The sequence below is a fragment of the Blautia sp. HCP3S3_C4 genome, assembly GCF_052064095.1.
In the GTDB taxonomy this organism is placed as follows: domain Bacteria; phylum Bacillota; class Clostridia; order Lachnospirales; family Lachnospiraceae; genus Blautia_A.
The window spans coordinates 57672-173014 of record NZ_JBQHWF010000004.1 but is presented as its reverse complement, the minus strand read 5'-3'; the positions used below and the strand labels follow the sequence as shown (position 1 = coordinate 173014).

Sequence of the window (115343 nt, the reverse complement as noted above, 5' to 3'; positions counted from 1 at the left end):
TGGGAAGTGCTGACTGGATGCCAAGAAATCTGGACAGACGTGTGGAAATTGTTTTCCCTGTGGAGGATGAAAAAATCAAAAAAGAACTGGAGCATGTGCTGGATCTGGAATTCAGGGATAATGTAAAGGCTCATATCCTTCAGCCTGATGGAATTTATGTCAAACCGGATAAACGTGGAAAGGTACAGCTGAATTCCCAGATGGAATTTTGTATGGAGGCTACAGAGAGGGCTGTTCAGCAGAAACACGAGACAAAAAAATCCAGGGTATTTGTTCCTGCAGAACCAGCGGAGGATACTGAAGATTAAAATGTGGCAGTAATAAAAATGCTGGCATTGAGAAAGTCCATGGAATCTGAAGAAAAAGTCCATGGACTTTCCCTGATATTGGTGAAAGCAAAAATGCTGAAAAGCTTTTACCCGGAGAAAACCTTGTAAATACGGGGTTTTTACAAGGAAAATTCGCGAAAAATAAAAAAATTGAAATTTTTTAAAAAAAGTACTTGCATTTTAGAAAAATATGGTGTATATTAAATGAGTCGACAGCGAGAGACGCAAACGACACAAAGAAATGGCCAGTTGGTCAAGGGGTTAAGACGTCGCCCTCTCACGGCGAAAACACGGGTTCGATTCCCGTACTGGCTGCTAACAAATAGTGGGAAACAAATGATCAGAATTTCGATTCTGGTCATTTTTTTTGCCAGAAGCAATGCGTGGGTCAGAGCGTAAATGTATGCTTGAAATAAATTTAAAATTCGTTTATAATACAGAACAAACGTTCATGACTGAAGCTATTGTTTGCAGGCGTTATACCTGATCATACCTGAGTGAAGGCAGAATATATTTCAGAAAATATGCCAAGACAGAAAGAAAGGAAAGATAACAGATATGGCAAAGAAAGAAACCTATGATGCAGGGAGTATCTCTGTTCTGGAGGGTCTGGAGGCGGTCCGTAAGCGTCCGGGAATGTATATCGGAAGTGTTTCGAGAAAAGGACTTAACCATCTGATCTATGAGATCGTAGATAATGCGGTGGATGAACATCTGGCGGGATACTGCAGTCTGATCCATGTGGTCCTGGAGAAAGACGGATCCTGTACAGTTACAGACAACGGAAGAGGAATTCCTGTAGATATGCATGAAAAGGGAGTATCTGCAGAGAGACTTGTATTTACCACACTTCATGCAGGCGGTAAATTTGACAATTCAGCCTATAAGACCAGCGGAGGACTTCACGGAGTAGGTTCCTCGGTTGTCAATGCATTGTCTACATATCTGGATATTAAGATCAGTCGTGACGGATATATACATCACGATCATTATGAAAGGGGAATTCCTACTCTGGAACTGGAAGAGGGACTTCTGCCAAAGTTGGGAAGGACCAGACAGACAGGGACCAGTATTAATTTCCTGCCTGATCCGGAGATTTTTGAAAAGACAAGATTCTCCGCGACAGAAGTAAAGAGCAGACTCCATGAGACTGCTTATCTGAATCCGGAGCTGACGATACATTTTGAAGATAAAAGAGGTGCTGAGATTGAGGATATCACATATCATGAACCGGATGGGATTATCGGATTTATTAAGGACCTGAATCAGAATGCAGAGGTGCTCCACGAACCGGTTTATCTGAAAGGAGAGTCTGATGGAATTCAGGTAGAGGTGGCCCTCCAGTTTACCAATGAGTTTAGGGAGAATGTACTTGGATTCTGCAACAATATTTACAATGCAGAAGGCGGTACACACCTTACAGGATTTAAAACTACCTTTACTACAGTGATGAATACTTATGCCAGAGAGATTGGCATTCTGAAAGATAAAGATCCTAATTTTACAGGTGCAGATATCCGTAATGGAATGACAGCGGTTGTTTCTATTAAACATCCGGAACCTCGATTTGAGGGACAGACAAAGACAAAGCTGGATAATCAGGATGCGTCCCGTGCCACAGGTAAAGTGGTGGGAGAGCAGATGGTACTTTATTTTGACAGGAATCTGGAGACTCTGAAGACTATTCTTTCCTGTGCAGAGAAAGCAGCAAAGATTCGTAAAACAGAGGAGAGAGCGAAAACTAATCTTCTGACCAAACAGAAATATTCTTTTGACTCTAACGGAAAACTGGCAAACTGTGAGAAAAAGGATCCTTCCCAGTGTGAGATCTTTATTGTGGAGGGAGATTCTGCGGGAGGTTCTGCAAAGACTGCCCGTAACCGTAATTATCAGGCAATCCTTCCTATCAGAGGTAAGATACTGAATGTGGAGAAAGCTACTATTGATAAAGTACTTGCAAATGCGGAGATCAAGACTATGATCAATGCTTTTGGATGTGGATTTTCCGAAGGATATGGTAATGACTTTGATATTACAAAGCTTCGTTATGACAAGATCGTGATCATGGCTGATGCTGATGTGGATGGAGCTCATATTTCTACCTTGCTCCTTACTCTGTTCTATCGTTTTATGCCAGACCTGATCACAGAGGGACATGTGTATATTGCCATGCCACCGCTGTATAAGGTTATGCCAAAGAAAGGACAGGAAGAATACCTGTATGATGACAAGGCGCTGGAAAGATACAGACGCGCCCATAAGCCGGGAAGCTTCACTCTGCAGAGATATAAAGGTCTGGGAGAAATGGATGCAGAACAGCTTTGGGAAACTACGCTGAATCCGGAAACCAGAATGATGAAACGTGTGGAGATCGAGGATGCAAGACTTGCATCCAGCGTGACAGAGGTTCTTATGGGAAGTGATGTGCCGCCGAGAAAGAAATTTATTTATGAGCATGCGCAGGATGCTGAATTGGATATCTGATATAAATGGAGGAATGAAATAAATGGAAACAAAACAGGAGAATGTGATCCCTACCGACTATGCGGAGGTCATGCAGAAATCCTATATCGACTATGCCATGAGTGTTATTATCTCCAGAGCTCTGCCGGATGTGCGTGACGGATTAAAGCCTGTACAGAGAAGAACACTGTATGATATGTATGAACTGGGGATCCGATATGACAGACCTTACAGAAAATGTGCCCGTATTGTAGGTGATACTATGGGTAAATACCATCCCCATGGGGACAGCTCCATCTATGAAGCTCTTGTAGTGATGGCCCAGGATTTCAAAAAAGGTAAAACTCTGGTTGATGGACATGGAAATTTCGGTTCCATTGAAGGCGACGGTGCAGCTGCCATGCGATATACAGAAGCAAGACTTGAAAAACTGACACAGGATGTTTTTCTTGAGGATCTGGATAAGAATGTTGTGGATTTTATGCCAAACTTTGATGAGACAGAAAAAGAACCTGTGGTGCTGCCTGTCAGAATTCCCAATCTTCTTGTAAACGGAGCTGACGGCATCGCAGTTGGCATGGCAACCAGCATTCCTCCTCATAACCTGGGAGAGGTAGTTGATGCTGTAAAGGCATATATGAAGAATAATGACATCAGTGTCAAAGGTCTGATGCGTTATCTCAAAGGACCGGATTTCCCCACAGGCGGTCTGGTGGTAAATAAAGATGACCTGCTCAAAATCTATGAGACAGGAACAGGAAAACTCCGTGTCAGAGGCAAGGTAGAGACAGTGAAGCAGAAGGGCGGCAGGCAGCAGCTTGTGATCACGGAGATCCCATACACTATGATAGGTGCGAATATAGGAAAATTCCTGAATGATATTGCATCTCTGGTGGAAAGTAAGAAAACAACAGATATTGTGGATATCTCAAATCAGTCCTCCAAAGAAGGAATCCGTATAGTTCTTGATCTGAAGCGTGATGCTGATGTGGAGAACCTGACCAATATGCTGTATAAGAAAACAAAGCTGGAAGATACATTTGGTGTCAATATGCTTGCAGTTGCAGATGGCAGACCTGAAACTTTGAGCTTGAAGCAGGTGATAGAGCACCATGTGGACTTTGTGTTTGACGTTACAACCAGAAAATATACCACACTTCTGAATAAAGAGCAGGAGAAGAAGGAAATCCAGGAAGGTCTGATCAAGGCCTGTGATGTGATTGATCTGATCATTGAGATCCTTCGCGGCAGCAAAAGTCGTGAGCAGGTGAAAAAATGTCTGGTTGAGGGAAATACAGAAGGAATTAAATTTAAGTCCAGGTCCAGCGAGAAAGCTGCGAAGACACTGCAGTTTACAGAAAGACAGGCTACGGCTATCCTGGAAATGCGACTGTATAAACTGATTGGTTTGGAGATGGAGGCACTCCAGGCAGAATATGGAGAAACCATGAAGAATATTGCTCTCTATGAGGATGTTCTGAATAATTATGATTCTATGGCAGCTGTGATCATGAAAGATCTGGATCAGATTAAGAAAGAATATGGTTCCAGACGCCGTACAATAATTGAAAATGCAGAGGAAGCCGTATACGAAGAAAAGAAAATGGAAGAGATGGAAGTTACATTCCTGATGGATCGTTTTGGTTATATGAGAGTGATCGATAAATCTGCATATGAGAGAAATAAAGATGCTGCCACTGCAGAGAATAAATATGTATTCCATTGCATGAATACGGATAAGATCTGTATATTTACAGATAAAGGCAAGATGCACAGTGTTAAGGTGGCAGATATACCTCTGGTACGGTTCAGGGATAAAGGGACACCGGCAGATAATCTGAGCAATTATAACAGTACGGAAGAACAAATGCTCTATGTGGCGCCGCTGGCGGAGATCAGACAGTCAACCCTGTTGTTTGTTACAGCTTCTTCTATGTGCAAGTTAGTGTCCGGCGCAGAGTTTGAGGTGGCAAAAAGAACGATTGTGTCTACCAAGCTGGGAGATGAGGATAGCTTGATTTTTGTGGGATCTGCAGATGAGATGGAGCAGATCGTCCTTCAGAGCGAAGGGGGATATTTCCTGCGATTCCAGAAACAGGATGTTTCTTCTATGAAAAAAACATCTATCGGTGTCCGGGGGATGAAGCTGGCAGAAGGAGACAGGGTATCTCATGCATATATGTTGGAGACCAGGCAGGAGTATACCATTGAGTATCATGACAAACCATATACTCTGAATAAGGTGAAGCTTTCCAGGCGTGATACCAAAGGCACAAAGCCACGTATTTGAAACAATAAAAAGAAAATGCCGGAAAAGCCTTGCATTTCCCCATAATTGGTGCTACAATAGGAAAAGATTAGAACTTGTTGAAATAGGAGTGGGCGTGAGCCCACTCCTATTTGCTGAATGGAAAGGCAGGTGGGAAAATGAGCAGACGGGAAGAGTATGAGAAAAGAGCAGAAGAGCTTCTGGCGCCGATTGTGGAGCAGAATGAATTTGAACTGGTGGATGTGGAATATGTAAAGGAAGCCGGAAACTGGTATCTGAGAGGATATATCGACAAACCGGGTGGAATCACAGTGAATGACTGTGAAACAGTAAGCAGAGCTTTCAGTGATAAGCTGGATGAGAATGATTTTATTGAAGATAGCTATATCATGGAGATCAGTTCTCCGGGGCTGGACAGACCGTTGAAAAAAGAAAAAGATTTTCAGAGAAACATGGGAAAACTGGTGGAGGTCCGTACCTACCGGCCAATTGAGAAACAAAAAGAGTTCTGCGGTATATTGACCGCGTTTGACAGTAACAGTGTGACAATCGATGAAGATGGCACGGAGCGAACATTTGAGAAAAAGGATATGGCTCTGATACGTCAGGCAATTGAGTTTTAGTGATAAATTCGGGAGGATAAGAAAAAAATGAACAAAGAATTAATGGAGGCGCTGAATATCCTGGAAAAGGAAAAAAATATCAGCAAGGATACATTGCTGGAGGCAATTGAACAGTCTCTGATCCAGGCTTGCAAGAACCATTTTGGCAAAGCGGACAATGTACATGTGACCATTAATCCGGAAACCTGTGATTTTGCTGTATATGCAGAGCGAAATGTTGTGGAATATGTGGAAGACCCGGCATTGGAAATTTCTCTGACAGATGCTCAGAAAATCACATCCAGAGCAGAAATCGGCGGGATCGTCCAGGTCCCCATCCAGTCTAAGGAATTCGGACGAATTGCAACACAGAATGCCAAAAACGTAATTCTGCAGAAAATCCGTGAGGAAGAGCGCAGAGTACTGTATGATGAATATCATGGAATTGAAAAAGAAGTGGTAACAGGTATTGTGCAGCGTGTGATGGGCAAGAATGTAAGCATTAATCTGGGTAAGGTAGATGCTGTTTTAAGCGAAAACGAACAGGTTAAGAGTGAGCATTTCAAACCTACAGAGAGAATCAAGCTGTATATCCTGGAAGTTAAGGATACACCGAAGGGACCTCGTATTCTGGTATCCAGAACTCATCCGGAACTGGTAAAAAGACTTTTTGAGTCAGAGGTTGCAGAGGTGAGAGATGGTACTGTAGAGATTAAGAGTATTGCCCGTGAGGCTGGTTCCCGTACTAAAATCGCAGTATGGAGCAATGATCCGGATGTAGATCCTGTAGGAGCCTGTGTAGGTATGAACGGAGCCCGTGTTAATGCTGTGGTAGAAGAACTCCGCGGTGAAAAAATTGATATTATCAATTGGGATGAGAATCCGGCAATTCTTATTGAGAATGCCTTAAGTCCTGCAAAAGTAATTGCAGTTATGGCAGATCCGGATGATAAAACAGCACTGGTGGTTGTACCCGATTACCAGCTTTCTCTTGCAATCGGCAAGGAAGGACAGAATGCGCGTCTGGCAGCAAGACTGACAGGGTTCAAGATTGATATCAAGAGTGAAACCCAGGCAAGAGAGTCCGGCGATTTCTATGATTATGATGAGGATGAGGAGTCCGGTGACGAATATGCAGAAAATGCTTCCGAAGCAGAGTCCGGTACTGAAGAGACTTTTGCAGAGGAGCAGGAAGCAGCAGATCATGAAAACGAAGAGTAAGATTCCTATGCGCCAATGTACAGGCTGCAGGGAAATGAAAAGTAAAAAAGAAATGATAAGAGTCCTGAAGACTACAGAGGATGAAATTGTACTGGATACTACCGGAAAGAAAAACGGTAGAGGTGCTTACCTGTGTTTCTCCAGGGACTGTCTGGAAAAGGCAATGAAAAATCATGGCCTGGAGCGTTCTTTGAAGGCAGGGATTCCGGACGAAGTATATGAGCGACTGAAGAAGGAGCTGGAGGATATTGAAAAATAACAGAGTACTGTCACTGATAGGGCTGGCTACCAAAGCAGGCAAGACTGTAAGCGGTGAATTTTCCACTGAGAAATCAGTAAAAACAGGAAAGGGACTGCTGGTTATTGTAGCTGAGGATGCATCAGAGAATACCAAGAAGAAATTCCGAAACATGTGCAGCTTTTATGAAGTTCCGATTTCTTTTTATTCAGATAAAGAGAGCCTTGGCAGGGCAATGGGAAAGGAATTCCGTGCCTGCCTGGCTGTCCAGGATGAAAACTTTGCGAAAGCAATCATGAAGGAGGTATAGCAATTGTCAAAATTGCAGGCACATGAGCTGGCCAAAGGGCTTGGAAGACAGAACAAAGAAGTAACAGAAATAGATAAATATAATAGGGGAAAGGAGCATATTGCGAAATTGGATACTCCCAAAACAGAAGAAAAGGTTGTAACAGCAAATCTTGAAGGAGAAAAGGCTGAAACACCTAAAAAGAAAAAGAATATTATCCGTGTTTATCATGCACAGAATGCAAGTGACGGAGGAAAAACAAGAAAGAAAACAGTAAAGCCTGCAGCTGAAAAAAAAGCGGAGGCACCAAAGACAAATGAGACAGTAAAACCAGCTGTGACAAAGACAGCAGAAACTCAGTCTCCGCGTCAGACAACTTCGGACCGTGCAGGTGCCGGCAACAGAGGCTCCCGACAGGGAGATGGCCAGAACCGCCAGGGTGGTCGTCCGCAGGGAGATGGAAGAAGCCAGGGAGGCAGATTTAGCCAGGGCCGTTCACAGGGAGATGGTCAGAACCGTCAGGGTGGTCGTTTCCAGGGTGAAGGCCGTCCACAGGGAAATCGTTTTGGACAGGGAAGAGGCCAGGGAGATGGCCAGAACCGCCAGGGCGGTCGTCCGCAGGGAGATGGAAGAAGCCAGGGAGGCAGATTTAACCAGGGCAGACCACAGGGCGAAGGCCGTCCGCAGGGACAGCGCCAGAATACCAGAAAGAATGATGACATGGTATTTGCACCTGAACTGACCAAGACTTCCAAGGACAGCAAGAGAGAGCGCGACAGAGAGAATAAAAATAAGAAAAAAGAATTCGACAAGAGCCAGAACAATGGTGGACGCAGACCAAATCAGGGAGGCTTTAACAAGAATTCCAGATTACCGAAGGCACTGCAGAAGCCGACTCCTCAGCCAAAGCAGGAAGAGAAGAAACCAGAGGTTAAGGAGATTACCCTTCCGGAGAAGATGACGATCCGCGAACTGGCAGAGGCAATGAAAATGCAGCCTTCTGCCATCGTAAAGAAGCTTTTCATGCAGGGTATGATGGTTACTGTGAACCATGAGATTGATTTTGAAAAAGCTCAGGAAATTGCTCTGGAATATGATATTGTTGCAGAACCGGAAGAGAAGGTGGATGTGATCGGAGAGCTTCTGAAAGAGGAAGAAGAGGATGAATCCAAGATGGTTCCAAGACCACCGGTTGTCTGTGTTATGGGTCACGTTGACCATGGTAAGACATCTCTTTTGGATGCTATCCGCAAAACAAATGTAACCAGAGGTGAGGCTGGCGGTATCACACAGCATATCGGTGCTTCTGTGGTAGAGATCAACGGAGAGAAGATTACTTTCCTGGATACTCCGGGACATGAAGCATTTACTGCAATGCGTATGCGTGGTGCTAATTCTACAGATATTGCAGTTCTGGTTGTTGCAGCGGACGATGGTGTAATGCCTCAGACAGTAGAGGCTATCAGCCATGCAAAAGCAGCAGGCGTTGAGATCATTGTTGCTATTAACAAGATTGATAAACCAAGTGCCAATATTGAACGTGTAAAACAGGAACTTTCTGAATACGAGCTGATTCCGGAAGACTGGGGTGGAAGTACAATTTTTGTACCTGTTTCTGCCCATACAGGAGAGGGAATTGATACTCTTCTTGAAATGATCCTGCTTACAGCAGAGGTATGTGAACTGAAAGCAAATCCAAACCGTGCAGCTAGAGGTCTGGTTATTGAAGCACAGCTTGACAAAGGAAAGGGCCCTGTTGCTACAATTCTTGTACAGAAGGGAACTCTTCATGTAGGGGACTTTATTGCAGCAGGAGCATGCAGCGGTAAGGTACGTGCAATGATGGATGACAGGGGACGACGTATTAAACAGGCTGGTCCTTCCACGCCGGTAGAGATTCTGGGTCTTGGTGATGTTCCAAATGCCGGCGAGATTCTGCTGTCCTTTGACAGTGATAAAGAGGCGAAGAATTTTGCAGGGGCATTCGTATCAGAAAACAAGAATCGTCTGCTGGAGGAGACAAAGGGTAAACTGTCTCTGGATAATCTCTTTGACCAGATTCAGGCAAGTGACCTGAAAGAACTGCCGCTTATTGTAAAGGCTGATGTGCAGGGCTCTGTAGAAGCCGTAAAACAGAGTCTGACCAAACTTTCCAATGAGGAAGTGGTTGTTAAAGTTATCCATGGTGGAGTTGGAGCCATCAATGAATCTGATGTTAGTCTTGCGGCTACATCAAATGCGATTATTATCGGCTTTAATGTCCGTCCTGATACTACAGCGAAACAGCTGGCAGAGCAGGAGGGCGTAGATCTCCGCCTGTACAGAGTTATCTATCAGGCAATCGAAGATGTGGAAGCTGCTATGAAGGGTATGCTGGATCCTGTATTTGAGGAGAAGGTAATTGGCCATGCAGAGGTTCGTCAGCTGTTTAAGGCATCCGGAATTGGTACAATTGCAGGAAGCTATATTCTGGATGGTGTCTTCCAGAGAAACTGTAAGGTTCGTATTTCCAGAGAAGGAGAGCAGATCTTCGAGGGAGAACTTGCATCTCTGAAGAGATTTAAGGACGATGTAAAAGAAGTCAAGACGGGCTATGAATGTGGTCTTGTATTTGACGGCTTTAATGATGTAAAAGAAGAAGATAAGGTAGAGGCCTATATTATGGTAGAGGTACCAAGATAGGTATCAGGATACAGCCGGATAGAAATGTCCGGCTGATAAAATAGGAGTGAATATCTGAATGCGAAAAAACAGTATTAAGAATACAAGGATCAATGGTGAAGTTCAGAAAGAGCTGAGCACCATCATCCGTAATGAGATCAAGGACCCGCGTATTCATCCCATGACTTCTGTCATGGCTGTGGAAGTGGCTCCTGATCTGAAAACCTGTAAGGCATACATTAGTGTGCTTGGGGAAAAAGAAGCAAAAGAAGCAACGATCAAAGGACTAAAAAGCGCAGAAGGCTATATCCGACGTCAGCTTGCTCATAATATGAATCTGAGGAATACGCCGGAGATTCGTTTCATCCTGGATGAGTCCATCGAATATGGTGTGACCATGTCTAAATTGATCGATGATATTGCAAAGAAAGATCAGTCTCACAAACAGGAAACTGATATTGACAATTTCCAGGATGAGGAAGAAATTTGAGAGGTTAAATATATGAAAAATATTGCGGAGATACTGGATGGTGTGAAAACAATGGGAATCGGCGGACATGTTCGTCCGGACGGTGACTGCGTCGGTTCCTGTATGGCATTATATTTATATGTGAAAACCTACTGGCCGGAGATTCAGGTGGATGTGTATCTGGATCATCCAAAACCGGTTTTTGGTCATATTGACTGTATGGATGAGGTTAAAATGAAACTGGATGGTGAGAAGGAATATGACCTTTTTGTTACCTGCGATGTGAGCGCAAAGGACAGACTGGCCATTGCAGCTCCCTATTTTGACTCTGCAAAAAAGACAGCCTGTATTGATCATCATGTCAGCAATCCTGGATTTGCCCAGATCAATCATATTCGGGGCGAGGTAAGCTCTGCCTGTGAGGTGCTGTATAGTCTGTTGGATCCTGAAAAAATAAATTGCACGATCGCCAAACCAATCTATACAGGAATGGTTCATGATACAGGAGTGTTCCAGTATTCTTCAACTTCTCCGGATACCATGCGGATTGCCGGAGAACTGATGAAAACAGGATTCAATTTCAGTAAGATTATTGATGAATCTTTTTATCAGAAAACTTATATCCAGAATCAGGTTATGGGACGAGTTCTGGCAGAGAGCATTATGCTTCTGGATGGGAAATGTATTGTTGGCTATCTCAAAAAGAGAGATATGGACTTCTACGGTGCTGATGGTAAGGATCTGGATGGTATTGTCAGTCAGCTTCGTCTCACTCAGGGTGTGGAGGTTGCTATGTTTATCTATGAGTTTGAACAGCAGTCTTTCAAGGTTTCTCTTCGATCTAACGGAAAAATTGATGTAAGCAAGATAGCAGTATACTTTGGCGGCGGCGGACATATGCGTGCAGCAGGCTGTGATCTGCAAGGATCCGTGTACGATGTGATCAATAATGTGACAGGGCAGATATGCAAACAGTTTCAGGAGACAGAGGGCTGATGGATGGAATCATAGTGATCCGCAAGGAAAAAGGGTATACCTCTCATGATGTTGTGGCAAAATTGAGGGGAATTCTTCATATGAAAAAGATCGGGCATACCGGAACCCTTGACCCGGACGCAGAGGGGGTTCTCCCGGTAGCACTGGGCAAAGCTACAAAGCTGGTGGATCTGATCACTGATAAAGAGAAAACCTACGAGGCAGTTATGCGCCTTGGAGTAGTGACAGACACACAGGATATGACAGGGACTATTCTGTCACAGACGGAACAGATTTCTGTGACTGAGAAGGAGGTAAAAGAAGCAGCGGAATCCTTTCTTGGAGAACAGCTTCAGATTCCTCCCATGTATTCAGCACTGAAGGTAAATGGGAAAAAACTCTATGAGTTGGCACGAGAGGGAAAGACTGTGGAGAGAAAGCCACGGCCTGTACACTTTTATCAGATTGAAATTCTGGAGATAAATCTGCCGTTGGTGCGGTATCGTGTAGTCTGTAGCAAGGGAACCTATATCCGTACACTGTGCCATGATATGGGAGAGAAGCTTGGCTGCGGTGCTGCCATGGAATCTCTGGTGCGTACAAAAGTGGGAAAATTTGAATTAAAGGATGCCATTACACTTGCACAGGCAGAGGAAGCTGTAAAGTCCGGAGCTATACAGGATAAGGTTCTGGGTATAGAAGAAATCCTGGGAGAATATCCCCGGATTTGCTGTAAAGAAGAAGGTGACAGGCTTCTTGCTAATGGGAATCCTCTTCCTCAGGGAGTGGTTTCCGGATGTGAGAAGCAGGGCTGGATCAGAATGTGTAGCAGTGGAGGTGCATTTGCCGGAGTTTATCAGTGGGATGAAAGGCGGTTTCTATATTTCCCTGTGAAAATGTTTTGAGACATTATCCAGACATTACGATAATTAGGAGACACAATGGAATATATAAGAATCGAGAATGATTTTCCCAGGATTGCCCACAGCGCGGTAACTCTTGGAAAGTTTGATGGCATACATCGCGGACACAGAAAGCTTGTGGAGAAAATTATCGGACAGAAGCAGGAGGGAGCACAGGCAGTAGTGCTGGCTCTTGGAAATGCTTCCAGAACCATTCTTACCAAAGAAGAAAGATGTCGCCTGCTAGAGAAGCTGGGCGTAGATATTCTGTTGGAATGTCCGTTGAATGACCGGATCCGGCATATGAAAGCAGAAAATTTTATAAAAGAAATTCTGGTAGGAGACCTTCAGGCCTCCTACGTGGCTGTCGGGGAGGATTTCCGGTTTGGCTTTGAACGAAAAGGAACTCCGCAGATGCTGAAAGAATATGGCAGAAAATATGGGTTTGATGTGGAAATCCTGCCAAAAGAAATGGATGGACGCAGGAAGATCAGCAGCACTTTTATCAGGGAAGAACTGAGCAGAGGCAATATGGAAAAATTTCATGCTCTTATGGGAATGGATTTCTCTGTGGAGGGAGAAGTGGAGCATGGCCGGGGAATGGGACATAAATATCTCCTTCCCACAACAAATCTGATTCCTTCTGGAGAGAAACTGATGCCGCCTAACGGTGTCTACATCACAGTTTCGTATTTTAAGGAAAGAACATATCAGGGAATCACCAATATTGGCTATAAACCTACAGTAGGAGGAGAGAAATTTCTTGGAGTGGAAACCTATCTGTTTGATTGCCATGAAGACCTTTATGGCAAGTACTGTCGGGTGGATTTTAAAAAATTTCTCAGACCTGAACAGAAATTTACATCTCTGGAAGCTTTAAAAAAACAGTTGGAAAAGGATGCAGTCAAAGGTCAGGAATACTTTCGAAAAGAAAAATAAAAAAAGAGTTTACACACCATGGGCAATGTGCTATACTATTCAAGGTGAATTCAGCCCATGTTCAGGGACAGGAAACTCCGACCATCCCTTAATATGCGGCGGTCCAATCAATAATATTATATAAATAGGAGGAAATCAAAATGATTTCAAAAGAAAAGAAAGCAGCAATCATGAAAGAATATGCAAGAACTGAAGGCGATACAGGATCACCAGAGGTACAGGTAGCTATTCTTACAGCAAGAATTCAGGAGCTTACAGAGCATTTACAGAGCAACCACAAAGATCATCATTCCAGAAGAGGTCTTCTGAAAATGGTAGGTCAGAGACGTGGACTGTTAGCTTACCTGAAGAAAACAGACATCGAAAGATACCGTGCACTGATTGAAAAATTAGGTTTAAGAAAATAATTAGTATGCGGAAGGGGCGGATATACCATCCGCCCCATTTTTAGTCGGAAAAGCTGTCAGCAGCAGCTTTTCTGTGAATGCAGGAGTTATTTCCGAGACTACTGAAAAGATTATTTCTATGATGCAGAAGAATGCAGGGGAATTTATGGTAAAAGTAGTTTTTTCAGTTGTTTCGGACTCCTGTTTCCATACTCATCCTTTCATAGCGATACAGTCTGGATGAACAATAATAATGAATTTATATAAAGGAGAATGAATATGTACAAAAGTTATTCCATGGAATTAGCCGGAAGAACATTAACCGTAGATATTGGCCGTGTGGCAAAACAGGCAAATGGTGCAGCTTTGATGCATTACGGAGATACTACTGTATTATCCACAGCAACAGCATCCAAAGAGCCAAGAGAGGGAATTGATTTCTTCCCGCTGAGTGTTGAATACGAAGAGAAAATGTATGCAGTAGGAAAGATCCCGGGAGGTTTTAATAAGAGAGAAGGTAAAGCAAGCGAACATGCTATTCTTACATCCCGTGTTATTGACAGACCTATGCGTCCTCTGTTTCCAAAGGATTACAGAAATGATGTAACACTGGTAAACATGGTTATGTCTGTTGATCCGGAATGTAATCCGGAGATTCCGGCTATGCTGGGTTCTGCTATTGCAACCTGCATTTCCGATATCCCCTTTGACGGTCCATGTGCAACCACACAGGTTGGTCTGATCAATGGTGAATATATCATCAACCCTACCATGGCACAGAAAGATGAATCTGACCTTCAGCTTACAGTAGCTTCCACAAGAGAGAAAGTAATCATGATCGAAGCCGGCGCAAAAGAAGTTCCGGAAGACAAGATGATCGAAGCTATCTATAAAGCTCATGAAGTAAACCAGGAGATCATCAAATTTATCGATAAGATCGTAGAAGAATGCGGAAAACCGAAACACAGCTACGAATCATGTGCAGTTCCGGAAGAACTTTTCGCAGCGATCAAAGAAATCGTACCTCCGGCAGAAATGGAAGTTGCCGTATTCTCTGACGATAAACAGACAAGAGAAGAAAATATCCGTCAGGTAACAGAGAAACTGAAAGAAGCTTTTGCTGACAAGGAAGAGTGGCTTGCAGTTCTGGGCGAGGCTGTATATCAGTACCAGAAGAAGACTGTCCGCAAGATGATCTTAAAAGACCACAAACGTCCGGATGGTCGTGCCATTACTCAGATCCGTCCTCTGGCAGCAGAGACAGATATTATCCCCAGAGTACATGGTTCTGCTATGTTCACACGTGGACAGACACAGATCTGTACCATCACAACTCTGGCTCCTCTTGCAGAAGCACAGAAGCTTGACGGACTTGACGAATTTGAAACTTCAAAGAGATATATGCATCACTACAATTTCCCGTCCTACTCTGTAGGTGAGACAAAACCATCCAGAGGACCGGGACGTCGTGAGATCGGACATGGTGCACTTGCTGAGAGAGCATTAGTTCCTGTACTTCCAAGCGAAGAGGAATTCCCATATGCGATCCGTACTGTATCTGAGACATTTGAATCCAATGGTTCTACTTCTCAGGCAAGTATCTGTGCATCCACAATGTCTCTGATGGCAGCCGGTGTACCGATCAAAAAACCGGTAGCAGGTATTTCCTGTGGTCTGGTAACAGGCGATACAGATGATGATTACATTGTTCTCACAGATATCCAGGGACTTGAAGACTTCTTCGGAGATATGGACTTCAAGGTAGCCGGAACTCATGACGGTATCACAGCGATCCAGATGGATATCAAGATCCATGGACTGACAAGACCGATCGTAGAAGAAGCAATCAGACGTACAAAAGAAGCAAGAGAATATATATTGACAGAAGTTATGGAGAAATGTATTGCAGCTCCACGTACATCTGTAGGAGAATATGCTCCGAAGATCATCCAGATTCAGATCGATCCTCAGAAGATCGGTGATGTTGTAGGTCAGAGAGGAAAGACTATCAACACGATCATTGAGCGCACAGGCGTTAAGATTGATATTACTGATGAAGGTGCAGTATCTATCTGCGGAGTTGATCAGAAGAGCATGGATGAGGCTGCTGAGATGGTTAAGATCATTGCTACTGATTTTGAAGCAGGTCAGATCTTCACAGGTAAGGTTGTCAGCATCAAGGAATTTGGAGCATTTGTTGAATTTGCACCAGGAAAAGAGGGAATGGTTCACATTTCCAAAATCTGTAAAGAAAGAATCAATCGTGTGGAAGATGTGCTTACACTTGGAGACAAGGTTAAGGTTGTTTGTCTTGGTAAGGATAAGATGGGCAGAATCAGCTTCAGCATGAAAGATGTACCGGAAGAAGCGTAAAATATGAGATATCACAATATTACCAAGGACGATATGCTGAATGGTGACGGACTCCGTGTAGTTCTGTGGGTGGCAGGATGTGATCATTGTTGCCCGGAATGTCAGAATCCTGTGACCTGGGATCCCAATGGCGGTCTGCCCTTTACAGATGCAGAGCGTACAGAGATTTTTGCAGAGCTGGATAAGGATTATGTCAGTGGAATTACATTTTCAGGCGGAGATCCGCTGCATCCGGCAAATATTACTGAGGTAACAGCTCTTGCAAAGGAGATCAAAAAGAAATATCCGGATAAAACCATCTGGCTTTATACAGGCTTTCTCTGGGAGGAAATCTGCAGAGAGAAAATTACAGAGTATCTGGATGTCTGCGTAGACGGTGAATTTGAAGCAGACAAGAAAGAGCTTTCTCTGAGGTGGAAGGGTTCCAGCAATCAAAGAGTGATTGATGTTCCGGAGACTCTTCGTCAGGGAAAAATTGTATTGCACCAATAAGAAATAAATATACAGGCAGTTCAAGTATGCTCAGGTGTACCTGAACTGCCTGTTTTTGCTGAACAGGAAAAGCAAAAAGAATGTTTTGAACATGAGAAAGGAATGATGAAAAACATGAAACGAATTGCGAAATTTTATAAAGTAAGTAAAGAACGTTTCACAGCAGACTGGACAGATACATTTGGACAGTCTCAGAAAGAAGCGGAGAAAATATATGAAGCAATCCATCTGCCAAAGAGAGCAACAGCAGGCAGTGCAGGATATGATTTCTTTGCACCTGCAGAATTTATTCTGAAACCAGGTGAAACAGTGAAGATTCCTACAGGAATCCGCGTGGAAATGCAGCCGGAATGGGTACTGAAATGCTATCCCCGAAGTGGACTGGGATTTAAATACCGCCTCCAGCTCAATAATACAGTAGGTATCATTGACAGTGACTATTTCTATTCAGATAACGAAGGTCACATCTTTGCAAAGCTTACAAATGATTCTAATGAAAACAAAACTCTGATAATTCCCGCAGATACAGGGTTTATGCAGGGCATTTTTGTAGAGTATGGGATCACAGTAGATGATGATGCTACAGAAATACGTAATGGAGGCTTTGGAAGTACTACTGCAAAATAATAAAAAAAGAGAAATCTGAATGTTAAAAAGCAGAACATAGGCAAGAAAGAAATATTTTTGCTTTACGTTCTGCTTTTTTTTTGCTATAATATTTTGAGAATCAAAATATTTGGCAAAGTATAACCAATCAGACGGATTTATCTGATGGGAATGATAACAATTGGTTTGTAAAATTGAGGAGAGAAAAAATATGATCATTGAACCAAAAGTAAGAGAATATATCTGCACCACCGCACACCCACAGGGATGTGCGGAGAGTGTAAGAAATCAGGCAGAGTATGCCTGTAAGCAGGGAGAGGTAAAGGGAACAAAGAAGGCACTGATCATTGGATGTTCTACAGGTTATGGTCTTGCATCCCGTATCTGTGCATTGGAAAACTGTGGCGCTGACACATTGGGGATTATGTTTGAACGTCAGGCAAACGGCAGAAGGACAGCTACACCGGGATGGTATAATACAGCAGAATTTCATCATCTGGCAGCAGAAAAAGGTGCCTATGCGAAAACCATTAATGGGGACGCTTTTTCCAGGGAGATTAAAGAGAAAGCGATTGAACTGATCCGAAAAGATATGGGAAAAGTAGATCTGGTAGTCTATAGTCTGGCAGCACCCAGACGTACAGATGCTGAGGGAAAAACCTGGTCTTCCTGTCTCAAGACTACAGAGGAAGCATTTACAGAAAAGAGCCTTGATCTGAGAAATAACCAGATTACAGAAAAGACAGTGGAACCTGCAACTGAAGAGGAAGTTTTAAGCACAGTTAAAGTTATGGGAGGAGAAGACTGGGCAGACTGGATTGATGCATTAAAGGCAGCAGATGTACTGACTGAGAATGCAGTGACAGTAGCATATTCTTATATTGGTCCGGAACTGACTTATCCGATTTATTACCATGGAACCATTGGAACAGCCAAACAGCATTTGCAGAAAACCATGACTGAGATTAATCAGGCATATCCGGATGTCCGCGCAGTAATTTCTGTAAACAAAGGGCTGGTAACTCAGGCAAGCGCAGCAATTCCCGTTGTACCCTTGTATTTTGCTATTCTTTATAAGGTTATGAAGAAGGCTGGAAATCATGAAAACTGTATTCAGCAGATTGCAAGACTGTTTACACAGAAGCTTTATACACCGGAAGGATTTCAGACAGATGAAAACGGGTTTATCCGCATGGATGATTATGAATTAATGCCTGAAATACAGGAAGAAGTAAAAAAATGCTGGAAAGCGGTCACTACGGATACAGTAAAGGAATATTGTGACATTGATGGATACTGGGAAGATTTTTATCATATGTTTGGATTCCGATACGAAGATATTGATTATACCCAGGATATTGAGGCTGAGGTAGAGATTAACGGTGTAGAATAAGAAGAAAGAAGATGTGTCTGCCGCAGAAAAGGAGACACATCTTTTTTACGCTATTTTGCTATTTTTTTAAGGCAAATTTTTCAATGGCTTTAGCTACGCCTTCTTCATCATTGGAGGTGGTAATGTAATCAGCAGCAGCTTTTACAGCAGGCTCTGCATTTGCCATAGCAACGCCCAGACCGGCTTCTTTGATCAGGCACAGGTCATTATCACCGTCTCCGCAGGCCATGATAGATTCTCTGGGGATTCCAAGCATTTTTCCCAGTGTGATTAGAGCAGTCCCTTTGTTTACACCGGCAGCATTTACTTCGATATTGTAGCTTAAGGAGCCTACAGGTTCCAGTTCTTTGATCTGGGTCAGTTCGTTCCACGCAGACTCCCGTTCATTCATATCTGCAAAAAGAGCCTGGACTTTATCCATGGCCTGTCCTTCCTGACGGATCAATTCCCACAGGTCAGGTACAAATTTGCGGGTAGTGCGGAAATAATCCCACATATGTGGATTGTGGTGGTAACGGCTGATCTGGGATAATTTTTTTTCTTCTGCATATCCCTGACCATGGAAATAGATTTCACAGAGAGTATCGTATTTCTCAAAGATCCGGAGAGCCTTTATTGCGCTTTCCAGAGGAAGAAGCTGTTCTATTATGACTTTTTCCGTACGGATATCCAGGACTCGGGCTCCATTGGAGGTAAGCGCATAGTGAATACCGGGCAGCTTTTGCAATTCTTTCGGAATCCCGCTGAACGGACGACCGGTAGCTACCAGCACTTCAATTCCTGCATCAAGAGCTTGGGTTAGTACTTTTTTTGTATTTTCGGTAAGTTCCTTTGTGGTGGTAAGCAGTGTACCATCCAGATCAAGACCAATCAATTTAATATCTGGCATAGTAATAGATTCCCTTCTGTAGATAATTCTGTAACATAACTATACTAAAAAACAAAAAAAACCACAATGGTCATTGAAAATATATTGAGAATTTATTATACTAATCTAAGTGTGTTTGAAATTTGGAAACAAAACAGGAGTACAAGATTATGAAAAATAAACTGGAATATTTAAAGCAATATCTAAAAGAACTTGGCAGTGTGGCAGTTGCTTTTTCAAGTGGAGTGGATTCCACATTTCTGTTAAAGGTAGCACATGATGTATTGGGAGATAAAGCCATTGCTGTTACAGCCCAGTCCTGTTCTTTTCCAAAAAGAGAGCTGAATGAGGCAAAGGCATTCTGTGAGAAAGAGGAAATCAGGCAGGTGATCTGTCAGTCTGAGGAACTGGAGATCGAAGGCTTTTCTCAGAATCCGCCAAACAGATGCTACTTATGCAAGAAGGAACTGTTTGAGAAAATCCGAGATATTGCGAAAAATAATGGAATTGAATATATTGCAGAGGGGTCTAATATGGACGATAACGGAGACTACAGACCCGGTTTGATCGCTGTAAAGGAGCTTGGGATTAAAAGTCCTTTGCGGGAAGCAAAGCTGACAAAAGCAGAGATTAGAGAATACTCAAAGGAATTGGGACTTCCCACCTGGGATAAGCAGTCCTTTGCCTGTCTGTCCTCCAGATTTGTCTATGGAGAGACCATCAGTGAGGAAAAGCTTGGAATGGTTGAGAAAGCAGAGCAGCTTTTACTTGACTATGGATTCCATCAGGTACGTGTCCGTATTCACGGTTCACTTGCAAGAATTGAGATCATGCCGGAGGAATTTCCGAAACTTCTGGAAAAAAATGTCCGAGAGGATATTGCAAAGAAATTTAAGGAGTATGGATTCACTTATGTGACCATGGATATTCTGGGATATCGTATGGGAAGTATGAACGAAGCACTTGGCGAAAATGACAAAACGACTGCAGATAGCAGCCTTAAGGGTAAAAACGAATGACAGTAAAAGAGAGAATAACAGCACTTCGTGCACGCATGAAAGAGACAGGAATTGATGCATATCTGATCCCTACAGATGATTTCCATGGTTCGGAATATGTAGGTGAATATTTCAAATGCAGAAAATATATCACAGGATTTACCGGTTCTGCAGGCACTGCGGTGATCATGCAGGATATGGCAGGATTATGGACGGATGGACGTTATTTTATCCAGGCTGCAGATCAGCTGGAGGGAACAGGAATTACTTTATTTAAAATGGGTGAGCCGGAAGTTCCCACAGTTCATGAATTCTTGAAAAAAAATCTGACACAGGGAATGTGTCTGGGATTTGACGGACGTACTGTCAGTGCAAAAGAGGCATCAGAACTGGAGAAAATGCTGGATGAAAACGGTGTGTCTCTCAGTGTTGATCACGATCTGGCAGGGGATATATGGGAAAACCGCCCGGCACTTTCCTGTGAACCGGTTACAGAGCTGGATATAAAATGGGCAGGAGAATCCAGAGCTGATAAATGCGCAAAAATCCGCAAAGCAATGGAGAAGAAGGGTGCAGATTTATTTGTACTGACTTCTCTGGATGATATTGCCTGGCTGTTAAATATACGTGGGGGAGATATCCACTGTTGTCCGGTGGTTCTTTCTTATCTTGTAATGACAAAAACAGAGATCAGACTTTTTGCAAATGAGAAAGCCTTTCAGACAGATGTACTGGAAGCGCTGGAAAAAGATGGTGTGACCCTTTTTCCCTATGACAGTATCTATGAGTATGTGAAAACATTTAAAAAGGACAAAAAAGTTCTTCTCTGCAAAAAGAAAGTCAACAGTCGTCTGGTTAGCAATATTCCGGCAGATACCCGGATTCTGGATGAAGAAAATCTTACACTTCTTCCCAAGGCAACGAAGAATCCTGTTGAGGTGGAAAATGAACGCATTGCGCATATCAGAGACGGAGTTGCAGTTACAAAGTTCATATACTGGTTAAAGAAGAATGTTGGAAGGATTCCGATCACAGAATTAAGTGCAGCAGAAAAGCTGTATGAATTCCGTTCGGAACAGGAGGATTTCATAGATAACAGTTTTGATCCGATTATTGCCTATGGAAAGCATGCTGCTATTGTACATTATTTTGCAACACCCGAAACGGATATTCCTCTGGAACCATCCGGCTTTCTTCTGGCAGATACAGGAGGACATTATAAAGAGGGAACTACTGATATTACCCGTACTGTTGTCATGGGACCGACTACTGAGGAAGAGAAAAAGTACTTCACAGCAGTTTTGCGGGGAACTCTGAATCTGGGAGCTGCCAGATTTCTTCATGGCTGTACCGGTGTAAATCTGGATATTCTGGCGAGACAGCCGCTGTGGGAAATGGGAGAGGATTTTAAACATGGAACCGGTCATGGAGTAGGATATCTTCTGAATGTCCATGAAGGACCCAATAGCTTCCGATGGAAAATTGTTCCGGGTGGAAATGCAGTGCTGGAGGAGGGAATGATCACCTCTGATGAGCCGGGATATTACAGAGAGGATGGATTTGGAATCCGTCATGAAAATCTGATGGTCTGCAAAAAAGCTGAAAAAACAGAGTATGGTCAGTTTATGTGCTTTGAATTTCTAACTATGGTACCTTTTGATCTGGATGGAGTGGTGCCGGAACTGATGAGTGTCCGGGAACGTAACCTTCTCAATGATTACCATACACAGGTATATGAGAAGATTTCTCCGTATTTGAACGAAGAAGAAAAAGAATGGCTGAAAGATGCTACCCGGGCAATCTGATAAAAATAAAAAATATTTTACAAAACCAAAAAGAGGAACAGCCGTGATGGACAGCTGTTCCTTTTTGATTTATTATCTGGTTTGTTTTATTCAGAAACTTTTGCAAACTGGCTGTTATATAAAGTATGGTAAAATCCACCTTTTGCAATCAGCTCATCATGAGTACCCTGCTCAATGATACTTCCGTCATTCATAACAAGGATCAGATCTGCATTGCGGATCGTAGAGAGGCGGTGAGCTACGATAAAGCTTGTTCTTCCCTCCATCATTCGTTCAAACGCTTCCTGGATCTGTAATTCTGTTCTGGTATCAATACTGGAAGTGGCTTCATCCAGGATCAGCATCGGAGGCAGACAGAGCATAACTCGTGTGATACACAGCAGCTGTTTCTGTCCCTGGCTTAAGCTGTCTTCGTTGAGCATGGTGTCCAGTCCTTTAGGAAGCCTCCGGATAAATTCCCAGCTGTGGGTAAGCTTGGCTGCTTCGATGATTTCAGTATCTGTAGCTTCCGGTTTTCCAATGGAGATATTGTCGCGGACAGTTCCGTTTTTGATCCATGTTTCCTGAAGCACCATACCATAGCTGCTTCTCAGAGAATGGCGGGTAATGTCTCTGATCGGTTTGCCGTCAACGGAAATAGATCCGGAATTTACATCATAGAATCTCATCAGAAGGTTGATAAAGGTTGACTTACCGCATCCGGTAGGTCCTACAATGGCAACGCGCATACCTGGTTTTACATGGAGATTAAATTCCTCAATCAGTTTCTTTGACTCATCATAATGGAAGCACACATTCTTAATATCTACTTCACCCTTTACATCTTTCAGTGTCTCAGAAGCCTCTGCAACTTCCGGTTCCTCCTCCAGCAGATCGAAGATTCTGCCTGCACAGGCAAGAGCATTCTGAAGTTCTGTAACAACGGAACTGATATCATTGAATGGTTTCATATACTGGTTGGCATAGGAGAGAAGTACGGAAAGTCCTCCGACTGTCAGTCTGCCTCCAGGGATAATGAATGCACCCACCAGTGCAACACAGGCATAAATAATATTATTGACAAAACGGGTGGAAGGGTTTGTCAGACTGCTGTAAAAAACAGCCTTCAGACTGCATTCCTGTAATTCTTCATTAACCTTTGCAAAGCGTTCAGAAGATTTTTCCTCATATCCAAAGGCCTGAACTACCTTCTGGTTTCCAATCATTTCTTCAATGAGAGCAGTCTGGCGTCCTCTGGCATCGCTTTGCTTCCGGAACATCTGGAAGGTATGGGAAGAAATAAATTTGGCTACCAGGAAGCTTAAAGGAGTCAGAACAGTGACCATCAATGTAATCCAGACATTTTTGGAAAACATAAAGATCAAAGTTCCTATAATAGTTACGATTCCTGAGAAAAGCTGGGTAAATCCGAGCAGCATACCATCAGACAGAATATCTGTATCTGCGATAATACGGCTGATGATATCTCCGGTACTGTGTCCGTCAAGGTAAGAGAGGGGAAGTACCTGAATGTGTCGGATGGCTTTGGCACGGATATCCTTTACTGTCTGGTAGGTCATGCGGTTATTGATCACATTCATAAGCCACGTGGCAGCAGAAGAGAGGATGACCATTACAAGGATACGTGACAGGTAATACCACATCATTTCGAAGTTTACCTGATGTTGGGCAATGACCTGGTCAATGGCATTTCCGAACAGGATCGGGACATACAGCTGAAGGATAACGGAAACTGCCGCCAGTATGATACTGAGGATCAACAGGAAACGGTATCTTCCAATGAAACGCAGTACTTTAAAAAAGGTTTCGCTGCTTTTACTTTTAGCAGGATCCTTTACTGTTGATCTGCTCATACAGTCACCTCCTTCATTATATTACCAGCAGATACAGAGGAGTATCTGGCTCTTTCTTCCGGAAACTGGGAGAAGTAGATTTCCCGGTAAGTATCACAGGTACGCAGCAGTTCAGCATGAGTACCCTTACCTGCCAGAGTACCGTTATCAAGAACAAGGATCAGGTCTGCCTGCTGAATGCTGGAGGAACGCTGGGATACCAGAAATGTAGTTACCTTCCAGTCAAGTCTGTTGAGAGACTTACGCAGTGCTGCATCAGTGGCAAAGTCCAGGGCACTGGCGCTGTCGTCCAGGATCAGGATCTCAGGTTTCTTTACCAGGGCACGGGCAATGGTAAGTCTTTGTTTTTGGCCGCCGGAAAGGTTTTTACCGTTCTGTTCCAGCATAAAATCAAGCTGTCCCGGTTTACCCTTTACCACCTCTTTTCCCTGTGCTGTGGTAAGTGCCTGCCACAGATCCTCATCAGAGGCATCTTCCCGGCCCCATTTCAGATTGTCCCGGATAGAACCTTTGAAAAGGGCTGCCTTCTGGGGAACAACGCCGATTCTGGAGCGGAGATCACTTCTGGTGTAATTTTCAATATTCTGACCATCCAGCAGAACAGTTCCGTTGCTGGCATCATAGAATCTGGAAATCAGATTTACCAGAGTGGTTTTTCCGCTTCCTGTACCACCGATGATACCTACTGTCTGGCCTTTCTTTACTGAAAAACTGATGTGGGAAAGGCTGGGGGCACCAGCACCGCTGTACTCAAAGGTTACGTCATTGAATGCGATGGAAGTTTCAGAAAGTGATGCATCAGCAGTTGCTGTTGCAAAGCCCTTCGATGTCTGAGCGGAATATGCGGAGGAAGACGGGTAGTTCATAGTAGATTTCACTTTCAGAATATCTGCCACACGCCCTGCGCAGGCTGCGGATTTGTTCAGGGTGATGATCAGGGAGGCAAGCTTGATCAGTTCCACGATCATCTGAGCCATATAGTTATAAAGGGCAACAACCTGTCCCTGCTGCATACCGCCAAGATTTACTTCTACTCCTGCCTTCTGGATCAGGATGACAGTGGCAATGTTGATCAGTACGTAGGTGACCGGATTTAACAAAGCGGAAAGCTTTCCTACAAAGAGATTTAACTTTGTCAGTTCCTGATTGCGGGTATCAAATTCTGCAACTGCCTCTTTTTCACGGCAGAATGCACGGATAACGCGGACACCTGTAAGGTTTTCTCTGGTCAGTCCGGTTACTGTGTCCAGTTTTCCCTGTACCTTTTTAAACAGAGGAATACTGAGAAACATAATGACAAAGACAACCAGAAACAGAAACGGGATCGCAACAGCAAAAACCAGGGCACATTTAAAGTCAATGGTAAATGCCATGACCATGGATCCAAGTACGATAAACGGACTTCGAAGAAGAAGACGAAGCCCCATGTTCAGTCCGTTCTGGACCTGATTGATATCGTCGGTAAGTCTTGTGATCAGGGTGTCTGTTCCCAGGGTATCCAGCTCTGTAAAGGACAGACGCTGTACATGGTCATAAACTGCCTGTCTTAATTTAGTGGCAAAGCCCACGCTGGCTTTGGCTGCAAAGAACTGAGCTGTGATGGTACTGGCAAGACCAAGAGCCGCCATTAGTATAAGAATAGAAAATCTCTGGACAATGTATCCGTTGTCGTGGTTTGCAATACCTACATCAATGATCTGTGCAATGATGATAGGCACGATCAGGTCAAATACAACCTCCAGAAATTTAAAAAATGGCGCAAGGATGCTTTCTTTTTTGTAGTTTTTTAAATAAACTGCCAATGAACGCATTTTAAAAATTCCTTCCTTTCGTAAAAAAGCTTTCCTATATTAGTTCTTCCTTTTTTTGAAAAATAATACATTCAAAAGTGTATCATTTGAGACTTTTTTGTCAAGAAGAATGTGCAAAAACAGATGAACTTTGGAGAAAATTCGTTACTGTTCACTCCGTTCACAGTAACTTAGCCAAAATTCATTCCAGATTGCCTGCGGCAATGGAATTTTGGCTTGTATGTCTCGGGATTTTGGCATATTCATGCCAAAACACCTCGCAGAATAGTGGTGTGTGAACAGTAACGAAAATTCAACTTGACTTCCAAAAAAGATATTATTAAAATATTCCGTGGCACTATTTGTGCGTTGACAATAGATAAATTATTATTACCATAATGAGGAAGAGACAGACTATGGAGATTATTGAGACATTTGGTCATTATGTGGAAAATCTGACGGATAAAAAGCCTCAGTCAGCCCGCTGGCTGTTAAAAACCGGCTGGGAAGCACAGAATCTGAAGTTCCATTATATGCAGGACAAGAGACTGATGCCTGCAGACAGGCATCTTGCAAACCTGATGATGGATACCATGCTGTGGCCCCTTCAGAAACCGGAAGATTCTGTTATTGTAAGTATTTTTACACCCTGCGAAATGATGCAGGAGGTGGGATTACATCCCTATAATGTAGAAGGATTTTCCTGCTATCTTTCTGCAAGCAAAGCAGAGAGGGCGTTTCTGCAGCAGGCAGAGAATCAGGGAATTGCAGAGACACTGTGCAGTTATCACAAGACATTTCTTGGTGCAGCGCAGAAAGGACTTCTGCCAAAGCCCAAATGTATTGTTTATACCAACCTGACCTGCGATGCTAACCTGCTCACCTTCCGTACCCTGGCAGATTTTTACCAGGTACCTGTATTTGCCATTGATGTACCATGGAATCAGACCACAGAGAATATACAGTATGTGGCAGATCAGTTAAAGGATTTAAAAGTATTTCTGGAAAAAAATACAGGAAAAACAATCTCTGAGGACAGATTAAAGGAACGTCTTGCCTGCAGTAAGCGGACTCTGAAGAATTATAAAAAATATCAGCAGCTGCGTGCAGACAAATATGTGCCCTCTGATCTGGTCACACCGCTGTATGCAGGAATGACCAACAATATCCTTCTGGGAACAGCAGAAGAAGAGAAGTATACACAGATGCTTCTTGAAAATATTAAGAAAGCACCTGCAGCGAAAGGAAAACATATTTACTGGATGCATACCATTCCATTCTGGTCGGATGCAGTGCGCCAGGAGCTTTGCTTCAGTGAGAAAGCCCAGATCGTAGGATGTGAACTTGCAGAAACCTGTGAGCCGGATTTTGATCCTGAGAACCCCTTTGAAGCAATGGCAGAAAGAATGGTCTATCATTCACTGAACGGAAGTGCGCTTAGAAGGATTGAAGCCGGTATCCGACATGCGAAACAGGCAGGTGCAGATGGTGCCGTGTGGTTTGGGCACTGGGGCTGCAAGCACACCCTTGGTGCAGCACAGCTTGCAAAAAAGAAATTTGAGGAAGCCGGTCTGCCCCTTTTGATCCTGGATGGAGACGGGTGTGACCGAAGCCATGGAGGAGAAGGACAGACTTCCACCAGGCTGGGAGCTTTTCTGGAAATGCTGGGAGGTGCTGAGAATGAATAAAACTTATTATGTCTGTAAATATACCCCCATTGAGCTTCTGGAATCTCTTGGCGGGAAATGTGAGAACTTTAACCATATGCCGGATGGCTTTGACCTTGCAGATCAGGTTTCCCATCCCAATATCTGTGGTTTTGGAAAAACACTTCTGGAAGGAGTCATGGAGGGGAAAATCAAGGAACTTGTTCTGGTGAGCTGCTGTGATACCATCCGAAGTGTGTATGACATTTTGCTGGAAAGCGGTAAACTGGATTTCCTTTATATTTTGGATGTGCTTCACTGTGACAGTGCCTGTAGCAGAGAGCGTATGGCTGCACAGTTAAAAGGTCTGGCCAAGGCTTATGCACAGTACAAAGGCACAGAGTTTGATGCCGGAAAATTCCGGGCTGCTTTTCATGTACAGGAAAAAATCACAAAGCCTCATATTGCAGTACTTGGTGCCAGAATGGGGCAGGAATTATTTGAAATGACCAGCAAGGCTATGCCCCTTCCTGTAGAGAATGATACCTGTGTGCATAACCGTTCTGTGGGAAATATACTTCCACCGGAGGGTGCTTCTTTTGATGAACTGATGGACTGGTATGCAGGAGAGCTTCTGGGGCAGATTCCATGTATGCGGATGATGGACCCGACAGGCCGTAAAAAGCTTTATAATGATCCGTCTGTTGCAGGAATTATTTATCATACAGTGAAGTTTTGTGATTTTTACAGCTTCGAATATGCTGAGATCAAGAACCATACAGATGTACCTCTTTTAAAAATCGAATCAGATTATACTATTCAGAGTAGCGGTCAGCTTCTTACCAGACTGGAAGCTTTTGCAGAGAGCATTCTGCCTGAAACACTGGAGCAGACCATAGATGGAGACACAAAAGGAGAGAGAAAAATGGGAAAAGGTTATTTCGCAGGGATTGACAGTGGTTCCACCAGTACAGATGTGGTGATTTTAAATAAAGATCATGAGATTGTGACCAGTATTATCCTGCCTACAGGAGCAGGAGCTGCTATCGGAGCAGACCGTGCCCTTGCAGAGGCATTGAAAGAGGCCGGATTGCAGAGAGAAGATATTGATGCGCTGGTTACTACCGGATACGGACGTACAGCTATTAAAAATGGTGATAAGAGTATCACAGAGATCACCTGTCATGCAAGAGGTGCACACTTCCTGGATCCGGAAGTCCGCACTGTTATTGATATTGGCGGACAGGACAGCAAGGTGATCCGACTGGATGAGAACGGTGCAGTTGCAAACTTTGTTATGAATGACAAATGTGCGGCAGGAACCGGACGATTTCTGGAAATGATGGCACGTACCATGGAAATGAATCTGGATCAGATGAGCGAATGTGGGCTGGAATTCAAAGAAGATATTACAATTTCCAGTATGTGTACAGTATTTGCAGAATCAGAAGTTGTATCCCTGATCGCCCAGAATAAGGCAACAGATGATATTGTTCATGGCCTGAATAAGGCGGTTGCCGTGAAGACTGCCGCCCTTACCAGACGTGTGGGCGGTGAGGAGAAATATATGATGACCGGTGGTGTTTCTAAGAATAAGGGTCTGGTAAAGACGCTGGAAGAGAAGCTTGGAACAAAGCTGGTGATCAGTGACAAGGCTCAGCTTTGCGGTGCACTTGGCGCAGCACTGTTTGCGGCTGATATGGTTGATGTGTAAATTTTTATACTTTTTTTATAAAAGTTTAATTTTCTATTGACGAGTTCAAATTTAAGAGCTATAGTATACCACAGTAACAGCAAATTAACGAGGTGAAGTTTGCAGGAAAGAGGAAGCCATAAAAGGCTATACCCGCCGAAGGAGTAAAACTCTCAGGTTCCCTGGATGCAGGGAAAAACTGCAAATGGATCGTTTCTCTGGAGACACCCGTTAGATCGGGGGCCGAAGGTGCAAATAACATGGAATGCTGATAACTTCCTACAATTGGTTATCTGACCCGTGTCTTGAATCTCTCAGGCAAAAGGACAGAGGATGCTTTATCATCCCCGCTGATTCATATGAACTATATGAACAGTACTTTCTGAACTTCTGATGTTTGAAACGGTCTGTTATTACTTTGTTTCCCAGCTGTACAATATATTACACTTTTTAAAAGAAAAAGGAGATTTATTATTATGTGGGAAGCGATCAATTCTTTTTTGACAACAGTAGACAATCTGGTCTGGGGTGTGCCCCTTATGGTCCTGATTATGGCAGGTGGTGTCCTATTAACTGCCAGACTTGGACTCCTTCAGATACGAAGACTCCCCCTTGCATTGAAATGGATGTTTAAGAACGAAGAAGAAGGCGATGGTGAGATTTCCAGTTTCGCAGCATTATGTACAGCACTGAGCGCCACAATCGGAACCGGTAATATCGTCGGTGTTGCAACTGCTGTCTGTGCCGGAGGTCCCGGAGCTTTATTCTGGATGATTCTTGCAGCATTCTTCGGAATGGCAACAAAATTCTCCGAAGGTCTTCTTGCAGTGAAATACCGTGTGGTAGCAGAAGACGGTCACAGCCTTGGTGGTCCTTTCTATTATATTGAGAAAGGTATGGGAACAAAATGGAAATGGCTTGCAAAGATTTTTGCATTCTTTGGTGTATGTGTAGGTCTTTTCGGAATCGGTACATTCAGCCAGGTAAATGGTATTTCCAGTGCAGTTCAGAACTTCTTTGATCCGAACAAATCAAACTGCATAAATATTCCGTTCCTTGGAGAGTATTCCTGGGCAGTTGTAATTTCTTCCCTGATTCTTGCAGCCTGTGTTGCAGCAATCCTCATTGGTGGTCTGAAACGAATTGCAACAGTCAGCCAGATTATTGTACCGTTTATGGCGGTGATCTATCTGATCTTCAGTGTTGCGCTGATTCTTTTAAACATTACAGAGATCCCGGCAGCTATCGTAACAGTTGTGAAGGGAGCCTTTAATCCGTCAGCAGTGACAGGCGGTGTGGTAGGAACAATGATCGTATCCATGCAGAAGGGTGTGGCTCGTGGTATTTTCTCAAACGAAGCAGGTCTTGGTAGCGCACCTATCGCAGCAGCAGCAGCTCAGACAAAAGAGCCTGTACGTCAGGGTCTTGTAAGCATGACTGGTACATTTATTGATACGATTGTGATCTGTACAATGACAGGTCTTTCCATCGTACTGACAGGTGCATGGCAGGTAGAAGGTCTGGAAGGTGTTCAGGTAACAACCTATGCATTCCAGCACGGACTTCCGATTCCTGGACAGATTTCTGCATTTGTATTAATGATCTGTCTGGTATTCTTTGCCTTTACTACAATTCTTGGATGGGATTATTACAGTGAAAGATGTCTGGAATATCTGACAAACGGACATAAGAAAACAATCCTTACATATCGCTGGCTTTACATTCTGGCAGTATTTATCGGACCGTACATGACAGTAAGTGCTGTATGGACGATCGCAGATATCTTTAACGGACTGATGGCGATTCCGAATATGATCGCATTGTTCGCTCTGAGCGGTGTAGTTGTAAAAGAAACAAAATCATTTTTTGATGCAAAGAAACATAAAATGTAAAGAATTATAAAACGTAATAAAAGAAAAGAAAACAGTAAATCCTCTGATTGTGGAGTTTAACTTCCGGTCAGAGGTTTTTTGATGTTCAGTTATTGTTTGACTAAATATTTATTGGAATGTTTGCAAATGACTGATTTGTGAAAAAAATGACCGAATTTGGACGAAAATTGGAAATTAATTGATTTTGTGCAATCTCAACTAAAATCGGTCATAATTTTTATGAATTAGTTTGATTGACTTTGAATGAATATGACAGTATACTAAGGCTATAAACAAAAACAGTCATAAACATGCAGAAACGACATGACAATATAAACGGGAGGAAAGAAGAGATGATTTACACAGTAACTTTTAATCCATCTCTGGACTACATCGTTTCAGTAGATGATTTTAAACTGGGACTGACAAACAGAACAAGTTCAGAGCTGATGCTTCCGGGTGGAAAAGGAATCAATGTTTCCACAGTCCTTATGAATCTTGGGATTGAGAACACTGCACTTGGATTTACCGCAGGGTTTGTAGGGAAAGAAATTATCCGCAGATTACATGAGATGGGAGTGAAATCTGAGTTCATTCAGATCAGTGAAGGGGTTTCAAGGATCAATCTGAAACTGAAATCTATTGACGGAACCGAGATCAATGGTGCAGGACCGGTGATCAGCAAGGATAAAGTAGAGGAACTGATGAAGAAGCTGGAAGAGCTTGGAGAAGGTGATGTACTTTTCCTGGCAGGCAGCATTCCATCTTCCATGCCGGATGACATGTATGAACAGATCATGGCAAGGCTGGATGGAAAAGGTGTGATGATCGTAGTTGATGCCACAAAGGATCTTCTGGTCAATGTCCTGAAATATCATCCATTCCTTGTAAAACCAAATAATCATGAACTGGGCGAGATCTTCGGTGTAGAATTAAAAACAAGAAAAGATGTAATTCCTTATGGAAAGAAACTTCAGGAAAAAGGTGCAAGAAATGTGCTGATCTCCATGGCCGGCGAAGGTGCAGTTCTGGTAGCAGAGGATGGACAGGTATTTGAAGAACCTGCACCAAAAGGCAGGCTGATAAATGGTGTGGGTGCAGGAGATTCCATGGTAGCAGGATTCGTTGCAGGCTGGATGGAGAAGAAGGATTACGAACATGCATTCCACATGGGAATTGCAGCAGGAAGTGCAAGTGCATTTTCTGAAAATCTTGCAACAAAGGAAGAAATAGAAGCGGTTTATGGTCAGATAACCGAAAAATAATAAAGGAGGAAGAAAAGATGAGAATAACAGATCTGCTTGACAGACGAAGCGTATCGCTGACAGCTGCTCCGAAAACAAAGTCAGAAACTCTGGATATGGCAGTTGATCTGATGTAAAGAGTGAGAAGATCAGTGACCGTGAGGCTTATCGTAAACAGGTATATTTAAGAGAAGAAGAGAGCACAACAGGTATTGGTGAGGGAATTGCCATTCCTCATGGCAAATGTGATGCAGTTAAGAAACCTGGGCTTGCGGCAATGGTCATCAAAAATGGTGTAGAGTTTGAGGCACTGGATGACGAACCTGTAACCTTATTATTCCTGATCGCAGCGCCGAATACAGAGGATAATATTCACCTGGATGTACTCAGCAAGCTCTCTGTGATGCTGATGGATGAGGAGTTTACAGAATCTCTTCGCAATGCATCTTCAGTAGATGAGTTTATGGATATTATTGACAGGGCAGACAGTGAAAAGAAAGATATTGATGAGAGACTGGCAGATACCGGATCAGCAGAAGGAATTGAAAAAGCTGCAAAAGCAAAGAACTGTTAAGTGCACTTCCGGCAGATCAGAGAGCAAACTTCGGTACCATTACTCCGGTAGCAGCTCTGTTTAAAGGAATCGGTAATACAGCATTCGGATTCATGCTTCCGATCCTTGCCGGATTCATTGCAATGGCAATCGGTGACAGACCGGCACTTGCACTTGGTCTGATCGGCGGTATGACTCCTCCCTGTGCGATTGCACTGGCAACACTGCTGTTTAAGGATAAGTTCACAAAAGAAGAGAGAGATGCAGGTCCTACCAATTTTATCATGGGTCTTGCATTTATCACAGAAGGTGCGATTCCGTTTGCAGCATCTGACCCCCTTCGTGTACTTCCGTCCTGTATCATCGGATCCGCAGCGGCAGGAGCTATTTCCATGGCATTCGACTGTACACTGATGGCACCACACGGTGGAATTTTTGTATTCCCTGTAGTTGGAAATGCAGTTATGTATCTGGTTGCATTGGTTGTGGGAACAGTAATCTCTGCAGTTCTGCTTGGCCTGTTAAAGAAGAAAGCAGCATAAGCAGTGAAATAAAAAAGCAATAATGAAAAAATTAAAATAAAAAACATGGAGGATATCAAAATGAAAGAATTTAAGTATGTAGTTACAGACAACGAAGGAATCCACGCACGTCCGGCAGGAGAGCTTGTAAAACTGGTAAAAGGCTTTGAGTCAACTATCTCTATTGAAAAAGAGGGTAAAAAAGTAGACTGCAGAAAACTTCTTGCACTGATGGGACTTGGCGTTAAGAAAGGCCATGAAGTAACATTCACGATCGAAGGTGCTGATGAAGAAGCAGCATACGAAGCAGTAAGCAAATTCATGCAGGAGAACCTGTAATTCACAGAATTAAATATAAGAAACTGACAGACAGGAGATGATGCATTCATCTCCTGTTTCTGTTATAATGAGATATCAGGGTCAAAAGGTCAGAAAGTCGTTCGTGCTTGCACGATAAGACTTTTGAACTTGGGACCCGCCAAACATGAGGAAGTAGCGATTTACGAAGTAAATCTGCGGATTCCGAATGTTTGCAGAATTGCGGGAGCTGCGAAGCAGCGGAGCAATTCGTAGATATCGGAGAAAATAATCAAAGTAAATATACAATGGAGGCAGAAGTACATGCTTACAGAACAGAGATTTGATATTATTCTGAAGCTTCTGGAAGAAAAAAAGAGTGTTACAGTAACAGAGCTGAGAGAACTTCTGGATGCATCAGAATCCACAGTGCGCAGAGACATCACTGCACTGGACAAAGCAGGAAAACTAACCAAGGTTTTCGGCGGTGCAGTAGCATTAAATCATAAAGTAACTGCCTATGAACCGACAGTAGCGCAGAAATCAGAATTAAATAAAGAAGAAAAGCAAAAGATCGCAAAATATGCAGCCAGTCTGATCACACCGGATGATTTCGTTTATCTGGACGCAGGAACCACCACTGGTCTGATGCTGGAATATCTGGAAGGTGTAAAAGCTGCCTTTGTCACCAATGCAGTATCCCATGCCCAGACTCTGGCAAAGATGGGAATCCGGGTTTACCTGGTCGGAGGAGAACTGAAGAGTTCTACAGAGGCAGTCGTAGGCAGTCAGGCAATGCAGATGATCCAAATGTATCATTTTACAAAGGGATTTTTCGGAACCAATGGAATTACCAGAAGGGAAGGCTTTACCACACCGGATACCAGCGAAGCAATTGTAAAGAGTACTGCAATGAAGCAGTGCAAAGATGTATATATCCTGACAGATAAGTCGAAGTTTGGAGAAGTAAGTTCTGTCACATTCGGCGGGTTTACAGATGCTAAAATTCTTACAGAAGAAATTCCGGAGGAGTATGAGGACAGCAAAAATATTCTGAAAGTGAAATAAATAATGGATTAAATGCCGCCGGCAGACAGAGCAGGCAGGAATGATATTTGGATTGGAGAGATGTGGGATGAAGTTTGTGCATATTGGAGATCTGCATATTGGAAAAAGGGTGCATGATTTTTCCATGCTGGAGGATCAGAGATATATTCTGGATCAGATGATCAAAATTTTTGAGGAACAGAAAGTTGATGGAGTTCTGATAGCAGGGGATGTTTATGACAAGACAGTGCCGTCGGCAGAGGCAGTGCAGCTGTTTGATGAATTTATTACAGGACTGGCTAAAGCTGAGATTCCTGTGTACATGATCAGTGGAAATCATGATTCAGCAGAAAGGCTTTCCTTTGGAGCAAAGCTGTTTGAAAGCAGTGATATTTATATTTCGCAGGTTTATGATGGAGAGATGAAAAGGATTGTGTTAAAAGATCAGTATGGACCAATATCTGTATATCTTCTGCCTTTTTTGAAACCTGCGGCAGTACGCCATGCTTTGCAGAGGGATGATATTAATACTTATGAAGAGGGTGTTATGGCTGCTCTGCAGGAGTGCGAGATTGACAGGACACAGAGAAATGTGCTGGTGGCACATCAGTTTGTGACTGGGGCAGACAGAAGTGACTCAGAAGAAACATGGGTTGGCGGTCTTGACAATGTCAGTGCGGAAGTATTTAAGGATTTTGACTATGTGGCACTGGGACACATCCACAGACCTCAGAAAATGGGGAGAGAGACCTTGCGTTACAGCGGGACGCCGCTTAAGTATTCTTTTTCGGAAGCAGATCATAAAAAGTCAGTAACGATTGTGGAGCTTCTGGAGAAAGGAAATGTGACGGTCAGTACAGTACCTTTGATTCCCAAACATGATATGCGTAAGCTAAGGGGAACTTATATGGATGTGACAGCGAAGGATCATTATACTGCTGAAAATAAGATGGATTATCTTCAGATTACCCTGACGGATGAGGAAGATGTGCCTGGGGCACTTCAGAAGCTGCGTACTGTTTATCCCAACCTGATGCGTCTGGAATATGATAATAAACGAACACGTGAGAACCGTGAGGTTCAGGCAGTGGAGGCTCAGGAACAGAAGTCAGAGCTGCAGTTGTTTGAGGAGTTTTATGAACTGTTAAATAATGAACCTATGAAAGAAGAACAGACAGAGTTTGTGGAGAAACTGATCCAGAATCTGAAGGAGGTGCGCGTATGAAACCATTGAAGCTGACATTATCTGCATTTGGTCCATATGCGGATGAGACTGTGATTGATTTTACACAGCTTGGAGGACAGGGACTTTTTCTGGTGACCGGAGATACGGGAGCAGGAAAAACGACGATCTTTGATGGGATTACATTTGCGTTGTACGGGGAGACAAGCGGAGGAGTCCGGGAGGCATCCATGCTCAGAAGCAAGTATGCAAAACCGGAAACACCTACCTATGCGGAATATATTTTTGAATATAAAGATGCAGTGTATACAGTGAAGCGAAGCCCGGATTATGAGCGCCCAAAGACCAGAGGTACCGGAATGACCACCCAGAAAGGGGAAGCATTGCTTACTTTTTCTGATGGAAGAGCTCCTGTGACAAAGCTGAAGGAAGTGAATCAGACAGTTACTGATCTGATCGGGTTAGATATGAAGCAGTTTACGCAGATTGCTATGATCGCACAGGGAGATTTCAGAAAATTGCTGCTGGCTGACACAGAGGAACGCAGCAACATTTTCAGAAAGCTTTTCCATACGGATATTTATAAGGTGATTCAGGAAAAATTAAAATTCGAGGCCGGTGGTCTGGACAAGGCGTATAAAGAGCTGTTGAGAAGTATTCGCCAGTATACGGAACAGGTCAGATATTCTACAGAAGACCAGTTGGGACAACAGTGGATATTGATGGAGAAGAATGGCTTTGAGGGAAATCTGGAAGAAGGTCTGGAAATTCTGGAGCAGTTTCTGAAGGTAGATAAAGAGATGCTGAAAAATTTGAATAATCAGATCAAAGAGAACGATAAAGAACTGGAAAAAGTAAATCAGCTTTTGGGAAAGGCTCATAAAGAAGCAGATGCAAAGGCAAGGAAGGAACAGCTTCTGCAAGAGAAAGAGGTATTGCTTCCGCAGTTGGAACAGGCACAAAAAGCTGCAGAAAATGGGGCAAAGGAACCTGAGGAGATCCAACGCCTGATTCTTTCCATACAGAAAGAAAAAGAGAATCTGGAGCGTTATACAAATCTGGAAAATCTGCTCAGAGAAACAGAGAAGACTTCCCTGCAGATAGAGAAACTGGGAACGGACGGTACAGAGCTGCAGAATCGTCAGAAAGAAATGAAAGCTGTGCTTGAAGAAAAACAAAAAGAATATCAGACAACAGACGGTGCAGAAAAAGAAAAAGCAGAAACAGATTTCCGGAAAGAGAAAATAGATACTCTTTATGCAGGAATTTATAAGAACTGTGGAAATCTGGAGTTTCTTCAGACAAAAATCAGTGAACTGAAAATACAGTCCGGGCAGGAAGAACAACTTGCGAAACAGATAAAAAAGGATTTGACTGATCTGGAAGAGAAAATTGTTTCCGGTGGGAATCTGGAAATCAAAGAGAACAGTCTGGTCATACGTTTGCAGCAGATAGAGAAAATAGAAGATCAGCAGAAACGGTATCAGGATCTGGAAAAGGAAGCAGAGAGAAAAAAGAAGGGTTATCTGACCGCTTCTCAGAAACGGACAGAAATAAAAGAAATTTTAAACAAAATGGAGCAGGTCTATCTGGATGCGCAGGCGGGTGTTCTGGCAGCAGATCTTCAGGATGGGATGCCATGCCCGGTATGTGGCTCTGTTCTTCATCCAAAGCTTACGCAGATTCCAAAAGAAGTTCCCACAGAAGAACAGCTGAAAAAACAGAAAAAGTTAACAGAAGCTGCGGAAAAAGCGGCATCTGACGCAAGTGTGCAGGCAGGAGAGGCAGCAGGACTGGTGCAGCGCTGTAGGGAAGAACTGACAGAAGGGGTTAAAGGCTATATAGCGCAGTTTCTGCCAGAAGAGGAGACACAAGAGATACTTCGAAAGGAACTTCCTGATCATGAATTATGTTTATTTGTAAAAAATCAGGAAAGCAGTGTACAGACAGGATTGGAAGAAATCAAAAAACAGAAAAAAGTTCATCAGGATTTACTGAAGAAAAAGGAAGAGTTCATCACACAGTCAGAACAACATGCAAAAGAATTTCAGAAATTACAGATCAGTCTTGAAAAAAGGAAGAGCCAGCTGGAGAGTATCCAGGAACAGCTGCAGAACCAATTGGAGGAACCTGTACTGACATGGATCCATGAAGAAGATACAAGACAGAGAATGAAAACTGATCCGGAACTGTCACAGGATCACAGCGGTGAAACCGTGTATCAAAAGGAAACCTGTAATGTATCACGGGATTTGCTACAGGGAAAGAGAGCAGCAGAATGGCTGAAACAGCAGCAAAATATTCTGGGACAGAAACAAAAGGATCTGACAGCACTTCTGGAACAGAGAAAACTTCTGGAGATGCAGATTGGTAAGACTCAGACAGAACTTGCAACGATCACAGACCAGATCAATCAGAATCAGCAGCAGACAGCAGCAGAGAAATCCAGATATGAGCAGCTGCAGAAGCAGAGAGAGAACATGGAAAAAGAGCTGGGTGAGAGGACAAAGGAAGAAATCCTGTCTCAGATCCAGCTTAAGACTGAGGAACAAAAGAAGCTTGAAATACATTATAAAACAGTAACAGAAGCGAGAGAAGTATTAGAAAAGAGAATGACAGAACTGGATTCGGTAATTGCATCTCTGACAGAACAGTTAAAAGAATCCATAAGTATTTCAGTTGAGGAACTGAATGCTCAGAAAGAAAACTTTGCACAGCAAAAGAAATCACTTTCAGAAAATCGTGATGAAATCCATGCCCGCCTGGAAATCAACAGTGACATGTATGAAAAAATCCGCAGACAGCAGACAGAACTTCTGAAAACGGAAACCCGCTGGAAGTGGATGAAATCTCTCTCAGACACTGCCAATGGTACGATCACGGGTAAGGCAAGGATCATGCTGGAAACTTACATCCAGATGCAGTATTTTGACCGCATTCTTGGGCGTGCCAATATCCGTCTGATGACCATGAGCAGCGGTCAGTATGAGTTAGTTCGCAGGAAAGAAAACAAGAGCAGGGTAGGGAAAACCGGTCTGGAACTGGATGTAGTAGATCATTACAATGGAACTGTCCGAAGTGTTAAGACCTTATCAGGCGGAGAAACATTTCAGGCATCCCTGTCTCTGGCATTGGGACTTTCTGATGAAATTCAGTCAAGCTCCGGCGGAATCCAGCTTGATACCATGTTTGTGGATGAAGGTTTCGGATCTTTGGATGAAGATGCCCTTGATCAGGCAATCCGCGCATTGAAGGATCTCAGTCAGGGAAGCAGACTGGTTGGAATCGTTTCCCATGTAGCAGAACTGAAAGAACGTATTGATAAGAAGATCATAGTAACCAAGAAACGAACAGAAGATGGAGTTGGAAGTACGATCTGTATAGAGGGTTGAGATTTTATGGAATTACTATAAAGAAACGGCATTTTCTCCATAACCTGATATCCACGAATTGCTCCGCTGCAAGGCAGCTCTCACAATTTTCAATAAGAAATAGAATAGAAAAACAGAGGGTATGTAGCCTGTGTATTCCTCTGTTTTTTCTGCAATTATAAAAAAGGCAGTTATAAAAAAAGTTATACAAAAGTAACTTGACAGAATATCTCGGATAGTATATATTAAACTATGAAGTTAGATATAAATAACTTACACTGCTGACAAATCTGCTGAAGGTTTTTTGCAGCAGTAAATTTAAGCCTTACAGCAAACAAAAGCAATAAAATGTTTTGTAAAGCTTTATTTTTTGATAAAAGGTTAGTATATTCTAACTAATATTTTGTTATTGAGAAAGGGATCATAACATGCTGGAGAAATTCGTGATCGAACATTGTTCACCTACATTAGCATCTATTAAAACCGGAAATCTTTTTACATATAAATATGAATCTGAGAAAGAATTATGGAAAAGCGTAGAAGACTTTAATGAATGTGTAAGAGAAAAAGGCGTTTCCCTCACAGTACTTCGCAGGAGTGAGAAAAAGGCGCTGATTTATATCTGCCGATTCTCAAGCCTTGAAAGAGATCTGAAGAAACCTGGTGTTGCGAATTTTATAAAGAAGTATGGGTATGAGAGTACAGATCCTGCATATGCACTTGAGAGACTGAGAAGCCGCCTGGCCCAGAGAGAAGATTTTCCTCATGAAATCGGATTATTTTTGGGATATCCGCTGGGAGATGTGATCGGATTTATCAAGAATGCAGGGCAGAACTGTAAATGTGTAGGTTGTTGGAAGGTATATTGCAATGAATGTGAGGCAATAAAGGCTTTTGCCAGATTTAAGAAATGTACCAGCGTGTATGTACGTCTCTGGAATCAGGGAAGAAGTGTACGTCAGCTGACGGTGGCAGCGTAAGGAAGAAGCTATATACAGTAATATAGCAGGCATGGAGAGTTCGTTTAAGAATCAGTATAATAGAAAAGCCGTATGACTTTTTATTATAATATAAATCATGGCTTTGCGGCAAAGAAAAAGGCAGAGCAAATTTAAGGAGGATTTTAATCATGAGTAAAGTAGCAGTTGTATATTGGAGCAGCACAGGAAACACAGAATCAATGGCAAACGCAGTTGCAGACGGAATCAGGGAAAAAGGCGGCGAAGCTGTTCTTCATACCTGTGAAGATTTTGACGGTTCTAAAGTTGCTGAATATGATGCAATCGCCTTCGGATGCCCTGCAATGGGAGATGAAGTTCTCGAAGATACAGAATTTGAGCCAATGTTTGACGGATGCAAAGATGCCCTGAAGGGCAAAAACATCGCTCTGTTTGGCTCTTATGGCTGGGGAGACGGCGAATGGATGCGTAATTGGGAAGAGTCCTGTAAAGAAGCAGGTGCAAATCTTGTATGCGACAGCGTGATCTGCCAGGAAGAACCGGATGATGAAGCTACAGATGCATGCAAGGCTTTAGGTGCTGCATTAGTATAACAGAATAGGTGAGAAATAAAGAATAAAAATAAATAACAGAAATTAACAGGCCGATGTGTAAGAAAGAAAACTTATACAGCGGCTTTTTACGGTTAATATATATGTTGTAAAATGACAGAAAACAGGAGTTTTTACGAGTGACAGGACTGAGAAAATGTGATATGATAAATTTATACATAAAGATTCTTGCAATTCAGAAAAAAGAATGGAAATAATGAAAGCCTTGAAAGGAGATAAACTATGGGATTAATTAAAGCGGCAGCAGGTGCATTTGGCGGAACAATGGCTGATCAGTGGAAAGAGTTCTTCTATTGTGAAGCAATTGATAATGATGTACTTGTGGTGAAAGGTGAGAAAAGAATCGGGGGTCGTTCCTCTAATAAACGGGGGAATGATAATATTATTTCCAATGGTTCCGGTATTGCAGTGGCTGACGGCCAGTGTATGATCATTGTGGAACAGGGAAAGGTTGTAGAGGTTTGTGCTGAACCGGGAGAATTTACATATGATGCTTCTTCAGAGCCAAGTATTTTCAGTGGAAATCTCAGTGAAGGTATTTTGAATACTTTTGATACCATGAAAAAACGTTTTGCATATGGTGGAGATACAGGAAAAGATCAGAGAGTTTACTATTTTAATACCAAGGAGCTGATCGGAAACAAATTCGGAACAGCAAATCCTATTCCATTCAGAGTAGTAGACAGAAATATTGGTCTGGATATTGATGTATCTGTACGTTGCAATGGTGTATATTCCTACAGAATTGTAGACCCTCTTCTGTTTTATGCCAATGTGTGCGGAAATGTGGAGCAGCAGTACGACAGAGATCAGATCCAGGATCAGTTAAAGACAGAGTTTGTCAGCGCCCTGCAGCCGGCATTTGCTCAGATATCTGAGCTGGGAATCCGTCCAAGTGCTATTCCGGGACATGTGAATGAGCTTTGCGATGCCATGAACAAGGAGCTGACTCAGAAATGGAAGGAAATCAGAGGTCTGGCTATTGTTTCCATCGCAATGAATCCTGTGACTCTTCCGGAAGAGGATGCACAGTTGATCAAGGACGCACAGAAGAATGCAATTCTCAGAGATCCGACTATGGCAGCAGCTACACTGGCCGGAGCTCAGGCAGACGCTATGAAGTCAGCAGCTTCCAATACAGCAGGAGCAATGACCGGATTTATGGGAATGGGAATGGCACAGCAGGCAGGCGGAGCCAATATGCAGGGCCTTTACCAGATGGGAGCACAGCAGGCAGCACAGTCTGCGCCACAGAATCAGGCAGCACAGCAGAGTACGGTGGCTCCGGCAGGAGCATGGAAATGTGAGTGCGGAGCTGAAAATACAGGTAAGTTCTGTGCTCAGTGCGGAAAACCGAAACCTCAGGCCGGAGTTTGGACCTGCAGCTGTGGAACACAGAATACAGGTAAATTCTGTGCTGAGTGTGGAAAGCCAAGACCACAGGAAGAATGGACCTGTGAATGCGGAACCGTAAATAAAGGTAAGTTTTGTGCTGAATGTGGAAGACCGAGACCATAAAGCAGAAAATATAGCTTATTATTTTGATGGGAAGTAATTTTGAAAAATAACAAGGGGGAAGCCTATGTCTGATATAAATGAATATAAATGCCCTTCCTGTGGCGGGGCCATAGAATTTGACAGTCATTCACAAAAAATGAAGTGTCCCTATTGTGATACAGAGTTCGATTTGGAAACTCTGAAAAAGTATGATGAACAGTTGTCAAAGGAAGCTGAGCAGAAGGATGATATTTCTGACTGGCAGACAGACCCGGGAAAGCAGTGGCAGGAGGGTGAAACAGACGGAATGAATGTTTACACCTGTAAATCCTGCGGTGGTGAGATCGTATCGGATGAAAACACAGGTGCAACAAGCTGTCCTTATTGTGGGAATCCTGTAATTCTGACGGAAAGATTCAGAGGTGCTCTGCGGCCGGATATGGTTATTCCCTTTAAGCTTGATAAAAAAGCGGCAAAAGAAGCCTATTATAAGCATATCAAGGGAAGACCGCTTCTTCCAAAGGTTTTCCGAAGAGAGAATCATATTGATGAGATTAAAGGCATTTATGTTCCGTTCTGGCTTTTTGATGCAGATGTGGCAGCGGATGCGCGATATAAGGCAACCAAGGTCAGGACATGGAGTGACAGTGATTATGATTATACAGAGACAAGTTATTATTCCGTAGACAGAAGCGGAAATATGTCTTTTGTGTCTGTGCCTGTAGATGGCTCTTCCAGAATGTCGGATGATCTTATGGAATCCATAGAACCATACAAGGTAGCAGACGCTGTGGAATTTCAGACCGCTTATCTCTCGGGATATCTGGCAGATAAGTATGATGTAGATGCACAGCAGAGCACAGACAGAGCCAGAGAAAGAATGAAGGAAAGTGCTCAGGATGTATTGAGAGATACGGTAAAGGGATATGCTTCTGTAATCCCGGAGAATACCAATGTCCGTATTTCCGGAGGAGATGCAAAATATGCACTGTATCCTGTCTGGATCCTGAATACTACCTGGAGAGGTAAAAAATATATTTTTGCAATGAACGGTCAGACCGGGAGAATGACCGGTGATCTGCCAGTAGATAATGGTGCCTATACCAGATGGCTTTTGGGACTGACAGCTGTATTTTCCATTGCTGCCTATCTGGTTGCATTACTGATACATTAGGGGGGACTGGGAATATGAAGAAAAAAATAATACCTTTATTTCTGGCGGCGGCAGTCTCCGTATCCGGGGTTCTGCCTATAGGAGCAGTCCAGCCGGTAACTGTTATGGCTGAGAGCGGTCACCCTGCCAGACTTGTGGATAATGCAGGGCTTCTGGATGAGGATGAGGCTCTGGAACTGGAATCAAAACTGGATGAGATCAGCCAGGAGTATGACTGTGATGTGGTCATACTTACAGAAGAAAGCATCAATGGCGCAGAGCCCATGGATTATGCAGATGATTATTTCGATTATGAAGGCTATGGAATGGGAGAAGACAACAGTGGAATTCTTTTTCTCATAACTATGTCTGAGCGTAAATGGTGGATCAGCACTCATGGGGAAGCCATTTATGATTTTACAGATGCAGGGCAGGAATATATGGCAGAGCAGTTTCAATCTGATCTGTCAGACGGATACTATTATGACAGCTTTACCACCTTTGCAGATCTGTGTCAGGAGTTTTTAGTTCAGGCTCAGACAGGAGAACCCTTTGATAAGGGTAATCTGCCGGAAAAACCCTTATCACCCTGGGCGCTGCCTATTTCCATAGGAATCGGTCTGGTGATTGCACTGATTATTACAGGAATTATGAGGGGACAGATGAAAACTGTGCGTATGAAACCGGATGCGGCAGATTATATGGTGGATGGAAGCCTGCAGATTACCCGGAGCAATGACGTATTCCTGTATCATCAGGTGACTAAGACTGCAAAGCCCAAGGATGATGATTCCGGCGGCAGCAGCGTACATACCAGTTCTTCGGGAGAGACTCATGGAGGCTCAGGAGGTTCATTCTGACATAGTAATGTTGTTGGAGCAAACTCTTATATAAGAGAAAATTATTAGGTAAAACAGAAAACCTGGCCTTTGGCCGGGTTTTTTATTGAAATCTATTTTGTTCTATGCTATATTTAGAAAGATTGCGGAGGCTGTTATGAGAAAGGATAGCCGGTAAATATCAAGATTCTGGTATTTGTTAAGAACAAAAAGGAGAAATTCGGATAAAATGAAAAGAGTGATTACGTATGGAACCTTTGATCTTCTGCATTATGGACATATTAATCTGCTCAGAAGAGCAAAAGAGATGGGAGATTATCTGATCGTTGGTCTTTCTACAGATGAATTTAACTGGAATGAGAAACATAAGAAATGTTATTTTTCCTATGAGAAAAGAAAACAGCTTCTGGAAGCTATCCGGTTTGTTGATCTGGTGATCCCGGAGGAAAATTGGGCGCAGAAGCGTACAGATGTAAAGGAATATCATGTTGACACCTTTGTTATGGGTGATGACTGGACCGGCAAATTTGACTTCCTGGAAGAGGAGGGCTGTAAAGTGGTTTATCTGCCGAGAACACCTGAGATTTCCTCTACGCAGATAAAAAATGATCTGCAGATAAAAGAGTAAAAACAGGAGCGAAGAAAATGAATCGATTTATCAAAGATATGAAAAGATATTTTGCTTATGCCAAATTTGCGGCAAGGGCAGATCTGAAAGCGGAAGTTGCCAGCTCTTATCTGAACTGGCTATGGTGGGTACTGGATCCGTTGCTTTTTATGATGGTATATACTTTTATTGCTATTGTTGTATTTCGAAGCAGTGTACAATATTTTCCTTTGTTTGTTTTTGTTGGTCTTACACTGTGGAACTTTTTTAATAAGACAGTAATTCAAAGCGTAAAGCTTGTGAGAAACAACAGCTCTATTGTATCTAAGGTATATGTCCCCAAATATATTCTTATTTTACAGAGAATGATGGTCAATGGGTTTAAAATGCTGGTATCTTTTGGCCTGATCGCTATTATGCTGATTATTTACAGAGTACCACTGACATGGAATATCATTTATATGATACCTGTTATGATCGTACTGGCATTGTTTACTTTTGGACTTAGCTGTATTGTTCTTCATTTCGGAGTTTTTGTGGACGACCTTTATAATGTTATGAATGTTGTGCTTCGTCTGATGTTTTATATGAGTGGTATTTTTTATTCTATAGGAACCAAGCTTTCAGAGCCATACAGAAGTATTTTGCTGAAATGTAACCCGGTATCCATGCTGATTGAATCAGCCAGACGTTGTATGCTTTATTCTTCTCTGCCATACAGAAAACTGATCGTTTTGTGGGGGATTGTCTCAGTGCTCCTCTGCTGGATCGGAGTAAAAACAATTTATAAATATGAAAACAGTTATGTAAAGGTGATGTAATATGGAACGGGAAAATGCGATTGACGTAAAAGATTTGCATATCAGTTATAAATGCCTGAAATCTTTTTCTATAAAGAGAAGTCTGCTTCAGCTGAAAAAGACGGATACAGAAGTATTTGAAGCAGTGAAAGGGGTAAGTTTTTCTGTAAAAAAAGGCGAGATCCTTGGAATTGTAGGTAAGAATGGAAGTGGAAAATCTACCATGCTGAAAGCAATTGCAGGAATCTTTTCTCCGGATGAGGGAAGCATTGATCTACATGGGAATAGTGTATCTTTACTGTCCATTGGAGTTGGTTTTCAGAAAAAGCTTACCGGTCGTGAGAATATTCTCCTGTCTGGTCTGCTTCTGGGATTCAGTGAAGAACAGGTAAGAGCAAAAATGGATGAGATCATCAATTTTGCAGGTCTGGGGAAATTTATTGATATGCCGGTAAAAACTTATTCCAGTGGTATGTATTCCAAACTGGCCTTTTCTATTACAGCCATTCTGGAAGCTGATATCATGCTGATCGATGAGGTGCTCAGCGTAGGTGATGCCAAGTTCAAAAAGAAAAGCTATAATAAGATGAAAGAACTGATTTCCAATGAGGACCGTACAGTAGTGATCGTTTCCCACAGTTCTCAGCAACTGCAGGAATTATGTACCAGTATTTTATGGCTCCATGAGGGAGAACTTCGTATGCAGGGGGAAACAAAGAAAGTACTGGATGCATATGAGGAATTTATGAGCTGAATGGAGAAAAAACCGTTGATGAAAGTCGGCGGTTTTTTTGAGCCGAAAAATTCCGTGAGAGATTGACTTTCTCACAGATTTCTTTATAATAAATATGATATGCTTGTATAAAAATATAAATAATATAGATAAAAAGAATCGGAGGAAAGCCAGGTGGAGACAAAAATTAATCTGGATCAGTGTCAGATAGAAGAATCTACAGAAGAATACAAAATACAGAAGCTGGATACACAGGGAAATCTTATTACAGAAAGGCTCCCCCTGTATAATCTTACAGCTGAAGAGGAATTAAATGCGGATATACAGGTTGAGAAAAACGGACGTCTGAAAATTATCCTGACAGACAGATCCTGGACAGAGTTTCAGCAGATGCGGATTATTTTGGCAGGTGCGAAAAATCAGGAGATTTATTTTGAAAATGCAATTACAGCAGAGAAAAAAAATGAGCTTTCACTGGAAATTGGTCATCTTGTATCTGAATTGGAACACGGCCGTAATAAGAGTACTCGAATCCTTTTGGAAACGGTAGAGGATGGACAATATCACCGCTATTATTTTTCTGACATAAAAAGGGCAAATGGAGACAGAGATCTTCAGAAAGGTAAAAAATCATGGATCTGTGTACAGCCCTGTACAGATAAGATATATCTTACCAGTGAAGATGGGGAAAAAGGTGGAAATTCCCTTTTGTGTGTATACATGGATAAGGGTGGAAGATGGTTCCTGGGATTTGGCACAGAGTGGCGAATTTATAAAATGGCTCAGATTTGCCATCTGCGATATCTGACTATGAGAAAGGGAAAGCTGAATTTACATCTGGTTACAGATTCTCACAAATATGGTTATAAACCGGAACAGGTGGTTTTTCGGTTCAGAAGTAAGCTGCAGGAAGAAAGATGCGGTTACAATTTTGAAATCAAAACTGTTAAAATAAAAAAAGATTTGCAGTATGTGGATGCCTGTCTGGATCTGAAAAATGTGGATCTGAAAAGTCTCTATTGGGATGTTGTAGTAATGTTTGTAAATCCTGAGACAGGAGAAGGGTTTGAAGCGGCTGTTTTTATGACAAGGGCATACCGCCTGTTTACCTCTTTTCTTTACAGAGGCAGCTATAAGACTGGAAATGGATTTTTCCTTTACCCCTATAATACTTCTTCCAAAAAGCTGGCATTTCAGTTTCGTGAGGAAGGGGAATATGATCATTTGGGATTTCGGGTAAAAGAGCTGACTGCTTTTGCTGCTTATTATCTGCTGAAGCCATATTGGGACAGCAGACATATCCAGTTGGTATATGAGAAATTCTGTATGATGGCCCAGGATAACGGATATTATTTCTTTAAATATTGTATGGACCATGAGGAAGAGAAAAGACAGAAAAATCATATCTATTATGTGATCACCAAGGATGCTCCTGACAGAAAAAAACTGGATGCTTACCAAAGCCATCTGGTGGATTTTATGAGTATCCGTCATATGATCTACATGATCGCAGCAGAGCTTCTGGTAAGTACAGATACCAGAAATCATCTGTACGCTATGCGCCAGCGTGGAAGTATCCTGAAACGGTATTTAAGAAAGAAACCTCTGGTATTTCTCCAGCATGGTGTGACTGCACTGAAAAAGGTGGATTTTTTCTATGGAAAGGGAAAATCCGGTTCCTGTAATTTGTTTGTGGTAACCTCAGATTTTGAGAAAAAAATCGTTGAGGATTATTTCGGTTATGCTGAAGATGAAATTGTAAACAGTGGTTTTGCCCGCTGGGATGTGCTTGAGGATAAGTCTGAGGGACTGAGAGAGATTCTGATCATGCCTACCTGGAGAGCCTGGCTGGAGAATGTAACTCTGGAGGAATTTAAAGAGAGTGACTATTTCCATAATTATATGGCGCTTCTTAATTCTCCACGTTTTCATAGTTTTCTGGAGAAAAATGATCTTTTGGCAAACTTTTATCTTCATTCAAAATTCAGGGAATTTATACAGGATTTTTCAGTAGAATCAGACAGGATCCGACTGATCGTATTTGGAGAAGAACCTGCCAATGAGCTGATGATGAGATGCAAAATGCTGGTGACAGACTATTCCAGTGTATGCTGGGATGTGTTTTATCTGGACAAGCCGGTGGTATTTTTCCAGTTTGACAGAGATAAATATATGGAGGCACACGGAAGTTATCTGGATATGGACAGGGAATTGTTCGGAGACTGCGCCCAGGATGTGGACGGATTACTGACGTATATGGAGAGATGTGCAGATGACCATTTTGTTGTTCGGCCTGAGTATGAAAAAATGCAGAAAAGCTTTTATAAATATTTTGATGACCAGAACAGCCGTCGTATCTGTGATGCGATTGTAAAAAAATGGCCGCGATAAGAAAACATGGACGGAGTAAAAATGAACAGGACAATTTTCTGCAGAGATATTAAAATTACAGATAAAGGTTTTGGAGTGAATGCCAGTATGGATTCCGGGAGAATTTCCGGTGCTGTGCTGATGAGCAGAAATATTCAGCGTCCGGAAAAATATGTCCTGAAATGTGAAACAATAAAGAAGAAAAATACTTCTGAGATTAAAGTTCAGGCAGATCTTCAGGTTATGGATCTGTATGAGGGTGACTGGGATCTTTTTCTTCTTGATACAGAAGGAAAATATCTCCCGGTAATCCTTTCGCCGCAAATCAGAATGAGGCTTCTTTTAGGAAATTATCAGGCTGAAATTGGAAAGAATCATATTCTTTTTCCTATGGCCAGTACAGATCATATGCTGACATTTCGCTGCAGACGTTGTTCTGCCTATGATGGAAGGGCTGTGGCGGTCAGAGAGAATCTGGTATATGTTTTTTATACTCTTACCAGACCTTTATGGAGCAGGAAAAAAATCTGGGTGATTTTCGAAAAATATTCCACGGAAGCCCAGGATAACGGATATTATTTCTTTAAATATTGCATGGAAAATCTTCCCCAGGAAGAAAAAAAGCATATATATTATATTTTAGATAAAAAGGCTCCTATGTGGAGGCACATGGAAAAGTATGGAAAAAATGTGGTGCCCTTTATGAGCACAAGACACATGCTGTATATGCTTGCTGCCCGTATTTATGTGGCTTCGGACGCCAGAAGTCATGGATTTGCCTGGAAGCCAAAACCTAATATTATTTCCAGAGAGAGCAGCAAACGGCCTATTTTATTTTTGCAGCATGGAGTCACTGCCTTAAAAAGAGTGGACCGGCTTTTTGGAAAGCATGGTTCTACTCCTATGACCTACTTTAATGTTACATCAGAATTTGAACAGAAGATAGTGACGGATCATTTTGGATATCCGGCAGAGAATGTACCGATTCTGGGATTTGCAAGATGGGATGTGCTGAAAAATAAAGAGCAGGCAGATAAAAAAAATATTTTATTTATGCCAACCTGGAGGCCCTGGCTGGAGGAACAAAGTGATCAGGTGTTTGAAGAAAGTGAATATTGCAGGCGCTACAGAAGTATTTTGGAAAACAGGCAGCTCCAGGAAATCCTTTCTGTCGGCCATGTGAAGATCATTTTCCATATTCACCCAAAATTGAAGGAGTTTCTGAAGGCTTTTCAGACAGAAAACAGTAATGTGGAACTGATAGAGCAGGGGACAAGACCCTTAAATGAACTGATCATGGAATGTTCTATGCTTTTGACGGACTATTCCAGTGTGAGCTGGGACGTATATTATCTGGGAAAACCGGTGGTGTTTTATCAGTTTGATTATGATCTGTATATGCAGGCAAACGGAAGCTATCTGGATATGAAAAAGGAATTATTCGGAGACAGATATATCACCGAAAAGGAAGTGATTGCAGGGATTGGGGAATATGTGCAGAATGATTTCAGGGAAAAAGAAAAGTATGGTTCACTGAGACAGGAATATTTTTCATATAATGATCAGAATAACTGTAAACGTATTCTGGAATTCCTAAAATCAAAGGGATATTAAATTTGGAAGGAATGGAATCATGAATATTACATCAAATGTGGGGACAGAGAGAAAAAGATATTTAGATGCAGCTAAGGGCTGGGGAATAACCATGGTGGTATTTGGACACATTACTTCTCTGGGAAATCCTGTAGACCAGTGGTTTGGCGCATATAAGCTAGCTATTTTTTATATTGTATCAGGTTATCTGCTGGGGATGAGACAGTCTTTCAGAAAGATGAATACAGGGCAATATGTTTTGAAACATTTTAAAAGCCTTATGATTCCCTATTTTGGTTACAGTGCCATTGTGATTCTCTACAATATACTGGTAGGATTTATGAAGGGGAAGGATTATGAATGGATCTGGCATCGTTTTATCCTTCAGGGATACACAACTGTAAGTTTGCGTGGAATCAGTGCACTATGGTTTTTGCCTTCTCTTTTTATTGCCCAGATTCTTTTTATCCTGATCATCCGACTGCCTCTGGTTTTCAAGATGATCAGTGCTGTAGTTCCGGTAGTTTTATGCAGGTATGTTTCTCTTCAGCTGTTACCGGCATGGGAAGAAAACATGACGGAACGTATGTATAAGCTGGTATCCTTCCCTACTCTGGCAGTGAGTAAGGGGATTCTGGCATTCTGGTTTGTGGGAGCCGGATATGTGGCATATTTTATTTTCCGGAAATTGCAGCACAGATGGCTGAGATTTCTCATAGGAGTTGTGATGTCTGCAGCTACTGTTTATTTTTCACAGATCAATCCTCATGTGGATATTAATACCATGAAACTGGGAGAGAATTATTTCCTGTTTTATCTGGATGGAATCATGGGATCTCTGGGAGCAGTCTTTATTTTGGAATTTCTGGAGAAATGGTGGAAGATGTCTTATCTCAGCTTCTGCGGAAAGAACTCTATGATCATTATGGCTACTCATGGTACGTTGGGATTTAAACGTCTGGTGATCGAAGGCTGGACAGCACTTTATACCTTGTCTGAGACGCCTGGGCTTAGATATTATCTGGAGGTTACCGGAATTCTGGGAGAGCTGATGCTTTTGGAATGTGGTGTGATCACCATTATAAATCAGTATTTTCCATGGCTTGCAGGGCGGTTCCCTTCGAAAAATCAAAAGAGTAGCCTCCAGTCCGGAGGTCAGTAAAAAACGATATGATTAGAATAAAAACAAGAAGGACAGATAAATGAAAACAGTAAAGAAGAAAATTTGGATCATAGGGGTGCTGTTGTTATGTGCAGCCATGTTTTATACGGTTCCGGTGGCAGCGGCAAAGAAAACCGGATGGAAAGTAATAAAAGGAAAAACCTATTACTTTAATAATGATGGAACCATGCATAAGGGCTTTCTGAAGCTGAATGGAAAAAAGTATTATTTTGGAGACGACGGTGCAGCTAAAAATGGTTTATTTACTGTTAGATCTTCTAATGGCTCTGTGTCTTATTTTGGACAAAAGGATTATTCTCTGGTTAGAAATAAATGGCTGTATGTGAAAAAGAATCAATGGTATTATTTTGATAACAGTGGACGGGGTTTGAGCGGATGGTTTCAAATTGATGAAAAATGCTACTATTGCCATCCTCAGAAAGGAAAGCTGACTGGCTGGAAGGAGATAAAAGGAGACAAATATTGCTTTACAGCGGAAGGCTATACAAAAACCAGTCAATGGCTGAAAAAAGGAAGCCAGTACTGTTATGTTGATTACAGAGGAAAAGTGGTCAAGACAAAAAACAGTACCACAGGAACCTGCCAGGCGTATAAAAAGATATATATGATAGGGGATTCCAGATTTGCCCGTACATCACGGATGGGTATTAAAATGAATAATACTGAATATATTGCAGCGTCAGGACAGGGGTATGACTGGCTGATGAGGGAAGCCTGGCCTCGGCTGATGGAACAGATCATGAATTCTACCGAGGAGGGCAAAACAGCAATTGTGATAAATCTGGGAGTGAATGATCTTCTGAATTACAAAAAATATATCCGTTTTGTGAACAAGGATATGCTGACTTTTGCCCATAAATATCAATGCGATGTTTATTATGTATCTGTAAATCCGGTAAATGAGGAAAAATACATCCATCATTCTCAGAAGCTGAAAACGAAAAATAATCGCCTGATCAATCAGTTTAACAGAGAATTGGTCAGCCAGCTCTCACTGGAGGTAAAATATATTGATACCAATACTTATCTGATGAGAAAATTCAACTCCAAGGAATTAACAATTGAAGATGGAGTTCATTACGGTTTCAGGATTTCCAATGCGATTTTTGATCAGATTATGATGAATGTGAAGCCGTGAAGACTGTAAATAATAAGTATAAAGGTCCTGCCAGCCCACAAAAGGGCAGACAGGATTTTTTGAAAATATGACAGACAAGAGAGGAACCATGAATGGGAAAGCTAGGTGGCTTGATAAAAACACAATTAGTAAAAAATAAGAAAAAGAGAAAGCCAGATCCCAGGGTGTGGATTTTTTCTTCTACAGATAATTCACATTATAATTATAATTCCCGTTATTTGTTTGAATATGTCAGGGCTGAACTTCCGGAGATCACTCCTTATTTTGTGATCAATGATGATCAACTCAGGAGAAAGCTGTCAGAACAATATGGGGAGAAATATTTTATAGAGACAAACTCCGGACAGGGGATCCAAAAAGTGCTGGAAGCAGGAGTCTGGTTTACTTCTGCCGGATTGCCGGTATATGGTACCCATCTGAACAGGGACAGAGTGATCGTGAATCTGTGGCATGGGATTCCCCTGAAAAAAATAGCATTGATGGATCCCAACCTTGGTAAAATGGCCAGAGTTTATTTCCGGAAAATATTTACAGAGAATTATACCTGGATCCTGACCTGTTCCAAAGCGCTGATTCCGATTATGGCAGAGAGCTTTGCCATTGAACAGGAAAAAATCAAAGTCTGGGGTCAGCCCCGCAATGATATGCTCTTTAAAGAAAACGCAGCAAAAGAAATCCTGAAAAAAATATATCCTGACCTTCCGGAATACAGAGGAATTATTTTGTATGCTCCAACTTTTAGGGATTATGCTTCTACAGAATTGTTTCCCTTTGAGGATTATGATAAGGATAAGCTGGAAGCATTTCTGGAAAAGGAAAAACTGCTTATCTGTCTGCGGACTCATATCAGTGAGAAGGGAACTGCAGAAAAATATCTTTCCGGACGTGTTGTATATCTGGGAAATGAACAGATGGAAGATATTATGGAAATCCTGAATATTTTTGATCTTCTGATCACAGATTATTCCAGTATCTATATTGATTATCTGATCCTCAACAGACCGATGATTTTCCTTCCCTATGACAAAGAGAAATATCTGCAGGGAAGAGGAATGAATTTTGAATATGATAAGGTTACTCCCGGTGCAAAACCGGAATCTCTCAGGGAATTTATGGATAGGATCCATGAGACATTCAGTGGAAAGGATCCCTATTTTGCTGAGAGACAAAGATGCAATGACTTTTTTAATGAGGTCAGGCAGCCTTGCATGCAAAAGATATGTGAGGAGGTAAAAGCATATGTCCATATTGACTAAAATAAAAACAAAGCTGAAAAGCGGAACCTGGTATCCTTTTTATAATAGCTTTTATGAAAAAGAGAAAATCGATCCTAAAATGGTCCTGCTGGAATCACGCAGCGGACGTGGACTGGAGAGTAATATCTTTGTCATTCTGCAGGAGCTGAATAAAAAGGAATATGAGGATTATCCTGTGATCCTGGCTGTAAGGAAAGGATATGAATCAGGTGTATGGGAAAAACTAAAGCATTATGGATTGAAGATTGACAAAATGATTCCTTTTGGCAGTATTTCTTATTATCGGTATTTGTCAAGGGCAGGATTTCTCATTAATGATTCTACTTTCCCGGGAAGATTTATAAAAAAAGAAGGACAGGTTTATCTGAATGTGTGGCATGGCACACCTCTGAAGTGCATGGGAAGAGACAATGTGGATGAGAGATACAGCATGGGGAATGTTATGAGAAATCTTCTGATGTCAGATTATCTTCTGTATCCAAACCGTTTTATGGAAGAGAAGATGACAGGTGCATATATGCTGCAGAACCTTTACCAGGGAGAAATCATCCATGACAGTTACCCGAGAAATGAGATATTTTTCCATAGTGAACAGGGCGAAAAATTAAAGAAAGAGCTGGGACTGCAGGGAAAGCAGATTACTGTCTATATGCCTACATTCAGAGGGAAAGCAGATGCGGTAGACAGTGACAGTGCTGTGGAGAGGGTAAAGGAGTACCTTCAGACCTGTGATCAGCTTCTCAGGGATGATCAGGTTCTTCTGGTGAAGCTTCATCCTTTTGTGGGAAATGCTCTGGAATTTCACAGCTACAGGCATATTCGCAGATTTCCTCAAGTGTATGATACCTATGATATCCTGAATATGTGTGATGTGCTGGTTACGGATTATTCCAGTGTAATGTATGATTTTGCCAACTCAGGTAAAAGAATCATTTTGTTTGCTTATGATATAGAAGACTATACAGGAAGCAGAGGAATGTATGAGGATATCCGTCAATATCCTTTTCCTCTGGTAAGAACAGCAGAAGAGCTTGTCAGCCTTCTGGACAGTCCGGGAGATTATCTGACCAGGGAATTTCGGGAAAAATACTGTACGTATGAAACCGGAGAGGGTGTGGGAAGGATCTGCCGCCATGTAATCCTGGGTGAGAAAGAATGCAGGGTATCCCATATGGCTTCTAACGGGCTGGAAAATGTTCTGATTTATGCAGGTGATTTTCAGCAGAATGGAATTACCATGTCCTTTCTGAATCTGATGAAGGAGCTGGATACAAATAAATACAATTATTTTATCTCCTACAGAATGAATTCCCTGAAAGATGCACCCTGGAGGCTTGATTGTCTGCCCAAAAATGCAAATGTATATCCTATAGCCAGCGAGATGAACATGGATGTGTTCACAGGTATCTGTCAGATGCTTTACCTGAAATTTGGAATTCGGAGTAAAAGACTTGGGCATGCTTATGACAGAGAGTGGAAAAAACATTTTGGTGATTCTGATTTTAAAGCAGTGGTTCATTATAATGGATACGAAAATTATATGATTTCTCTCATTGGCCATGCACCTTTCCGTAAAATCATATGGGTGCATAATGATATGGAAGAGGAATTAAAGGAGAAAAAAAATCCGTCAAGATATGTTTTGCAGGATGCATACAGTTCCTATGATCAGGTGGCAGCAGTCAGCAGGGATATTGTCCGGTCAGTATGCCGGATCGGTGGCAGAAAAGATAATATTACGGTAATCCCCAATTGTCAGGATTATGGTGGAATCTTACTGAGAGCCCAGGAACCTGTTGCTTTTGAGAAAGAGACCAGATGTACTGTTTCCAGGGACAGACTGACAGAGATACTGGATAAAAAAGACATAAAATTTATCAGTATCGGCAGGTATTCAGCTGAGAAACGCCATGACCGGCTGATGGAGGCTTTTGACAGATTCTGGAAGGAGCATAAGGATTCGTGGCTGATCATTATGGGAGGTGCAGGAAATCTGTATGAAGAAGCCTGCAGATCAGCAGAGAAATTGTCCTGTGCAGATCATATTATCCTGATCAAAACCATCCGCAATCCTATGCCTGTACTGAAAAAAGGAAATCTTTTTATTCTGTCATCGGATCATGAAGGACTTCCGGTAGTTTTGTTTGAAGCAGGAATATTGGGAGTTCCGGCCATTGCAACGGATGTTTCAGGTTCTCATTGCTTTATGGAGGATTACGGTGGTGTTCTTGTGGAGCCTTCGGTGGAAGGGGTCTACAGTGGAATGCTCCGTTTTATGGAAAAAGAGATTTGTCCGTTAACCATTAATTGTAAAGAAAATAATAAGAAATCATTGGAACTATTTTACGGACTTTTAAAAAATAGTTCAAATTAATATAGGAATATGATATAATATTTAAACGAATCAAGTAAGTCCCCTGATTCAATTGCGAAAGGCAATAAGCAGTGGGAGGGGACTTGCTTGTATCAGGAGGAGTGCAAGCTCCTTCTGATAAATTGCGAAGCAGTTATTCGGTTATGAGCAAGTAGCGAAGCGGATTGCGAATATCCGCTTGACGATAAAATGGTATGAACAATGAGAGAGGAAACTCAATGACTGAAAAGCAAAAACATCTTCTGCAATTGTTTCGGGAGATTGATGAAATTTGTAAAAAACATAATCTGCGTTATGTGATGGCAGGAGGAAGCCTGATCGGTGTAGTGCGAAATGAAGGCTTTATTCCCTGGGATGATGATGTGGATATTTATATGCCCAAAGCGGACTGGGATAAGCTGGTAGAGCTGGCACCAAAGGAACTTCCGCCCCACAGAGCAGTGCAGTGTGTAGATACAGACAGAAATTATACCAATACCTTTCCGAGATATGCATCTACGGATACCTGTGCTATTCACAGACATCAGATCATTGGAAAGGATAAGGCAGGGGAGATCATTGATGTGCTTACACTGGATCCCATACCTGCCGATGACAGAGAATATGAGAAATACAGAAATCATCTGATGGTCTATTCAGATCTGATCAATATTGCAGTGGTATATGGAAACCGGTATGAGGTACCGGTTACTCTGTATTTGAAATATTTACTGTCTTATCTGATCCTGGGCAAAGACAGAACTCTGAAAAAACTGGAAAAAATCATGTTTTCCTATAAAGAGGAGGAATGTGACAGATATGCCATGAGATGGGGCGGCTGTCCGTTCATGTTTGATAAAGATATGATGTTTCCGGTAAAATATGGGAAATTTGAGGGAATCGATGTAATGATACCCAATAAAGTCAGTGATTATCTGATCTGGCATTATGGAGATGAATGGTCTTATATTCCACCTCATGGAGAAAGGGAATCTCATGATTCTGTAGAATGCAGAAATATGAACTACGAGGAATTCCGCAAGGAATATATGCCTGGGATCAATACCTTTAAGCTTCGTAAGGATGCGGTATTTCGCAAAATATATTATATGGCTACTGCCAAACGTTCCCACAGATTGGTGAGAAAAAGACAGGAACTGATGGGAGAGCATATAAAAGAAGAACTGGAAAAACAGATCTGTGAAAGTAAAGTCTCATTGAATGAACTTCTGGAACACCGGGATTTCCATAAACTGGATCACATTTTTAAAGAATACTATCAGGTGCAGCTCAGCCCGGATTTTATAGGAAGAGAAGATTTTGTACACATTTACAGTTTCTACCATCCCTGTCTGATCAGGGTGGAAGATGAGACATTTCTGGCGGCAATGTATACACTTTTCTATACAGAGAGAGTTTCCAAAGCTTACCGTATGCTGAGAGTACGTGAGGCTGAAAAGGAACTTTTGCCGGAACAGAAGCAGCTTCTTGATGATATTATACTGTTTCGGGAGGCTGCCTGCCATTACGAATTCCGGGAAATGGATAGGTCGGAGGAGCTGATCGACAGGCTGTTGGAAAAGTATCCGGAGCATCCCTCTTTCCTGAAATTTAAAGTGCGTTTTCTGACAGAACAGGCGAAGCAGGATAAAAAGACAGCAAAGGCCAGGGAGTTTCTGGAATATTGTCTGGGGCTGTTTCCTAAGGATGGATATTTTCATAAATATGAGGGTGACCTGCTCTGGATCGAGGGACAGTGCAGAGATGCGCTGGAAATCTATGCAGAGGTAAGGGATAACACAAACAACGGAATTGTCTGGCTGGAACTGGAAAAATTTCTCCAGGAGTATAAGCTTCCTGCAATGCAGACCTGTCAGAGCCTGGTGGAAAACGGTGAAGCAAAGGAAGGCGTAGCACTGGCCGGGCTTTGGGAAAAACTTTTGCCTGGTGATATGGAAATAATGGGATATGGCAGCCTGGCCAGAGTAATGGCTGCTTTGAATGAGACAGCAGTTTGCCGGGAACTGGAGGATTTAAAGGGACTGATCAAAGAATATAAACAGGATTCTTCTTATTCAACAGAATCCAGAGAAGCAAGGATTTTGTACACAGCTATGGTGAATGGCAGAGAAAGACTGGGATTTTCTGCGAAAGCAGCAGAAAGTTATGCAGAGTTTCTTTTTACAGATAAGACAGAAGATCTGGAAAAACTGGAAACAAAAGTGAGAAAGCTTTGTTCTGACAGTAAAGAGGATGGAGAGTATTGCCTTATACTGGGAGAAATTCTTCTGAAAGAAGGTCTTACTAACCAGGCATTTTCTTTTTTCCTGAAAGGAAGAAAAACAGCTTCTGAGTATGTAGCACAGGAGCTGGACAGAATAATACTGCAGGATTTGAAAGAGGGAAGTAAAAGAGCTTCTGCTTATGCTGCCAGAGGAGATGCAAGAGAGTTTCTGGATTCCTGGCTTGGAAAATATGGAACTCTGGAAGAAATTCAGGACTTGATAAATACAATAAACAGACAAAGGAATGGGAGTTTAAATTGAACAGGGAACAACAAGTAATCCTTACACTGCTCAGAGAAATCGATGAGATCTGTGGTCAGAATGGAATCGAATGTTATCTGACACCACGCCTTGCTCTCCATGCAGTCAGAGGCGGTCACATGCCGGACAATCCATTTGCCGGTGGTGTATTAATGAAGGTATCGGACATAGAGAAATTCCGTCTGGCAGTCCAGAAGAGAAGCTGTTCCGGGAGAGCTCTGGAATCTATGTATGATAATAAACGCTTTCCAGGCTTCTTTCTCAGATATGAGGATACAAATACATTGTGCTTTCGTATGAACGAGGGTAGAAATTATCAGTATCCTGGTCTGGGAGTGGATATCTATCCTCTTCGAGGTAAAATAAAATCCAGGCTGAAACATTTATGGAACCGAAACCTGGAGACCGGATGGAAACAGTTTTCAGATGGCCGCTCAGAAGAGTATAACTGGAAAGAAAGATTGTGTAAAATTCCTGTGGGGCTTATGTTTCTGGGGGGACGCAGCCGTCTGGGAAAACATTTGTACAAAAAATTCTGTATCAATCAGAATGAATCCGAAGACGGAGAGTATGTGGTAAGGCTGAAAAATGCTACCTTATATTACCCGGCTCAGCTTTTTCAGAAAACAAAAAGAGTGTTTCTGGAGGAAACGGAATTTACCATACCTGAAGATGTGGATCAATATCTGCGTATCTGGTTTGGAAAAAAATATGAAAATAAAATCAATGATGTTTATGTTCCTCCCCTTACTGTCATGATCAGTACGCAGACAGGATGTGAAGATTTTATCAGTCGTCACAAAGCTCAGATCAGAGAGCTGGTAAAGGAAAGGAATGTCCAGTACCGTAAAGACAAAAAAGGCAGAAAAAGCCGTGAAAGCCTTGACTGGTCCTGGGAATATGTAAAATTAAAAGGAGAGGGAATCAATCTGGGGCAGGATTATAAAGAACATAAGAAATATCTTATGAATTTATATGAAAACCGGGATTACCTGCGGTTGTGGGATGCCCTGAAGCCCTATCATAATATGATGAATAAATACAGAAAGAAGGGAGAAGTGTATATTCCTGATCAGGAGATTTTCGATCTATATATGAAAACGTTGGCTGTTCGGGGAGAGGACAAACGGGTGAAACAGATAAAAAGTGCTATATAAAAAGTGGGAGGTAGAATTATGATTACGAATTGGAGTCCGGCCCGTGTACCGGAGAAGGAAGAAATCAGGGAACGTCTTGCTGCTGCAAGAGCACAGTTATATGAGTTTCAGATGAAGATCAAAGAACACAAAATACCGGTACTGGTGCTTTTTGAAGGCTGGGGGGCCTCAGGCAAGGGCAGTACCATTGGAAAAGTGATAAAAAATATTGATCCAAGATTTTTCAAGGTTGCTACCATGTCAGCACCCACAGAGGAAGAGAAGAGATATCCGTTTCTGTACAAGTATTTCAAACAGATCCCGGAAGCTGGAAAATTTACTTTCCTGGATTCAGGATGGATGGAACAGACCTGTCGGGAATGTCTGGAAGGAAAGTTGGAGGGCGAAGATTATGCAGCACGGATACAGAGCATTCAGCATTTTGAGAGACAGCTGACAGACAATGGATATCTGGTACTAAAATTCTTTATGCAGATCAACAGAGAGGAGCAGACCCACCGTATGGAACTGCTTCTGTCAGAAAAGGATACCAGATGGAGAGTATCCGAATTTGACAAATGGGAAAATGAACATTACAAGAAATGTGTAAAGGTATTTGATCGGTATATGACAGATACCAATGCGTCTTCTGCTCCATGGTATATCATTGATGCCTCTGACAGAAAATGGGCAGAGCTTCAGGTGCTGGAAACAATGGTAAGTAATATTCAGGTTGCCATGCAGAATCAGGCTCATTCCGTGCCGATCCTTCAGAATGTGTTTCCTCTGAAGAAAATGCCAAAGCTTGCGGAAATTGATCTGAAAGATAAGTTTCTGGAAGAGGAAGAGTATAAAAAAGAATTAAAGACTCTTCAGAAGAAATTGGGAGAGCTTCATAATCGTCTTTACCGTAAACGTATTCCGGTTATTATAACTTATGAGGGATGGGATGCAGCAGGTAAGGGCGGCAATATCAAACGTATTACAGAGGCACTGGATCCCAGAGGATATGAGGTGCATCCTATTGCCAGTCCGGAACCTCATGAGAAAGCCCGCCATTATCTGTGGCGCTTTTGGACCAGGCTGCCGAAGGATGGCCATATTGCTATTTTTGACAGAACCTGGTATGGCCGTGTAATGGTGGAGAGACTGGAAGGTTTCTGCAGTGAAAATGACTGGAAACGGGCTTATAATGAAATGAATGAGTTCGAAAAGGAATTGAAGGACTGGGGAGCTGTGATTATTAAATTCTGGGTACAGATAGATAAGGATACCCAGCTGGAACGCTTCAAAGAACGGCAGAATAACCCTGAGAAGCAGTGGAAGATCACAGATGAAGACTGGCGCAACAGAGATAAGTGGGATGAATATGAGATTGCAGTAAATGAAATGCTTCAGAAGACAAGTACGATCTTTGCACCTTGGCATGTACTGGAATCTGTAGATAAGAAATACGCCCGGATCAAGGCTCTTAAAATCGTAATTAAAGAAATTGAAAAAGCACTGAAATAGATTTGCAGATATGTAAGGCAGTTCGACAGGAAAGGGGAAGGATCTCCGGATGTCGGACTGCTTTTTTGCTGTGTCAGGGACGAAGATAATTCCGCATGGATTTCAGTGCTCCTTTTTCAAGACGGCTGACCTGGGCCTGGGAGATACCTACTTCCTTTGCCACCTCCATCTGAGTTTTTCCCTCGTAAAAGCGAAGCTGGATGATATGTCGTTCTCGTTCTCCCAGATGGTTCATAGCTTCACGTAGGGACAGATCCTCAATCCAGCGGTCTTCCCTGTTCTTTTTGTCGCTGATCTGATCCATCACATAGAGAGTATCTCCCCCCTCTGAATAAACCGGTTCAAAAAGACTGACCGGACTTTGGATGGCATCCATGGCGTAGACGATCATTTCTTTTTCAATTCCGATTTCTTCGGATATTTCGTTGATCGTAGGCTCTCTCAGATTCTGTTTCATGTATGCTTCTCTGGTATGAATGGCTTTGTAAGCAATATCTCTCAGCGAACGGCTGACCCGGATACTGTTATAGTCTCTCAGATAACGCCGCACTTCTCCTATGATCATGGGAACTGCATAGGTGGAAAATCTGACCTGAAGGGAAGTATCAAAATTATCGATTGCTTTGATCAGACCAATGCATCCGATCTGAAAGAGGTCATCCGGGTTTTCGTTGCTGTTTTGAAAACGTCTGATCACACTTAAGACAAGGCGAAGATTGCCTTTGATGTATAATTCTCTTGCCTGCGCATCTCCTTCCTTGATTCGTCGGAACAGGTCTGTTTTTTCTTCTGCTTTCAAAACAGGAAGCTTCGATGTGTTGACTCCGCAGATTTCTACTTTATTAAGTGCCATCGTTTGAATCCTCCTTATCGTTTCTTACTGTCTGTTGGAATTTACAGATAATAGAATGATTCTCAGAGAGGAGGACATTTATACTGTTTTAAACAAAATATAATAAATAAAAGGCCTTGACAAAGTCCGGCCTTTAGTTTTCACACAGACACTTTTCTTCGTCTATTTTTACCAGGATGATATCTTCTCCGATCTGGCAGATGCATTCCCAGGGGATGATGAATTCATCTCTGCCAAAGAGACAGCAGAATCTGCCGGGCCCGGGCAGGACAAGGGCAGAAAGGCAGCTGGTCCTGCAGTCAAATTCGATATCTATGGGACAACCCAGACTGCGGCAGGTACAGGTATTGATTACTTCTTTTTGCCTTAATTCACAGATACGCATAAAAAACCACCTGAATGATAAGAAAATGAATATTTTATAAATTTTATGTAATCCGAAAAGAATTTATGCATGTCCTTTTATTGACATATGAAATAAAGATAAAGTATAATAAATAATCATTAAGATACTGAGCTGTTATTAAATATCAAAACATCAGGGGGAATAGTCCGTTATGAAGTGTCCTTTTTGTAATCAGGATAATACCAGAGTTGTGGATTCAAGACCGGTAGAGGATACCAATTCTATCCGCCGCCGCCGTTTGTGTGATGTATGTGGCAGAAGATTTACTACATATGAAAAAGTAGAGTCCATTCCGCTGACTGTTATAAAGAAAGATCAGAATCGAGAGCAATATGACAGGGGAAAGATTCAGGCAGGAATTCTCCGGGCCTGTTACAAGAGACCCATTCCTATTGAAAAAATAGAAGAGATGATGGATGCCATAGAGGGTGAAATCTTTAATACAGAGGAAAAGGAAATTTCCAGTACCAGAATTGGAGAGATTGTTATGGAGCATCTGAAGGAACTGGATGCAGTAGCTTATGTGCGTTTTGCTTCTGTGTACAGGGAATTCAAGGATGTGAGTACTTTTATGGATGAACTTAAGAAATTTATGAATTAATAAAAAAGGGTGCAGATGCACCCTTTTTATATTTCCAATATATGATTAAAGATCAGACAATACCCTGAGCGATCATGGCATCTACAACCTTCTCGAAACCTGCAATATTAGCACCAACTACATAGTTTCCTGCCATATCGTAACGTTTAGAAGCACTGTCAACCTTCTGGAAGATATCGATCATAATCTGATGAAGCTTTGCGTCAACCTCTTCAGCTGTCCAGGAAAGTCTTGCGGAGTTCTGGCTCATTTCCAGAGCAGAAGTAGCAACGCCACCTGCGTTAGCTGCCTTACCAGGCATGAAGATGATGCCATTGTTCATGACATAATTTGTAGCTTCCAGAGTTGTAGGCATGTTAGCACCCTCTGCAATATATTTACAGCCATTTGCAACCAGCACCTTTGCACCGTCAACATCCAGCTCATTCTGAGTTGCACATGGAAGGTAGATATCACATTTGATATTCCAGATACCCTTGCCTTCTGTATAAGAAGCACCCTCAACACGGTCAGCATATTCTTTGATACGTCCGCGTTTTACTTCTTTGATATCTTTTACAACATCCAGATTGATTCCGTTAGGATCATAGATATATCCGTTGGAGTCGCACATTGCAACAACCTTGCCGCCAAGCTGAGTAGCTTTCTGTACAGCATAGATAGCAACATTACCGGAACCTGTTACAGTGATAGTCTTACCGGAAATGGTATCGTTGTTTGCTTTTACCATTTCATTCAGCATATATACAAGACCATAGCCTGTAGCTTCTGTACGAACCAGAGAACCGCCATAGGAAAGTCCTTTACCTGTAAGTACGCCTTCATACAGACCTGTGTTACGTTTGTACTGTCCATAGAGGAATCCGATCTCACGTCCGCCAACACCGATATCACCGGCAGGAACGTCCATGTCAGCACCGATATATTTGGAAAGCTCAGTCATAAAGCTCTGGCAGAATGCCATAACTTCTCTGTCAGATTTACCCTTAGGATCAAAGTTGGAACCACCTTTACCGCCTCCGATAGGAAGTCCTGTAAGGGAGTTTTTGAAAATCTGCTCAAAACCTAAGAATTTAAGAATACCCTGGTTAACAGATGGATGGAATCTTAAACCACCCTTGTACGGTCCGATTGCACTGTTGAACTGTACACGGTATCCTTTGTTAACCTGTACAACGCCCTTGTCATCAATCCACGGAACACGGAAGGAGATAATTCTTTCCGGCTCAACCAGACGTTCCAGAATAGAAAGACTGCGATATTTTTCTTCATTTTTTTCGATTACAACTTTAAGAGAATCAAGAACTTCTTTTACTGCCTGGTGAAATTCAGGCTCGTTTGGGTTCTGTGCAACGACTCTCTCGTATACTTCATCAGTATAAGACATTGTTATTCCTCCTCATCTATTGTAATGATTTTGCTTTGAACGACGTTATTATACACTAATGTGCTAAAAATGGAAAGAGGGAAAGAAAAAAAACTGAAATTTTTTAAAAAATTTGTGTGTAGACCGAAATGGAAAACAATGCTATAATTTATTTATGACGTACAAAATACGGTGATTGGAATGAGGAGGGCCCATTATCGAAAAAGCAGAGAAGAAAGGGGAATATAGTATATGGCAGGATTTAAAACAAAAGTGACACCGGAAATTGAAAAACTTACAGATATCTGTAGGGATAATACCAGTCTGGATCTGTCGTTATATGCAAAATATGATGTAAAGAGAGGCCTGAGAGATATAAATGGTAAAGGCGTTCTCGCAGGTCTGACTCAGGTTTCAAATATTCAGGCCACAAAGATGGTAGATGGCAAAGAGGTTCCCTGTGAGGGAAAGCTTTCCTACAGAGGCTATGATATCAAAGATCTGACCAAAGGATTTATACAGGATGACAGATATGGCTTCGAGGAAGTGGCATACCTGCTTCTGTTCGGAAAACTTCCGGATAAACAGCAGCTTATGGATTTCACAGAACTTCTGGCTAACCAGAGATCACTTCCTACCAATTTTGTCAGGGACGTAATCATGAAGGCTCCCAGCAAAGATATTATGAATGGACTTTCCAGAAGCGTTCTGACTCTGTATTCGTATGACCATAATCCGGATGATACCTCTTTGCCAAATGTACTGCGGCAGTGTCTGAATCTGATCAGCGTTTTTCCGTTGTTATCTGTATATGGATATCAGGCATACAATCATTATGTAAAGGGAAAAAGTCTTTATATCCATAATCCCAAGAAGGATCTGACAACAGCTGAAAACATTTTGCGTATGTTGAGACCGGATAAGAAGTATACCCATCTGGAAGCAAAGATTCTGGATATTGCGTTGATTCTTCACATGGAGCATGGCGGTGGAAATAACTCTACCTTTACTACTCATGTAGTATCTTCTTCCGGTACAGATACCTATTCTGCCATTGCAGCAGCTCTTGGTTCACTGAAGGGTCCAAAGCATGGTGGCGCCAATATTAAAGTAGTAAGTATGTTTAATGACATGAAGAAAGAAGTGAAGGACTGGACAGATGAAGATGAGGTTCGTGTGTATCTCAGAAAATTACTCCATAAGGAGGCTTTTGACAGAAAGGGTCTGATCTATGGAATGGGGCATGCGATTTATTCAGTATCTGATCCAAGAGCCGAAGTGTTTAAAACATATGTGGAGACTCTGGCCAGAGAAAAGGGAAGGATGAAAGACTATGCCCTTTATTCTATGGTAGAGCGTCTGGCACCTGAAGTAATTGCCGAGGAAAGAAGAATTTATAAAGGTGTTAGTGCAAATGTGGACTTTTACAGTGGTTTCGTGTACAGTATGCTGGATCTGCCACTGGAATTATATACACCTATGTTTGCAGTTGCACGTATTGTGGGCTGGAGTGCCCATCGAATGGAAGAGCTCATCAATGCGGACAAGATCATTCGCCCGGCATACAAAAATGTGCTGGCACCAAGTGTTTATGTGCCTCTTGCTGAGCGCTGAACTGATAGGATAGAAATACGCTTTTGAAAGGATTAGTGAGGAAAATGACAAATAATAATGAGACAGCGTTAATTCTGGAAGGCGGTGGTACACGGGGGGTGTTCACGTCCGGAGTGCTGGACTGTCTGATGAAACATCAGATAGAGTTTCCTTATGTAACAGGAGTTTCAGCAGGGGCCTGTAATGCAGTGGATTATGTATCCGGGCAGATTGGCCGGACGAAGGCCTGTGTGATCACAGAGGATAAGAATAATAGCTACATAGGCCTGAAGCAGACTTTGAAGAATAAAACTCTGTTTGATATGGACATGCTGTTTGAACGATACCCCAATGAGATTTTTCCTTTTGATTATGATGCTTATTTTAATTCCGGAAAAAAATGTGAACTGGTAGTGACGGATTGCATTACCGGCCAGGCAAAATATCTGGAGGAAAGAAATGACAGAAAACGTCTGATGGATATCTGCCGTGCGTCTTCCAGTATTCCTCTGGTATGCCCTATGGTGATGATTGACGGGATACCCTGTGTGGACGGCGGTGTAGCAGATTCCATTCCCGTGGTTCATGCCATGAAGGAGGGGTACCGCAAGAATGTGGTGATTCTTACCAGGAATTATGGCTATCGAAAAAAGAAGCCTGGAGAGAGTAAGGCTGTTTATATGGCTGCTTTTCACAAATATCCCAATCTGCTGAACAGTCTTTTGAACCGATACCGGAATTATAACAGGACACTGGAACTGATTGAGAAATGGGAAAAGGAAGGGCATATCTATGTGGTCCGTCCAGAAATCAAAACTGTTTCCAGAACTGAAAAGAATCCGAAAGTTCTTACAGAATTTTATAAGCATGGATATGACCTGATGGAGCAGAAGCTGGATGGTCTGCTGGAATATCTTGGAAATTAGGGGAATGGATACTGATGTTTAAATGCTTTTTTCCGGATGAATATCTGGATTCAACTTATGAAATTGATTTTGATAGTCTGTATGCACAGGGATACAGAGGTCTGCTTTTTGATATTGACAATACACTGGTACCTCACGGCGCACCTGCAGATGAAAGAGCCTGTGCATTATTTGCACATTTGAAAGAACTGGGATTTCAGTGCTGCTTTCTTTCTAATAATCAATATGAAAGAGTATCTTCATTTAATGCTTCTGTGGGAGCACGTTTTATAGAAAATGCCCACAAGCCATCTACGAAGAATTATATCCGTGCTATGGAATTGCTGGGAACAGACAGAAGTAATACTATTTTCATTGGGGATCAGCTGTTTACAGATATATACGGGGCAAAAAGAGCCGGAATACGTAATATTCTGGTAAAACCTATCAATCCCAGGGAAGAGATACAGATTGTACTGAAGAGATATCTTGAGAGAATTGTGTTATATTTTTACAAAAAGGAGGAGGGGAATTCATGAACCATATTGTGATTATAGGATTTATGGGTTCAGGAAAAACAAGAGTAGGTAAGAGGCTGGCCAAGGATTTTGATTTACCGTTTATTGATATTGACCGTGTGGTTACGAGAAAAATGAATCTGTCCGTTAAAGATATTTTTGATAAATTCGGGGAACCATTTTATCGTGCATTAGAAACAACTGTGATCAAGGAGCTGATCAAGGATCAGGAACAGAAAGTGATTTCTCTGGGATCAGGACTTCCCATGCAGGAGCAGAATGAGAAATATATTAAGCAGCTGGGAACAGTGGTCTATCTGAAGGGATCTTATGAGACTCTGAAGGAAAGACTGGAAAATTCAAAATCCAATCCTCTGATCGACGGGGATAACAAGGCAGACAAGATTAAAAAGCTTCTGAGACAGAGAGATCCTGTTTATGCAAAGTTTGCTGACATTGAAATGATCACCGGAGACAAGCCTTTTGAGGCGCTGATTTCCCAGTTGGAAGAAAAATTGCAAACAGTAATAAAAAATAGTTGAAAAAAATAAGAAACTATTATAAAATCATATAAGAGTGTGTCGCAAAATTGCAGAAAATGAATACGCAGACACGCACTGTTGAGGCGGTTGCTGCAGAGACAGAGAGCAGTAACGTTGAATTGTACAATTAAGGAGGAAATAGAAATATGATTTCAGCAGGTGATTTCAAAAACGGTATCACACTTGAAATTGACGGAAATGTATGTCAGATTGTTGAATTTCAGCATGTAAAACCAGGAAAGGGTGCTGCTTTCGTAAGAACCAAATACAAAAACATCATTACTGGAGCAGTTCTGGAGAAGTCTTTCCGTCCTACTGAGAAATTCCCGGCAGCACGTATTGAACGTGTTGATATGCAGTATCTCTATGATGATGGTGATTTATACTACTTCATGAATGTAGAAACCTATGATCAGGTAGGTCTGACAAAGGATCAGGTAGGCGATTCCCTGAAATTCGTAAAAGAAAACGAAATGGTTAAAGTATGTTCCCATAACGGAAACGTATTTGCTATTGAGCCACCACTTTTCGTAGAACTTGAAGTAACTGAGACAGAGCCTGGATTTGCAGGAAATACAGCTCAGGGTGCTACAAAACCTGCTACTGTTGAGACAGGTGCACAGGTTCAGGTTCCACTGTTTGTTAACCAGGGTGACAAACTGAAAATCGACACAAGAACCGGAGAATATCTCTCAAGAGTATAATCTAACAAAATGCGGATGATTGCTGTCCGTTTGATATGAAAAAAACTGTCATTGTCGGAAGGCGATGGCAGTTTTTTGCTCAGAGGGAAAAACTGATTTTGGAGAAAAGAGGGAATAAAAATGGAATATGTTACATTGGGAAAGACTGGTTTAAAGATTTCTAAAATTGGTCTGGGCGGAATCCCCATTCAGAAAATTGATGCAGAGGGGACAAGAATACTGGTGCATAAACTTTCAGACAGGGGAGTAAATTACATTGACACAGCCAGGGGCTATACTGTCAGCGAGGAATATCTGGGCTATGCATTGGAGGGGATCAGGGATAAATTTGTGATTGCAACCAAAAGTATGGCCAGGACAAGAGAGGCTATGGCAGCTGATATTGAAAAAAGCCTGTGCAATTTGAAAACAGATTATATTGATATTTATCAGGTACATAATCCAAGCATGGAGCAGTTGGATCAGGTTCTGGCAAAGGACGGTGCACTGGAGGCCTTGCAGGAGGCAAAGAAGGCTGGAAAAATCGGACATCTGGGACTGACCGCTCACTCCGTAGAGGTGTTCGAGCGGGCACTGGATCTGGATTGGGTGGAAACAATTATGTTTCCGTATAACATTGTGGAAGGTCAGGGCGAAGAACTGATTGCAGAATGCAAAAAACGAAATATAGGGTTTATTGATATGAAACCTCTGGCGGGTGGAGCCATTGAAAACGGAACATTGGCACTTCGCTACATCTGTTCCAATCCAAATGTAACGATTGTAATTCCCGGAATGGCAGAAGAGCATGAGATGGAGGAGAACATAAAGGCCTGTCTGGACTCTTCACCTTTAAGTCAGACAGAGCTTGATGAAATCAGAAAGGTCAGAGAACAGCTGGGTACAAATTTCTGCCGCAGATGTAATTACTGTGCACCCTGCTCTGCAGGTATCAGTATTCCCAATGTGTTTCTGTTTGCCGGTTATCTGAATCGATATGATCTGGGAGAATGGGCCAGAAGCCGTTACAGTACACTGCAGGTAAAGGCTTCTGACTGTATAGAATGTGGAGTTTGTGAGACCAGATGCCCTTATCATCTGCCTATAAGGAAGATGATGAAGGAATGTGCAGAGCAGTTCGGCGAATAGTTACTGTTCATTGGTAATATCCCGCGAGGTGTTTTTTGTGAGCGAAGGTCACAGAAAACCCGAGATATACCGCGCGAATTTATGCGACTAGCATAAATTCTGTGCATCGCGAAGCGTGTTGCTGAGAACGGAGTGAACAGTAACGGCGAATAAAAATGTAATAATTACCCTTGACAGGACGAATAGTTTTTTTTATAATAGCAAAAAGGCAGACCGTGTTGGCGGTCTGCAGACTTTCGTCTGAAAACCAGCAGGCTGTATGTTCAGCTATAAAGTTTAGGGCTTGTACTGGTTTCGACGGGGGCTTTGAAGTTTAGGAAGCCATCCGCAGACTCCTGGACTGCGTATCAACTGGGAAACTAAATATAAACGCAGACGAAAAGTTAGCGTTAGCAGCCTAATTGCTGCTCGTCAGCCCTGATGCACTCACACATTGGGAATCTGGCGTCGACCTTGTGAGAAACCTTATCAGGTAAGCTTTGCCCTGGTAGATGTATGATGAAGCTACTGAGATCATAAGCCTGTCGGTGGGCGTATGATCGAGGGAATGTTAAATCATCGACTGTGATGGGAGATGCCTCAATGAATAGGCTTTCGGACGCGGGTTCAATTCCCGCCAGGTCCATAGGAAGAGCACCGTATTTCCGGTGCTTTGGATGTAGATAAAAATGGTGCATGGTTCTTTGACTAGGCACCATTTTTTATGGTTTAATTTTATTCAATGAAATAATATTTTTATTTACTTTCTGTGTTCACATTTATTCCACAAATGTTTGCTATAGTACAGTAATAAGAAAAGCAGAGATTATTTTTTACAATAAAGATAACGGAGGAACAGTTATGGATGCATTAAAAATCCTGGTTGTGGATGATGAAAGCCGTATGAGAAAGCTTGTCAGTGATTTTCTGACTAAAAAGAATTTTCAGGTGCTGGAGGCCGGGGACGGTGAAGAGGCAATTGATATTTTTTATGCAGAAAAGGATGTGGCACTGATCATACTGGATGTAATGATGCCTAAGATGGATGGGTGGGAAGTGTGCCGTGAGATTCGTAAGAATTCCAAGGTGCCCATTATTATGCTTACTGCAAGAGGCGATGAGCGAGATGAGCTTCTGGGCTTTGAACTGGGAGTAGATGAATATATTTCCAAGCCTTTCAGCCCCAAAATCCTGGTGGCGAGAGTAGAAGCAATCCTTCGCCGCACAGGGCAGGGAAATACAGAGGATACTCTTTCAGCGGGAGGAATTGTGATTGACAAGGCTGCTCATATTGCTACAGTGGACGGAAAAACCATGGACTTAAGTTTTAAAGAATTTGAATTATTGACATATTTTCTGGAAAACCAGGGAATTGCACTTTCCAGGGAAAAAATCCTTAATTCTGTGTGGAATTATGATTATTTTGGAGATGCCCGTACCATTGATACCCATGTTAAAAAGCTGAGAAGTAAAATGGGAGACAAAGGAGAATATATCAAGACTGTATGGGGTATGGGATATAAATTTGAGGTTGATGCATGATGTCCGGAGACAGAAAAGAGAAAAAGCAGAACATTAAAAAGAAGAAAAATCTCAGAAAATTCCATTCCCTGAAACATCAGATCTCAGTTCTGTTTATTGGTCTTCTCCTGGTGTCGATTTTTTCTATCACGTTGATAAACGGACTTTTTCTGGAACGATATTATGTATCAAAAAAAGTGGAAGTGCTGGAGGAAGCCAGGACAGTTCTTTCTCAGATGAATCTGGATAACCTTCTGAAATATGATACAGATAAGAATGGAGAAATAGAGAATCCGTCGAAAGCAGAGGAAGAGGTGCCGGATGAGATCGAACACAGCAGTTCCAGAAATAATCTGACCTGGATCATTGTAAATGAGGAGAACAGTGGTTATTATTACTGGGGGGAAGCCAATATGGCTAAAATGCTCCGCAGTAAACTTTTTGGGTACATTAATGATCTGGATAAGGATATGGAACATAGTCATATTCTGAAGCAGACAGAAGATGGTACCATTTGGCAGGTACATGACCGTTTTGCAGGTATGGAGTATGTAGAATGCTGGGGACAGTATGAAAATGGATACTATTATCTGATTCGTTCTCCGCTGGAGAGTATTAAGGAGAGCGCAGCCATATCTAACAATTTTTATTTGTTTGTAGGAGTAGTGATCATTTTGATCAGCGGTTTGTTAATATTGCTGATCACTAACCGGATCACCAGACCTATCAGTGAACTGACAAGGCTTTCTGAAAAAATGTCCAATCTGGATTTTGAAGCCAGATATGAGAGCCATGCAGGAAATGAGATTGATGTTCTGGGCGATAATTTCAACAAAATGTCCAGAAAACTGGAAAATACAATTTCTGAATTGAAATCAGCAAACAATAAGCTGCAGAAGGATATTGAGGATAAGATCAAGATTGATGAGATGCGTAAGGAGTTTCTGGATAATGTTTCCCATGAGCTGAAAACGCCCATTGCATTGATTCAGGGATATGCAGAGGGTCTAAATGAAAATATATCTGATGACCCGGAAAGCAGGGCTTTTTACTGTGAAGTAATTATGGATGAGGCATCCAAAATGAATAAGCTGGTAAAAAATCTGCTGACCTTAAACCAGCTGGAATCCGGCAAGGATGCTCCAATGATGGAACGCTTTGATATTGTATCACTGATTCATGGAGTCCTGCAGTCCATGCATATTATGATCGAGCAGAAAGAAGCCACTGTGATATTTGAGGCACAGGATCCTGTGTATGTATGGGCAGATGAGTTTAAGACAGAAGAGGTGGTAACCAATTATACAAGTAATGCCCTGAATCATCTGGACGGAGAGCGAAAAGTGGAAATTAAGATCCTGCAGGAGGCTGATTACGTGAAGGTAACAGTATTTAATACCGGAACCCCCATTCCTGAGGAGGATCTTCCAAATCTGTGGAATAAGTTTTATAAGGTAGACAAGGCCCGTACCAGAGAATATGGAGGCAGCGGAATCGGACTTTCCATTGTAAAGGCAATTGTGGAAGGAATGAACCAGAAGTATGGTGTTTGCAACTTTGATAACGGAGTAGAGTTCTGGTTTACTCTGGACAGCAGACAGTAAAGTTGTTACTGTTCACACACTACTATCCCGCGAGGTGTTTTGGCATGAATATGCCAAAATCCCGAGACATACAAGCCAAAATTCCATTGCCGAAGGCAATCTGGAATGAATTTTGGCTAAGTTACTGTGAACGGAGTGAACAGTAACGTTAAGTCAGAAAAACAGGCAGAAGCAAAGAAAGCACTTTGCAACTGTCTGTTTTTAGGTTATACTATACAGATGGATGAAAAGATAATGACAGGATGATTATTATGAAATACAAGAATTGAGCAGAAACATCAGGAGGAAGACATGATTGGAATAATTGACTATGATGCAGGAAATATCAAAAGTGTAGAAAAAGCGCTTCATTATCTTGGAGAAAAAACTGTGGTATCCCGTGATACGCAGATTCTGCTAAATGCAGATAAAGTAATTTTGCCTGGCGTGGGAAGCTTTGGACAGGCGATGGAGAATCTTCATACATACGGACTTGTACCTGTGATCCATGAGATTGTAGAGAAGAAGACGCCATTTCTTGGAATCTGTCTGGGACTTCAGCTCCTTTTTGAAAGCAGTGAGGAGACACCGGGGGTGGAAGGCCTTGGAATCCTGAAAGGGAAAATTGTTAAGATTCCGCCTGCGCCTGGACTTAAGATTCCACATATGGGATGGAATTCCCTGCATTTTCAGAATAATGGCAGACTGTTTCAGGGAATCCCGGAACAGACCTATGTATATTTTGTGCATTCTTATTATCTGCAGGCAGAGGAGCCTGAGATTGTAAAGGCTACTACAGAATACAGCACCTGTATTCATGCTTCCGTAGAAAAGGACAATGTATTTGCCTGCCAGTTCCATCCGGAAAAGAGCAGCAAATGGGGACTGAAGATACTTGAAAATTTTGCTGCTGTGGGAAAAGACGGCAATACTGAGAAGGAGGGAAAATAAGATGTTTACAAAGAGAATTATTCCCTGCCTGGATGTAAATAAGGGACGTGTGGTAAAGGGCGTAAATTTTGTGCAGCTTCGCGATGCGGGTGATCCGGTGGAGATTGCCAAAGCCTATGATGTAGCAGGAGCAGATGAACTGGTGTTTCTCGATATTACAGCATCCTGCGAACAGAGAGATACGGTAGTTGACATGGTAAGACGGGTTGCTGCCAATGTATTTATCCCGTTTACAGTAGGCGGCGGTATCCGTACTGTAGATGATTTCAAGAAACTGCTGAGAGAAGGAGCAGATAAGATTTCCGTAAATTCTGCAGCAATTGACAGACCGGAACTGATCAGTGAGGCGGCTGACAAGTTTGGAAGCCAGTGCGTAGTTGTGGCTATTGATGGCAAGCGCAGAGAAGACGGCGGATGGAATATTTACAAACATGGTGGAAGACTGGATACAGGAATCGATGCTGTAGAATGGGCGAAGAAAGTGGAAGCCCTTGGCGCAGGTGAGATTCTTCTTACCAGCATGGACTGCGATGGAACGAAAGCGGGATATGATCTGAAACTTACCAGAGCAATCGCAGATGCAGTATCCATTCCGGTGATCGCATCAGGCGGTGCAGGTACACTGGAGCATTTTTATGATGCACTGACCGAAGGGGGAGCAGGTGCTGCACTGGCTGCGTCTTTGTTCCATTATAAAGAACTGGAGATTTCTCAGGTGAAGGATTATCTGTCTGACAGGGGAATTTCTGTCAGACGATGACCACGAAAAATATAAGAGGTGAAGGATAAGGTATGTCAGCAATTTCAGGTGACTGGCTGGAAGCCCTGAAGGGGGAGTTTCACCAGCCGTATTATGCGAAATTATATAAAACGGTGATGACAGAATATCAGACTAGGAAGATTTTTCCTCCTGCGGATGATCTGTTTAATGCATTTCATTTTACACCGTTGAATGAAGTGAAGGTAGTGATCCTGGGTCAGGATCCCTATCATAATGACGGGCAGGCTCATGGGCTTTGTTTTTCCGTAAAGAGAGGAGTGGAGACTCCGCCGTCGCTGGTGAATATTTATCAGGAGCTTCATGATGACTGTGGATGCTATATCCCCAATAACGGCTATCTGGAGAAGTGGGCGAAGCAGGGGGTGCTTCTTCTGAACACCGTTTTGACTGTACGCGCCCATCAGGCAAATTCACACAGGGGGATCGGCTGGGAGCAGTTTACGGATGCTGCGATCCAGGTTCTGAATGAGCAAGACCGTCCTATTGTATTTTTGCTATGGGGACGTCCGGCGCAGATGAAAAAATCCATGCTGAATAATCCGAAGCATCTGATTCTGGAGGCACCTCATCCAAGTCCTCTGTCTGCTTACAGGGGATTTTTCGGATGTAAACATTTCAGTAAAACAAACGAATTTCTTGTTGCCAATGGTCTGGAACCAATCGACTGGCAGATAGAAAATATATAAGAAAAGAGGTAATGTGTAGTCAGGTAAAAGACACACAGTGATAACATGAATCAGAAAAACAATTTAGTAAAAAATGCATCCTTTCTGATGATTGCAGCTATGATCTCCAAGGTGATCGGTCTTCTGTACAAGAGTCCCCTTTCCAATATTATCGGAAGCCTTGGAATGGGCTATACAAGTCTTGCACAGAATGCCTATATGATCCTTCTGATGATCGCATCCTTTAGTATTCCACAGGCGGTATCCAAGCTGATCTCCGAGCGTATTGCTCTGAAGGATTACAGAAATGCACATAAGTTCTTTAAGGGTGCCATGATCTATGCCATGGTGATTGGCGGAGTGGTCGGTTTATTCTGTCTCTTTGGAGCAGGGCTGATCATCCCTCAGAATCAGAAGGATGCAATTCCGGCACTTCAGATCCTGGCTCCGACGATTTTTTTGTCCGGTATTCTTGGGGTATTCAGAGGATATTTTCAGGCATACAGAAATATGATGCCAACATCTATCTCCCAGATCATTGAGCAGGTATTTAATGCGGCAGTCAGTCTTCTGGCAGCCTGGGGATTCATCAATGCATTCTCAGATGGAACAGAGAACAGCATTGCAAAATGGGGGGCAGCAGGTTCCACAGTAGGAACCGGAGCCGGAGTGGTGACTGCATTGGCATTCATGCTTCTGGTGTATGGTGTAAACCGCAGAAAAATCCTGCACCGGGTAGAGAAAGACCACAGACATCAGGAAGAGTCCTACAAAGAGATTTTTCGTGTGATTATCCTGGTTGTTTCGCCGATCATTCTCAGCGCCTTTGTTTATAATGTAAATGCTTATATCAATGGGTATCTTTTCTCGGATATTCTGGGAAGAAGAGGTGGAGATGCGGCACAGATTGGTATTTTATATGCAGAGTATGCTACTTACTTTATGACTATTATTAATATTCCTCTGACGCTGTCCAGTACGGCACCTACTTCTATGATTCCGGAAGTTTCCGCCCTGTATGCCACCGGAGACATTGAAGCGACCAGAGAGTGCATTGACCAGACCGTACAGCTTTCTATGGTAGTTTCCGCCCCATGTGCCATGGGACTGGCAGTGCTTGCACAGCCGATTGTATTTTTGCTTTACGGAAATTCCACAGGACTGGCAGCCAACCTGCTGATCCTTGGTTCTTTTTCGATCCTGCTCAATGGAATGTCAAATATTTCCAATGGAGTTCTGCAGGCAATCGGACAGCAGAGGATTCCGGTGATTACGGCTGCAATCGCACTGGTTGTGGATATTGTGGTAGTGGTAGTGCTGCTGTTTACTACGAACCTTGGAGTTTATGCACTGCTGATCGCAATGGTGATCTATTCTGTGGTTGTATGTGTGTTAAATGACAGAGCCATGAAGAAATATCTGCAGTATAAGAATCCATGGAAAGAAGGATATCTGTATCCTGTTCTTGCATCTGTTCCCATGGGAATTGTTGCAGGCTGTATCTGTTATGGACTGAATATTTTTGTAAAATCCAATTTCATTTGTCTGATCGTTTCCATTCCTGTTGCTGCGGTTGTTTATCTGTTTGCTTACCTGATCATCAGCAAACCGTCAGAATCACAGCTTAGAAGAATTCCGGGTGGAAGCTATCTGATAAGGATTGCAGAGAAACTTCCGTTCTGGCAGAATAATTAAACACTGAAATTATAAAAACAAAAGAGTTATATTTCATGGTTTAAATGTATTTCTGAAATAGAAACACATTTAAAATTTCTGAAATATAACTCTTTTATTTTAGGCGTCTTTCTTTTCTGTTTTTTTCAGGTTTTTCTGAGCTGTGGAGAGCATCAGTTTGATTCGGTTCAGCTGGTTAACTTCACTTGCACCCGGATCATAGTCGATGGCTACAATGTTTGCTGTGGGATATTCTCTGCGGATCTCTTTGATAACACCCTTACCCACAATATGGTTCGGCAGACATCCGAAGGGCTGGATACAAACAATGTTTGGAACATCTCCATGGATCAGTTCCATCATCTCACCTGTCAGGAACCATCCCTCACCTGTCTGGTTTCCGGTGGAAACAATGGGAGATGCCATTTTTGCCAGATTTCTGATATCAGCAGGCGGTGCAAAATGGCGGCTCTGTGCAAGAGCTTCGCTTGCAGGCTTTCTCACCCATTCGATTGCTTTGATTCCCCAGTTTGCCATGGTTGCCTTGGACTTCTTGAATCCAAGATTTTCTACCTTGAAGTTCTGATTATAGAAGCAGTAGCACATGAAATCGATCAGATCCGGTACAACTGCCTCAGCGCCTTCAGATTCCAGAAGCTCTGCCAGATGATTGTTTGCAGCAGGCAGGAACTTGACAAGGATTTCGCCTACGATGCCCACACGAGGCTTCTTCACATCACTGATGGGAATGGTATCAAATTCATGAACCATTTCGCGGCACATTTTTTTAAACTGGCTGTGGCTGATACTGCTTCCGCTTAAGAAAGAGATCACACGCTGTTCCCAGATTTTATGTTTCCTGTTTACGATTCCCTCTTCCAGTTCATAAGGACGCATACGATATACGCATTTCATCAGGATATCTCCGAATACGGCACCGTAAGCAACTTTCTTCACTAATGGAAGGGTAAGTTTGAATCCGGGATTACTTTCCAGACCGCTTAAGTTAACAGAGATAACCGGAATCTGTTCCATACCGGCTTTCTTTAATGCGCGTCGTATAAATGCGATATAGTTGGAAGCACGACATCCGCCACCTGTCTGTGACATGACAACGGCCGTTTTGTTCAGGTCATATTTACCGGAAAGCAGAGCATCCATGATCTGTCCCACAACGATCAGAGACGGATAGCAGGCGTCATTGTTTACATACTTCAGACCAACATCCACTGCATGTTTATTGTCGTTCGGAAGTACCTCAAGGTTGTATCCGCAGGAATTGAATGCTGCCTGCAGGAGACTGAAATGGAAAGGTGACATCTGCGGACAGAGGATGGTATAGTCCTTTCTCATTTCCTTTGTAAAGGATACTTTATCAATAGAAGCAGGTTTGACAGTACGTTTCTGTCCCTGTGCTTTCTTCGCGCGGATCGCTGCGATCAGGGAACGGATACGGATTCTTGCAGCACCAAGGTTATTTACCTCGTCAATCTTTAAGCAGGTATAGATTTTGTCACTTCCGTCAAGGATTTCATAAACCTCGTCTGTAGTAACTGCATCCAGACCACATCCGAAAGAGTTCAGCTGGATCAGATCCAGATCATCGCGTGTCTTTACATAGTTTGCGGCAGCATACAGTCTGGAGTGGTACATCCACTGGTCGTTGACGCGGATCGGGCGTTCCACAGGTGCCAGATGAGAGATGGAATCCTCAGTAAGTACGGCAATACCATAGCTGTTGATCAGATCCGGGATACCATGATGGATTTCCGGGTCAATATGGTATGGGCGTCCTGCAAGGACAATACCATGGCGTCCTGTATCTTCCAGATATTTCAGGGTTTCTTCCCCTTTTTTCTGTACATCGCGGCGTGCAGCAGCCATTTCTTCCCAGCCCTTATGCACAGCAGCTTTGACTTCTCCTGCCGGGATATCCTTAAATTCCTCTACCAGACGATTTGCCAGAATTTCCTCAGAAGTAAATGCAAGGAAGGGATTGCGGAAGGTAATGGACGGATCATTTAATTCGTCTACGTTATTTTTGATATTTTCGGCATAAGAAGTAACAATCGGGCAGTTATAGTGATTGACTGCATCCGGGAACTCGTTACGTTCATATGGGATACATGGGTAGAAAATAAATTTCACGCCATTGCGGATCAGCCAGGTTACATGGCCATGTGCGAGCTTGGCAGGGTAGCATTCGGACTCACTTGGAATGGATTCAATACCCAGTTCATAAATCTTTCTGGTGGAAGTAGGAGAGAGCACAACCTCATACTTCAGTTCTGTAAAGAAAGTATACCAGAAAGGATAATTCTCAAACATATTCAGAACACGGGGGATACCTACTTTACCTCGCGTTGCCTTATCAGCAGTAAGCGGTGTGTAGGAGAAAATACGTTTATATTTGTATTCATAAAGATTCGGAATATGATCTTTGTTTTTTTCCTTACCGATACCACGCTCGCAACGGTTACCGCTTACATACTGACGGCCTCCGGAGAATTTGTTGATAGTCAGACGGCAGTTATTGGTACATCCACGACAGTTTGCCATAGAAGTTGTATATTTCAGCTCGTTGATCTTATCAATGGAGAGCATAGTCGTTTCTGCGCCTTCCTGATGGCGTTCACGGGCAATCAGTGCGGCACCGAAGGCACCCATGATTCCGGCAATATCCGGACGGATGGCTTCGCAGCCTGCAATCTTTTCGAAGCTTCGAAGAACCGCATCATTGTAGAAGGTACCACCCTGTACAACGATGTGTCTGCCAAGTTCGGAAGCGTCAGAAACCTTGATAACCTTATAGAGTGCATTTTTGATAACAGAGTAAGCAAGACCTGCGGAAATATCGGAAACCTCAGCTCCCTCTTTCTGTGCCTGCTTTACCTTGGAATTCATGAAAACAGTACATCTGGTACCAAGATCAATAGGATGTTGTGCGAAAACAGCAGCTTTTGCGAAATCCTGTACTGTATAATTCAGGGATTTGGCAAAGGTTTCAATAAAGGAACCGCATCCGGAGGAGCATGCTTCATTTAACTGTACGCTGTCAACGGTCTTGTTGCGGATCTTGATACATTTCATATCCTGTCCGCCGATATCCAGGATACAGTCTACCTCTGGGTCAAAGAATGCAGCTGCATAGTAATGGGATACGGTCTCAACCTCGCCCTCATCCAGGAGCAGGGCCGCTTTGATCAGAGCCTCGCCGTAACCTGTAGAACAGGAATAAGCGATCTTTGCGTCTTTGGGAAGCAGTTCATAGATTTCTTTAATAGAACGGATGGTAGTTTTTAACGGGTTTCCGTTGTTACTGCTGTAAAAGGAATAGAGAAGTGTTCCATCTTCGCCTACCAGTGCAGTTTTGGTTGTGGTGGAACCTGCATCAATACCCAGATAGCAGTTTCCTTTATATGTAGCCAGATCTCCTGTTTTTACTTTGTAGGAACTCTGACGTTTTGCAAATGCATCGTATTCATCCTGAGAAGCGAAAAGTGGTTCCATACGTTCTACTTCAAAATCCAGCTTAATGGAATTGCGGAGTCTGTCTTTCATTTCTGTCAGGGAAATGGAGTTGTCTTCTTTTGCATTTAATGCAGAACCGATGGCTGCAAAAAGATGAGAGTTCTCCGGAATGATGGTGTGTTCCTCATCCAGCTTCAAAGTACGGATAAAGGATTCTCTCAGTTCGGACAGGAAGTGAAGCGGACCACCCAGGAATGCAACATGTCCACGAATAGGTTTTCCGCAGGCAAGACCGGAAATAGTCTGGTTTACAACTGCCTGGAAAATAGAAGCTGACAGATCCGGTTTGGTTGCACCGTCATTGATCAGCGGCTGAATATCCGTTTTGGCGAAAACACCGCAGCGTGCAGCAATCGGGTAGAGCGCTTTGTAATCTTTGGCATATTCATTCAGACCTGTGGCATCTGTCTGGAGAAGAGAAGCCATCTGGTCGATGAAAGAACCGGTACCGCCTGCACAGATACCGTTCATACGCTGTTCTACGTTTCCGTTTTCGAAATAAATGATCTTGGCATCCTCACCGCCAAGCTCGATGGCAACATCTGTCTTTGGTGCCAGCTTCTGCAGAGAAGTAGAAACTGCAATAACCTCCTGGGTAAAAGGAACGCCCAGATGGTTGGCAAGGGTCAGACCGCCGGAACCTGTGATCACAGGATGGAGAGTCATCTCGCCATACTGGTCAAAGGCCTCCTGAAGAAGGTCTGCAAGGGTTTCCTGAATGTTGGCGAAATGACGCTTGTAATCCGCGAAAATGAGATTTTCATTCTCATCTAAGATCGCGATCTTTACAGTAGTGGAACCAATGTCAATTCCAAGTGTTTTGTAATTCATAAAGTAAATTCAAGCCTCCTCTTTCTGTATAAAAAGAAAAAATAGTAAAGCAATTCTTTCCTATTTAAATATCTATTTCCAGATATGGAATATTCCGTAATATTATACGCTAATGGTCTGGAAAAGACAAGATGAAAGTTTACCAAGGTTTGAGTGATTTGCAGTTGAAAATTCAGCTATTTCAAGATATAATGAAAAAAGTGATTTTTATCAAGAGGAGAACAAAAATGGCAGAATATAAACTTCTGAAAACAGAGGGGCGTGCCAAACGTGCAGAGTTTCATACAGTGCATGGTACGATCCAGACTCCTGTTTTTATGAATGTGGGAACGATCGGCGCGATTAAAGGCGCTGTATCCACCATGGATTTACAGCAGATCGGAACACAGGTAGAATTATCAAATACTTATCATCTTCATGTGCGCCCGGGTGATAAAATAGTAAAGCAGTTAGGTGGTCTTCATAAATTTATGGTATGGGACAAACCGATCCTTACAGACTCAGGCGGATTCCAGGTGTTTTCCCTTGCAAAGCTGAGAAAGATCAAAGAAGAGGGAGTTTATTTTAATTCCCATATTGACGGACATAAGATTTTTATGGGTCCGGAAGAGAGTATGCAGATCCAGTCCAATCTTGCTTCCACTATTGCCATGGCATTTGATGAATGTCCCAGCAGTGTGGCTGACAGGGATTATGTGCAGAAGTCTGTAGACAGAACCACACGATGGCTTGCCCGTTGTAAAGCAGAAATGGCAAGACTGAACAGTCTGCCGGATACCATTAATAAAGAACAGCTTCTGTTTGGAATCAACCAGGGTGCTGTTTATGAAGATATCCGTATTGAGCATGCCAAAGCGATCTCTGAAATGGATCTGGATGGCTATGCGGTCGGCGGTTTGGCAGTTGGAGAAACCCATGAAGAGATGTACAGAATCCTGGATGCGGTAGTCCCCTATCTTCCTCAGAATAAACCTACTTACCTGATGGGTGTGGGAACACCGGCAAATATTCTGGAAGGTGTTGAACGTGGTATTGATTTCTTTGACTGCGTATATCCAAGCCGTAACGGCCGCCATGGACATGTATATACCAATCGTGGAAAGATGAATCTGTTCAATGCAAAATATGAACTGGACACACGTCCTATAGAAGAGGGCTGCCAGTGTCCTGCATGTCAGCATTACAGCAGAGCCTATATCCGTCACCTTCTGAAAGCAAAGGAAATGCTGGGAATGCGTCTCTGTGTACTTCACAATCTGTATTTCTACAATCATATGATGGAAGAGATCCGAGATGCGCTTGATGCAGGAAACTTCGCGGAATATAAGAAAATGCGGCTGGAAGGCTTTGAAGAGGGCAAAATAAACTCGAAAAGATAATTTGTATATAAAATTATTATTAAATATGCCAAAAACTCTTGAAGTAAAGCGGTTTTTTGTGTATGATGTGTAGTGACGCTTTAATCAGATTGTTATGCATGAAAACAAGATTTCATACAGAAGGTAACGGAGATTATAAGTGGATCGCAAAGCAGCTCTTCAGTATGAGCAGCCGTCAGGACGGTCTGTGAATACATGATGGACTGCAAATATGCAGAATAACAGGAAAAGTTACAGGAGGAATCAAAATGGACGCATCAAGCGGAATGGGTATGGTTGGCGCTATTGTCTGGATGGTAGTACTGTTCGGAATTATGTACTTCTTAATGCTTCGCCCTCAGAAAAAAGAGCAGAAGAGAATTCAGGCAATGTTAAATGACATGGAAGTTGGTGACAGCATTGTTACTACCAGTGGCTTTTATGGCGTGATCATTGACATGACAGAAGAAGACGTGATCGTAGAATTCGGTAATAACAAAAACTGCCGTATTCCAATGAGAAAACAGGCAATCGCTGAAGTTGAGAAAGCCGGAAGCGCTGCTGAATAATGAAAGTGAAATGATAAAAAGCAGAACACATAGTCAGTGATGACTGTGGTTCTGCTTTTTTGATTGGCACTTTTGCATTTTTTCACTTTAATAGGTTGAAATCTGTCGGAAAGTGCGTTATTATAATAACAATTACGCAATTAGAGTATTTTGGAGGAAATTATTATGGATTATAAGATTGCATTGATCCCCGGCGACGGAATCGGACCGGAAATCGTAAGAGAAGCAAAGAAAGTACTGGACAAGGTATGCGAGAAATATGGACACAGCTTTTCCTATTCAGAAGTTCTGTTAGGCGGCGCATCCATCGATGTACACGGCGTACCCCTTACTGATGAGGCAATTGCTACTGCCAAATCATCAGATGCCGTACTGATGGGCTCTATTGGCGGAGATGCAAAAACTTCTCCATGGTATAAGCTTGAACCGTCCAAACGCCCGGAAGCAGGACTTCTTGCAATCCGTAAGGCATTAAATCTTTTTGCAAACTTAAGACCGGCTTACCTTTACAATGAGCTGAGAAAAGCCTGCCCTCTCCGCGATGAGATCATCGGAGACGGATTTGACATGATCATTGTACGTGAGCTTACAGGCGGTCTGTATTTCGGAGAACGTCAGACTATTGAAGAGAATGGTGTGAAGAAAGCAATTGATACACTTTCCTATAATGAAAACGAAATCCGCCGTATTGCCATCAAAGCATTTGAGATCGCACGTAAGAGAAGAAATAAAGTAACAAGCGTAGATAAGGCAAATGTTCTGGATTCTTCCAGACTCTGGAGAAAAGTGGTAGAGGAAGTTGCCAAAGATTATCCGGATGTTACCTTAGAGCATATGCTGGTTGACAACTGCGCAATGCAGCTTGTACGTGATCCGAAACAGTTCGATGTTATCCTGACAGAGAATATGTTCGGAGATATCCTTTCAGACGAGGCAAGTATGGTAACAGGCTCCATCGGAATGCTTTCATCTGCAAGCTTAAATGAGACAAAATTCGGTCTCTATGAGCCAAGCCATGGTTCTGCACCTGATATTGCAGGACAGGATAAGGCAAACCCTATTGCAACCATTCTTTCCGCAGCAATGATGCTTCGCTTTTCCCTTGATATGGATAAAGAAGCAGATGCAGTAGAAGCAGCAGTGCAGAAAATCCTGACAGAGGGATACCGCACAGGTGATATTATGTCAGAGGGATGCAAACTTGTAGGAACAAAAGAGATGGGCGACCTGATCGCAGCAGCTCTGTAAGTAAATGATAAACAATTAAGAAAAGAGGAAATAGATAATGAGAAGTGATGCAGTAAAAACAGGCACACAGCAGGCACCTCACCGTTCCCTGTTTAATGCTCTTGGAATGACAAAAGAAGAAATGGACAGACCTCTGGTAGGTATCGTAAGTTCTTACAATGAAATCGTACCGGGCCATATGAACCTTGACAAGATCACACAGGCAGTTAAGCTTGGTGTGGCAATGGCAGGGGGTACACCTGTTATGTTCCCGGCAATCGCAGTCTGCGACGGTATTGCAATGGGACACGTTGGAATGAAATATTCTCTGGTTACCAGAGATCTGATCGCAGATTCCACAGAAGCAATGGCAATGGCACATCAGTTTGATGCACTGGTAATGATTCCTAACTGTGACAAGAATGTACCCGGACTTCTGATGGCAGCAGCCAGACTGAATGTTCCTACTGTATTCGTAAGCGGCGGTCCAATGCTTGCCGGACATCTGAACGGACACAAGACAAGTCTTTCCAGTATGTTTGAGGCAGTAGGTGCTTACGCAGCAGGCAAGCTTGATGAGGACGGACTGACAGAATGTGAAATGAAAACATGTCCTACATGCGGATCCTGTTCCGGTATGTACACAGCAAACTCCATGAACTGTCTCACAGAGGTTCTTGGTATGGGTCTGAAAGGAAACGGAACCATCCCTGCTGTATATTCTGAACGTATCCGTCTTGCAAAACATGCAGGTATGCAGGTTATGGAAATGTACAGAAAGAACATCCGCCCAAGAGATATCATGACAAAAGAAGCAATCCTCAATGCCCTGACAGTAGACATGGCACTTGGATGCTCCACAAACAGTATGCTTCACCTTCCGGCTATTGCTCATGAGATCGGAATGGACTTTGATATCAGCTTTGCAAACGAGATCAGCGCAAAGACTCCAAACCTCTGCCACCTTGCACCTGCAGGCCCTACATACATGGAAGACCTGAACGAAGCAGGCGGTGTATATGCAGTTATGAACGAACTGAATAAGAAGGGACTTCTTCATACTGAGTGCATGACAGTCACAGGCAAGACAGTAGGCGAGAACATCAAAGACTGTGTAAATTTAAATCCTGAAGTTATCAGACCCATCGACAATCCATACAGCCAGACAGGCGGACTTGCAGTTCTCAAGGGTAACCTTGCACCGGACGGCGGTGTTGTAAAACGTTCTGCAGTTGTAGAAGAGATGATGGTCCATGAAGGACCTGCAAGAGTCTTTGACTGCGAGGAAGACGCAATCGCAGCTATCAAAGGCGGCAAGATCGTAGAGGGTGACGTAGTAGTTATCCGTTACGAAGGACCGAAAGGCGGCCCTGGCATGAGAGAGATGCTGAACCCTACATCTGCAATTGCAGGTATGGGACTGGGATCTTCTGTAGCCCTGATCACAGACGGACGTTTCAGCGGTGCATCCAGAGGAGCATCCATCGGACATGTATCACCGGAAGCAGCAGTCGGCGGACCGATCGCACTTGTTGAAGAGGGGGATATCATCAGCATCAACATTCCGGAACTGAAACTGGAGATCAAGGTTTCTGATGAAGAAATGCAGGCAAGAAAAGCAAAATGGCAGCCTCGTGAGCCAAAGGTAACAACAGGATATCTTGCAAGATATGCTGCCATGGTAACCTCCGGAAACAGAGGAGCAATCCTTGAGGTACCAAAAGCAAAATAAAGATGAACAAGTACCCGGCGGGAATTGCGGCATAACCTGTGATTCCTGCCTGAAAAGTTAGGAGGATACGTAAAGATGCAGCTTACAGGTGCTGAAATCATCGTTGAATGTTTAAAAGAACAGGGCGTTGACACTGTATTCGGATATCCGGGCGGTGCCATCCTGAATGTATATGACGCCCTCTATGAATATAAAGATCAGATCACACATGTGCTGACCTCCCATGAACAGGGAGCTTCCCATGCAGCAGACGGCTACGCAAGAGCAACCGGAAAAGTCGGCGTGTGTCTCGCAACTTCCGGTCCGGGAGCTACCAACCTGGTAACAGGAATCGCAACTGCATACATGGACTCCGTACCAATGGTAGCCATCACATGTAACGTAGGAACACCCCTTCTTGGAAAGGATTCCTTCCAGGAGGTGGATATTACCGGAATCGTAATGCCTATCACAAAGCATAGCTTTATTGTAAAGGATATTACGACTCTGGCAGATACTGTCCGCAGAGCATTCTATATTGCACAGAGTGGCCGTCCGGGTCCTGTGCTGGTGGATGTGACAAAGGATGTGACAGGTGCAAAATATGAATATACCTTCCGGCGTCCGGCGGCTGTTTTGCCGAAGGTAGATACAATTAAGTCAGAAGATATTGACAATGCTGTCCAGTTGATCAGTGAGTCAAAGAAACCATTTATCTTTACCGGCGGTGGCACCATCATTTCCAATGCTTCCCCGGAATTGACAGAGCTGGCGCACAGAATTGATGCACCGGTGTGTGACAGCCTTATGGGAAAAGGTGGATTTTCAGGAGAAGATCCTCTGTATACAGGTATGCTGGGAATGCATGGAACTAAAGCTTCCAACTTGGGAGTTTCCAAATGTGACCTGTTGATCGTGCTTGGAGCCAGATTCAGTGACCGTGTCACCGGAAATACAAAGACCTTTGCAAAACAGGCAAAGATTCTTCAGATTGATGTAGATGCTGCAGAGATCAACAAAAATATTGTTGTGGATGCCAGCGTTATCGGGGATGAGAAGGAAGTACTGAAACAGATCCTGGAGAAGCTTCCACAGATGAAGCATTCTGAATGGACCGGAAAAATCAGTGAACTGAAGGAAAAATATCCCTTAAGATATGATCACTCCCAGCTTACAGGCCCATACATTATTGAAAAGCTGTACGAACTGACAAAAGGAGATGCCATCATCACAACAGAGGTTGGACAGAACCAGATGTGGGCAGCTCAGTATTTTAAATACAAAGAGCCAAGAACCTTCCTTTCTTCCGGTGGCCTGGGAACTATGGGATATGGACTTGGTGCAGCCATCGGTGCCAAGATGGGAAGACCGGACAAGACTGTGGTAAACATTGCAGGTGACGGATGCTTCCGTATGAATATGAATGAGATCGCAACAGCAGTCCGCTGTGGCAGACCTTTAATTGAAATTGTATTGAACAATCATGTACTGGGAATGGTACGTCAGTGGCAGACCTTGTTCTATGACCACAGATATTCCCATACAATTTTAAATGATGCAGTAGATTTTGTGAAGCTGGCAGAAGCCATGGGAGCAAAAGCAATCCGTATCACAAAGATGGAAGAGGTAGAGCCTGCATTAAAAGAGGCTCTGGCATGTCCGGGACCTATCGTACTTGACTGTATGATCGATCAGGATCTCAGCGTATTCCCCATGGTACCGGCAGGCGCAAGCATTGATGATGTTTTTGATGAGGAGGATATGAAAAACAATGAGCAGAGTGTATAATTTTTCCGCAGGACCGGCTGTACTGCCGGAAGAGGTACTGAAAGAAGTAGCAGAGGAGATGATGGACTATCAGGGCTCCGGTATGTCTGTAATGGAAATGAGCCACAGAAGTGCTGATTTCCAGAAGATCATCGACGAGGCAGAGCAGAATCTTCGTGATCTGATGAAGATTCCGGATAACTATAAGGTATTATTCCTTCAGGGCGGAGCTTCCCAGCAGTTTGCAGCAATCCCTATGAACCTTATGAAGAACAAGATTGCTGATTACATTGTAACAGGACAGTGGGCAAAGAAAGCATACCAGGAAGCACAGAAATATGGAAAAGCAAACAAGATCGCTTCTTCCGAGGATAAGACTTTCTCCTATATTCCTGACTGCAGCGACCTTCCGATCAGCCCGGATGCAGACTATGTATACATTTGTGAAAACAACACAATTTACGGAACAAAATTCAAGAAGCTTCCTAACACAAAAGGAAAAACTCTGGTAGCAGATGTTTCCTCCTGCTTCTTATCTGAGCCTGTTGATGTATCCAAATATGGCATCATCTATGGCGGTGTACAGAAGAATATCGGACCAGCAGGTATGGTAATCTCCATTATCCGCGAAGATCTGATCACAGATGATGTTCTGGAAGGAACACCTACTATGCTGAAATTCAAAACACAGGCAGACGCAGGTTCTCTTTACAATACTCCAAACTGCTATTGCATCTATGTATGCGGTAAGGTCTTCAAATGGCTGAAGAAAATGGGCGGACTGGAAGAAATGCAGAGACGTAACATTGAGAAAGCGAAAATCCTCTATGATTTCCTTGATCAGAGCAAGCTGTTCAAAGGAACTGTTGTACCGGAAGACCGTTCTCTCATGAATGTACCATTCGTAACAGGTGACAAGGACATGGATGCCAAATTTGTAAAAGAAGCAAAAGAGGCAGGACTTGTAAACTTAAAGGGACACCGTACAGTGGGCGGTATGCGTGCAAGTATCTACAATGCTATGCCAAAAGAAGGTGTGGAAGCACTGGTTGCTTTCATGAAGAAGTTTGAGGAGGAAAATGCATAATGTTTCAGTATCATTGCCTGAATCCCATTGCAGAAAAAGGTCTGGGATTATTTGATGAAGAATATAAGAAAAGCGAAGATCTGCAGGAGTGTGATGCAGTCCTTGTAAGAAGTGCAAAGATGCATGACATGGAGCTTCCTGAGAGCGTGAAGGTAATCGCACGTGCAGGTGCAGGTGTCAACAATATTCCTGTAAAGGACTGTGCAGAAAAAGGCGTGGTAGTATTTAACACACCGGGCGCCAATGCAAACGGTGTGAAGGAGCTTGTACTTGCAGGTATGCTCCTTGCTTCCCGTGATATCGTAGGCGGTATCGAATGGGTTGCCAAAGAGAAAGATCAGGAAGATATCGATAAACTTGCTGAGAAGCAGAAGAAGCAGTTTGCAGGATGCGAGATCATGGGCAAGAAGCTGGGTATCATCGGTCTTGGTGCTATCGGAGCAATGGTGGCAAATGCTGCTTCTGCACTTGGAATGGAAGTATACGGATATGATCCATACATCTCCATTGATGCTGCATGGAATCTTTCCCGCACCATCAAGCATATCAAGAGCCTGGATGAGATTTATTCCCAGTGTGATTACATTACCATCCATGTACCTCTTCTTGACAGCACAAAAGAGATGATCAACAAAGAAGCATTAGACAAGATGAAAGACGGCGTAGTACTTCTGAACTTTGCCCGGGATCTTCTGGTTGATGAGGATGCTCTGATCGAAGCATTAGACAGCGGAAAAGTGAAGAAATATGTGACAGACTTTGCAAACCATACAGTAGCAGGACATAAGGGAATCCTGGTAACTCCACATCTTGGAGCATCCACAGAGGAATCCGAAGAAAACTGTGCAGTAATGGCAGTGAAAGAAGTAAGAGATTTCCTTGAGAACGGAAATATCAAAAACTCTGTAAACTTCCCCAACTGTGATATGGGAACCTGCGCGGCAGTAGGACGTATTGCCATCTGCCACAAAAATATCCCGAACATGATCAGCCAGTTCACCAAGATCCTCGGTGCAGAAGGTCTGAACATCGCAGATATGACAAACAAGAGCAAAGGCGAATACGCTTATACTCTCATTGATCTGGAAAGCACAGCTTCCAGAGAAGCACTGGATGAGCTGAAAGCAATTGAAGGCGTTTCCAGAGTTCGTGTGGTAAAATAGTAAGATACAAGTTAACAGTTTAACCGAATCAAGTAAGTCCCCTGCTTCAATTGCGAAAAGCAATAAGCAGTGGGTGGGGACTTTCTTGTATCAGGAGGAGTGCGAGCTCCTTCTGATAAACTGCGAAGCAGTTATTCGGTTATGAGCAAGTAGCGAAGCGGATTGCGAATATCCGCTTGACTATTTTTATAATGACTGACTGTTGATTTGTAATAGAGATTTATATATTTAAAATATCTCCTGTCTGATTGAGATTTTCAATCGCCAGGAGATATTTTTTGATTTTTATGATAAAAAAAGGAAGCCCTCTGGCACCGCCAGACTGGGCTTCCTTAAAAAATTATGATGTTAAATCAGCATCCTCTTGATTTCATAAAGTCAAGAACCTCTTCTTTGGTGGACATGACGCGAAGAGCACCCTTACGTGTGGTGATCAGAGAAGCTGCCGCATTTGCGAATGTGAGCAGTTCTTTTAAGTTCTCTTCTGTCAGATTGTCCAGACCATGTTCCAGAACATAGTTTAAGGAACTTGCGCAGAAGGTATCGCCTGCACCTGTTGTCTCGATAGTCTTTTCCTGAAGGAAAGGAGCAGCCTCTACTTTCATGTCTTTGTAGTAAGCGCGGCTTCCGTCTTTTCCGAGTGTGATGAGGATAAGCGGAATATTGTATTTCTCTTTCAGAAGTGCGGCGCCTTTGTCATAGTCTGTAGTTCCGAACAGGAATTCAACTTCATTATCTGAGATTTTCAGAATATCACATTTGCCAAGGCCGTATTCGATTTCTGCCTTTGCGTCATCCAGAGATTTCCATAATGGCGGACGAAGGTTCGGGTCGAAGCTGACGATACATCCGGCTTCTTTTGCAACGTCGATGGCATAGCGGGTTGCCTCGCGTACTCCTTCGTGAGTGGAAGAAAGAGTTCCGAAGTGGAAGATTCTGGAATCTCTGATCAGGTCTTCCTGGATTTCATCCTTGGTGAGCATCATATCTGCACCCGGGTTACGGTAGAAGGAGAAATCTCTGTCTCCGTCAGGATAAGTATGTACAAAGGCAAGTGTTGTGTGTACCTCGTTGTCAATCACAAGGTTGCGGGTGTCGATCCCTACTTCCTCTACAGCATTCTTAAGCTGGGTTCCGAACATGTCGTTTCCGACTTTGCCGATGAATGCAGTTTTTTTGCCAAGCTTTTCAAGCATTGCAAGCACGTTGCATGGAGCACCGCCCGGATTGGCTTCCAGCATCGGATTCCCCTGTGCGCTGCTTCCGTTTTCAGTAAAGTCAATCAATAATTCGCCTAATGCGGTTACGTCAAAGGCTTTGTTTCCCATTATTTGAATCCTCCTTATAGTAGAAAAAAGAATCCCGGTATCCGGAACAGGATCCTTTTTATGGTTTGATACCATAAATTTATCTCAGAAACGGGAATTTGTCAAACAATTTCCTTTATTTTTTTGTGCAAAAATGCTAAACTAAGAATAGAATTACTGTTCACATATTCTTATATTCTGCCTGAGCCTGGTTATGAAAATAAAGTGAATGGTAACAGATAATCTGATTTCGACAACAGGGGAGGTAACCTAGCTATGAACGAAAAACTATACGGTTATATGAACTGGCCAAGAATTGAAGCTATTGTGTATGGAGAGGAAACAGCGCCCAGAGATGTAATGGGACCAAGGATCACGCCAGATGGTGTCCTGATCCAGGGATTTTTTCCGGGCGCAGATGGGGTAAGTGTAATAAGTGAAAATAAAACTTATGTCTGTGAAAAGGAAGATGAGGCAGGATATTTTGCAGTATTGCTTCCTGTGCATAAGGTGCCGAAATATAAATTTTCTATAAAAACAGGTGAAATCGAGACAGAAAGCTATGATCCTTATGCTTTTCCATGCCAGATCACAGAGGAAGAAGAAAAGCAGTTCTGTGCAGGCGTTTATTATGAGGCATATAAAAAACTTGGAGCACATCCCATGGAGATTAATGGAGTAAAGGGAACTTTGTTTGCTGTCTGGGCTCCCAATGCTATTAGCGTGAATATTGCCGGGGATTTCAATGAATGGATTGGCCGTGCAACCATCATGCACCGTATGCCAATGTCCGGTATCTTTGAACTGTTTGTACCCGGAGTAGAAGTCGGAACACATTATAAATATGAAATTAAAGTTAAAGGCGGCGAAGTTCTGCTAAAGGCCGATCCTTATGGGAACAGCGCAGACCATGATCCTGAGGGAGCATCTGTGGTATCAGATGTAAGTGATTTTCAATGGAACGATGGAGACTGGATGAAAGAACGTTCCAGATTTGATGACAGGAAACAGCCGGTTTCTATATATGAAACATCTCTGGAGGAATGGAAGACGGGAGAGGAACTGGTGGAGTTTCTGGCAGAGGAGGATTATACTCATGTAGAACTGCATCCGGTGATGGAATATCTGGATGATATTACAGGAGGATATTCTACTTATGGTTATTATGCACCGACTTCCAGATTTGGGACACCCAAGGATTTTCAGAAGCTGGTGGATGAATTGCATCAGGCAGGAATCGGTGTGATCCTGGACTGGACACCTGCACAGTTTCCACGGTATGCTTCCGGGCTGGAGAGATTTGATGGAACACCTCTTTATGAAAAACAGAATCCTGCAGAAGCGGTTCATCCATTCTGGGGAACACTGCTCTACAATTATGCCAGTCCTATGGTGAAGGATTTTCTGATTGCCAATGCATGTTTCTGGACAGAGGTTTATCATGTGGACGGTCTGCGCATGGATGATGTAGATGCTATGCTGTACCTGGATTATGGCAGAAATCCTGGAGTGTGGACACCAAATATATATGGCACAAATGAGAACCTGGATGCATTGGAATTTCTGAAACATCTGAATTCTGTGATCAAACAGAGAAATCCTGGTATCCTTCTTATTGCCCAGGAGGACGGACTCTGGCCGGAGCTGACGGACAGTGTGGTAAATGACCATCTTGGATTTGATTATAAATGGAGTGGCGGATGGACAAAAGATCTCCTGGAATACCTGAGTAAGGATCCCATTGAGAGAAAGAATTACCATGATCAGCTGACAGTTTCTTTGCTTTATGCATACTGTGAACATTATATTCTGACCCTTGGCACCAGGGATGTTGGCACTTTGAAGGATTTTGCAGAGAAACTGCCGGGAACAGAAGCACAGAAGAGTGCGCAGATCAGAGAAGCATACGCCTATATGATGCTTCACCCGGGATGCAAGATGATGGCGCCGGATAAAGACATGCCAAAAGAACTGGAAGTTTTTGTCAAAGACCTTAATAATATGTATCTGGCTCATCCGGCACTTTATCAGATGGATGACGAGTATGATGGATTTGAATGGGTTCAGCTGATGAAGTATGAGGAGAATGTGATCGCATTCATGAGAAAGACAGAGAAACCGGAAGAAACTATTCTGGCTGTCTGCAATTTCGCGGCAATCCCCTACGAGAATTATCAGGTTGGAGTACCTTTTGCCGGTAAATATAAAGAAATCTTTAACAGTGATGATAAGAAATATGGCGGGGAAGGTGTAGTTAATGGAAGAGTGAAAGTAGCGAAGAAGGCAGAGTGCGATGAGAGAGAATATTCTATTACAGTGAAACTTCCTGCACTTGGGGTGGCAATCTTTACCTGTACACCGGAAGAAGAGCCGAAAGAGGAGAAAGCAGCAGAAGGTCAGATCAAGAAGTCGATTACCAAGGCGAGAACTGTACGTAAGGCTGCAGCGAAAACAAAAGCTGATGTAAAGACGGTAGTAAAACCGGCGACAAAAAAAGTGACAAAAAGAGCACCAAAAGAAGCGCCAAAGGTGACAAAGACCACACCCCAAAAACCAGCTAAAAAGGACTTGACAGAAAATAAATAATATTATAAACTAAATGCTGTGGCTGTCGGAACCGTTATTTTCTGACAGATGACAGCATAAGCTGAAATAGCTCAGTCGGTAGAGCACTTCACTCGTAATGAAGGGGTCGTGAGTTCAAGTCTCATTTTCAGCTTGATGTTCAAATAGCTCTGAATCCTTATGAATTGAGGATTTGGAGCTTTTTTTGTTAGGGCAAACAAATAATCACCTGCTAAGCCGGCGGTTGTGATTATGTCAAAAAAGGCGTTGATACTGATATTGAAAAGAAGAAATAACTTTGTTATACTTCACTTTATTGAGGTGAATAAATATGGAAGTATTGTTGGCAGGAAATACAGGATATGTAACAGAAACTTTTATAGAAGAATCATTTCCTGAATGTGATGTAGTTGTACTGGGAAATGAGATGCTGAAATCAAATCGAAAAAAGAATATATTATCTTGTCCGTTCATAAAAGATGAGAAAGAACTGAAAGAGATTTTCGAAACATATGAGTTTGAAAGAATTATTTATTTTTCCAATTATCTGACCATGCATGGAAGGATGACCGGAGAACTGGAACAACTGAGACAGATACTTCAGTTATGCAAAAAGAATAAGGAAATAATGATGTTGTATCTGACCGGGCAGGAGAGCATTTATAATATTACAAGTGGGAAAACACTTCTGGTATCCGCAGCAGAAAATGTAGTTATGGAATATGGAAATATGTATCAGATAAACACCAAGATTCTGAGAATTCCTCATTTATATTCAGCGGTATACACACAGGACTTTTTTTATAAGCTGTTTACAGAGGCAGAAGAAAGCGGAAAAATTGTTTTTGAGGAATCACCGGAACAAAATATTTATTTTCTATGTATGGATGATCTGGCAGAACTGCTTTATAAAGTATATGACAATTGGGGAAAAGAACGCTGTCTGAATGTTCCGGATTGTTTCAGGCAGAATTTCAGTGATCTGGAAAAAGAAATCAGAAAGACAATTCCCGGTAAACTGGATATAAGATATCAGAACAGCGGTCAGATTTATAAAGTACAGCCGGATGATCAGATTATAAGACAGGAATATGGGTGGTTTCCAAAGATATCTGTTTTTGAAGATATTCCCGGGATGTATCAGGAGTATAAAAAATTATCAGATTCAGATTCCGGGCATTTTGCAAATATCAGGAATTGGATATCGAAAAATACTTTGGTGGTCCACATTCTGGAATTGATCTCAGGATTTATTTTATTTGAATTTCTAAACAGATATACAGGAACCTATGCTCAGTTTAAAATGATTGACCTGAGACTTGTATTTATTGTATTCATGGGAAGTCTTTATGGAATTAATTATGGAATATCAGCAGCTGCGTTGGAAACTTGTTCTTTGATTGCAGCATACAGGCAGGAGAATGTAAACATATATACTTTGTTTTATGAGGCTTCCAACTGGATTCCATTTATTTTTTATTTTGCCGCAGGTGCTGTCTGTGGTTATATAAGGCTGAAGAATAAAGAGGATATAGAATTTGTAACAAAAGAAAACAGACTGATCAAGGAAAAATTTTTCTTTATGCAGGAAATGTATCAGGAGACCCTTCAGGATAAAAGACAATATAAGAAGCAGATTCTCGGAAGCAGGGACAGCTTTGGAAAAATTTTTGATATAACAAGAAAGCTGGATGTGATACAGCCTCAGAAACTGTTTATGGAAACCATAAGGGTAATGGAAGATGTTCTGGAAAATCATACAATTGTACTTTATTCACTGGATTCATGGAAACGTTTTGGGAGGATGGAAGTGTCATCACCTGAAATTCGCAGAAAAATGCCGAATTCTATAAGGATTGAAGAGTATCAGAATGCGGTAGAAACGCTGGAAAAGGGTGAGGTCTGGAGAAACAGGGAACTGCTTGCCGGATATCCGGCATATATCGCAGGGATAAAGAGAAATGGAGAACTTGTAATGCTGGTATTTATTCAGGATGCAGCCAGTAGTCAGATGACATTGTATTATCTGAATCTTATCAAAATTTTATGCGGTCTGGTAGAAGTCTCTCTGCTGCGTGCACTGGAATATCAGGAAGCAGTCAGAGACAGGGAATATCTGGAAGGAACTCATATATTAAAAACAGAGTATTTTATGGAAAGGCTGAAGTTATTTCATTCCATAAAAGAACAGAAAATAGGATCATATGCTCTGCTGCAGATTGAAAATCCGGAAATGACACTGGAGGAAACAGACAGGATATTAAAAAATAAAATCAGAGAGAATGACATACTGGGAATATCGGAGGATGGACAACTTTATCTGATCCTGTCACAGGTGGATGATGCCATGTTACCGATAGTAATTGAAAGGCTCGAAAAGAACGGACTTCATTGCAGAGTGATTGACACCCGTAACGAAAGCAGGGTAGCTGAAGAATGATACAGAATATAACAGGGGTTGTTTTTATTATATTCCATATTATCTGTTGTGTTTTAGTATGGACAGGAATAAACTCCCATTTACTGAAGGTGAAGAGGTATCTCATATTACCTGTGATCTTTGTACCGGTATGGGGTATGATCTGTGTATTGCTTCTGCATTTCCAGATATTTTTTCACCAGGATAAAAAGCGTGAAATTGGAATAGAAAAAATGAAGATCAATGAAGAAATTTACAGGAGCATTATAGCACCGAAAGAAGAAAGTGACAGAAATATTGTGCCACTGGAGGAAGTGCTTCTTATTGATGAGGCCGCTATGAGGCGTGATCTGATTATGAATGTATTGAATGATGATCCGGAGAATTACATCGATATGCTTAAACAGGCAAGGATGAATGACGATGTAGAGGTTGTGCATTATGCGATCACAGGAATGGTAGAGCTGTCTAAGGAATATGAAAGCAGACTGCAGAAGATAGAATACAGATATGTAAAAGAACCGGAAAATCAACAGCTTATTTCAGAGTACTGTGATTTCCTTCAGGAGTATTTATCTCAGGGACTTCTGGAAGGACAGATGGAACTGGTGCAAAGAAATCAATATATAAAACTTCTGAAGAAAAAACTGAAATTTAAAGAAGATCTTCATACATATGTATGTCTGACTGAGAATCAAATGCAGATGAAGGAGTATGAACAGGTTCTTAAAAGTCTGGAAAGAATGGATAAGAAGTGGCACAGAAATGAAGAATACTGGATACTCAGGATCAGATATTACGTAGAACTGAAACAGGGGAAAGAATTAAAGGAAACATTAGAGCAGATTCAGCAGGAACATATTTACCTGTCGGCGAAAGGAAAGGAGGCATTGGCTTTTTGGCAGGAATGATAAAATATTTACAGTCTTTTCGATTTAAGGGTCTGACTGTTATTCTGGGAGTTTTTCTGGCAATCAGTGTGGTGCTTTGGACAGAGCGTTCAGGAATTCAGTATCAGGCAGATGTTAAGAAGAATGCATATCTGGACAGGGATACGGTTGTAACTGAAACACAGGCAGTCAAAAATATTGAGAGCAGTTGTCTGGTGCTGATGGACAGCAGTCAGGCAGACAGTGTGGTGGCATGGGAACAGTTTGAAAGAATTTTCATGGATATGAAAACAGGAGCGGATATGATAGATGTCAGAAAAAATGAAGTTCCTGATTTTTCAGGTTATGAAACAATAGTAGTACTGATGTCGGATCTGAATCCATTAAAGGATACAGTTATAAAGATTGGAAACTGGGTAGAAAGTGGAGGTAGTGTTCTTTTTGCGTTAACACTTCAGAAGGATACATATGTTTCGATCATTGAGCAGAAATTGGGAATTACAGACTCTGATTATGAAAATGTTCTGGTAGATAAAATCTATATTGATGATGATTTCATGATTGGAGGGGGAAGATCTTTCCAGATTCCGGACGCATATGATTCAGCATGGGAAGTAAGTGTTGGAGAAACGGCGAAGGTTTATGCATGGACAGATGATGAAAAGAAGGTTCCGCTTATCTGGGAAAACAGTTATGGAAAAGGTAAATTTGTAGTTGACAATTTTGGATTATGTGAAAAAGCCACAAGAGGATTTTTTGCGGCATCCTATAGCCTGCTGACAGATGTGATGGTTTACCCGGTGCTTAATGGATCTGTATTCTATCTGGATGATTTTCCATCTCCTGTACCGAGTGGAGACGGAACATATATCAAACGTGATTATGGTCTCAGCATCAAAGAGTTTTATACAAATATCTGGTGGCCGGATATGCTGGATATGGCAGAGGAACACGGTGTGAAATATACAGGTGTTATTATTGATAATTATGAGGATGATGTGTCCGGAGATGTTGTGGAACAGGAAGATGTGCAGAGATTTCAGTATTTTGGGAATATGCTGCTTCATCAGGGAGGAGAACTGGGATATCATGGATATAATCATCAGCCATTGAGCCTGTCAAATGTGGATTATGCAAATATCCTTCCATATAAAACATGGGAAAGCTATGATGCAATGAAAAAAGCCATGACAGAGCTGATACGGTTTGGAAAAGAGATGTTTCCGGGGACAGAATTGTCTGTTTATGTACCGCCGTCTAATGTGCTGTCAGATGAAGGGCGGGAAATGATCGTAAAAGAATTTCCGGAGATACGTACAATTGCAAGTAATTATTTTGTCGGAGATATGGCATATACACAGGAGTTTGAGGCTGCAGAAGATGGAATTGTGGAACAGCCCCGTATTATTTCAGGTGCTGTGATTGATGATTATATGGAACTTGCGGCTGTATCTGAACTGAATATGCATTTTGTCAATACACATTTTATGCATCCGGATGATCTGCTGGACGAAGACAGAGGTGCCAGACTGGGATGGGAGAAACTGAAAAAACGGCTGGATGAATATATGGACTGGCTGTATACTTCAGCTCCATGTCTGAGAAATCTTACTGCTTCCGAACTATCAGGCGCAATACAGCGGTATGGGGCACTGGTGATCGATAAGGATGTATCAGATCAGGAACTTAATCTTAAATTAGATAATTTTTATGATGAAGCTTATATTATGATAAGAATGAATGAAGGGACTCCGGGTAATATAGAAGGTGGAGAACTGACGCATATTACCGGAAATCTCTATCTGCTTCGGGCAAAAGAGAAATCAGTGAAAATAGAAATAAGGTGAGAGAATTGAGAATCTGTCTGGTTTTAGAAGGCTGTTATCCGTATGTGCATGGTGGAGTTTCTACATGGATGCATCAGTATATCACTGTTATGAAAGAGCATCAGTTTGTACTGTGGGTGATAGGAGCACATGCATGTGACCGTGGAAAATTTGTCTATGAACTGCCGGATAATGTGGTGGAAGTCCATGAGGTATTTCTGGATGATGCATTAAAACTGAAGGAACATGGAAATCAAAAAGGACAGCTGCACAGAATCAATCGTTTTTCGGAAGAAGAAACAAAGAGTCTAAGAGAATTGATGGAATGCAGTCATCCTGACTGGGAAGTATTGTTTCATTTATATCACGACCGGAAAATGAATCCGATGTCATTTCTGAAAAGTGAGCAGTTTTTAAATATATTAACAGAGAGCTGTCTGGAAAAATATCCGTATATTGCATTTGCGGACGCGTTTCATACAATGCGTTCCATGCTGCTTCCGGTTTTATATCTTTTGGGTTCTGAGGTTCCTCAGGCAGATACCTATCATGCGATTTCAACAGGATACGGGGGACTTCTTGCCTGCCTTGGAGGATATGTTTACAGAAGACCGGTATTACTTACAGAGCATGGGATATACACAAGAGAAAGGGAGGAAGAGATCATCAGGGCAAAATGGGTAATCCCATCATTTAAAAAACAGTGGATTTCTTTCTTTTATATGTTATCAGAAGCAATTTATAAAAGGGCTTTTCGGGTAACCAGTTTATTTACAAATGCGATGCTTACGCAAATACAGATTGGCTGTGATGCAGAGAAATGCAGAGTAATTGAAAATGGTATTGATTATGACAGGTTGTCACAGATCCCTCTGAAAGAGGAAGATGGATGGGTAGACATAGGTGCGGTAGTCCGTCTCGCACCCATTAAAGATATAAAGACTATGATATATGCATTTTATGAACTTTCATCCAGAATGGAGAATGTGAGACTTCATATTCTGGGAGGGGTAGATGACGAGGAATATGCAGATGAGTGTTATGCACTGGTGAAACAGCTGGATATCAAAAATCTTGTTTTTACAGGAAGGGTAGATATTGTACAGTATATGAGAAAACTGGATTTTACGATTCTTACCAGTATATCAGAAGGACAGCCATTATCCGTGCTGGAGTCATTTGCAGCCAGACGCCCATGTGTAACCACTGATGTAGGATGTTGTCGGGAACTTCTGAATGGAAAAGAAGGAGATAATTTTGGATGTGCCGGTTATTGCGTTCCGCCTATGTACAGGGATGGACTTGCTTTCGCTATGGAAAAAATGTGTGAATCCAGGAGAAGACGGATCAGAATGGGAAAAAGCGGACAGGCAAGAACTAAGGCATATTACAGGCATGAGCGCATGATCAGTGAATACAGAAAACTTTACAGGGAGGTGGAGAAAGCATATGGCAGGGATTGGATTTGAACTCAAAAAACTGTTCAGCAGAAGAGGGCTGTTTGCTTCTTTCCGCGCCTATGGATATGCAGGGATTATCTGTACCGGTCCCATGCTGCTGGGGATCGTCCTTCTGCTGGGTGTTATGTTTTTGTGTGACAGGACAGGTGCTTCGAAACAGAGCAGAGAATTACTGGTCTGTATGATCACATATACACTTCTTGCATCATTGACGGTAACCAGTTTCTTGTCAATGGTAGTAACAAGATTTATTGCAGATATGCTTTATGAAGAAAAAAATGAGGCAGTTCTGTCATCTTTCTGGGGTTCGACAGGCTTAATGCTCATTGCAGGAGGAATTTTATATGGGATTTTTCTGATATTTTCCGGAGTTGGGCTTATAGATAAGTTTTTATGTTTTGAGTTGTTTGGAGAACTGATCGTTACATGGAATGCGATGAGTTATCTTACTGCTATTAAAGATTACAGAGGAATTATGTTATCCTTTCTTGCTGCAATCGTTGTTACTTTTCTTTCGGGAGCTTTATTGCTGTTTCTGGGAATTTCTCATGTGGAAGCATTGATGGCTGCGGTATGCATTGGATATGGGATCATGCTTTTATGGGATGTTGTTTTACTGTATGAGTATTTTCCACAAAGTGATATCAGTGCATTCTTATTTTTAAGGTGGGCAGATGAGTTTCTGCCGCTGGCATTTACAGGACTCTGCATTAATATCGGGCTGTTTGCCCACCTTGTGATCATGTGGGCCGGACCGCTGGGGAAACAGGTAAAAGGACTTTTTTATGGGGCACCGTCTCATGACGTACCGGCATTGATCGCATTTCTGACAATTCTGATCACCACTGTAAATTTTGTGGTTTCTGTAGAAGTTAATTTTTATCCGAAATACAGGAATTATTACAGTTTATTCAATGATGGGGGAACCATTAAGGATATTATGCAGGCCGGTACAGAAATGCTGGATGTACTGAACAGAGAATTGAAATATACCGCTTTGAAGCAGTTACTGACTACTGCACTGGCGATTTCAGCAGGTGAGAGTCTTTTGAAGTACCTTCCTTTGGGATTTAATGATCTGATGTATGGATATTTCCGGACACTTTGTGTTGGTTACGGCATTTATGCAGTTGCAAATACGATGCTTCTGCTTCTTTTATATTTTACAGATTACAGGGGAGCATTGGCTGCTTCTGTAATTTTTGCCGTGGGAACTTCTGTGTTTACTGTGATTTTACTGTTTTGTCCGCAGGTATATTATGGTTTTGGGTTTCTTGCAGGATGTGTACTGTTTTATTTTATAGTTATGATCCGTCTGGAATGTTATACCAGACGTCTGCCATATTATATTCTCAGCATACAGCCGGTGGTAGCAGAAGACAAATCGGGGATATTTACCAGAATCGGATATTTTATGGATGAGAAACTGGAAAGGAGAACGAACGTTGACAGGAATTAAAAAAATAAATCTGATAAGTGCAGTATTAGTCAGTCTTTCTCTTTGTGGAGGCTGCACTCTGGAAAAAGCGGGAAACTCTTCGCAGGATCAGACAGTACAGGAAGATAACGAAACAGAACAGGTAAAGGCAGAAAAAGCAGAGAAAGAAGAAATCAATGAGATTCATTTAAGAGATAAGGATTCTTTGTATGAAAATGATGATGATACCAGTGTTGTTACCATGTATCTTACTGTATCTAAGGGAAATTCATCCGAAAATACATATCATACATGGAAGGAAATCAACAGCTATTCTGTTTATGACTACGAAGATATGGGAGTGGAGAGATATCAGGTGGCAGGACTTTTGCAGGTGGGAGATGAGAATGGACCGACACAAGGGGAAGTTGGATATGGAGAAAGCGTGCCTAATGCAACTGTTCAGATCAGAGGCCAGACATCCAGCCAGAATGCACAAAAAAATTATAAAATTGAGTTAAAAAAGAATAAAGGAACGTGGAGAGGCCAGAGAACCATTAACCTGAATAAACATATGACAGAAGGAATGCGCTTTCGAAATAAGCTGGCATATGATCTGATCAGGGGAATTCCTCAGATGGTTGGTTTACGTACACAGTTTGTGCATTTGTATGTAAAGGATAATACAGAAGAATCAGGTGGAAAATTTGAGGATTATGGAATTTATACACAGGTTGAACAACTGAATAAGACGGCATTAAAGAGTCATGGACTGGATTCAAACGGACAATTGTATAAGATTAATTTTTTTGAATTTTATCGTTACGAAGATATTATAAAAAAAGAAGATGATGCAGGATATGATAAGACAGCCTTTGAAAAAATGCTGGAAATAAAAGGGGATTCAGATCATGCCAAACTGATCGATATGCTGACAGATCTGAATGATTACTCTATAGGGATTGAAGATGTACTGAAAGAACATTTTGATGAAGAAAATATTGTTTACTGGATGGCATTTCAGATTCTGATGGGAAACGTAGACACACAGAACAGAAATGTTTATTTATACAGTCCTCTGAATTCAGATATCTGGTACTTTATTGCCTGGGATAATGATACCTGTCTGAAGAGACCGGAATATGAATTAAAGAATTATTCGGATCAGAGCAGCTGGGAAAAGGGAATCAGTAATTACTGGGGAAATATTCTGTTTCAAAGATGTCTGAAGTCACGGTCTTTCCGGGAAAAATTAAATGATGCCATTCTGGATCTGAGAGAATATCTGAACAAAGATATGCTAACATCAAAGATAGAGAGCTATAAGAATGTACTGAAGCCCTATTTATATTCGATGCCTGATGCAGAGTATGAACCGCTTACATCTGAACAATACGATCAGATTGCAGCATCACTTCCTGATGAGACAGAGAAGAACTACCAGTTATATCTGGAAAGTCTGGAAACACCAATGCCATTTTATATAGGTGTTCCGACAATAGACGGTGATAAGCTGAAATTTAACTGGGATGTATCTTATGATCTGGACGCAGAGGACATTACGTATTCTGTAGAGGTTGCAAGAGATTATCTATTCCGGGATGTGATCTATCAGAATACAACACTGACTGTTCCGGAAGCTGAGATGGACCTTCCGGACGCAGGACAGTACTTTGTGAGAGTAAGAGCAACAAATACATCTGGAAAAACGCAGGATGCATTTGATTATTATGTAACAGATGAAGGAAAATATTATGGTATGAGGTGCTTTTACATAACAGAAGATAGTACGGTAGAGGAAGACGATTATGAAGAAGGCTGACAGGAAGAAAGAACGTTTTCGTAACGAGTGGAAATATCTTATCAGTACCAGTGAGAAAGAAGTCCTGAATCTTCGGATGAAGCCACTTATGAAACTGGATCCTCATGCAGAAAATGGAGGATATCTGATACGGAGCCTGTATTTTGATGATTACTGGAACAGTGCATATGAAGAAAAGGAAAGCGGCGTTCTTATGAGGAAGAAATACAGGATACGAATTTATAATTATAGTGCTGAAAGTATCAAGCTGGAAAGAAAAAAGAAGTTCGGCAGTTATATTTATAAAGAAGATGCCCCGCTGACAAAAGATGAGGTGCAAAAAATTCTTTCCGGCGAGTATGAATTTCTTCTGAAAAGCCCGTATAATCTTTGCAGGGAATTTTATATAGAATGTATGAGTAATATGATGCGGCCGAGAACAATCGTAGATTACGAGAGAGAACCATGGATCATGGATGAGGGAACAGTCAGGATTACATTTGATACAGATGTCAGAGCTGCTGTTGGAAGCTATGACATTTTCGACAGTACGCTTCCGGCTTTATCTGTACTGGAACCGGGAAAACTGATCATGGAAGTGAAATTTACAGAGATGCTGCCTCAGATTCTGAGAAATCTTCTGCCGCCGCAGGCAGCAGAATTTACAGCAGTTTCCAAATATGTACTGTGTTATGAAAAAACGCGGTACATGAATGGATTTGAGTATTGGTATGATACACAGGGGAGGATGATAAGATGAGTGTACAGGATATGATAAAAAAATCTGTACTGGAATCAGGAATGTTCAGTCAGTATGATATACCTAAGATATTGGCTGCTCTGGCAGTGGCTTTGATTTTGGGAAGTGTGATTTATCTGGTTTATCAGAAATTTTATGTTGGAGTTATTTTCTCCAGAAGTTTTGCAGTTACACTTGTGGGAATGACAGTGCTTACCTGTATGGTAACACTTGCGATCAGCAGCAATATTGTGATTTCTCTTGGTATGGTTGGTGCATTGTCTATTGTACGTTTTCGTACAGCAATTAAAGATCCGATGGATCTTCTGTATCTGTTCTGGGCAATCACATCGGGGATTACAGCCGGTGCAGGTATGTATGCATTAACTCTGTTGACAGCTGTGATTATCATTCTGATGATCACCCTGTTTTATCACAAACAACAAAATGGAAGAATTTATATTGCAGTGATTCATTATCAGGGAACTCAGGCGGGAGATGAAATTATCCGCTGTTTTGGAAAAAGAAAATATTTCGTAAAATCAAAAACTATGCGCAATGAAAAAACAGAAATGGCAGTGGAAATATATTGCAGACAGAATGATATGGAGTTTATGGAAAAAATCCGGGATATCAGTGGAGTGGAAGATGTTACATTGATTCAGTATAATGGAGAATATCATGGCTAAATGTCAGAAACGATCTCTGGTTCTGTTGGTTTTTGGACTTTTAGTTATTATAGCAGCAGGAGTATGGATGGTATTTGGAAGAAAAACTCAGATATATGAAAAAACAGAAGAAATTTTTGGAAATCCATTAATGGGATATGCACCTTGTGCCTGGGAAGAAACAATAGGAGAGGATATATCTTTACTGTATATGGATATTACCTGGGCTGAACTGGAACCGGAGGAAGGAAAATATGACTGGGAGAAAATCGAAAGAGAAAATCAGACTGACAGATGGAGAGAAGAAGGGAAACACCTGGTACTGAGGTTTGTGTGTGATATTCCCGGGGAGGAAAAGCATATGGACATTCCACAATGGCTATATGACAAAACTGATCATGCGGGAACCTGGTATGATATGGAGTATGGAAAGGGATATGCTCCTGATTATAATAATGAACAGATGATACAATATCACAAAAGGGCAGTTAATGCACTTGGAGAGCATTTTGGCAGAGATGGACTGGTCAGTTATATCGAACTTGGAAGTCTGGGGCACTGGGGAGAATGGCATGTAAATATTTCCGCAGGAATACAGAGTCTGCCAGAAGAATCTGTAAGAGAACGTTATATGATTCCATGGACAGAGGCCTTCCCTGATTCCATGATACTGATGAGAAGACCTTTTAGTGAGGGAGAACATTATGGAACAGGTCTCTACAACGATATGACCGGACAGCCAGAGAGCACAGAGGAATGGTTTCGCTGGATCAATGAAGGCGGTGAGTTTGACCAGACTCATGAGAAAAAAGGGTTATCCGCAATGAAAGACTTCTGGAAAAAGTTTCCTTCCGGAGGTGAGTTTACAAGTTCAATTACAATGAAAGAGTTGCTTGACACAAATCTGGATCAGACAATAAATCTGATAAAGAAAGCACATACTACTTTTCTTGGACCGAAAGTAGCGGATAAAACTTATGAAAACGGTTATAGGAAAGTTTTAGGAAGCATGGGATATCGTTTGTGGATTTCGCAAGCAAGCCTTATTCAGATGCCGGGGTATGTCAGCCTGAATCTTAAATGGAAGAATGATGGAGTTGCACCATTTTATGAAGACTGGCCTGTATGGGTTCTGGTAGAAGATGAGGATGGAAATAGTCTTGAAAAAGAAGCGGTTGACATTTCGTTAAAATCACTTCTGCCGGAAGAAACTTTACAGACAAAAACAAGAATGCAGGTAAAAAAGCCGATCTCACTGGCCGGAAAGAAATATAAGATCAGTATAGGTATTGAAGATCCGATGACAGGGAAATTAGTTGTTCGATTTTCAATGAAGGGAACTTATAACGAAGGGAAAAATTATCTTTTTCAGTAAACTGAAAGAGTTACGGACCAGACCATGCAGAATGAGAAAGAGGCTATCGCGCAGAAAAAAATTCAGTGCGATAGCCTTTTTGAATCATGCTCAGTCTTCATGAAACAGGATTTGTGTAAAGAATCTTACATCTGAATCATCTGCCCAGCAGACCATACCGACTGCATCAGCCATTTTCTGTGCATCTACACTGTAGGCGGACATACAGGAACAGTTTTTATACGGTCCTGCGCTCATGATCAGGATATCTTTTTTTCCTGCTTCCTGCATCTGTCTGGCAAGCTGTTCTGTAAGGATATTCTGTGCATGCTTTGCCTGCTTGAAAAGAACCGGATCCATGATCGGATCCTTCAGAACAGTCTGGAGAACCAGTGCTTTTTCATATTTCAATGCTTTTGCCTGCATTTCTTCTACAGTACCGCAGGCAGGCGGACATGCAGGAACCAGATTATAATTTCCACAGAGATTATCCTGGCAGAACTGTCTGTATTCCGGTACAAATACCAGGTCCTTTGTATCCATGATCGCTGCATCTGCAAAACCCATGGAAAGTGCTTCTTTTATGAAATCCATAAGAATGTCTCCCTTCTTAAGCTGGAATGTTTGGTTTTGGATATTTCAAAATGAATTATAACATTTTGAGATAAATAAAAACAGAGAGATCAAAACAAAAAAAGGAATATATTGTAAAGAAAAAATAAATCGGCAAAATCATAGATTCTTCATAGACATTTTTGGGTCAGAAGTTTATAATATTGCATCATATAGGCACTATTAGATAAGTGAAAGGGAAAGCTATCAAGTATGAAGTATATTAAAATAAATGAAAATGGGATTCATATTGTTTTTGGAATTACAGACAGGAATCAGATTAAGCTGCTTCATTTTTCAAAGGCGGATTTTTGTGAAGAGGATATCTGTAAATTTGGACCGGAATGTAAAGCAGAGGATCTGGCAAGGCGTGATCAGCTGATCGATGAGGCCTTTCAGCTTGTACAGGTGAATCTGGCAGGCTATGACAGGCCCTATGAAAAACATGGAAACAAACATATCTGCACTGCGCCGGGATATTTATTGACATATGCAGGCATGGATGACTGTGTCAATGAGATTGGACGTAAAATCACTGTTTACCAGGAGGACAGGACAGTGACTCACGTTCGCCTGGAAACAGAAATGCAGTTTTACAAAGGGACTTCTGTAGTCCGCATGAAGAACAGAATCATAAATGAAGGTGAGGACACACAGTGCCTGGAATATCTTTCCTCTTTTTGTTATACAGGAATTGAAAAAGAAGGCAAAAGCAATTCAGATGCCAAAATGAGAGTACGCATTCCTTATAATGGATGGCAGAAGGAAATGAGCATCAGGGAATTTACATTTGGGGATGTGGGACTGGCACAGACACAGCCGGGAGTGTATCAGCGTACCTCTCAGATTCTGGAGGTGACTAATACCGGACACTGGTCTACAAAGAAGTACCTGCCATTAGGCTATGTAGAGAATAAAGAAGCTCATACCAGCTTATTTTGGCAGATTGAACATAATGGTTCCTGGCATTATGAAATCAGTGATCAGAATACCCATTTCTATGTATGTGTCAGCGGACCTACGGAGATACAGTCCCACTGGTTCAAAAACCTTGCACCCGGTGAAGCCTTTGAGTCTGTGCCGGTTGCTGTGGGTGTGGCAGATGACAGCTTTGAACAGGCAATGGGAGAGCTGACCAGATATCGCCGTATGATCCGCAGACCGAATAAGGATGATGAGGATTTACCGGTAATCTTTAACGATTACATGAATTGTCTGTTTGGAGATCCTACCACTGCAAAGGAGCTTCCGCTTATTGATGCAGCTGCAGCATGTGGCTGTGAATACTATGTGATCGATGCCGGATGGTATGCACCGGGAGAATGGTGGGACAGTGTCGGTGAATGGAAGGAATGCAGGGACCGTTTTCCAAATGGCATCAAAGAAGTGACAGATTACATCCGTAAAAAAGGAATGGTTCCCGGTGTCTGGCTGGAACTGGAGGTTATGGGAATTAACTGTGAGAAGGCAAAAAAAGTACCGGATGACTGGTTTTTTGTGCGCCATGGAAAGAGAGTCTATGACCGCAGCAGATATCAGCTGGACTTTAGAAACCCGGCAGTCATAGAGTATGTGAATGAAGTCATAGACCGTGTAGTGAAGGAATATGGTGTAGGGTATATTAAAATGGACTACAATATAGAGCCTGGAATTGGTACAGAGATTGGTGCAGAAAGCGTGGGACAGGGCCTCCTGGAGCATGAAAAAGCATATCTTAACTGGCTGGATGGTGTATTTGCACGCTACCCGGATCTGGTAATTGAAAACTGCTCCAGTGGAGGACTTCGCATGGATTATGCACTGCTTTCCAGATACAGTATCCAGTCTACCTCTGACCAGGAGGATTACCGCAATTTTGCTACCATAGCAGCAAATTCTCCGGCTGGAGTGACTCCGGAGCAGGCTGCGATCTGGTCCTATCCGATGCGTCAGGGAGACAAAGAAGAGGTTATTTATAATATGGTCAATGCCATGCTGTTCCGTATCCATCAGAGCGGTCATCTGGCAGAGCTTTCCCAGGAACGTCTTGCACTGGTAAAAGAAGGAATTGACTGCTATAAGACCATTTGCCAGGATATCAGGCAGGCACTGCCTTTCTGGCCCCTGGATATTGCAGATAATGAAGATCTGTGGGTATGCGGTGGACTGCAACTGGAAAATAAAGCTTATCTTGCAGTATGGAAACATCAGATGGAAGGGAAAAATAATGACAGATATCAGAATGCCGGTATCAGCTGTACAGAGGACAGCTTATCCATTCCGTTGGGAAGTCTTCCCTTTGCAGGGAAAGGCTTAAAGGTATCCTGCTTATATCCGGAAAAGGAGCCTGTTTCCTTTGAGCTTGACAAAGATATACTGACTGTTCATTATGACAAACCTGTTATGGCAAGACTTTTTGAAATCAGTTTCTAGAGATCAAATGCCTGTTGGGATGGATGATCGTTCTTGAAATCTAAGATCAGAAGGAAAGTATATTAATATGAATTCTATTATATTACAAACAGAAAATCTGGAGAAATCTTTCAGCACAGAATATGGAATGCATCGGGTTCTGAAAGGAATCAGTGTTGATTTTTTTCAGGGGGATTTTACAGCCATTATGGGAGAAAGTGGATCTGGAAAATCGACGTTGTTATATGCTTTATCTGGAATGGATACACCAACAGATGGGAGGGTTCTTTCGGCCGGAAAGAATCTTGTAAATATGAATGTAAATCAACTTGCAGAATACAGAAAAAGACATTGCGGATTTGTTTTTCAGAATAATTGTCTGATTCCGAGTATGAATGTAATGGATAATATATTGATTAGTGGTCTGTTGGGCAGCAACAAGAAAAAAGAGGTAATTCATGCGGCAGAAAGATTATTAAATCAGGTAGGAATTGCTCCGGATGCACGTACAAAATATCCTTCTCAGATTTCAGGAGGTATGGCTCAGAGGGTAGGAATTGTGCGTGCACTGATCAACTCACCGGAATTGCTGTTCGCGGATGAACCTACGGGTGCATTGGACTCCCAGTCTTCTAAAGAAGTGCTGGATATTTTTACATCTTTTAACAGAGCAGGCCAGAGTATTATTATGGTTACACATGATATAAAGACAGCCATTCGTGCTAATCGTATTTTGTATCTAAAAGACGGGAATATTGTGGGGGAATTTCGTTTAGAGCCATATGGTATGGATGATTTTGGCAGAATTAATAAAGTAAATGAATTCCTGGAAGCAATGAGGTGGTAAAACACATGAATAAACGAATCAAGATTCTGAAAGCATTTTTTAAAAATATAAAAAGTCAAATTGCGTTTATTGTATTATGTGTTTTTTTAATTTCAGTTTTGATGAATTTATTCTTGATTTTATTGACTGATTATCGGGAAAATTTTGTAAGGCAGCATCGTGCATTACATGCAGAACATATTTCTTTTGTTGGGCAGAATGCAGATTTTGATTTGCTGGAGCGTGAAACAAGTAGGATTTTATCGAAAAAATCAGAGCTGACAGAAATAGAAATCAATAAAGTTTATTATGCATGGTGTAATTTTGATTATGATGGGCAAACGTTAGAGTCACATTTATGTTATATGCCAGAAGGGGAAGGGACAGAAAAGAAAATTGGAAAAATAGAAATTCTTTCCAGAGAAGATGGAAAAGATGGGGTTATTCTGCCTTATATTTTTGAAATAGGTGGAGGCTATAAAATTGGAGACTTGTTTACAGTGTCTGATGGCAGTCACGATCTTTCATTGCCTGTTGTGGGATTTTTTTCGAATGCTATGTCCGCAACGCAAAATTGTGGATATATGGTAATTTTATTTTCAAAAGGGATGGAAACTGAGGTAAGCAATTATTTTGAAAAAGAAAGCCTGCTGTGTAGTATTCGTCTTAAAAGTCCAGGTGACAATCGGAAAATGGAAATGACTGTTTCGGATGAGATAACTAATGGAATACCGGGAACAACAGTTGCAGTTACCAATAAGTACGATGCTGTTTTTGGTGGGCGGTATGTTATGGAAACAATAAGTATGGCGATCATAGGTGGAATGGTTGTACTGTTGATCGTTCTGACTGTATTTATTGTTTCATCTAATATAGCTTTGTATATTTCGGATCATAAATCAATGTTTGGAATTCTGGAAGCAATTGGATATACCAGCCATGACATGATTCTTTCTGTTGTTCCTGCAGTCATACTATTGGTATTTTTTGTGACTGTTTTGGGAATTGCCGCATCGTATTTGTTTTTTCCGCTTTTCAATCATATTTTGGAAACTCAGACAGGTATGCCTTATCGGGAACATTTTATTTTACTTCCAGCGTTAATTACTATTGGTACGTTGCTTTTCAGTGTTTCATTTTCGGTATTTCTGTCCATGCAGAAACTTCATAAAATTACACCCCTTGATGCAATTCGTTCGGCAAAAGCGTCTTCTCACTCGACACAAAATAAGATTACAGTCAGAAATCTGAGATTGCCCTTAAATCTCGCAATTCCGGTACAGTCAATGTGTGCGAACAGGAGTCAGAATATATTAATTTTTGTGGCTGTGTTTTTGTCGGTGTTTTTATGTACATTTGGTGCATCACTTTTGCAGAATATTCTGATAAATGATGTTACAATTGCCAGCTTTGTCCTGGGAGAATTTGCAGATTCCTCTATTGTTATTTCTGATCGGGACTGTGTAGAGATTTGCAGCAATCTTGATAGAAATCCGGAAGTGAAAAATTATGTCGGTTATCAGGTGATTCAGGCTGGCAGTGAGGAAGGAGAATATCTTTCGGCAGTTGTGATAGAGGATGCAGAACGGCTCACCAATACCGCCTATTGTTATCTTGGTAAAATGCCATCTTCTATAGGAGAAGCTGCAATTGGCGGGAAGTTTGCAAAAGAAAATGGAATAGAGATAGGGGATACTGTTTCCGTAAGCATAGCAGGAAAGCAGGCAAAACTTAAAGTTTGTGGTTTTCTTCAAAGTGCCATGTATCTTGGATATGATATTGCTCTTACCAAAGAGTGTTGTGAACAAATTATCCCGTTACAGACATATCGATATTATATTTATTTAGATAAGGATACAGATGTGGCGCATTTTAATAAAGAACTTGCCAGAGATAATCCAATTCTGTTTTTGTCTGATATGCGATCTAATCTTGAAGGGCTTAAGCAAATTTATTTTTCAGGAATAAAATGGCTCTGTGGAATGATGATTACCATTAGCCTGGTGATGGTTTTTCTTATTTTGTATATTTTAATCCAGAATCTGCTGGAACGTAAAAAAGATGATTATGGTATTATGAAAGCGCTTGGATATTCTTCGAAAACTTTGATGCTTCATACTGTATTGACTTATTTGCCGGGAATTATAATTGCCACTGTGATTGGCAGTGTTATTTCAGGTCTGACTTTTAATTTAATTATGAGTTGTCTGTTAATGGGGATTGGTATTCAGAAATGTAATTTTGAAATCCCCTGGCTTTTAATTGCCGGCATAGGATTAGCTGTTGTGATTTTTTGTTGTATTTTTACAATGATTGTTTCAGGAAAAATAAAAAGAATTGAAGTCAGGGATTTGCTTTCAAATTAGTGTGGGAATAAGTATTGGAGGTAAGCAGATGGATGTGGGTATTATATTATTTGTAATTCGCATTACGGCAATAGTATTGACCTCTATGGTTACATTATATGCTCTATGGCTGGGAGCTATTGCAATATTCGGGAATTTGATTCCGGAAAAAAGCTATCCGCATGCCAGACCACATACTTTTGCAGTTATTATTCCGGCAAGAAATGAGGAAAAGGTCATTGTACAGTTAATTGATAGCCTGAACAGACAGAAATATCCACAGGAATGCTATAAAATATTTGTAGTTGCTCATAACTGTACAGATAAAACGGCAGAAATGGCAGAAAATGCGGGGGCAGAAGTAATCATTCGAAATGCAGATGGGGAGTTTAAGATTCATGCGTTATCCTATGGCCTTGATATAGTGGAAGAACGTTATGGAGATGCGTTTGAATATGTTGCGGTATTTGATGCAGATGCACTTGTGGATGAAAATTTTCTGGCAGAGATAAATGATGTGCTGGATGGTACACAAGCTGATTGCGCTTCCGGATATTATGCATCAAAAAATTTTGATACGAATATAATTTCCCAGTTGTCAGGGATGTTGTACCATGTGCTTATGTGCTGTAATTCTATGGCCGATAACCGGCTGAATTTGCCGGTAAATGTTTATGGAAGTGGGTATGCATTCAAATTCCCATGGCGGCGTTTATTTCATCAGATTGATACAATTGTGGATGATTTTGAATTTTCATGTCTTATGGTTTTGAATCGGGCAAAACTGGTTGCTGCACCGAAAGCTGTGATTTATGCGGAAATGCCTGAAAAAATGCAAGATGCGTTGATCCAGCGACAACGATGGGCGTTTGGTGATACCCAGTGTTATCGAAAGTACAGACACGATTTTCGTAAGGCAATTGTTACACATGGAATGTCTGGACTGAAACAGTATATGGATCTGGTGATGAATCCGGTTGTTCTTCTGACAGCATTTGGATTGGTTTTATGGATACTGGATGCCATATTACATGGTATCCGGGTGAGACAGGTGATCTATGGTGCCATTGCACTTATCATTACATATCTGGTATTTGAATTAATGGCACTATTTGTATTAAAAAAAGAATCGTTACAGATCAGGCCTGGTGTGAAAGCAATGCTGCTGTTTCCGTTTTGGGTGTTATTATCCGGTTGGGAGGCAATAGTGTCAGTACTTAAGCATGATATAGAATGGAAACCGACCAAAAGAAACAGCAGTAAAAAGATTGAGGACATGAAAGGAGCTGAGTAAAGTTGGCAGAGATTTCACTTGAAATAAAAGAAATAAAAAAGAGCTTTACAGAAGAGGAAGCCGTTCTGGACAATATCAGTCTCAAAATTAGCAAGGGTGAGTTTATTACACTGCTGGGATCATCTGGATGCGGCAAAACCACTACACTTCGGATCATTGCCGGTCTGGAACAGCCCGATGCAGGAAGTGTCTGGCTGGACGGCAGAGAAGTGACAGGCTTGGAGCCGAACCAGAGGAATGTGAATACGGTATTTCAGAATTATGCGCTCTTTCCGCATATGAATGTTGCGGAGAATATTGGCTATGGCCTGAAACTGAAAAAAGTTCCAAAGAGTGAGATCAGGAAAAAAGTTTCTCAGATGCTGGAACTGGTACAGCTTGAAGGATATGAAAAAAGAAAGCCTTCCGAACTCTCGGGTGGTCAGAAACAGAGAGTTGCCATTGCAAGAGCACTGGTGAATAATCCTGAAGTACTGCTTCTGGATGAGCCGCTGGGAGCACTGGATCTGCAGCTTCGCCGTGCGATGCAGATAGAATTGAAGCATCTGCAGAAGAAGCTGGGAATTACATTTATCTATATCACTCATGATCAGGAAGAAGCTATCAACATGTCTGACAGGATCGCGGTGATGAAGGACGGACGTATTGAGCAGATCGGAACACCGGATGAGATCTATAATCATCCAAAAACCAGTTATGTAGCAACATTTGTAGGAAATGCCAATATCCTGCATGGAGTTGCAGAGAGTATTCAGGGAGAGAACGCCATTGTAAAAATCGGA

Annotated in this window: 89 protein-coding genes, 2 tRNA genes, 1 other RNA gene, 1 pseudogene and 1 riboswitch (2 of these 94 cut by a window edge); of the genes and pseudogenes, 84 read left to right on the top strand and 9 right to left on the bottom strand. The window is 42.1% G+C overall.

From position 1 onward, the window contains the following. The 19 genes from ACTNC6_RS05805 to fabV form a co-directional block, all read left to right on the top strand. On the top strand, window positions 1-308 hold the end of the coding sequence (locus ACTNC6_RS05805) for an RNA degradosome polyphosphate kinase (RefSeq protein WP_441043435.1). Its footprint begins 1840 nt before the window's first position; the window shows 308 of its 2148 coding nt (coding positions 1841-2148); its start codon lies off the left edge, out of view; its stop codon occupies window positions 306-308. A 3-nt stretch (window positions 309-311) separates the two neighbouring features. Further along, on the top strand, window positions 312-437 hold the full coding sequence (locus tag ACTNC6_RS05800; RefSeq protein ID WP_303242381.1) for a hypothetical protein: 126 nt from the start codon (window positions 312-314) through the stop codon (window positions 435-437). Between the two features lie 135 nt (window positions 438-572). Beyond that, window positions 573-644: transfer RNA gene (locus tag ACTNC6_RS05795), tRNA-Glu, on the top strand. 243 nt (window positions 645-887) lie between these two features. Next, window positions 888-2813: a DNA gyrase/topoisomerase IV subunit B gene (locus tag ACTNC6_RS05790; protein WP_441043434.1), complete on the top strand. Its 1926-nt coding sequence runs from the start codon at window positions 888-890 to the stop codon at window positions 2811-2813. Window positions 2814-2835: 22 nt separating this feature from the next. Next, window positions 2836-5082 (top strand): DNA gyrase/topoisomerase IV subunit A, encoded by a 2247-nt coding sequence (locus ACTNC6_RS05785; protein ID WP_173743853.1) that lies wholly within the window; start codon window positions 2836-2838, stop codon window positions 5080-5082. 137 nt (window positions 5083-5219) lie between these two features. Next, window positions 5220-5684 (top strand): ribosome maturation factor RimP, encoded by a 465-nt coding sequence (rimP, locus tag ACTNC6_RS05780; protein WP_026076997.1) that lies wholly within the window; start codon window positions 5220-5222, stop codon window positions 5682-5684. A 27-nt stretch (window positions 5685-5711) separates the two neighbouring features. Beyond that, complete coding sequence (gene nusA / locus ACTNC6_RS05775; protein ID WP_441034446.1) at window positions 5712-6884, top strand: transcription termination factor NusA; 1173 nt, start codon at window positions 5712-5714, stop codon at window positions 6882-6884. After that, a complete protein-coding gene (rnpM, locus tag ACTNC6_RS05770; RefSeq protein ID WP_019162060.1) occupies window positions 6868-7143 on the top strand; it encodes an RNase P modulator RnpM in 276 nt (91 codons plus the stop codon). Before nusA ends, rnpM begins: the two co-directional genes overlap by 17 nt. After that, complete coding sequence (locus ACTNC6_RS05765; protein ID WP_019162059.1) at window positions 7133-7432, top strand: L7Ae/L30e/S12e/Gadd45 family ribosomal protein; 300 nt, start codon at window positions 7133-7135, stop codon at window positions 7430-7432. Before rnpM ends, ACTNC6_RS05765 begins: the two co-directional genes overlap by 11 nt. 3 nt (window positions 7433-7435) lie before the next feature. Then, complete coding sequence (infB, locus tag ACTNC6_RS05760; protein ID WP_441043433.1) at window positions 7436-10093, top strand: translation initiation factor IF-2; 2658 nt, start codon at window positions 7436-7438, stop codon at window positions 10091-10093. A gap of 58 nt (window positions 10094-10151) precedes the next feature. Continuing rightward, the gene (gene rbfA / locus ACTNC6_RS05755) at window positions 10152-10562 is read left to right on the top strand and encodes a 30S ribosome-binding factor RbfA (protein ID WP_019162057.1); all 411 of its coding nucleotides are present in this window, start codon (window positions 10152-10154) and stop codon (window positions 10560-10562) included. Window positions 10563-10574: 12 nt separating this feature from the next. Next, a complete protein-coding gene (locus tag ACTNC6_RS05750) occupies window positions 10575-11537 on the top strand; it encodes a DHH family phosphoesterase (protein WP_441034441.1) in 963 nt (320 codons plus the stop codon). Further along, a complete protein-coding gene (truB, locus tag ACTNC6_RS05745) occupies window positions 11537-12421 on the top strand; it encodes a tRNA pseudouridine(55) synthase TruB (protein ID WP_173743849.1) in 885 nt (294 codons plus the stop codon). Before ACTNC6_RS05750 ends, truB begins: the two co-directional genes overlap by 1 nt. A 36-nt stretch (window positions 12422-12457) precedes the next feature. Beyond that, window positions 12458-13357, top strand: coding sequence for a bifunctional riboflavin kinase/FAD synthetase (locus tag ACTNC6_RS05740; RefSeq protein WP_441034437.1), 900 nt, complete (start codon window positions 12458-12460; stop codon window positions 13355-13357). A gap of 140 nt (window positions 13358-13497) precedes the next feature. Continuing rightward, window positions 13498-13764 (top strand): 30S ribosomal protein S15, encoded by a 267-nt coding sequence (rpsO, locus tag ACTNC6_RS05735; RefSeq protein ID WP_019162053.1) that lies wholly within the window; start codon window positions 13498-13500, stop codon window positions 13762-13764. 258 nt (window positions 13765-14022) lie between these two features. Further along, on the top strand, window positions 14023-16116 hold the full coding sequence (locus ACTNC6_RS05730; RefSeq protein WP_441043432.1) for a polyribonucleotide nucleotidyltransferase: 2094 nt from the start codon (window positions 14023-14025) through the stop codon (window positions 16114-16116). 3 nt (window positions 16117-16119) lie between these two features. Further along, window positions 16120-16608: an anaerobic ribonucleoside-triphosphate reductase activating protein gene (nrdG, locus tag ACTNC6_RS05725; RefSeq protein ID WP_019162050.1), complete on the top strand. Its 489-nt coding sequence runs from the start codon at window positions 16120-16122 to the stop codon at window positions 16606-16608. 114 nt (window positions 16609-16722) lie between these two features. Then, window positions 16723-17235 (top strand): deoxyuridine 5'-triphosphate nucleotidohydrolase, encoded by a 513-nt coding sequence (locus ACTNC6_RS05720; RefSeq protein ID WP_441043481.1) that lies wholly within the window; start codon window positions 16723-16725, stop codon window positions 17233-17235. Between the two features lie 190 nt (window positions 17236-17425). Then, on the top strand, window positions 17426-18607 hold the full coding sequence (gene fabV, locus ACTNC6_RS05715) for an enoyl-ACP reductase FabV (protein WP_441034431.1): 1182 nt from the start codon (window positions 17426-17428) through the stop codon (window positions 18605-18607). A gap of 58 nt (window positions 18608-18665) precedes the next feature. Here fabV and ACTNC6_RS05710 read toward each other — a convergent pair whose 3' ends face one another. Beyond that, window positions 18666-19496 (bottom strand): Cof-type HAD-IIB family hydrolase, encoded by an 831-nt coding sequence (locus ACTNC6_RS05710; RefSeq protein ID WP_441043431.1) that lies wholly within the window; start codon window positions 19494-19496, stop codon window positions 18666-18668. Window positions 19497-19645: 149 nt separating this feature from the next. Here ACTNC6_RS05710 and larE point away from each other — a divergent pair, with 149 nt between their 5' ends. Then, on the top strand, window positions 19646-20494 hold the full coding sequence (gene larE, locus ACTNC6_RS05705) for an ATP-dependent sacrificial sulfur transferase LarE (protein ID WP_441043430.1): 849 nt from the start codon (window positions 19646-19648) through the stop codon (window positions 20492-20494). Next, window positions 20491-22278, top strand: coding sequence for an aminopeptidase P family protein (locus tag ACTNC6_RS05700; protein ID WP_441043429.1), 1788 nt, complete (start codon window positions 20491-20493; stop codon window positions 22276-22278). Before larE ends, ACTNC6_RS05700 begins: the two co-directional genes overlap by 4 nt. An 86-nt stretch (window positions 22279-22364) precedes the next feature. Here ACTNC6_RS05700 and ACTNC6_RS05695 read toward each other — a convergent pair whose 3' ends face one another. Together ACTNC6_RS05695 and ACTNC6_RS05690 are read right to left on the bottom strand one after the other, a co-directional pair. Further along, window positions 22365-24131: an ABC transporter ATP-binding protein gene (locus ACTNC6_RS05695; protein ID WP_441043428.1), complete on the bottom strand. Its 1767-nt coding sequence runs from the start codon at window positions 24129-24131 to the stop codon at window positions 22365-22367. Then, on the bottom strand, window positions 24128-25942 hold the full coding sequence (locus ACTNC6_RS05690; RefSeq protein ID WP_441043427.1) for an ABC transporter ATP-binding protein: 1815 nt from the start codon (window positions 25940-25942) through the stop codon (window positions 24128-24130). The genes ACTNC6_RS05695 and ACTNC6_RS05690 overlap by 4 nt, the downstream gene beginning before the upstream one ends. A gap of 395 nt (window positions 25943-26337) precedes the next feature. Here ACTNC6_RS05690 and ACTNC6_RS05685 point away from each other — a divergent pair, with 395 nt between their 5' ends. The 26 genes and pseudogenes from ACTNC6_RS05685 to pap all read left to right on the top strand — a co-directional run bounded on the left by ACTNC6_RS05685 (window position 26338) and on the right by pap (window position 61633). Continuing rightward, window positions 26338-27609 carry a 2-hydroxyacyl-CoA dehydratase subunit D gene (locus ACTNC6_RS05685; RefSeq protein ID WP_441034419.1) on the top strand — a complete coding sequence of 424 codons (1272 nt, stop codon included), beginning with the start codon at window positions 26338-26340 and terminating at the stop codon, window positions 27607-27609. Continuing rightward, window positions 27602-29281 (top strand): acyl-CoA dehydratase activase, encoded by a 1680-nt coding sequence (locus ACTNC6_RS05680; protein WP_441034505.1) that lies wholly within the window; start codon window positions 27602-27604, stop codon window positions 29279-29281. Before ACTNC6_RS05685 ends, ACTNC6_RS05680 begins: the two co-directional genes overlap by 8 nt. A 187-nt stretch (window positions 29282-29468) precedes the next feature. After that, a riboswitch (glycine riboswitch) is annotated at window positions 29469-29600 on the top strand. Between the two features lie 136 nt (window positions 29601-29736). Beyond that, the gene (locus ACTNC6_RS05675) at window positions 29737-31152 is read left to right on the top strand and encodes an alanine/glycine:cation symporter family protein (RefSeq protein WP_441043426.1); all 1416 of its coding nucleotides are present in this window, start codon (window positions 29737-29739) and stop codon (window positions 31150-31152) included. Between the two features lie 332 nt (window positions 31153-31484). Then, complete coding sequence (gene pfkB, locus ACTNC6_RS05670; protein ID WP_441043425.1) at window positions 31485-32396, top strand: 1-phosphofructokinase; 912 nt, start codon at window positions 31485-31487, stop codon at window positions 32394-32396. Window positions 32397-32413: 17 nt separating this feature from the next. Continuing rightward, window positions 32414-33470 (top strand): annotated as a pseudogene (locus ACTNC6_RS05665) (fructose PTS transporter subunit IIA). A 60-nt stretch (window positions 33471-33530) separates the two neighbouring features. Further along, window positions 33531-33788, top strand: coding sequence for an HPr family phosphocarrier protein (locus ACTNC6_RS05660; protein ID WP_019162036.1), 258 nt, complete (start codon window positions 33531-33533; stop codon window positions 33786-33788). A gap of 282 nt (window positions 33789-34070) precedes the next feature. After that, complete coding sequence (locus ACTNC6_RS05655; RefSeq protein ID WP_441034413.1) at window positions 34071-34814, top strand: DeoR/GlpR family DNA-binding transcription regulator; 744 nt, start codon at window positions 34071-34073, stop codon at window positions 34812-34814. Window positions 34815-34854: 40 nt separating this feature from the next. Further along, window positions 34855-36018, top strand: coding sequence for an exonuclease SbcCD subunit D (locus ACTNC6_RS05650; protein WP_441043424.1), 1164 nt, complete (start codon window positions 34855-34857; stop codon window positions 36016-36018). Beyond that, window positions 36015-39368, top strand: coding sequence for an AAA family ATPase (locus ACTNC6_RS05645; RefSeq protein ID WP_441043423.1), 3354 nt, complete (start codon window positions 36015-36017; stop codon window positions 39366-39368). Before ACTNC6_RS05650 ends, ACTNC6_RS05645 begins: the two co-directional genes overlap by 4 nt. Before the next feature lie 407 nt (window positions 39369-39775). Continuing rightward, window positions 39776-40327: a DUF3793 family protein gene (locus ACTNC6_RS05640; RefSeq protein WP_441034407.1), complete on the top strand. Its 552-nt coding sequence runs from the start codon at window positions 39776-39778 to the stop codon at window positions 40325-40327. 149 nt (window positions 40328-40476) lie between these two features. Then, entirely contained in the window at window positions 40477-40899 is a 423-nt protein-coding gene (locus ACTNC6_RS05635; RefSeq protein WP_441043422.1) for a flavodoxin, read from the top strand. A 240-nt stretch (window positions 40900-41139) separates the two neighbouring features. Continuing rightward, entirely contained in the window at window positions 41140-42435 is a 1296-nt protein-coding gene (locus tag ACTNC6_RS05630; protein ID WP_441034403.1) for an SPFH domain-containing protein, read from the top strand. Between the two features lie 64 nt (window positions 42436-42499). Then, window positions 42500-43588: a hypothetical protein gene (locus ACTNC6_RS05625; protein WP_441034401.1), complete on the top strand. Its 1089-nt coding sequence runs from the start codon at window positions 42500-42502 to the stop codon at window positions 43586-43588. Window positions 43589-43602: 14 nt separating this feature from the next. Further along, window positions 43603-44427: a TPM domain-containing protein gene (locus tag ACTNC6_RS05620; protein WP_441043421.1), complete on the top strand. Its 825-nt coding sequence runs from the start codon at window positions 43603-43605 to the stop codon at window positions 44425-44427. Between the two features lie 208 nt (window positions 44428-44635). Beyond that, window positions 44636-45034 carry a glycerol-3-phosphate cytidylyltransferase gene (gene tagD / locus ACTNC6_RS05615; RefSeq protein ID WP_173743759.1) on the top strand — a complete coding sequence of 133 codons (399 nt, stop codon included), beginning with the start codon at window positions 44636-44638 and terminating at the stop codon, window positions 45032-45034. Window positions 45035-45051: 17 nt separating this feature from the next. Next, window positions 45052-45834 (top strand): ABC transporter permease, encoded by a 783-nt coding sequence (locus tag ACTNC6_RS05610; RefSeq protein ID WP_173743760.1) that lies wholly within the window; start codon window positions 45052-45054, stop codon window positions 45832-45834. 1 nt (window position 45835) lies between these two features. Beyond that, window positions 45836-46567 carry an ABC transporter ATP-binding protein gene (locus ACTNC6_RS05605; protein ID WP_441034396.1) on the top strand — a complete coding sequence of 244 codons (732 nt, stop codon included), beginning with the start codon at window positions 45836-45838 and terminating at the stop codon, window positions 46565-46567. A gap of 153 nt (window positions 46568-46720) precedes the next feature. After that, entirely contained in the window at window positions 46721-48937 is a 2217-nt protein-coding gene (locus tag ACTNC6_RS05600; RefSeq protein WP_441043420.1) for a CDP-glycerol glycerophosphotransferase family protein, read from the top strand. Window positions 48938-48958: 21 nt separating this feature from the next. After that, complete coding sequence (locus ACTNC6_RS05595) at window positions 48959-50530, top strand: CDP-glycerol glycerophosphotransferase family protein (protein WP_441043419.1); 1572 nt, start codon at window positions 48959-48961, stop codon at window positions 50528-50530. A 19-nt stretch (window positions 50531-50549) separates the two neighbouring features. Further along, complete coding sequence (locus ACTNC6_RS05590; RefSeq protein WP_441043418.1) at window positions 50550-51671, top strand: acyltransferase family protein; 1122 nt, start codon at window positions 50550-50552, stop codon at window positions 51669-51671. Between the two features lie 40 nt (window positions 51672-51711). Beyond that, window positions 51712-52830: a hypothetical protein gene (locus tag ACTNC6_RS05585; RefSeq protein ID WP_441043417.1), complete on the top strand. Its 1119-nt coding sequence runs from the start codon at window positions 51712-51714 to the stop codon at window positions 52828-52830. Between the two features lie 92 nt (window positions 52831-52922). After that, entirely contained in the window at window positions 52923-54086 is a 1164-nt protein-coding gene (locus tag ACTNC6_RS05580) for a CDP-glycerol glycerophosphotransferase family protein (protein ID WP_441034386.1), read from the top strand. After that, window positions 54070-56460 carry a CDP-glycerol glycerophosphotransferase family protein gene (locus ACTNC6_RS05575; RefSeq protein ID WP_441043416.1) on the top strand — a complete coding sequence of 797 codons (2391 nt, stop codon included), beginning with the start codon at window positions 54070-54072 and terminating at the stop codon, window positions 56458-56460. Before ACTNC6_RS05580 ends, ACTNC6_RS05575 begins: the two co-directional genes overlap by 17 nt. Before the next feature lie 218 nt (window positions 56461-56678). Further along, the gene (locus tag ACTNC6_RS05570) at window positions 56679-58985 is read left to right on the top strand and encodes a LicD family protein (RefSeq protein ID WP_441043415.1); all 2307 of its coding nucleotides are present in this window, start codon (window positions 56679-56681) and stop codon (window positions 58983-58985) included. Beyond that, window positions 58982-60142 carry a hypothetical protein gene (locus ACTNC6_RS05565; protein ID WP_441043414.1) on the top strand — a complete coding sequence of 387 codons (1161 nt, stop codon included), beginning with the start codon at window positions 58982-58984 and terminating at the stop codon, window positions 60140-60142. Before ACTNC6_RS05570 ends, ACTNC6_RS05565 begins: the two co-directional genes overlap by 4 nt. Window positions 60143-60160: 18 nt before the next feature. Next, window positions 60161-61633 (top strand): polyphosphate:AMP phosphotransferase, encoded by a 1473-nt coding sequence (gene pap / locus ACTNC6_RS05560; RefSeq protein WP_441034378.1) that lies wholly within the window; start codon window positions 60161-60163, stop codon window positions 61631-61633. Between the two features lie 73 nt (window positions 61634-61706). On the opposite strand, the gene sigG is transcribed toward pap, so the two are convergent. Further along, the gene (sigG, locus tag ACTNC6_RS05555; RefSeq protein ID WP_186994467.1) at window positions 61707-62486 is read right to left on the bottom strand and encodes an RNA polymerase sporulation sigma factor SigG; all 780 of its coding nucleotides are present in this window, start codon (window positions 62484-62486) and stop codon (window positions 61707-61709) included. Between the two features lie 133 nt (window positions 62487-62619). Next, on the bottom strand, window positions 62620-62871 hold the full coding sequence (locus ACTNC6_RS05550) for a PRC-barrel domain-containing protein (RefSeq protein ID WP_173743772.1): 252 nt from the start codon (window positions 62869-62871) through the stop codon (window positions 62620-62622). A gap of 172 nt (window positions 62872-63043) precedes the next feature. Between ACTNC6_RS05550 and nrdR the strand changes: the two genes are divergently transcribed. After that, entirely contained in the window at window positions 63044-63493 is a 450-nt protein-coding gene (nrdR, locus tag ACTNC6_RS05545; RefSeq protein WP_173743773.1) for a transcriptional regulator NrdR, read from the top strand. Between the two features lie 52 nt (window positions 63494-63545). Here nrdR and gdhA read toward each other — a convergent pair whose 3' ends face one another. After that, window positions 63546-64880, bottom strand: a complete 1335-nt coding sequence (gene gdhA / locus ACTNC6_RS05540) for an NADP-specific glutamate dehydrogenase (RefSeq protein WP_173743774.1) — start codon at window positions 64878-64880, stop codon at window positions 63546-63548. 231 nt (window positions 64881-65111) lie between these two features. Here gdhA and ACTNC6_RS05535 point away from each other — a divergent pair, with 231 nt between their 5' ends. From ACTNC6_RS05535 to ACTNC6_RS05475, 13 genes are all read left to right on the top strand, one after another. Further along, a complete protein-coding gene (locus ACTNC6_RS05535; RefSeq protein ID WP_441043413.1) occupies window positions 65112-66473 on the top strand; it encodes a citrate/2-methylcitrate synthase in 1362 nt (453 codons plus the stop codon). A 44-nt stretch (window positions 66474-66517) separates the two neighbouring features. Next, window positions 66518-67378, top strand: coding sequence for a patatin-like phospholipase family protein (locus tag ACTNC6_RS05530; RefSeq protein ID WP_441043412.1), 861 nt, complete (start codon window positions 66518-66520; stop codon window positions 67376-67378). Between the two features lie 14 nt (window positions 67379-67392). Next, entirely contained in the window at window positions 67393-67896 is a 504-nt protein-coding gene (locus tag ACTNC6_RS05525; RefSeq protein WP_173743777.1) for a YqeG family HAD IIIA-type phosphatase, read from the top strand. Beyond that, complete coding sequence (locus ACTNC6_RS05520; protein WP_441043411.1) at window positions 67893-68417, top strand: shikimate kinase; 525 nt, start codon at window positions 67893-67895, stop codon at window positions 68415-68417. Before ACTNC6_RS05525 ends, ACTNC6_RS05520 begins: the two co-directional genes overlap by 4 nt. Window positions 68418-68563: 146 nt before the next feature. Beyond that, entirely contained in the window at window positions 68564-69121 is a 558-nt protein-coding gene (efp, locus tag ACTNC6_RS05515) for an elongation factor P (RefSeq protein ID WP_173743779.1), read from the top strand. Between the two features lie 120 nt (window positions 69122-69241). Beyond that, window positions 69242-70249, top strand: a complete 1008-nt coding sequence (locus ACTNC6_RS05510; protein WP_441043410.1) for an aldo/keto reductase — start codon at window positions 69242-69244, stop codon at window positions 70247-70249. A gap of 279 nt (window positions 70250-70528) precedes the next feature. Next, window positions 70529-70877, top strand: a transfer-messenger RNA (tmRNA) gene (gene ssrA, locus ACTNC6_RS05505). Between the two features lie 212 nt (window positions 70878-71089). Beyond that, window positions 71090-71770, top strand: a complete 681-nt coding sequence (locus ACTNC6_RS05500; RefSeq protein WP_019162003.1) for a response regulator transcription factor — start codon at window positions 71090-71092, stop codon at window positions 71768-71770. Beyond that, window positions 71767-73353 carry a sensor histidine kinase gene (locus tag ACTNC6_RS05495; RefSeq protein ID WP_441034368.1) on the top strand — a complete coding sequence of 529 codons (1587 nt, stop codon included), beginning with the start codon at window positions 71767-71769 and terminating at the stop codon, window positions 73351-73353. The genes ACTNC6_RS05500 and ACTNC6_RS05495 overlap by 4 nt, the downstream gene beginning before the upstream one ends. 291 nt (window positions 73354-73644) lie before the next feature. After that, window positions 73645-74283: an imidazole glycerol phosphate synthase subunit HisH gene (gene hisH, locus ACTNC6_RS05490; protein ID WP_441043409.1), complete on the top strand. Its 639-nt coding sequence runs from the start codon at window positions 73645-73647 to the stop codon at window positions 74281-74283. 1 nt (window position 74284) lies between these two features. Further along, entirely contained in the window at window positions 74285-75043 is a 759-nt protein-coding gene (hisF, locus tag ACTNC6_RS05485; protein WP_441043408.1) for an imidazole glycerol phosphate synthase subunit HisF, read from the top strand. A 32-nt stretch (window positions 75044-75075) separates the two neighbouring features. Beyond that, window positions 75076-75750, top strand: coding sequence for a uracil-DNA glycosylase (ung, locus tag ACTNC6_RS05480; RefSeq protein ID WP_008703498.1), 675 nt, complete (start codon window positions 75076-75078; stop codon window positions 75748-75750). A gap of 45 nt (window positions 75751-75795) precedes the next feature. Next, window positions 75796-77424, top strand: coding sequence for a putative polysaccharide biosynthesis protein (locus tag ACTNC6_RS05475; protein WP_055058071.1), 1629 nt, complete (start codon window positions 75796-75798; stop codon window positions 77422-77424). Between the two features lie 99 nt (window positions 77425-77523). Here the strand turns inward: ACTNC6_RS05475 and ACTNC6_RS05470 are convergent, their stop codons facing one another. Then, complete coding sequence (locus ACTNC6_RS05470) at window positions 77524-81765, bottom strand: acyl-CoA dehydratase activase-related protein (RefSeq protein ID WP_441043407.1); 4242 nt, start codon at window positions 81763-81765, stop codon at window positions 77524-77526. A 227-nt stretch (window positions 81766-81992) separates the two neighbouring features. On the opposite strand from ACTNC6_RS05470, the gene tgt reads away from it, so the two are divergent. From tgt to ACTNC6_RS05435, 7 genes are all read left to right on the top strand, one after another. After that, window positions 81993-83144, top strand: coding sequence for a tRNA guanosine(34) transglycosylase Tgt (gene tgt, locus ACTNC6_RS05465; RefSeq protein ID WP_177284048.1), 1152 nt, complete (start codon window positions 81993-81995; stop codon window positions 83142-83144). A gap of 248 nt (window positions 83145-83392) precedes the next feature. Next, entirely contained in the window at window positions 83393-83692 is a 300-nt protein-coding gene (gene yajC, locus ACTNC6_RS05460) for a preprotein translocase subunit YajC (RefSeq protein ID WP_441034358.1), read from the top strand. A 165-nt stretch (window positions 83693-83857) separates the two neighbouring features. Next, the gene (gene leuB / locus ACTNC6_RS05455) at window positions 83858-84940 is read left to right on the top strand and encodes a 3-isopropylmalate dehydrogenase (RefSeq protein WP_441043406.1); all 1083 of its coding nucleotides are present in this window, start codon (window positions 83858-83860) and stop codon (window positions 84938-84940) included. A 37-nt stretch (window positions 84941-84977) separates the two neighbouring features. Beyond that, complete coding sequence (gene ilvD, locus ACTNC6_RS05450; RefSeq protein WP_118521614.1) at window positions 84978-86651, top strand: dihydroxy-acid dehydratase; 1674 nt, start codon at window positions 84978-84980, stop codon at window positions 86649-86651. A 75-nt stretch (window positions 86652-86726) separates the two neighbouring features. Continuing rightward, on the top strand, window positions 86727-88418 hold the full coding sequence (gene ilvB, locus ACTNC6_RS05445; RefSeq protein WP_441043405.1) for a biosynthetic-type acetolactate synthase large subunit: 1692 nt from the start codon (window positions 86727-86729) through the stop codon (window positions 88416-88418). Beyond that, the gene (serC, locus tag ACTNC6_RS05440; RefSeq protein ID WP_441043404.1) at window positions 88402-89484 is read left to right on the top strand and encodes a 3-phosphoserine/phosphohydroxythreonine transaminase; all 1083 of its coding nucleotides are present in this window, start codon (window positions 88402-88404) and stop codon (window positions 89482-89484) included. Before ilvB ends, serC begins: the two co-directional genes overlap by 17 nt. Next, window positions 89484-90647, top strand: coding sequence for a phosphoglycerate dehydrogenase (locus tag ACTNC6_RS05435; protein ID WP_441034349.1), 1164 nt, complete (start codon window positions 89484-89486; stop codon window positions 90645-90647). The genes serC and ACTNC6_RS05435 overlap by 1 nt, the downstream gene beginning before the upstream one ends. Window positions 90648-91000: 353 nt before the next feature. Here ACTNC6_RS05435 and ACTNC6_RS05430 read toward each other — a convergent pair whose 3' ends face one another. After that, window positions 91001-91975: a carbohydrate kinase family protein gene (locus ACTNC6_RS05430; protein ID WP_055053872.1), complete on the bottom strand. Its 975-nt coding sequence runs from the start codon at window positions 91973-91975 to the stop codon at window positions 91001-91003. 255 nt (window positions 91976-92230) lie between these two features. On the opposite strand from ACTNC6_RS05430, the gene glgB reads away from it, so the two are divergent. From glgB to ACTNC6_RS05375, 11 genes are all read left to right on the top strand, one after another. After that, the gene (glgB, locus tag ACTNC6_RS05425; RefSeq protein WP_441043403.1) at window positions 92231-94540 is read left to right on the top strand and encodes a 1,4-alpha-glucan branching enzyme; all 2310 of its coding nucleotides are present in this window, start codon (window positions 92231-92233) and stop codon (window positions 94538-94540) included. Between the two features lie 60 nt (window positions 94541-94600). Continuing rightward, window positions 94601-94673: transfer RNA gene (locus ACTNC6_RS05420), tRNA-Thr, on the top strand. Window positions 94674-94850: 177 nt separating this feature from the next. Beyond that, window positions 94851-96959 carry an NAD-dependent epimerase/dehydratase family protein gene (locus ACTNC6_RS05415; RefSeq protein WP_441043402.1) on the top strand — a complete coding sequence of 703 codons (2109 nt, stop codon included), beginning with the start codon at window positions 94851-94853 and terminating at the stop codon, window positions 96957-96959. A 212-nt stretch (window positions 96960-97171) separates the two neighbouring features. After that, a complete protein-coding gene (locus ACTNC6_RS05410) occupies window positions 97172-97849 on the top strand; it encodes a hypothetical protein (protein ID WP_441043401.1) in 678 nt (225 codons plus the stop codon). Next, window positions 97846-99675 carry a DUF2194 domain-containing protein gene (locus tag ACTNC6_RS05405; RefSeq protein WP_441043480.1) on the top strand — a complete coding sequence of 610 codons (1830 nt, stop codon included), beginning with the start codon at window positions 97846-97848 and terminating at the stop codon, window positions 99673-99675. The genes ACTNC6_RS05410 and ACTNC6_RS05405 overlap by 4 nt, the downstream gene beginning before the upstream one ends. 5 nt (window positions 99676-99680) lie before the next feature. After that, window positions 99681-101123 (top strand): GT4 family glycosyltransferase PelF, encoded by a 1443-nt coding sequence (pelF, locus tag ACTNC6_RS05400; RefSeq protein WP_055053382.1) that lies wholly within the window; start codon window positions 99681-99683, stop codon window positions 101121-101123. After that, complete coding sequence (pelG, locus tag ACTNC6_RS05395; RefSeq protein ID WP_441043400.1) at window positions 101104-102573, top strand: exopolysaccharide Pel transporter PelG; 1470 nt, start codon at window positions 101104-101106, stop codon at window positions 102571-102573. Before pelF ends, pelG begins: the two co-directional genes overlap by 20 nt. Next, window positions 102560-104353, top strand: a complete 1794-nt coding sequence (locus tag ACTNC6_RS05390) for a CotH kinase family protein (RefSeq protein ID WP_441043399.1) — start codon at window positions 102560-102562, stop codon at window positions 104351-104353. The genes pelG and ACTNC6_RS05390 overlap by 14 nt, the downstream gene beginning before the upstream one ends. Further along, window positions 104340-105092 carry a polyphosphate polymerase domain-containing protein gene (locus ACTNC6_RS05385; protein ID WP_022380433.1) on the top strand — a complete coding sequence of 251 codons (753 nt, stop codon included), beginning with the start codon at window positions 104340-104342 and terminating at the stop codon, window positions 105090-105092. Before ACTNC6_RS05390 ends, ACTNC6_RS05385 begins: the two co-directional genes overlap by 14 nt. Beyond that, on the top strand, window positions 105089-105760 hold the full coding sequence (locus ACTNC6_RS05380) for a DUF4956 domain-containing protein (protein WP_120062551.1): 672 nt from the start codon (window positions 105089-105091) through the stop codon (window positions 105758-105760). Before ACTNC6_RS05385 ends, ACTNC6_RS05380 begins: the two co-directional genes overlap by 4 nt. Then, window positions 105753-107114, top strand: a complete 1362-nt coding sequence (locus ACTNC6_RS05375; RefSeq protein WP_441043398.1) for a DUF4832 domain-containing protein — start codon at window positions 105753-105755, stop codon at window positions 107112-107114. Before ACTNC6_RS05380 ends, ACTNC6_RS05375 begins: the two co-directional genes overlap by 8 nt. A 90-nt stretch (window positions 107115-107204) precedes the next feature. On the opposite strand, the gene ACTNC6_RS05370 is transcribed toward ACTNC6_RS05375, so the two are convergent. Beyond that, on the bottom strand, window positions 107205-107687 hold the full coding sequence (locus tag ACTNC6_RS05370; protein WP_441034330.1) for a DUF2284 domain-containing protein: 483 nt from the start codon (window positions 107685-107687) through the stop codon (window positions 107205-107207). A 231-nt stretch (window positions 107688-107918) separates the two neighbouring features. Here ACTNC6_RS05370 and ACTNC6_RS05365 point away from each other — a divergent pair, with 231 nt between their 5' ends. From ACTNC6_RS05365 to ACTNC6_RS05345, 5 genes are all read left to right on the top strand, one after another. Next, window positions 107919-110117, top strand: a complete 2199-nt coding sequence (locus ACTNC6_RS05365; RefSeq protein WP_441043397.1) for a glycoside hydrolase family 36 protein — start codon at window positions 107919-107921, stop codon at window positions 110115-110117. A gap of 67 nt (window positions 110118-110184) precedes the next feature. Next, a complete protein-coding gene (locus tag ACTNC6_RS05360; RefSeq protein WP_441034326.1) occupies window positions 110185-110943 on the top strand; it encodes an ABC transporter ATP-binding protein in 759 nt (252 codons plus the stop codon). Window positions 110944-110948: 5 nt separating this feature from the next. Beyond that, the gene (locus tag ACTNC6_RS05355; protein WP_441043396.1) at window positions 110949-113288 is read left to right on the top strand and encodes an FtsX-like permease family protein; all 2340 of its coding nucleotides are present in this window, start codon (window positions 110949-110951) and stop codon (window positions 113286-113288) included. Window positions 113289-113316: 28 nt separating this feature from the next. Next, complete coding sequence (locus tag ACTNC6_RS05350; protein ID WP_441043395.1) at window positions 113317-114561, top strand: glycosyltransferase family 2 protein; 1245 nt, start codon at window positions 113317-113319, stop codon at window positions 114559-114561. 2 nt (window positions 114562-114563) lie between these two features. After that, window positions 114564-115343, top strand: the 5' portion of a protein-coding gene (locus tag ACTNC6_RS05345) for an ABC transporter ATP-binding protein (RefSeq protein ID WP_441043393.1). It continues 420 nt past the right edge of the window; only the first 780 of its 1200 coding nucleotides appear in the window; the start codon lies at window positions 114564-114566; its stop codon lies off the right edge, out of view.

Bases quoted from the DNA above. Each gene is read 5' to 3' on its own strand.
- nrdR (WP_173743773.1), top strand. From the start codon at position 63,044: ATGAAGTGTCCTTTTTGTAATCAGGATAATACCAGAGTTGTGGATTCA.
- ACTNC6_RS05610 (WP_173743760.1), top strand. From the start codon at position 45,052: ATGAATCGATTTATCAAAGATATGAAAAGATATTTTGCTTATGCCAAA.
- ilvD (WP_118521614.1), top strand. From the start codon at position 84,978: ATGAGAAGTGATGCAGTAAAAACAGGCACACAGCAGGCACCTCACCGT.
- pelG (WP_441043400.1), top strand. From the start codon at position 101,104: ATGGCAGGGATTGGATTTGAACTCAAAAAACTGTTCAGCAGAAGAGGG.
- ACTNC6_RS05495 (WP_441034368.1), top strand. From the start codon at position 71,767: ATGATGTCCGGAGACAGAAAAGAGAAAAAGCAGAACATTAAAAAGAAG.
- hisF (WP_441043408.1), top strand. From the start codon at position 74,285: ATGTTTACAAAGAGAATTATTCCCTGCCTGGATGTAAATAAGGGACGT.
- glgB (WP_441043403.1), top strand. From the start codon at position 92,231: ATGAACGAAAAACTATACGGTTATATGAACTGGCCAAGAATTGAAGCT.
- ACTNC6_RS05605 (WP_441034396.1), top strand. From the start codon at position 45,836: ATGGAACGGGAAAATGCGATTGACGTAAAAGATTTGCATATCAGTTAT.
- ACTNC6_RS05595 (WP_441043419.1), top strand. From the start codon at position 48,959: ATGAACAGGACAATTTTCTGCAGAGATATTAAAATTACAGATAAAGGT.
- ACTNC6_RS05550 (WP_173743772.1), bottom strand. From the start codon at position 62,871: ATGCGTATCTGTGAATTAAGGCAAAAAGAAGTAATCAATACCTGTACC.
- gdhA (WP_173743774.1), bottom strand. From the start codon at position 64,880: ATGTCTTATACTGATGAAGTATACGAGAGAGTCGTTGCACAGAACCCA.
- ACTNC6_RS05370 (WP_441034330.1), bottom strand. From the start codon at position 107,687: ATGGATTTCATAAAAGAAGCACTTTCCATGGGTTTTGCAGATGCAGCG.
- ACTNC6_RS05365 (WP_441043397.1), top strand. From the start codon at position 107,919: ATGAAGTATATTAAAATAAATGAAAATGGGATTCATATTGTTTTTGGA.
- ACTNC6_RS05675 (WP_441043426.1), top strand. From the start codon at position 29,737: ATGTGGGAAGCGATCAATTCTTTTTTGACAACAGTAGACAATCTGGTC.
- ACTNC6_RS05790 (WP_441043434.1), top strand. From the start codon at position 888: ATGGCAAAGAAAGAAACCTATGATGCAGGGAGTATCTCTGTTCTGGAG.
- ACTNC6_RS05650 (WP_441043424.1), top strand. From the start codon at position 34,855: ATGATATTTGGATTGGAGAGATGTGGGATGAAGTTTGTGCATATTGGA.
- efp (WP_173743779.1), top strand. From the start codon at position 68,564: ATGATTTCAGCAGGTGATTTCAAAAACGGTATCACACTTGAAATTGAC.
- ACTNC6_RS05685 (WP_441034419.1), top strand. From the start codon at position 26,338: ATGGAGATTATTGAGACATTTGGTCATTATGTGGAAAATCTGACGGAT.
- serC (WP_441043404.1), top strand. From the start codon at position 88,402: ATGAGCAGAGTGTATAATTTTTCCGCAGGACCGGCTGTACTGCCGGAA.
- ACTNC6_RS05435 (WP_441034349.1), top strand. From the start codon at position 89,484: ATGTTTCAGTATCATTGCCTGAATCCCATTGCAGAAAAAGGTCTGGGA.
- ACTNC6_RS05620 (WP_441043421.1), top strand. From the start codon at position 43,603: ATGAAGAAAAAAATAATACCTTTATTTCTGGCGGCGGCAGTCTCCGTA.
- ACTNC6_RS05730 (WP_441043432.1), top strand. From the start codon at position 14,023: ATGTACAAAAGTTATTCCATGGAATTAGCCGGAAGAACATTAACCGTA.
- ACTNC6_RS05375 (WP_441043398.1), top strand. From the start codon at position 105,753: ATGGCTAAATGTCAGAAACGATCTCTGGTTCTGTTGGTTTTTGGACTT.
- leuB (WP_441043406.1), top strand. From the start codon at position 83,858: ATGGATTATAAGATTGCATTGATCCCCGGCGACGGAATCGGACCGGAA.
- ACTNC6_RS05570 (WP_441043415.1), top strand. From the start codon at position 56,679: ATGACTGAAAAGCAAAAACATCTTCTGCAATTGTTTCGGGAGATTGAT.
- ACTNC6_RS05430 (WP_055053872.1), bottom strand. From the start codon at position 91,975: ATGGGAAACAAAGCCTTTGACGTAACCGCATTAGGCGAATTATTGATT.
- ACTNC6_RS05510 (WP_441043410.1), top strand. From the start codon at position 69,242: ATGGAATATGTTACATTGGGAAAGACTGGTTTAAAGATTTCTAAAATT.
- ACTNC6_RS05785 (WP_173743853.1), top strand. From the start codon at position 2,836: ATGGAAACAAAACAGGAGAATGTGATCCCTACCGACTATGCGGAGGTC.
- ACTNC6_RS05750 (WP_441034441.1), top strand. From the start codon at position 10,575: ATGAAAAATATTGCGGAGATACTGGATGGTGTGAAAACAATGGGAATC.
- ACTNC6_RS05585 (WP_441043417.1), top strand. From the start codon at position 51,712: ATGAAAACAGTAAAGAAGAAAATTTGGATCATAGGGGTGCTGTTGTTA.
- ACTNC6_RS05405 (WP_441043480.1), top strand. From the start codon at position 97,846: ATGATAAAATATTTACAGTCTTTTCGATTTAAGGGTCTGACTGTTATT.
- ACTNC6_RS05655 (WP_441034413.1), top strand. From the start codon at position 34,071: ATGCTTACAGAACAGAGATTTGATATTATTCTGAAGCTTCTGGAAGAA.
- rbfA (WP_019162057.1), top strand. From the start codon at position 10,152: ATGCGAAAAAACAGTATTAAGAATACAAGGATCAATGGTGAAGTTCAG.
- tgt (WP_177284048.1), top strand. From the start codon at position 81,993: ATGGCAGAATATAAACTTCTGAAAACAGAGGGGCGTGCCAAACGTGCA.
- ACTNC6_RS05380 (WP_120062551.1), top strand. From the start codon at position 105,089: ATGAGTGTACAGGATATGATAAAAAAATCTGTACTGGAATCAGGAATG.
- rpsO (WP_019162053.1), top strand. From the start codon at position 13,498: ATGATTTCAAAAGAAAAGAAAGCAGCAATCATGAAAGAATATGCAAGA.
- ACTNC6_RS05640 (WP_441034407.1), top strand. From the start codon at position 39,776: ATGCTGGAGAAATTCGTGATCGAACATTGTTCACCTACATTAGCATCT.
- ACTNC6_RS05625 (WP_441034401.1), top strand. From the start codon at position 42,500: ATGTCTGATATAAATGAATATAAATGCCCTTCCTGTGGCGGGGCCATA.
- ACTNC6_RS05590 (WP_441043418.1), top strand. From the start codon at position 50,550: ATGAATATTACATCAAATGTGGGGACAGAGAGAAAAAGATATTTAGAT.
- ACTNC6_RS05580 (WP_441034386.1), top strand. From the start codon at position 52,923: ATGGGAAAGCTAGGTGGCTTGATAAAAACACAATTAGTAAAAAATAAG.
- yajC (WP_441034358.1), top strand. From the start codon at position 83,393: ATGGACGCATCAAGCGGAATGGGTATGGTTGGCGCTATTGTCTGGATG.
- ACTNC6_RS05525 (WP_173743777.1), top strand. From the start codon at position 67,393: ATGTTTAAATGCTTTTTTCCGGATGAATATCTGGATTCAACTTATGAA.
- ACTNC6_RS05700 (WP_441043429.1), top strand. From the start codon at position 20,491: ATGACAGTAAAAGAGAGAATAACAGCACTTCGTGCACGCATGAAAGAG.
- rnpM (WP_019162060.1), top strand. From the start codon at position 6,868: ATGAAAACGAAGAGTAAGATTCCTATGCGCCAATGTACAGGCTGCAGG.
- ACTNC6_RS05360 (WP_441034326.1), top strand. From the start codon at position 110,185: ATGAATTCTATTATATTACAAACAGAAAATCTGGAGAAATCTTTCAGC.
- ilvB (WP_441043405.1), top strand. From the start codon at position 86,727: ATGCAGCTTACAGGTGCTGAAATCATCGTTGAATGTTTAAAAGAACAG.
- nusA (WP_441034446.1), top strand. From the start codon at position 5,712: ATGAACAAAGAATTAATGGAGGCGCTGAATATCCTGGAAAAGGAAAAA.
- ACTNC6_RS05680 (WP_441034505.1), top strand. From the start codon at position 27,602: ATGAATAAAACTTATTATGTCTGTAAATATACCCCCATTGAGCTTCTG.
- ACTNC6_RS05355 (WP_441043396.1), top strand. From the start codon at position 110,949: ATGAATAAACGAATCAAGATTCTGAAAGCATTTTTTAAAAATATAAAA.
- rimP (WP_026076997.1), top strand. From the start codon at position 5,220: ATGAGCAGACGGGAAGAGTATGAGAAAAGAGCAGAAGAGCTTCTGGCG.
- ACTNC6_RS05535 (WP_441043413.1), top strand. From the start codon at position 65,112: ATGGCAGGATTTAAAACAAAAGTGACACCGGAAATTGAAAAACTTACA.
- ACTNC6_RS05475 (WP_055058071.1), top strand. From the start codon at position 75,796: ATGAATCAGAAAAACAATTTAGTAAAAAATGCATCCTTTCTGATGATT.
- ACTNC6_RS05410 (WP_441043401.1), top strand. From the start codon at position 97,172: ATGAAGATCAATGAAGAAATTTACAGGAGCATTATAGCACCGAAAGAA.
- ACTNC6_RS05575 (WP_441043416.1), top strand. From the start codon at position 54,070: ATGTCCATATTGACTAAAATAAAAACAAAGCTGAAAAGCGGAACCTGG.
- ACTNC6_RS05350 (WP_441043395.1), top strand. From the start codon at position 113,317: ATGGATGTGGGTATTATATTATTTGTAATTCGCATTACGGCAATAGTA.
- hisH (WP_441043409.1), top strand. From the start codon at position 73,645: ATGATTGGAATAATTGACTATGATGCAGGAAATATCAAAAGTGTAGAA.
- tagD (WP_173743759.1), top strand. From the start codon at position 44,636: ATGAAAAGAGTGATTACGTATGGAACCTTTGATCTTCTGCATTATGGA.
- ACTNC6_RS05695 (WP_441043428.1), bottom strand. From the start codon at position 24,131: ATGAGCAGATCAACAGTAAAGGATCCTGCTAAAAGTAAAAGCAGCGAA.
- ACTNC6_RS05720 (WP_441043481.1), top strand. From the start codon at position 16,723: ATGAAACGAATTGCGAAATTTTATAAAGTAAGTAAAGAACGTTTCACA.
- ung (WP_008703498.1), top strand. From the start codon at position 75,076: ATGTCAGCAATTTCAGGTGACTGGCTGGAAGCCCTGAAGGGGGAGTTT.
- sigG (WP_186994467.1), bottom strand. From the start codon at position 62,486: ATGGCACTTAATAAAGTAGAAATCTGCGGAGTCAACACATCGAAGCTT.
- truB (WP_173743849.1), top strand. From the start codon at position 11,537: ATGGATGGAATCATAGTGATCCGCAAGGAAAAAGGGTATACCTCTCAT.
- larE (WP_441043430.1), top strand. From the start codon at position 19,646: ATGAAAAATAAACTGGAATATTTAAAGCAATATCTAAAAGAACTTGGC.
- ACTNC6_RS05415 (WP_441043402.1), top strand. From the start codon at position 94,851: ATGGAAGTATTGTTGGCAGGAAATACAGGATATGTAACAGAAACTTTT.
- fabV (WP_441034431.1), top strand. From the start codon at position 17,426: ATGATCATTGAACCAAAAGTAAGAGAATATATCTGCACCACCGCACAC.
- ACTNC6_RS05500 (WP_019162003.1), top strand. From the start codon at position 71,090: ATGGATGCATTAAAAATCCTGGTTGTGGATGATGAAAGCCGTATGAGA.
- ACTNC6_RS05635 (WP_441043422.1), top strand. From the start codon at position 40,477: ATGAGTAAAGTAGCAGTTGTATATTGGAGCAGCACAGGAAACACAGAA.
- ACTNC6_RS05660 (WP_019162036.1), top strand. From the start codon at position 33,531: ATGAAAGAATTTAAGTATGTAGTTACAGACAACGAAGGAATCCACGCA.
- ACTNC6_RS05740 (WP_441034437.1), top strand. From the start codon at position 12,458: ATGGAATATATAAGAATCGAGAATGATTTTCCCAGGATTGCCCACAGC.
- pap (WP_441034378.1), top strand. From the start codon at position 60,161: ATGATTACGAATTGGAGTCCGGCCCGTGTACCGGAGAAGGAAGAAATC.
- ACTNC6_RS05470 (WP_441043407.1), bottom strand. From the start codon at position 81,765: ATGAATTACAAAACACTTGGAATTGACATTGGTTCCACTACTGTAAAG.
- ACTNC6_RS05690 (WP_441043427.1), bottom strand. From the start codon at position 25,942: ATGCGTTCATTGGCAGTTTATTTAAAAAACTACAAAAAAGAAAGCATC.
- ACTNC6_RS05630 (WP_441034403.1), top strand. From the start codon at position 41,140: ATGGGATTAATTAAAGCGGCAGCAGGTGCATTTGGCGGAACAATGGCT.
- ACTNC6_RS05710 (WP_441043431.1), bottom strand. From the start codon at position 19,496: ATGCCAGATATTAAATTGATTGGTCTTGATCTGGATGGTACACTGCTT.
- pfkB (WP_441043425.1), top strand. From the start codon at position 31,485: ATGATTTACACAGTAACTTTTAATCCATCTCTGGACTACATCGTTTCA.
- ACTNC6_RS05520 (WP_441043411.1), top strand. From the start codon at position 67,893: ATGAACCATATTGTGATTATAGGATTTATGGGTTCAGGAAAAACAAGA.
- ACTNC6_RS05645 (WP_441043423.1), top strand. From the start codon at position 36,015: ATGAAACCATTGAAGCTGACATTATCTGCATTTGGTCCATATGCGGAT.
- nrdG (WP_019162050.1), top strand. From the start codon at position 16,120: ATGAGATATCACAATATTACCAAGGACGATATGCTGAATGGTGACGGA.
- ACTNC6_RS05385 (WP_022380433.1), top strand. From the start codon at position 104,340: ATGAAGAAGGCTGACAGGAAGAAAGAACGTTTTCGTAACGAGTGGAAA.
- ACTNC6_RS05530 (WP_441043412.1), top strand. From the start codon at position 66,518: ATGACAAATAATAATGAGACAGCGTTAATTCTGGAAGGCGGTGGTACA.